Below are 113,627 nucleotides of genomic sequence, written 5' to 3' on the forward strand. Positions count from 1 at the left end.
GGATCAGCTCGCTACCATCAAGCGCCCACACTTATCGGCTGTTAATTTTTAAAGAGCATTTCTGCGAGGACCCGGAGGTTTTCTCAGCAGCGCTGCGTTTTCAGCAGCAGAGAAGCGAAATTATGAACCGTATTTTTCAGTTCGTCAACAACTTTTTAACTGCTTCGTTGCGACGACTGGGGTTCAACTTCCTGCACCGCCGAGGCCGCTACGACCCGCCCGACAGCACCGCTTCCCTTCTTCTCCCGCGCCGCGTTTCCGTTAGCGCGAAAGAGGCGTGATTCTAAGCACCGGCCGGCAATCGCGCAAGGGGTTTCGCGAAAAATATAAGGCCCCGCACGCTGCCGCGTGCGGGGCCTTATATGGATGCAGCCGAATCGTCAGCTCACGCGCACCTGGCGCGCCACGATCTCCATATAGTGATCGAGGTCCGGCGTCGCCTTGCCCTCTTCCTTGGCCGTATCGTCCCAGCGGCGCAGGCGCAGCGCGTCTTCCGCGAACGGGCGCTGCAGGAATGCCGCCGTCTCCGCTTCACTGAAGATGCCGCCCTGCAGCGCGAGGCTACGCACCGAATCCGGCGACAGGCTCTCGAAGTAGCCGGCGTCCGTGCGGCACAGGCAACGCTTCGCATCGACGTGCAGCCGGATCGGCTCCAGAACCGCGTCCGAAAACAGCGGCCGCAGGAATGGCAACACGTAATACTGATGCAGGTCGTCGATCCCGCGCGCGCTCGGCGTCTCGCCCTGCCGATTCAGCAAATGCCCGAGGTCATGCAGGAACGCCGCCGCGACCAGCGCGTCGTCGGCGCCCGCCTCCTCCGCCAGCAAGCCGCTCTGCAACGCATGCTCCAGCTGCGTGACCGGTTCGCCGCTGTACGCGACATGGCCGTGCTCGCGATACAGCCCGTCGATCTCTTCCACCGTCAATGCCATCCGCTCACTCCCAAGGCAGCGAAAACGTCTTCAGGTTCGTGAAGCTCTTCATCGCTTCCTGAACACCTTCCTTATAGCCGAGCCCCGAATCCTTGATCCCGCCGAACGGCGACAGCTCGATCCGGTAACCGGGCACCTCCCAGACATTCACCGTCCCGACGTTCAGCTCGTTCACGAACCGCACGACCGCGGCCGTACTGTCCGTACAGATACCCGACGACAGCCCGAACGCCGTGCCGTTGCTGATCCGGATCGCGTCGTCGATCGTGTCGAACGCGACGACGGGCGAAACGGGGCCGAAGGTCTCCTCGCGCACGAGCGTCATCGACGGATCGACGTTGTCGAGCACGGTCGGCGAATAGAGCGCACCGCGCCGCACGTTGCCGGTCAGCAGGCGCGCCCCCTGCGCGACCGCCTCGCCGACCCGGGCCTCGAACAGCCGCGCCGCGACGTCGTCGATCACCGTGCCCATTTCGTTTGCGGGATCGAACGGATCGCCGTACTTCCAGGCGCGCGTCTTCTCGACGAGCAGCTCGGTAAACGCCGGCGCGACCGAGCGCTGTACCAGGATCCGCTTGACGGCCGTGCAGCGCTGCCCCGAATTCCGGTACGAACCGAGCACGGCCAGCGATGCCGCACGTTCCACATCAGCATCGTCGAGGACGATCAGCGGATCGTTGCCGCCCAGTTCCAGCACGATGCGCCGGTAGCCGGCCCGCGCGGCGATCGCCTTGCCGATCGACACGCCGCCCGTAAAGGTGATCAGCGATGCATGCGGATGCGTGACGAGTTCGTCCGCGATTTCGCGCGGGTCGCCGGTCAGCACCTGCAGCATCGGCTCCGGCAAACCGGCTTCATACAGCAGGTCCGCCAGATAAAACGCCGACAGCGGCACCTTCTCCGACGGCTTCACGATCACGCGGTTGTTGGTCGCAATCGCCGGCGCGATCTTGTGCGCGACCTGGTTCATCGGGTGATTGAAAGGCGTGATCGCGACGATCACGCCATCGAGCGGCTGGCGCTGCGAGAACACGCGGCGCGCCTTGCCGTGGGGCGTCAGGTCGCACGAGAAGCTCTGCGCGTCGTCGCGCAGCGCTTCGACCGACGCAAACTTCAGCACGTCGGCAACGCGACCGATCTCGTAGCGCGAATCCTGTTTCGACAATCCCGACTCGAGCGTGATCAGGTCGGACGCCTCCTCGGCACGCTCGCGCAGCAGCGCGGCCGCGCGCTCGAGGATCTGCGAACGCTCGTAGCGCGTGAGCGCGGGCCGGTACGCCATCGCGTAGTCGAACGCGGCGCGCACATCGTCGACGCTCGCCAGCGGCGCCGTACCGACGCGCGTACCAGTGTACGGATCGGCGACGTCGAGCACACGGTCGCGCGTCGCGCGCGTGCCGCACCAGCGCAGCGCCTCGGCGCGAAACGCGGGGTGATCCTGTCGAGGGTGAGCCATCATGTCGCGACCCGATTCAGCACGAAATCGAAGACGTCGAAATTGCGCGGACGACGTGCAGGGTCGTCCCGCTCGATCCGACGGTTGAACAGCAACGGCACCTCCTGCTCGGACACGCCGCCGTGCGAACGCAGCGGCACGGTCAGGCCGGACAGGTCGTGTTCGCGCTCGCGCGTGCCGAGCGTCATGTCGCGCCGCGCGATCACGACGAGGTCGCCGATCCGGTCGGCCGGCAGTTCGAAGCGCGCGGCCGCTTCCGCGTTGTCGAGTACGAGCTCGACGCCGTCGAGCCCGCCGACGCGCCACATCGCTTCGATCCGGTCGACGCCGGGCGCCAGGTAGACGGTTGCGAACGAGCCGAGCGCGCCGTGGTGCACGACGTATGGATCGGTGATCGGCAGGATCACGCGTGCGGCCCGCGCACCGAACCAGCCGTCGAACGCATCCTGAAGATAGATCACGTTCGGACGTCCCGTGGCCGGATCGTGCTTCGCGTTCATCCCGTGGTCGGCCGTGAGCCCGATCGCCCAGCCGAGCGCATCGAGCTGCGCGAGATAGCCGTCCATCATTGCGTAGAACGCGTTCGCGCCGGCACTGCCCGGCTCGCACTTGTGCTGCACGTAGTCGGTGGTCGACAGGTACATCAGGTCGACCTGGCGCGTCTGCGCGAGCCGCACGCCGGCCGCGAACACGAATTCGGACAATGCCGCGCTGTACACGTCCGGCGACGGCAGGCCGACCCAGTCGAGCACGTCGACGATCCCGTTTTCCGCGAGATTCGCCTGCGCGGCCTTCTCGGCGGAAAAACAGATGCCGTTCATCTGCCAGCCGAGCAGCCGGCGCAGCTTGTCCTTCGCCGTGACGACGGCCACCCGCGCGCCGGCGTCGGACGCCGCCGCGAGCAGCGTGCCGGCCCGCAGGTAGGCCGGGTCGTTCATCATCACTTCGGCGCCGCGACCGCCGTCGGCGGCCGGATCCCAGAAGTAGTTGCCGCAGATTCCGTGGACCGACGGCGGCACGCCGCAGACGATCGACAGGTTGTTCGGGTTGGTGAAGGTCGGCACGACGCAGTCGGCGCGCCACGCGGTGCCTTGCGCGATCATCCGGCCGATGAACGGCGCGACGCCCGCTTCCACCGCACGCTCGAGATAGTCGTACTCGCAGCCGTCGACGCAGATGACGACGGTTGGTTCGACCGGTAGCCGGTAGCGTCGGCCGTTGACGTCGACGGAACGTCCCGCGAGATCCGCGGAACCCTTGCCCGCGGCCGATTGCTCGCCGGGCTGTCGCAATGCGAACGCGGCGTTCATGATGCCGCCCGCTTGCCGCGCGGCACGCGCGCGGCGATCAGCAGCAGCGCCGCGAGCGACGCGCCGAGCATCAGCAGCGACAGCGCCGAGGCGGGCAGGTAATAGCCGCGCTCAACCTGGCCGATCACGACGATCGGCACGGTCGCGAAACCCGGCGGGTAGACGGTCAGCGTCGCGCCGAGTTCGCCGAGCGACAGCGCGAAGCCGAGCGCGAGGCTCGCGCGCAGCGCCGGCACGAGCTGCGGCAGCAGCACGCGGCGCAGCACCATCGCGGGCGGTGCACCGAGGCTCGCCGCCGCTTCGCGCAGCACGGTCAGCTCCGGGCGCAGCGCGGCGGCCGCGCAGCGATAGCAGAACGGCAGGATCAGCGCGAGCTGCACGAGCACGACGATCGCCGCGGAGCTCGACAGGTCGAGCGGCTTCTGGTGATACGCGATCAGCACCGCGAGCCCGAGCACGACGCTCGGCACGCCGTTCGGCACCATCACGAGCGCGTCGACGACCGCGCCGAGACCGCGCCGGTCGCGCCCCTCGAGTGCAAGCGCAAGCCACAGCCCGAGGATCGTGCCGATCGCCGACACGCCGAAGCCGATTTCGAGGCTCGTCAGCAGCGCGTCGTATTCCGGCGACCCGAGCCGCTCGAACCAGCGCAGGCTGTAGCCGGCCGGCAGGATCGTGCCCGACCACTGCGTCGACACGCTCGACAGCGCAACGACGATGACCGGCAGCACGAACAGCCAGAAGCAGGCGAACGCGGCCAGCGCGAGCGCGGCGCGCGACGCATGCTTGAGCAGCGTGTCGCTCCAGCCGATCCGATGACGCGGCACGGCTTGCCCGATATGGAATTCAGCGGACATCGTTCCCTCCCGTCGCACGCCGGTTCACCCGGCGATAAACCGTATAGAGCGCCAGCGACAGCGCGAGCATCACGACCGCGCCGGCCGACGCGGTCGGCAGGTCGAGGTCGACGGTCGCGCTGCTGTAGATCGCGACCGGCAGCGTGACGAGCCGCGCGCTGCCGAGCACGAGCAGGATCCCGAACTCGTTCAGCGTCAGCAGGAAACACAGCACCGTGCCGGCGGCGATGCCCGGCCACGCGATCGGCAGCACGACGCGGCGCGCGAGCATCCAGCCGGACGCGCCGAGGCTGCGCGCCGCTTCGATCAGGCGCAGGTCGAGCGTCGCGAACGATGCGAGCGTCGGCCGCACGACGAACGGCGTATAGAACACGGTCTGCGCGAGGATCACGCCGCCGATGCCGAACAGGAAGTCGAGCGGCGGGTTCTCGAGATGGAACAGGTGCTGCAGCGCGATGCTGATCGAGCCTTGCGAGCCGTACAGGAAGATCAAGGTGAACGCGACGAGGAACGACGGGAACGCGACGTACAGCTCCAGGAAGCGCGTGACGAGCGACGCGCCCGGGAACGGCTTGAAGAACAGCAGCGCGGCCAGCAGCACGCCGAGCACCGATGCGGTGCCGGCGCTCGCGAACAGCACGCCGACCGTCGTCAGCAGCACGTTGCGCGTATCGGGGTTGCCGAAGAAGGTCCGGTATGCGGCAAAGCTCAGCCCGTGATCGCCGGACACGCTCAGCAGCACGAGCCGCACCAGCGGATAGACGACGAGCGGGCCGAGCACGACGATCGCGAGCGCGGCGAGGTGCAGGTCGCCCATGCGCTTGCGGCGCCGCGCGGCGGCGGCATGCGCGGCGGCCGACGCGAGCACGTGCGGTGGCAGGCAGGCTTCAGGGCTCGATAAGGACGACATCGTCTGCCTCGCAATGCAGGGACACGCGCGCACCGCGCTCGGGAGCCGCGCCGCGGCCGCGTTGCATCGTGACGCGCACGGGTTCGTCGGGCGCCGCGTCGATCATGACCGCGATCGACAGGTCCGCGCCCTGCCATTCGACCGACGACACCGTGCCGTGCAGGCCGCCCGCCGCGAGCGGCATCACGGTCAGCCGCTCGGGGCGCACGCACGCGACCTTGCCGCGCACGTCGTGACGCGGGTCGCCGAGCGGGAAGATCACGTGCGGCGGCAGCAGGTTGGCCGGGCCGAGATAGCGCGCGACGTAGCCGTCCTTCGGCGCGTCGTACAGCTGCTGCGGCGTGCCGAGCTGCGCGATACGGCCGTCGCGCATCAGCAGCGCGCGGTCGGACAGCACGAGCGCGTCGTCGCGGTCGTGCGTCACGCAGACGACGGTCAGGTTCGGCAGGCGCTCGTGCAGCGCCTTCAGTTCGCTGCGCACCGATGCGCGCAGATTGGCGTCGAGCGCCGACAGCGGCTCGTCGAGCAGCAGCACGTCCGGCTCGATCACGAGCGCGCGCGCCAGCGCGACGCGCTGCTGCATTCCGCCGGACAGCTGCGCGGGCAGATGGTGGCCCGCGTCGCCGAGTTGCACGAGCTTCAGCGCGTCGGCGACGCGGCGCGTCACTTCCGGCGACGCCATGCCGCGTGCGCGCAGCCCGAAGGCGACGTTCTCGAACACCGACAGGTGCGGGAACAGCGCGTAATTCTGGAACAGCAGACCGAGATTGCGCTTGTGCGGCGGCGCATGGGTCAGGTCGCGTCCGGCCACGGTCAGCGTGCCGGTCAGGCCGTCGGCCTTCACGAACCCGGCGATGAAGCGCAGCAGCGTGGTCTTGCCGCAGCCGCTCTTGCCGAGCACGGTCAGAAATTCACCGGCGCCGATCGACAGCGACAGCTCTTCCAGCACCGTGCGTGCGCCGTAGCGCACGCTCAGGTGCTCGATCTGCACGCCGCCCGGCGCGCCGGACCGCAGCGTTGCTTGCGGTTCGGCGGCGCCGAAAGCGCCGGGATGGGTCAGGGTGGTTTCCACCGGGTTCATCCTCTTGCTCACTAATACAGGCAGCGTGCGCCGATCACTTCGGCTTGACGACGTCGAGCTGCTTGCCCGAGCTGCCGATCACGTCCTTCTTCCAGCGCTCGATCCACACCGGCTTCTTCGCCATCACCTGGGTCCAGTCGACCGGGATCAGCTTCACGCCCGCGATCGCCTTCTTGACCGCCTCGCCGTTCTTGCCGGCCAGCGGCACGTCCGTGCGGCCCGGGATGCCGTACATGTCCGGCACCTTCGACTGCACGTCGGTCGACATCAGGTAGTCGATCAGCTTCTTGCCGGCGTCCTGGTTCGGGCCGCTCTTGATCAGGCCGATGCCGTACGGCAGCTGGAACGTGGTCGGCTGGTCGCCGTCCTTCGCTGCCAGGAAGATCGGCTTGACGGACAGCGCGCCGTGCTCGGCGTCGTCGAGGTCCATCTGCAGGTCGCCGTTCGCGACGCTGATCTCGTTACGCGACAGCAGCACGTTCAGGTAGCCGGTGCCTTTCGTGTGGAACTTCACGCTCTGCGACAGCTTCGCGAGGTAGTCGAACGCCTTGTCCTCGCCCATCAGCGACGTCGTCAGGATCAGCACGGCCATCCCGTCGCCGGCGGTCGCCGGGTTCGAGTACGCGACCTTGCCCGCGTAGGCCGGCGACAGCAGGTCGGCGAACGTCTTCGGCTGGTTCTTCACGACGTCCGGGTTGATCGCGAACGAGAAGTAGTTGTTCACGAACGTCGCCCAGGTGCCGTCTTCCGCCTTCGCGATCGCCGGCACGTTCTTGTAGTTCACGCTCTGGTACGGCTGCAGCAGGCCCATCTGGCCGGCTTGCTGGATGAACGGCGGCAGCGTGACGATCACGTCCGCCTTCGGCGAATTCTTTTCGATGTTCGCGCGGTTGACGACCTCGCCGCTGCCCGCCGTCACGATGTTGACCTTGACGCCTTCCTTCTTCTCGAACGCCGGCAGCACATCGCGATAGAGGTTCTCGAGACCGTCCGCCGTATACAGCACGACCGCGTTCGCCGCGTGCGCGGGCATCGCGGCGCCTTGCAGCAGACCGGCGGCGCAGGCGGCCAGCGCGAGCTTGCGGAACGCGCCGGCAGCGGCGCGCGAGGAATTCTGCAGTGTCATCTCACTTCTCCGTAGGCGGAACACCAAACGGCCGGGGCACGATCCGGCTCCTTTCAGTCGGACAGACCGACAACCGGCCCGTCTCGCTGCCGCGCTGCAGGTGGTTTCGCGCGGCAACCGAAGGATCACAGCGTTCGATGACAACGCCGTGACGTGTGCCACAATTTCCAAAAAATGACACATTTTGCCAATATCATGCAAGTCATTCAGAAATGCCGCCCTGGCGTTTCATCCGACCTTTGCTGGAGAAAAATCATGTCGGACCCGATTCTGCTCACGCCCGGCCCGCTCACCACGTCCGCCACAACACGCCACGCAATGCAACACGACTGGGGCTCATGGGACGCCGCTTTCAATCAACTGACGGCGAGCGTCTGCACGGATCTCGTCGCGATCGCGCGCGGCGGCGACGCATACGTGTGCGTGCCGATGCAAGGCAGCGGCACGTTTTCGGTCGAAGCCGCGCTCGGCACGCTGGTGCCGCGCGACGGCGTCGTGCTGGTGCCGGACAACGGCGCGTATTGCGCGCGCATCCTGAAGATCCTCGGCCGGCTCGGCATCGAGTCGATCGCGCTGCCGTTCGGCGAGAACGCGGCGGTCGGCCCCGGCGCGGTCGAAGCCGCGTTCGCGCGCGAGCCGCGCATCACGCACGTCGCGCTGGTGCACCTGGAAACAAGTGCCGGCATCCTGAATCCGCTCGACGCGATCGCGGCCGTGTGCCGGCGGCACGGCAAGCGGCTGATCGTCGATGCGATGAGTTCGTTCGGCGCGCTGCCGATCACGCTGGCGGACAGCGGGATCGACGCGCTGATCTCGGCGAGCGGCAAATGCCTGGAAGGCGTGCCGGGGATGGGGTTCGCGATCGTGCGGCGTGCTGCGCTCGACGCGTGCGAAGGCAACTCGCGGTCGCTCGCGCTCGACCTTCACGATCAGTACGCGTACCTGCGCAAGACGGGCCAGTGGCGTTTCACACCACCGACCCACGTGATCGCCGCGCTGCGCGCCGCGCTCGACCAGTACCTGGCCGAAGGCGGCCAGCCCGCGCGCGGTGCGCGCTATGCGGAAAACTGCCGGACGCTGGTCGAATCGATGCGCGCGCTCGGCTTCACGCCGTTCCTCGACGCCGGCGTGCAGGCGCCCGTGATCGTCACGTTCCATGCGCCCGACCATCCGGCCTACGATTTCCGCCGCTTCTACGACGCGGTGCGCGACGCGGGCTTCATCCTGTATCCGGGCAAGCTGACGCAACTCGAAACGTTCCGCGTCGGCTGCATCGGCGCGATCGATGCCGGCGACATCCGGCGGGCGGTCGCGGCGATCGCACAGGCGGTCGAATCGCTTGGGATCACGATGCGGCACGCGTGAGCGCGGCGGCCTGAACCGCTTCGCAGTCGCGAGCGGATACAAAAAAGCCCGGCGACCCACAGGTCGCCGGGCGAACGCACCGAGAGTGCGTGGAGCCGGTGCTTACAGTTCGATCCGCTTGATGTCGCCGACGACGAAGATGTACGACAGCGCACCGATCAACGCGATCACGCCGATGAACACCAGCGCACCGACGAACGAGCCGGTCGACGCGACGATGAAGCCGACGACGAGCGGCGTGATGATGCCGGCCAGGTTCGCCGCGAAGTTGAAGATGCCGCCGGTCACGCCGAGCAAGCCGTCCGGCGCGATGTCGGACACGAGCGTCCAGCCGAGCGCAGCCATCCCCTGCGCGAAGAACGCGACCGACATGATCGCGATCACGGCTTCGTTGCTTTGCACGTAGTTCGCGAGAATGATCGTCGACGCGAGCAGCAGGCCGGCGATGATCGGCAGCTTGCGTGCGAGGTTCGCGGACTTGCCGCGGCGCAGCAACCAGTCGGAGAAGATCCCGCCGAACATCACGCCGACCGACGCGGCGATGAACGGCATGATCGCGAAGAAGCCGATCTTCAGCCAGCCCATGTGGCGCTCGGTCGCGAGATAGGTCGGGAACCAGGTCAGGAAGAACACGAGCGTCGAGTTGCCGGCGAACTGGCCGAGGCAGATCCCCGCGAGCTGGCGCTTCTTCAGCAGCCGGCCGGCCATCGCCCAGCTGAACTTGGCCTGTGCGGGCTTGCCGCCCTTGTCGCCGTCCTTGCGCACGCCGTGCACGAGACCGCCGCCCGCTTCGATGTACGCGAGTTCTTCCGAATTCGCGGCCGGATGGTTGCGCGGCTCGTGATAGAACCTCCACCAGACCAGGCCGAACACGATGCCGACCCCACCGACGACCCAGAACAGCGAACGCCAGCCGAACGCCCCCATCAGCGCGAACAGCACGGGGCTGAAGAACGCGAGACCGATGTACTCGCCGACGGTGTAGGTGCCGGTCGCCATCGCACGTTCATTCTGCGGGAACCACGTCGCGACGACGCGGCTGTTGGTCGGGAAACACGGCGCTTCCGTCACGCCGAGGCCGAGCCGGCATGCGAACAGCGTCGCGACGCCGGGCACGAAGCCCTGCAGGAGCGTGCACAGCGACCACAGCGTCATCGACCAGTAATAGGTGACCTTGCTGCCGAAGCGGTCGAGGAACAGGCCGCCGGGCACCTGCATCGCGACGTACGTCCACGAGAACGCGGAGAACATGATGCCCATCACGGCCGCGTTGATGCCGAGCTCCTTGGTGAGCTGCGGCGCAGCCACCCCCAGCACGGTACGGTCGAGATAGTTGATCATCGTGCCGATCGCGAGCAGCGCGAGGATCTTGTAGCGCGCCGAGGTCCGCCGGACCGTACCGGCCGCCGCGGGCGCGGCGTTCGTGTGGGTGGTGTGCTGCATGATTGTCTCCTGGTCTATTTTTCAGCTGGTCGCTAGAAGGGTCAGCGTGCGACGAGCGACTGAAAGTGTTCGAACATCCGTTCGTCGTCCGGCGTTCGTCCGGTGAAGATCTCGAACGCATCGACGGCCTGGTACACGGCCATCCCGCCGCCCGGCAGCGTCGCGCAGCCGGCCGCGCGCGCGGCGCGGATCAGTTCGGTTTCGAGCGGGAAATACACGATGTCGGCGACCCACATGCCCGCGCGGAGCAGCTCGGCCGGCAGCGGCAGGCCCGGATGCTTGGCCATGCCGGTCGGCGTGCAATGGATCAGGCCGGTCGCGGCCTGCATCGCGGCCGCGAGATCGCTGCCCGGCGTGACCCGGGCGGCCGGGAAGCGCTGCTGCAGTTCACCCGCGAGCGCGGTGGCGCGCGTGCCGTCGACGTCGAAGATCGTCAGGTCGGCGGCACCCATCTGCAGCGCCGCATGCGCGACGGCCGCACCCGCGCCGCCCGCGCCGAGCTGCACGACACGTTCGAGCGACGCGTCGGGCAGCCCGCGGCGGAACGACTTCGCGAAACCCGACCAGTCGGTGTTGTGGCCGATCCGCTTGCCGTCCTTGAACAGCACGGTGTTGACCGCGCCGAGTGCGCGCGCGTCGTCGGACAGTGCGTCGAGGTGCTCGATCACGCGCTGCTTGCAAGGATGCGTAATGTTGAGCCCGTTGTAGCCCATCCGCTGCGCGGCATCGAGCAGTTCCGGCAGCGCGTCGGCGGTCACGCCGAGCACGTCCAGATCGATGCGCCGGTACACGTAGCCGAATCCCTGGCGGAAGCCTTCTTCCTCGTGCATCGCGGGCGACAGCGAACCGCCGATGCCCTGGCCGATCAGGCCGATCAGAAAAGACGGGCGGCTCATCGTGCGGCTCCTTGGGCAAAAATGGTCGACAGGCGCTGCAGCGCGAATACGTAGCCTTCGGTGCCGCAGCCGCAGATCACGGCTTCGGCCACCGCCGACACATAAGAATGGTGACGGAATGCCTCGCGGCGATGCACGTTGGAGATGTGCACCTCGATCACGGGTTTCGCGATCGCGGACAGCGCGTCGGCCAGCGCGACCGACGTGTGCGTGTAGGCGGCCGGATTGATCACGATGCCGTGCGTGTCGTGACGCGCGGCATGCAGCCAGTCGATCAGCTGGTGCTCGGCGTTCGACTGGCGGAAATCGATCTCCAGCCCGAGCCCGTCGGCCGCCGTGCGGCAACGCTGCTCGAGGTCGGCGAGGGTCTCCGCGCCGTAGATATGGGGCTCGCGGGTCCCCAGCAGATTCAGGTTCGGGCCGTTCAGCACCAGCACCTTGTGCTTGCTCATGGTGTTTCTGCTCCTAAAACAGGGGCGAATCGCTAGTCGACTTCGCCCTCTGACGTCAAGATTTGGCGCTAGTGTGCGCTTGCGCAAGCGCAATGTCTTTTCGGGTTTTCGCTAATTTGTACCACCTAGTTAGTTTGTATAATTTCACTCACTCCCCTAGTAAATTCGGGATATGGCGCTCACCGGTAATTCAACGACTGGTTCATTCCGGCCCGATCCGGCCGACGCCACACCCCGCTCATCCGCAGGATTCGCCCATGCAGCGCTCGATCGCCACCGTGTCACTGTCCGGCACGCTCGCCGAGAAGCTCGCCGCCATCCAGGCCGCCGGCTTCGACGGTGTCGAAATCTTCGAGAACGACCTCGTCTACTTCGACGGATCGCCCGCCGACGTGCGGCGCATGGCCGCCGATCTCGGCCTCGACATCGTGCTGTTCCAGCCGTTTCGCGACTTCGAGGGCGTGAGCCCGGCCCAGCTCGCCCGCAATCTCGACCGCATCCGCCGCAAGTTCGACGTGATGCACGCGCTCGGCACCGACCGCATCCTGGTGTGCAGCAGCGTGTCGCCCGACACGATCGCGGACGACGCGCTGCTGGTCGACCAGCTCGGCGCGCTCGCCGAAGCCGCGCGGCAGGCGGGCGTGGTCGCCGCGTACGAGGCGCTCGCGTGGGGCCGCGTCGTGAACCGGTACGGCCATGCGTGGCGGCTCGTGAACGCGGTGAACAGCCCGCACCTCGGCCTCGCGCTCGACAGCTTCCATACGCTGTCGCTCGACGATTCGCCGGACGCGATCGCCGACATCCCGGGCGACCAGATCGCGTTCGTGCAGATCGCCGATGCGCCGAAGCTCGCGATGGACGTGCTCGAATGGAGCCGTCACTACCGCTCGTTCCCCGGCCAGGGCGACTTCGACCTCGCGCGCTTCACCGCCCGCGTGATCGAGTCCGGTTACAAGGGGCCGCTGTCGCTCGAGATCTTCAACGACGGCTTCCGCGCCGCGCCGACCGCGATCACGGCCGCCGACGGCCACCGCTCGCTGCTCTATCTGGAAGAACTGACGCGCGCGCGACTCGCGCAGGACGGCCGCGCGCCGGCCGCCGACCAGCCGCTGTTCGCGCCGCCGGCACCGCCCGCGCACGTCGGATTCCAGTTCATCGAATTCGCGGTCGACGCGCAGGCGGCGGCCACCGTCGGCGAATGGCTCGGCCGGATGCGGTTCCGGCTCGCAGGCCGTCATCGGTCGAAGGACGTGACGCTGTTCCAGCACGGTGCCGCGTCGATCGTGCTGAACGCCGAGCGCGACTCGTTCGCCGACGCGTTCTTCCAGCAGCACGGGTTGTCGCTGTGTGCGTCGGCGTTCCGCGTCGACGATGCGAAAGTGGCATTCGAGCGCGCGGCCGGCTTCGGCTACGCGCCGTTTTCCGGGCGCGTCGGCCCGAACGAGCGCGTGCTGCCGGGCGTGCAGGCGCCGGACGGCAGCCTCGAATACTTCGTCGACGAGGCGCCGAACGCACCGACGCTGTATGAATCGGATTTCGTGCTGACCGACATCGACGGCCCGAGCGAGGTCGGCCCGCTCACGGGCATCGACCACGTCTGCCTCGCGCTGCCGGCCGACGCACTCGACACGTGGATCCTGTTCTTCAAGACCGCCTTCGGCTTCGAGGCCGAGCGCAGCTGGCTCGTGCCCGATCCGTACGGCCTGATGCGCAGCCGCGCGGTGCGCAGCACGGACGGTTCGGTGCGGATCGCGCTGAATGCGTCGGTGGACCGTCATACGGCCGTCGCCGAATCGCTCGACCGCTATCACGGCACAGGGCTGAACCATGTCGCGTTCCGGACCGACGACATCGTGAAGACGGTCGCCGCGTTCGCGGCCGACGGCGTGCCGTTCCTGCGGATCCCGCCGAACTACTACGACGATCTGGCCGCGCGCTACGCGTTGCCGGACGAACTGATCGACACGCTGAGCGCCCACCACCTGCTGTACGACCGCGACGAAAACGGCGGTGAATTCCTGCACGCGTATACCGAGCTGGTCGACAACCGCTTCTCGCTCGAAATCGTCGAGCGGCGCGGCGGCTACGACGGCTACGGCGCTGCCAACGCCGCCGTGCGGCTCGCCGCGCAGGCCCAGCGCAGGAAATAAGGGAGCAACGGAATTTCGTCCAGGGGTCGAATCGAATGAGAAAAACACGACGACCCTGCGACGCGCGCCGCGCGACCGCACCATCGTGGTGAATCCCGCTGCGGCGCCCCACCCGGCAAGGCCGGCCGCCGGCGGCCGGAAACGGCCGCCCGGCGGGCGTTACATCCGGTAACGCACACCGCACCGCAGCATTCGCGCGGCCGCGGCCGTTTTAAGAATCGCTTAAGTCTCCGACGGCACCATCCGCAACCAGTACCCGATGGATACCCCGAAAAGGAGGACAGCGATGAGCGCCGTAGATACACCCGCGGGCCGCCCGGCCGCCCCCCCAGTGAAAAAGACGATGCTGCGCCGTTTGCTCAGCCATCATGAAATCGCGACGCTGCTCGTGCTGCTGCACGCGCCGATCGGCGCGAACGCCAAACCCGAATTGCCCGCGCTGCAGGAAGCCGGCCTCGTCGAGATGATCAAGCTCGACGCCGACACGGCGCCGAGCTTCCGGCTGACCGAAGACGGCACGGCCGTCCTGAAAGGGCTCGGCTACCGCTGAGCCGCCGCACGCCGAATCCCATCTCGCCCCTTCAGATCCGCCGGCCCGGCCGGCGCGTCACTTCACCCTGCCCGGTCCTGCAGCATCAGCCGGTATTCCGTCGGCGTCACGCCGACCGTCGCCTTGAACTGGCGCGTGAACGCGCTGTGATCCGTATACCCGCATAGCGCCGCGACGTCGGTCACCTTGTCGTGCGTGACCAGCAGCGCCGTGGCCGCATCGAGCCGCGTCTTCAGCAGCACCTGGCGCGGCGTCAGGTGAAACACCTTGTGGAAGTAGCGCTCCAGCTGCGCGACCGACATCCCCGCCATCTGCGCGAGCTGCTTCAGGTTCAGCGGCTGCACGTAGTGATCCTGGATGTGCTGCACCACGTCGGCGAGCTTGCTGTAGGCCGGATGCGAGCCCTCGTGCGCCTTCAGGTCGCGCGAGATGCCCGCGAGGCCGACCACCTTGCCGGCCGCGTCGCGCAGCGGCTCCTTGCAGGTCAGGCACCAGCCCGGCTGGCGGCCCGGATACAGATGCAGCTCGAGCTGGTCCATCAGCTGCTGGCCTGCGGTGATCGTCGCCATGTCCTGCTCGAAATAGGTCTTGCCGAAGCGGCGCGGAAACACTTCGTCGGTCGTCTTGCCGAGCAGGTCGCGCTTGTCCTTGTAGCCGCAGCGCATCGCCAGCGTGCGGTTGACGAGCGCGTAGCGGCCGTTCGCGTCCTTCACGAAGAACGCGACGTCGGGCAGCGCATCGAACACCGGCTCGAGCAGGCGGAAGTGCGCGAGCATCGCGCCGAGATCGGCGTTGTCGGGCTGGTAGCGCAACGTATCGGACAGGCTCATGGGCGGTGCGGCAAGGAAGGTCGTCATCCCGGCATCTGCGAAGGGGGTGGCTGATGGCGTCGATTATAGGAGCGCCGTCTCGAACGCGTCGTGGCGATCGCGGGCCAGCGATCGGGCGGCCCGGCGAATGGCGGCAAGCGCAACGCGCGGCCGATCGGCGCCGATCGGGCGATTCGCGTGGGCCGGCAAGCACGTCATGCGCCGTGCGGTTGTGCGCGCAACCACTGCGCCGCACGCACGTCCGGCGGGCACGATTTCGCATCGGCACGTTGCCCGGCGTCGCGCACGGCCAGCGCTGCCGACGCGATCGGCTCACCCCGCCCGCACCGAGACTCCGCGCGCCCGAACCCGCCATCCTAAAAATGCCGGCGTGTCGCGTCTTGGCGCGTTTGCGCACTCGCCATGACGATTTCAGCATATATCAGGGTTATCGACGATATGCCGAAATCGTCGCCGGCTGCGCTCCGAACGCGCAAGACGCGCGCATTTTCGCTACCTAGACTTCGATCAACGGTTACGAGACGACATCCCGCCGCCGCCGCGCACGCCGATTCCGGCACAACCCGCGCAGCGCATGGCACACCCCGCACGGCTTTCGGAAAGGCCTGCAACCCGATACGTCTCGCCCGGTTTACCGCGCCGGCCGGCTGGCCGGCGGCGGCCCAACCATGCCATCAAGGGGAAGTGAAAGTGAAGCTGAAGGTATCGCACGTCGCGCTGGCTGCTGCCTGCGCACTGTCGGGCGCACACGCCATCGCCGCCGACGTCGTCAAGATCGGTTTCGCCGCACCGCTGACGGGGCCGCAGTCGAACTACGGCTCGGACATGCAGAAGGGCGTGCAACTCGCGATCGCCGATTTCAACGCGACGAATCCGACGATCGGCGGCAAGCCGGTCACGTTCCAGCTCGACTCGCAGGACGACCAGGCCGACCCGCGCACCGGCACGACGGTCGCGCAGCGGCTGATCGACGACAACGTCCGCGGGGTCATCGGCCACTTCAACTCGGGCACGAGCATTCCGGCGTCCGACCTGTACGATCGCGCGGGGCTGCCGCAGATCTCGATGGCGACGTCGCCGCAATACACGGCGCGCGGCTACAAGACGACCTACCGGCTGCTGACGAGCGACGCGCAGGCCGGCCGCATCGTCGGCACGTATGCGGTGAAGACGCTGCACTTCAAGCGCATCGCGATCATCGACGACCGCACGGCCTACGGCCAGGGCATCGCCGACGAATTCGCGAAGGCCGTGCAGGCCGCGGGCGGCACGATCGTCAAGCGCGACTTCACGAACGACAAGGCGCTCGACTTCTCCGCGATCCTGACCAACCTGAAGGGCATCAACCCGGACGCGATCTTCTACGGCGGCGGCGATGCGCAGTCGTCGCCGATGATCCGCAAGATGCGCCAGCTCGGGATGAAGTCCGCCTTCGTGACCGGCGAGATGTCGCGCTCGCCGACGTTCCTGAAGGTCGGCGGCGACGCGGCCGAAGGCGCGATCGTCTACATGGGCGGGCTGCCGAAGGAAAAGATGCCGGGCTTCGCCGGCTACGCATCGCGCTACAAGGCACGCTTCAACGAAGACGTGATCACCTATTCGCCCTATTCGTACGACGGCACGATCGCGCTGCTCACCGCGATGAAGGACGCGAACTCGACCGACCCGAAGGTCTATACGCCGTATCTCGGCAAGGTGTCGATCAAGGGCGTGTCGGCCCCGAGCGTCGCGTACGACGCAAAGGGCGACCTGAAGGATGCGCCGGTGACGATCTACAAGGTCGAGCACGGCGCGTTCAAGCCGGTCGACACGATCGCCGGCAACTGATCGCGCAGACCCTGTCACGCGCGGCGCGGCAAGCGGTTCTCCCGCCTGCCGCGCCGCGTGCGTTTCGGGCTCGACGAAGTTCGAAGCATGCCTCGGCGCGGCCCCGCGCGCGCGCATTTCGCGCTCCTGTAGAATCCCCCCACCCGCTTTGACGCTTCGTCTGCGTCGTGCCCCATCCCGGTGCGACGGTGCGTGTCACATGCCCCATCCGGCATTCGACGCACGCTCGACGACGCAGGCCGCGCCTTGCCAGTCCATGCCGATAGCGGGTTCTGGAGACGCAGCACCGACAACTACATTCGAAAACCGATCGTCCTGACCATGCAAGCTTCCGAATTGAGCGGCGTGCCTCGCGCCGCCGAACGCGCGCTCACGCGCAGCGACTACAAGACCCTTGGCCTTGCCGCACTCGGCGGCGCCCTCGAGTTCTACGACTTCATCATCTTCGTGTTCTTCGCACCCGCGATCGGGCAGCTGTTCTTCCCGCACGACATTCCCGACTGGCTGCGCCAGTTGCAGACGTTCGGCATCTTCGCGGCCGGCTATCTCGCGCGCCCGCTCGGCGGCGTGATCATGGCGCACTTCGGCGACCTGTTCGGCCGCAAGCGGATGTTTACGCTGAGCGTGCTGATGATGTCGGTGCCGACGCTGCTGATGGGCCTGCTGCCGACCTACGACTCGATCGGCATCCTCGCGCCGGTGTTGCTGCTGCTGTTCCGCGTGCTGCAGGGCGCGGCGGTCGGCGGCGAAGTGCCGGGCGCATGGGTGTTCGTGTCGGAACACGTGCCGTCGCGCCACATCGGCTATGCGTGCGGCACGCTGACCGCGGGCCTCACGGCCGGCATCCTGCTCGGCTCGCTGGTCGCCGCGGGCATCAACAGCCGTTACTCGGGCGCCGAAGTCACCGCGTTCGCGTGGCGCATTCCGTTCCTGCTCGGCGGCGTGTTCGGCCTGTTCTCCGTGTACCTGCGCCGCTGGCTGCACGAGACGCCGGTGTTCGCCGAGATGAAGGCGAAGAAGGCGCTCGCGGCCGAGATTCCGCTGAAGGCCGTGCTGCGCGACCACGGCCGCGCGGTGATCGTGTCGATGCTGCTCACGTGGATGCTGTCGGCGGCGATCGTCGTCGTGATCCTGATGACGCCCGCGCTGCTGCAGAAGCAGTTTCACCTGACGCCCGCGACCACGCTGTTCGCGAACAGCGTCGCGACGCTGTGCCTGACGGCCGGCTGCATCACCGCCGGCTCGCTCGCGGGCTGGATCGGCGCGAAGCGCGTGCTCGGCATCGGCGGCCTCGTGCTGGCCGCGTGCTATTACCTGCTGTTCGCGCAGGTCGCGGCCGACGCGTCGACGCTGCCGCTGTACTACGGGATCGCCGGCTTCATGGTCGGCACGATCGGCGCGGTGCCGTTCGTGATGGTCAAGAGCTTCCCGCCCGTCGTGCGCTTCTCGGGCATCTCGTTCTCGTACAACGTCGCGTATGCGATCTTCGGCGGCCTCACGCCGGTGATCGTGTCGCTGATGATGAAGTCGAATCCGCTCGCGCCGGTCGTGTACGTCGCGGCGATCTGCGTGCTCGGCGCGATCGCCGTGCAGTTCTCGAAGGATGCGAAGGACCCGAAGGACACGCGCTGAACGTCGGCGCGCACGCGCCGGCCGGATGAACAAAGGGCCGAATCCCGCGGCGTGCGGGATTCGGCCCTTTTGTTTGGGCTTCAGCGGGGCGACGTGCGCGCGTCGCGCCGTTCAACCGGGTTCGATTCAGCGCAGCGCGCCGTACGACGAACTCGGCCGGCGCAGCGCGTCGATGCTTGCGCCGCCAGCGCCGGTCACGAACAGCAGCAGGAAACCGCCGGCGATCGCGACGTTCTTCCAGAAGTGGATCACCATGTCGTGCTGGACCGCGGCGTCCGTCGCGTCCCAGAAATTGTGTCCGACCATCGCGGTCGCGATCGTATAGAACGCCATCAGCAACGCGAGCGGCTTCACCTTGTAGCCGACGATCAGCAGCAGCCCGCCGAGCGCTTCGATCGTGACGACGACCGGCCCCGTCACCTGCGGATAGGGCACGTTCAGCCCGTGCAGATAGCCGATGAAATCGCTGTAGCCGAGCAGCTTCATCACGCCGCCCCACAAGAACAACGCCGCCAGCGCCAGGCGCGCGAAAAAAATGACGCCGGAATCGACGGAACGCGTCATGCCTCTCTCCTCGTATGCAATTCGGCCGTCCACACGAGGCGTGCCCGTGCGGTTCGGGGTCGCGCGGCCCTGCCGGGCCGGCGGCAAATGGGCCAGCATAGAGGGTCTTTCCGCGGTGTCCAAGAAAAAGGTTGTAGCAAATCTTTACACCGCGGCGGTCATGCAGGCGCGGCGGCACCGCGAAACACGGTGTTCGGCCCTGGCGGATAAATAACGGAACAGGCCCTAACCGGCGTCGCTCAACAGCACGCCTTTCTTGAAGATGAAACAGCCGTAGCCGCGCGTCTCGCCGGTGACGATCACCGCATACGCCTGCTGGGCGCGCTCGTAGAACGCGAAACGGTCGACGCCCGTGAGCGGCACCGCGCGCCCTTCCGCACGATCGATCTCGGCCTGCACTTCGCGCTGCACGGGCGGCACCGCGGCCGGATCGCCGACGACTTCCATCCGCCAAGCGGGTGTGTCGACAAACGTGTCGAGCGGCAGCACCGACAGCACCGCGCGCGCGACGCGCGCCGAGTCGGCGCCGTCGATGCGCAGCGCGCGGCCGGCCACCGTATGCTCGGCGACGGATTCCGCCGGAAAATTCGCATCGCAGATCACCACTTCATCGCCGTGCCCCATCGCGCGCAGCGCGTGCAGGATGTCGGCGTGCAACAGCGGATCGAGATTCTTCAACATGTGGGAAAGGCTCCGGGATCGGGAACGAATTGCATAACGTTACCCGATCCCGGCCGCCGCCGGGCATGCGTCACGCGCATCACGACGCCGCGGCCGGCATTTCGTCGATGAAACCCGTGACCGACTTCAGGCGGCCCGACGCATCGACGGTGCCGAAGTCCGAACCTTTCACGACCGCCGCGCCGTCGGGCGACACGAGCGCCCACGAGAAGCGCAGGTGCTCGCCGAATCCGTCGACGTCGGTCGTGCGGCGAAAGCGATACGCGGGGAAGCGCTCCTGCACCGCGGCGATCATCGTGTCGATGCCCGCATGGCCGTCGCCGGCCATCAGCGGATCGCGATAGGCCGCGTCGCTCGCGTAGGTCGCATCGATCAGCGCGCGCCGGCGTGCGACGTCGGGCTCGTTCCAGGCATCGAAATAGCGGTCGATCAGGTCGGCGTGAGCCGACTGGGCGATTTGGGCGGTGTTCATGGCGAGACTCCTTGTGTCGATGGGGGGACGATGTCGCAAACGTTTCGTGTTCGCGTGCCACCATCGTCGCCGGCCTCGCGTGGGCGGTCGATTACGTGCGAGGTAAGGAATTCGTGCCGGCCGCGGAAAGCATGCATGCGCCGAACCGCGAACCCGCCGCCGCCATCAAAAACGGGCGCCCGAAGGCGCCCGCATCGCATCGTCTGCCGCCGTCGCGGCGCGCGTCAGGTCACCGGTGCCGGATTGAACAGCGTCAGCGCATTCGCGAGCTTCCATTGCTCGGCCCACGTGCGACGCTTGCCGCTCGCGACGTCGAGCATCAGCCGGAACAGTTCCCAGCCCACGTCCTCGATCGACGCCGCGCCGGTCGCGATCTGCCCCGCGTCGAGATCCATCAGGTCGTGCCAGCGGCGCGCGAGATCGCTGCGCGTCGCGACCTTGATCACCGGCACCTGCGCGAGGCCGTACGGCGTGCCGCGCCCCGTCGTGAAAACGTGCAGGTTCATCCCCGCCGCGAGCTGCAGCGTGCCGCAGATGAAGTCGCTCGCCGGCGTCGCCGCGTACAGCAGCCCCTTCTGCCGCGCCCGGTCGCCGGGACGCACGACGCCGGCGATCGGCGCGCTGCCCGACTTCACGATCGAGCCCATCGCCTTCTCGACGATGTTCGACAGGCCGCCCTTCTTGTTGCCGGGCGTCGTGTTCGCACTGCGGTCGACGCGGCCGCGCTGCAGGTAGCGGTCGTACCAGTCCATCTCGCGGATGATCTCGCGGGCGACGTCCTCGTTCGCCGCGCGCGACGTGAGCTGCGCGACGCCGTCGCGCACTTCGGTCACCTCCGAGAACATGATCGTGGCGCCCGCCCGCACGAGCAGGTCGGCCGCGAAACCGACCGCCGGGTTCGCGGTGAGCCCCGAGAACGCGTCGCTGCCGCCGCACTGCACGCCGACGACGAGATCCGACGCCGGGCAGGTTTCCCGACGGCGGCGGTTCAGCCGCTCGAGATGCGATTCGGCCATCTTCATGATCGAGTCGATCATCGAGTTGAAGCCGACGTGCGCGGCGTCCTGCAGGCACACGACGCCGCCGTTGTCCGGCGCGCCGTCGGCCGCCACCGGAATCGAGCCCGGCGGCAGCAGGCGCTCGGGCTGCAGCTTCTCGCAGCCGAGGCTCACCGTCATCACCTCGCCGCCGAAGTTCGGATTCAGGCTGATGTTGCGCAGCGTGCGGATCGGAATGTCGGCATCGGGCGCATCGATCGCGACGCCGCAGCCGTATGTGTGCTCGAGCCCGACCACGTCGTCGACGTTCGGGTAACGCGGCAGCAGTTCGTCCTTGATCCGCTTCACCGCATGCTCGACGACGCCCGACACGCATTGCACGGTCGTCGTGATCGCGAGGATGTTGCGCGTGCCGACCGAGCCGTCGGCATTGCGGAAGCCCTCGAACGTATAGCCTTCGAGCGGCGCCAGCGGCGGCGCGGCACGCGTGGCGAGCGGCAGGTCGTCGAGCCCCGGCGGCTCGGGCATGCGCATCGTGCGCTCGTTGACCCAGCTGCCGCGGCGCAGCTCGGCGAGCGCGTAGCCGATCACGACGTTGTAGCGGACGATCGGATCGCCGGCCGCGAGGTCGACCAGCGCGACCTTGTGCCCTTGCGGCACGCCTTCGCGCAGCGTCAGGCCGTCGGCGAACGTCGCGCCCTCGGGCAGGCCGCCGTCGTTGACGACGATCGCGACGTTGTCGTCCGGATGCACGCGGATATAAAGCGGGGAAGCAGTCATCGGAATTCCTGGGAGGCTACCGGTCAAATCGTTAGTCATCATATGACATTCAACACCAAGCCGCGATGCTGCGTAAACCCTTATCCGGAAAGACCCTATCTCTCGCCGGCCGGCAAACCGCTTGCGCCGCGCTTTTCCGCGTTGTACGATGACATACAACGACATCGCCAATATGGCCCGGATGCCGTACCCGACGAACCCATCAGCACTCGCGCTGGACGGACGACCCAACCATGACTTCACCGCAAGAACTCAAACAGATCATCTCCCACGGCCTGCTGTCGTTTCCGCTGACGGATTTCGACGCGGACGGCAGCTTCCGCCCGGCCACCTATGCCGAGCGTCTGGAATGGCTGGCGCCGTATGGCGCGACCGCCCTGTTCGCGGCCGGCGGCACCGGTGAATTCTTCTCGCTCACGCAGCGCGAGTATTCGGACGTGATCCGCGTCGCGACGGAAACCTGCAAGGGCAAGGTGCCGATCCTGGCCGGCGCCGGCGGTGCGACGCGCGTCGCGATCGAATACGCGCAGGAGGCCGAGCGCCTCGGCGCGAGCGGCGTGCTGCTGATGCCGCACTACCTGACCGAAGCCAGCCAGGAAGGCATCGCCGAGCACGTCGAGCAGGTGTGCCGCGCGCTGAAGATCGGCGTCGTGGTGTACAACCGCGCGAATTCGAAGCTGAATGCCGACATGCTCGAGCGCCTCGCCGATCGTTGCCCGAACCTGATCGGCTTCAAGGACGGCGTCGGCGAAATCGAGAGCATGGTCACCATCCGCCGCCGCCTCGGCGACCGCTTCGCGTACCTCGGCGGCCTGCCGACAGCCGAAGTCTACGCGGCCGCGTACAAGGCGCTCGGCGTGCCGGTGTACTCGTCGGCCGTGTTCAACTTCATCCCGAAGACGGCGATGGCATTCTACGAAGCGATCGCGAAAGACGACCACGCAACGGTCGGCCGCCTGCTCGACGAGTTCTTCCTGCCGTACCTGAAGATCCGCAACCGTCGCGCGGGCTACGCGGTCAGCATCGTGAAGGCGGGCGCGAAGCTCGTCGGCCACGACGCCGGCCCGGTGCGCGCGCCGCTCGTCGACCTCACCGACGCCGAAATGGCCGAACTCGACGTGCTGATCAAGAAGATGGGCCCGCAGTAAGCGGCGGGCTGACCAACGGCACGCGATCCGGTGCGTGCCGGCCCGCGCGGGACCGGCGGTTCCGCCAGGCGCCTCCCTTTCGACGGCCGCCCCGTGCTTCGCGGGCCGGCCGTTTTCATTACATCTGTGCGATGGTCCCGACGATCCGGTAGCGCAGGCTGCCGAGCCTGAGCCGGGTCGCGGCGATATCGGTGCCGGCCGCCGATCGCCGGAAGCGCGTGTTCGGATCGTCGGCGAGAATCTGATCCAGCACGTCGGGATCCACGACCGCATCGAAAAACCGGCCGAGCGTGAGCGTCGCATACTGTTTCGCGGTCGCGAGCTGGCTGTTGGCCTGCATCAGCGCCTCGGTGCGCAGGCCCGGATCGCGTTCGTCGATGCTGCGGCGATGCTTCAGCGCAAACACCAGCGCCTCCATGTCCAGCCGGAACCGCTTGACGGCCTGGCCGAACCCGAGCGAATGCGGATCGGAGCCGGTGACGGGCCGCCCCTGATTGATCGTCACGTCGAATTCACTGCCGCCCAGGTCGCGCTGCAATTCGAACAGCGCATTGGCGAGTACGCGCCCTTCGCTGGTCTCGCCGATCTGGGTGCGCACCGATTTCGCGACGTCGCCGATCGCTTTCCACAATCCGGCCGCGAACAGGTGGTCGCCACGCTTGCTGATATTCATCGGAGGGCTCCTTGTTGGTTTTTGTCGGTCTCTCAGGCTCGCCTGCGGACCGGCGGGTCCGAGGCCTCGCTAATGTAGGAGAAATTCCGGCGGCGTGGAAACCGCCATCCATCTCGTCAAGGCGGCGCATCATGAGAAGCATCATTCGATGCCCCCCGCTCTCTAATCGAGCAAAACCGGCCCTCCATCAAAAAGGCGGCGGGGTACCCGTGGGCACCGTGCGCCGCCTTGTTTCAACCTTGCCGGAACGCGTCCCTCCCGGGACGCGGCCTTCAGTCGTCCTGCGCCATCACTCCGCCTTCCCGTCCCGCAGCCGCGGAATGTCGAGCGGATTGCTTTCCTGCAGCCCTTCGGGCAGCAGGTCGTCCGGGAAGTCCTGATAGCACACGGGCCGCAGGAAACGGTCGATCGCGGTCGCGCCGACCGACGTGACGGCCGGGTTCGACGTCGCCGGGAACGGCCCGCCGTGGACCATCGCATCGCACACCTCGACGCCGGTCGGGTAGCCGTTGACGAGCAGGCGCCCGGCCTTGCGTTCGAGGATCGGCAGCAGGCGGCGCGCGAGCGGCTTGTCGTCGGCGTCCAGTTGCAGCGTGGCCGTCAGCTGGCCCTCGAGTGCGTCGAGCACGCGCGCGACTTCGTCGAGATCGCGGCAGCGCACGATCAGCGACGCCGGCCCGAACACCTCGTGGCCGAACGCCGGCTCGGCCAGGAACGCCTGCGCGGCGACTTCGTACAGCGCGCCGCCTGCCTGGCATTCGGTCTGCGCCGCCTCGCCCACGCCGATTTCGCGCACGCCCGGCAGTTCGGCCACCTTGCCGCGGCCGTTGCGATACGCGTCGGCGATGCCGCGCGTCAGCATCACGCCGGCCGGCTTCTTCGCGAGCGCCTGTGCGGCGACGGACTCGAAGCGATCGAGATCGGGGCCGTCGACCGCCAGCACGAGACCCGGGTTCGTGCAGAACTGGCCGGTGCCGAGCGTCAGCGAATCGACGAAGCCGGTCGCGATCGCGTCGCCGCGCGCGGCCAGCGCGGCCGGAAACAGCACGACCGGGTTGATGCTGCTCATTTCCGCATAGACGGGAATCGGTTGCGGGCGCGCGTTCGCGAGCTGCACGAGCGCCATGCCGCCCTGCCGCGACCCGGTGAAGCCGACGGCCTGGATCGCCGGATGGCTGACGAGCGCCGCGCCGATCACGCGGCCGGGGCCGATCAGCAGCGAGAACACGCCGGCCGGCATCCCGCATTTCGCGACCGCCGCGCGGATCGCGCGGCCGACCAGCTCGGACGTGCCGAGGTGCGCCTCATGGGCCTTCACGATCACCGGGCAGCCGGCCGCGAGTGCCGACGCGGTATCGCCGCCGGCCACCGAGAACGCGAGCGGGAAGTTGCTCGCGCCGAACACGGCGACGGGCCCGAGCCCGACCTTCTGCAGCCGCAGGTCCGAGCGCGGCAGCGGCGTGCGCGCGGGCTGCGCGGGGTCGATCGACGCGGCGAGGAAGCGCCCGTCGCGCACGACGCGCGCGAACAGCCGGAGCTGGCCGACGGTGCGGCCGCGCTCGCCCTGCAGCCGCGCGACGGGCAGGCCCGTTTCGGCGTGCGCGCGTTCGATCAGCGCGTCGCCGAGCGCGACGATTTCGTCGGCGATCGCCTCGAGAAACGCCGCGCGGGCCGCGAGCGGCTGCGTGCGATACGCGTCGAAGGCGTCGCGCGCGAGTGCGCATGCGCGCTCGACATCGGCCTGCGTCGCGACGCCGAAGGCCGGCGCATCGATCGGCACGCCCTTCGTCGGGTCGAACGCGCGCAGGGTACCGGCCGAGCCGGCCACCGCGTCGGCGCCGATCAGCATCTCTCCAGTCAGTTGCATGGGTGTGCTCCGTGGTTCGGGAATGGTTCGCTCATTGTAGCCCAACAGATATGATGTCTGCTGACGACATGGCGATATTCCCGTCGCTCCACAGTTACTCGACCGCAGGCCACAAACCCTTATCCATTCGGCACAAGCAGGAAATTCTTGCCTCTCCCGCTGCCGTCCGAAGGGAAAACCCGAGGTGTCCGCGCGCCTTCGTTGCAGGTAATTTTTGGCCCATGTCATACGACGACATATATTAAGCACGCAATCGGCGCACCTCTAGAGATCTTCCGATCAAACTCGCCGCCAGCGCGCGCCGCACCGCCGTGCGCTACTGGATCCGGGCGCCGCTGTCCGTCGTCACGACGCTCAACGATGCGGACCGCGCGACGCCGTCGGTCACCGGCATGCCGATCCGCAAGGCGTTCGGCATGATCCGGTGACGACGGGCCGGATCTTCCCGGCGCTCAGCCGGGCGTACGTGCTCGCGCAACTGCCGAGCGGCCGGTTCCCCGATTCGTCGATCGAGTTGCCCATCGGGCGCAGGCAGCGGGCAGCATCGGCGCGGCACACCGATCCGGAATGCTTACCTCGCAGGTAATGCCCGGCGCGCGCGGGATTGCCTATCATCTTCGTCATGAACTCGACCGCCACCCTCCAATCGCTGCCCCCGTCCGCCGGCCGCGCGTCTGGCATCGGCTCGCTGCTGCGCACCTGGCGTCAACGCCGCCGCCTGAGCCAGATGGCGCTCGCGCTGGAGGCCGAGGTGTCCGCGCGGCACCTGAGCTTCGTCGAATCGGGGCGTGCGCAGCCGAGCCGGGAGATGGTGCTGCATCTCGCCGAGCGCCTCGACGTGCCGCTGCGCGAGCGCAATGCGCTGCTCGTCGCGGCCGGCTATGCGCCGCTGTTTCGCGAGCGGCCGTTCTCCGATCCGCAGCTCGATGCGGCGCGCCAGGCGGTCGAAGCCGTGCTGCGCGGCCACGAGCCCTACCCGGCACTCGCCGTGGATCGCCACTGGACGCTGCTCGCCGCGAACCGGATGCTCGGCGCGCTGGTCGCGCAGGCCGATCCGGCACTCCTGCGGCCACCCGTCAACGTGCTGCGGCTGAGCCTGCATCCTGACGGCCTCGCGCCGCAGATCGTCAACTGGCACGAGTGGCGCGCGCATATCCTGCACCGGCTGCAACGGCAGATCGACGCGAGCGGCGACCGCACGCTGCATGCGCTGCGCGACGAACTCGCGACCTATCCGGCACCGGCCGGCCAGCCCGCCGACACGCAGGCACGCGCCGACTACGCGGACATCGCGGTGCCGCTGCGGCTGCGCACGGCAGCCGGCGAACTGACGTTCTTCAGCACGACGACGGTGTTCGGCACGCCGGTCGACGTCACGCTGTCGGAGCTCGCGATCGAGGCGTTTTTCCCGGCGAATCCGGAGACGGCGGACGCGATGCGCGCGCTGGCGGACGCGTTGCCGGCGCAGTGAGCATCGTCAACGACGCTCGAACGCCAGCTTCACGCCCAGCCCGAGCAGGACCGCGCCGCTCACCCGGTGCATGCGGGTCAGGATGCGCGGATTGCGCCGGATCGACGTCGACAGCAGGCCGGCGAACAGCGCGACCGGCCCCTTGACGAGAAACGTCAGGCCGGCAAACGTCGTGCCGAGCACGAACAGCGACAGCATCGGATGCGCGGCGCCCGCGGGGACGAACTGCGGCAGGAACGCGAGATAAAACAGCGCGACCTTCGGATTCGACACGTTGGACAGCGTGCCTTGCGCGAACGTGCGCAACCCGGACGCCGGCGCGTCGCGACCGCTCGCGAGCGTCAGCTCGCCCGACGACCGCAGCAGCGTGATGCCGAGGTACAGCAGATACAGCGCGCCGATCATCTTCAATGCAGTGAACAGCCATTCGGATCCCTGAAGAAGCGCACCCAGCCCGAGCGTCGCGAGCATCGTATGCACGAGCAGCCCGACGCTGACGCCCGCCGCGGTCACGAGGCCCGCCCGCGTGCCGCCGGATAACGTGCGCGACATCACGAGCACCATGTCCTGGCCCGGCGTCAGAATGATCAGAAGGGAAGTGGCCATGAACGGCAACCAGGCTACGTGCGGCATCGGAACTCTCCTGAAAGCGGCGCCAGCCGGGACGGGCGGGAATCGCGCGCGTCCGATGAGCCGGGCAGTCATCGGATTATCGGCAACTTGCCGTGGAGAATGGCTGCGAAGCCGGCTACTTTCGAGGCATGATTTGGCGTTATTCTCCAATATCGACTTCATCGGTAGTCAAAAATGCCAATCAAGCTGGATGCCATCGATCGGCGCATTCTGCGTGCGCTGCAACGGAACTCGAACCAGACGAACGCCGAACTCGCGCAGCAGGCCGGCCTCTCGCCCACGCCCTGCCTGCGCCGCGTTCACCTGCTGGAGGAACAGGGCGTGATCGACGCGTACGTCGCCCTGCTGAACCCGGCGGCCGTCGAGCTGCGGTTCACGGCCTTCGTGCGCGTCACGCTGGAACGCCAGGACAAGACGACCGTCGAGCGCTTCGCGCGCGAGATGGAGCAGGCGCCGGAAGTGCTCGAATGCCATCTGATGGCCGGCAGCTACGACTATCTGCTGCGCGTCATCGCGAAGGATCTCGACGACTATCAGCGCTTTCAGATGGAGACGCTCACGCAGATCGAAGGCGTACGCAACGTCGAAACCGAGATTCCGCTGAAGCGCATCAAGCAGACGGTGCGTCTGCCGATCTAGGCAGGCGAAAAGACAACGGTGTGCGCACCGCTGTCTTCGGATCAGGCGCCAGAACACTACAATGACGTCCGTTCGTACAAGATCCTGAAATGTCGTTCGCCACCCGGGCCACGCCGGCGGCGGCACCCTTCACTTGACGATGCCGGCACGCCCCGGTCTACCGCGGCCATTCCAACAATGATTCCGCTCGGTCGTTCGCCTGTCTCATGATTCCCGCTCCGATTTTCTCCGGCACCTTCTTCATCGTTCTCGGCATTTCGTTTCTGGCGGCCGTCTCAGTCGTGCTCTGGATCGTTGCGCTGGTGCTGTTTCCGCCTGTACGGCGATCGTTTCGTGCATATCGGCGACGCTCCACCGCCATCTTCGCCGCCCTGTGCGTGACGAGCAGCTTCGTCGTCGCGATGGTGGCGATCGGGCTGCAGGCCGAGGCGAACATCAGAAAGGAAGAGGCCGCGAAGCATCCCGCGCTCGTGAAGAGCGAGCGTCTGCTGGGCATCGACATGCCGCCCGGCACGCGGCTGTCGCTCTCGACTGCCGGCGACATGAACTCGATCGAGAAAGCCGAGTTTCCGCATGCGGTCGATGTCTACGGCATTGCGGCCGTCGCGCTGACGGTCGGGACGGAATTCGACGATGAAGCGCCGCGCAACGACCGGGACCTCGCCACCCTCACCGCACTGACGCTCACCACCACCGGGCCCCGGACGATCGATGGTTGGACCTGCGGTTCGAAAGCGCCGCTGAAGATCGTGCTGCGCAACGATGCGCGGACCAGGACGCTCTGGTCATGCCACCTGGCCGACGGCAATCGCGTGGCCGGCGGTGTCGTACCCGCCGGGTCGCGCGTCATGAGAAGCACCACCACCTATGGGGACGGCATGCGCGACAACGACTATTGGGAGATCAGGGTCGCGGAAGACGACGTGTTCGAATTGTCATCGCTACCGCTGCGTCACGCCGAACTGCGACTCGATCGGGAACGCACCGTTCTCGCGTTCGACTACGCGACGCTGGCGCGTGCGGCGAGCGTCGGCAACATCGCCTACCCGGCCGGCACCGAAGTCACGTTCGGCGTGCGCGGGCTGCGCGAAGACTACCCCGGTGCGTGGCGCTTCAGGACACCCGGGCGCCAGCACGCGGTCGACAAGAACACGGGACCGATCGCCGATGGTGCGTCGGTCGTACAGGCGCCTTCGGGGAAGGTTTACGCGATCTTCCCGGGTCGTACCGACTGAATGCGCTGCGCCATGACCGGCCGGCGGCCGAGTGCGAGCGCAGCGCGATCGTGATTGCACGGTTCGCGAAGAAATCCCGAAGTCCCGCAAGGACTCGGGCGCGGGCGTCGGCTATCGCAGGCAAGCCACACCGAGCGGCATGGCGACGCCGGACGGTTTGCCGACGCTACGTATAAAGCGACGCCTGCGGCAATTCCCCCGTCAGCGCGAACCGGCCGACGTCGCGCAGCCGATAGTCGAGCGGATCGTGCAGCGTATGCGTGCGCGCGTTGCGCCAGAAGCGGTCGAGGCCGTGCGACGCGGCCGTCGCACGTGCGCCGCACGCGTCGAACAGCGCCTCGCCGTTCTCGAGCGCCGCGCGCTGCGCGACGATCTTCGCATCCGACACCGCGAGTGCCACCTCGGCCCGTTCGTCGGCCGTCAGCGCTTCGCGCCGCGACCATGCGCGCTGCAACGCGACGGCCGCGCGGTCGGCGAGCGCCGCCGCCGCGACCGCCTGCACGCGCATGTCGCCGAAGCGCTGCAGCGTATAGGGATCGTCGCTCGCCTGCGCGACACCCGCGTTGATCCACGGCCGGCCGTGCTTCAGCACGTAGTCGCGCGCCTCTGCCAGCGCGCCTTCCGCGAGCCCGACGAACAGGTTCGTCAGCACGAGCTGCGATACCAGCGTGCGCAGCGTCGCGCGCGGCGTCGGCGGCGTCTCGGAGCGGTGCAGCACCTCGTCCGGCGCGAGCGTCACGCCGTCGAAGCGCACGCTGCCGCTGTCGGTCTGGCGCTGGCCGATCGGATCCCAGTCCTCGTTGACCGTGATCCCGTCACGATCGGTCGGCACCACGCCGAACACGGCGCGGCCCGTTTCCGGATCGTGCGCGGACACGGTCATCCGCTGCGAGCCGCGCGTGCCCGAACAGAAGCCCTTCACGCCGTCGAGCCGGTAGCCGCCGTCCGGCGTCGCGGTCGCCGCGAGCCGCGTGTCGAGCGGGTTGACCGCATTGCCCCACCACCAGCGATGCTCGACCGTGCCGCGCAGATAGCGTTCGCGCTGCGCCGCGCTGCCCCACACGTCGACGCTCACCACCTGCAGGATCTGGAACCCGACCAGATGCGCGAGCGCGCTGTCGACGCGCGCGATCCGCCGGATCGTGTCGTAGATCGCCGGCCACTCGGCTTCCTGTCCGCCGAATTCGCGCGGCACCGCGAGCGTCAGCAGGCCCGCGTCGGCGAGCCGCTGCTTTTCGTCGGCCGCGTGACCGCCCGCGCGGTCGCGCTCGGCAGCCGTCGCACGCAGCGCGTCGATCGCACGCGCCAGCGCATCGGCGTCGAGCGCGCGTGCGTCGGTTTCCGGCGCCAGCGTCGCCGGGCCGCGGGGATCGTTCATGCGACGGCTTCCTGTGCAACGGTTTCGTGCGCAACGATTTCGCCCGACAACGGCACCAGCGCGCCGAGCCGGCGGCCGGTCAGCCGCGACAGGATCTCGCGCCGCCAGTCGTCGTAGATCGCGCGGTATTCGGCGATATCCGCACCGAACACGTGCGCGGTGTGCGCGTATTCGTCATGCAGATAACCGTCGAGCCGCGCCTGGGTTTCCTCGTCGGCCGCGATCACGCGGTCGACCAGCGCGTCGCGCTCGGCGGGCGGCAGCGCGTTCAACGTGTCGAACCACCACTGGACGATCTGCACGCGATGCCACTCCTCGTCCGGACGGATCCGGTTCTCGCCGTGCTCGCGCATCGCGCCGTCGGCGATGCGGCCGGTCTTGCGCTGGATCCACAGCTTCGCGAGGATGTGCAGCTCGTAATGCCATTCGAACGCGAGAAAGCCCGCGACGTCGCGTACCGCGATGTCGCCGATGCGTTCCCAGTGCGCGGCGACGAGCCGCTCGACCTCCGGCAGCGGATCGCGGCCCGTCAGTTCGGTCACGCGCTCGCGCCCGATCACCGCGTGCGCGCCGTCGTCGCCGAGCTGGCGCGACAGGATCAGCTGGAAATGCGGGTCATCGCGAAACAGCGTGTCGATCGCCTTCGCGACGACCTGCACGATGAACAGGTCGTGCGACGCCATCTTCGTGTAGTAGTCGGCGACGGCGGCGAGCTCGTCCGCGCCGTGCGGCTCGCGCGGCGGCGTCGCCAGTTTGTCAGGGAAGCCGGGGCGATGGCGTCGTGCGACGTCCAGAAACAGGGCTTCCTCGAATTGTCCGTTCCATTCGCGCGGCGCGCCGATGGGCAAGGTCATGGGTATCGTTCTCTCAGGGTCTTCAATGAAAAGAGCCGGCGCTCGTGGCGCCGCTCAGGTACGCCGGGTCACGCGTCGGACCAGGCGGTCGCCCGTGATTTGCACGGCCGAAACGAGTGCGATCAGGATCACGATCACGGTCACCATGACCGTGGTGTCGAAACGCTGATAGCCATAGCGGATCGCGAGATCGCCGAGCCCACCCGCGCCGACTGCGCCCGCCATCGCGGTCGAGCCGATCAGCGCGACGACGGTGATCGTGAAACCGCCGAGCATGCCGGGCAACGCCTCCGGCAACAGCACGTGCCACACGATGTGGCGGCGTTTCGCGCCCATCGCGAGCGCCGCCTCGATCAGCCCGCGATCGACTTCGCGCAGGCTCACTTCCGCAATCCGCGCGAAGAATGGAATCGCCGCGATCGACAGCGGCACGACGGCCGCCCACACGCCGATCGTCGTGCCGATCAGCACGCGCGTGAACGGCAGCAGTGCGACGAGCAGGATGATGAACGGTGTCGAGCGGAACACGTTGACGAGCGCGCCGAGCACCGCGTTCAGGCCGCGCCGCGCGTAAATGCCGCCGGGCGCGGTCGTCACCAGGATCACCGCGAGCGGGATGCCGATCAGCGCGGCGATCGCGGCCGACGCGGCGACCATCGACAGCGTGTCGCGGATCGCGTCGAGCAGTTCGGGCCACCAGAGTTCAAACATAGCCGAGCACCTCCGCATGATTCGCGTGGCGGCGCGCGCGCTCGAGCAACGCGGCGACCGCGCCGCCGCGTGCCGGCGGGTGGCCGGCGTCGTCCGCGCGCGGCGACGCCGCGATCACGAGGCGCCCTTGCGCATGCCCCTGAATGCGCTCGATCCCGCCGTGCAGGAAGCGCACCGAGCCGCCGAGCGCCGCCGCGAGCGCGCCGACGTCCGGCTCGCCGCCGCTTTCGCCCGTATAACGGACGTCCAGCACGACTTGCGCGCCGTCGGGCAGCGCGGCCAGCTCGGGCAACGGCTGCACGCGCGCGGCGAGTTCGGCCGGCAGGTCGTGCACGAGCGTGCTGAGCAGGGCGCGCGTCGCGCCGTGGCGCGGATCGCCGAACACGCGCCACACCGGGCCCGTTTCGACGACCTCGCCCTGCTCGATCACCGCGACCGTGTCGCATACCGCGCGGATCACTTCCATCTCGTGCGTGATCAGCACGATCGTCAGTCCGAGGCGGCGGTTGATGTCGGCGAGCAGCGCGAGGATCGATTGCGTCGTCTCGGGATCGAGCGCCGACGTCGCCTCGTCGCACAGCAGCACCTCCGGGTCGTGCACCAGCGCCCGCGCGATGCCGACGCGCTGCTTCTGGCCGCCCGACAGGCTCGCCGGATACGCGTCGCGTTTCGCGGCCAGCCCGACGAGATCGAGCAGCGCCTCGGCCTTGCGCGTGCGCTCGGCCTTCGGCACGCCGGCGATCTTCAGCGGCAGCGCGACGTTCTCGAACACCGTCTTCGCCGACAGCAGGTTGAAATGCTGGAACACCATGCCGGTGCGACGCCGCAGCGCGACGAGCCCGTCCTCGTCGAGCGCGCCGACGTCGACGCCCTGCACGCGCACGCTGCCCGAACTCGGACGTTCGAGGCCGTTCACGAGCCGCAGCAGCGTCGACTTGCCGGCACCGCTGCGGCCGATGATGCCGAACACCTCGCCGCGCCGCACGTCGAGCGTCACGTCGCGCAGCGCGGCGGCCTGGCCGCGCGGCGTCGCGAACACCTTGCCGACGTGTGCGAACGACACGGCGGCGGCACCGTCGGCCCGCGCGGCCGCCGCGTTACGCGAATCATGCGCGTCATGCACGTCCGCACCCGCACCGGCCCGCACGGCCGATGCCTCGATGAAACCCAGCGTATCGAACAATTGCGTCATCGCTTCGCTCCGTCACGTTCACGCATGCGCGGGATGCCTGGGTTCGGGCGCCGGCACGGCGGCCGGCCGGTGCTGTGCGCCCGTGTGCCACGCGGGCAGCCGCGCGCCGGCGCCGAACAGCTTCTCGCGCAGCGTCGGCGCGGAATCGTAGTCTTCCTTGTAGATGCCGCGGTTCTGCAGCTCGGGCACGACCCAGTCGACGAAATCCTCGAACGATTCGGGCATCACGGTGCGCGTCAGGTTGAAACCGTCGATGCCCGTCTCGTCGATCCACGACTGCAGTTCGTCCGCGACTTGCGACGGCGAGCCGACGATCGGCGCATAGCGGCCGCCGAGCGACATCTGTTCGAGCATCCGGCGCACGGTCCACGTGCCGGTCGTGCTCTTGCGCGAGATCGCGTCGACGGCCGACTGGATCGAATCGGTCTTCACGTACGAAATCGGCTCGTCGAGACCGTACTTCGCGAAGTCGATGCCGGTCGAGCTAGCGAAATGCGCGAGGCCGGCTTCCGGGCTCGCATAGCGCCGGTATTCGTCGAACTTCTCGCGCGCGAGCCGCTCGGTTTCGGCGGTCACGACGCTCACGCCCGCGAAAATCTTGATCGATGCGGGATCGCGGCCCTGCCGCGCGGCGGCTGCGCGAATATCCAGCGCCGCCGCACGCGCCGCGGCCTTGCTCTGCCCGTTCACGAACACGCACTCCGCATGCCGCCCCGCGAACTCGACGCCGCGCGCGGACGAACCGGCCTGGTACAGCACCGGCGTGCGCTGCAGCGACGGCTCGCTCAGATGGATCGCGTCGACCGAATAGAACGGCCCGTCGTGCTTCACGCGCCGCACCTTGCCCGGCTGCGCGAACACGCGCGCCTGCGCGTCGCGGATCACCGCGTCGTCGTCCCAGCTCTGTTCCCACAGCTTGTAGACGACGTCCATGTAGTCGTCCGCGCGTTCGTAGCGGTCGTCGTGGCCGATCTGCTGTGCGAGGCCCATCCCGCGCGCGGCGCTGTCGAGATAGCCGGTCACGATGTTCCAGCCGATACGCCCCTTCGTCAGGTGATCGAGCGTCGACATGCGGCGCGCGAACAGGTAAGGCGGCTCGTAGGTCAGGTTCGCGGTCACGCCGAAGCCGAGATGTTGCGTGACCTGCGCCATCGCGGGCACGAGCAGCAGCGGATCGTTGACGGGCACCTGCACCGATTCGCGCAGCGCGGCGTCCGGGCCGCCGCCGAACACGTCGTACACGCCGACGATATCCGCGAGAAAGATCCCGTCGAACTTGCCGCGTTCGAGCGTCCTCGCGAGATCGGCCCAGTAGTCCAGATCGGTGTAGTGCGCGGAGCGGTCGCGCGGATGCGTCCACAACCCGTGGTTGATGTGCCCGACGCAGTTCATGTTGAACGCGTTGAGCAGGATCTTCTTGCGGTTCGCCGTCGTCATGTCGCCTCCGTCACCACGCGATCGCGTACAGCGAGCCGAACGCGTTGTCGAGCGCACGGCGCACCGCCGGCGAATGCTGGTAGATCGCGATGAACTTGCGGATGCGCGCGTCGTTCACGCTCTCGGGCCGCACGACCCACTGGATCGCGAAGTTCTTGTTCTCGGTGCCATCGAACAGCAGCGCGCTGTTCGGGTCGGTCGTGCCGGCGAGCTTGATGAAGCTCGGATAGCCCTGCGCGAGGTCGACGTCGTCGAGCGAGCGCGCGAGCTGCGACGCTTCGAGCGGGATGATCTTCAGGTGCTTCGGGTTGGACACAATGTCGTGCGTCGTCGCGCGGTAGTCGGCGCCCGGCTTCAGCGTGATGAGGCCCGCGCGCTGCAGCAGCAGCAGCCCGCGCCCGCCGTTCACCGGATCGTTCGCGATCGCGACGCGCGCGCCGTCCTTCAGCTCGTCGAAGCGCTTCACCTTCTTCGAGTAGAGGCCGATCTTCATGATCGTGCCCGGCGCGATCGACACGAAGTTGTAACCGCCCTGCTTCTTGGCGTTCTCGAGAAACGGGATGTGCTGGAAGTAGTTGACGTCGATGTCCTTGTTCGCGAGCGCCGCGTTCGGCGTATTCCAGTCGGTGAACTCGACGATCTTCACGTCGAGGCCCTGCTCCTTCGCCTCCTTCGCGGCAATCTTCAGCGCGTCGATCTGCGGGCTCGTCGAGATGCCGACCTTCAGCGGCGCGGTGTCGGCACGGGCGCCGTTCAGCATCACGACGCCGAGCAGCGCGGTTGCCAGCAGGCGGGCCACGCGGCCGGAGGAAAAGCGGGCGGAAAAAACGGCATGCAGCATGGGAACCACTCTCCTGTCCAAAGACGGTATCGACGGATGAGCGGCGCCGCGGCGAACGCGCGGGCGTTCTCCGGACAGTCGTCGTCACATCGGAAAAAGATCAGCCGATGATAGAGAGCGGCAGGAAGGCGGTCTACGAAGCGATTGTGCGAAGAAAATCGCGTGCGGCGATATGGCGCCAGGGCGCGCGTCCGATGCGCGTGCGGCCGCCCCGCCGGCCATCGGGCCGAAATCTCGGCCTGCCCGCCGGGCGAATTCCGAAATCTCGGCCAGCCGGGTGTTGCCACCCTTTCCGCAGACGAAACAAAATCCTTATAAATCAATGCCCTAAAAATATTCCGGCAGGCCGGAATGCTTGGCACGGGGGTTGCATTAATAGACGCCACACGATGCCGCGTAGCAATGCGGGCATTCCAAACATCAGGAGACACGTCTTGCAGACCTCAATCCCCACCCAATCCCGTCCGGAGGCACTTGCCGAAGCCGGTCCCGCCACGCGCACACGCTTCTGGCCGGAAGGCTGGTGGAAGCTGATGGAAATCCGCATCGGCATCATCCCGCTGCCGGTCTACGTGATCCTGTTCGGGCTGATCGTCGGCTTCGCGGTGACGGGCAAGGTGCCCGGCGAGATCTCGATGGCGATCGCCGTGCTCGCGTTCTTCGGCTTCACCTGCGCGGAACTCGGCAAGCGCCTGCCGCTCTTGCGCAACATCGGCGCGGCCGCGATCTTCGCGACCTTCGTGCCGTCGGCGCTCACCTACTACCACGTGCTGCCGAAGCCGGTGCTGAACCTCACCGTCGAGTTCACGAAGTCGACCAACTTCCTGTACCTGTTCATCGCGTCGATCATCGTCGGCAGCATCCTGAGCATGGACCGGCGCGTGCTGATCCAGGGCTTCGTGAAGATCTTCATTCCGCTCGCCGCCGGTTCGGTCGCGGCCGCGATCGTCGGCACGGCGGTCGGCACCGCGCTCGGCCTCGGCGCGCGCCACACGCTGCTGTACATCGTCGTGCCGATCATGGCGGGCGGCGTCGGCGAAGGTGCGATTCCGCTGTCGATCGGCTATTCGGAACTGATGCACCTGCCGCAGGGCGAGATGTTCGCGATGGTGCTGCCGCCGGTGATGCTCGGCAGCCTGACCGCGATCATCCTGTCGGGCGCGCTCGACATGCTCGGCAAGCGCCTGCCGCACCTGACCGGCAACGGTCGCCTGCAGGTCGGCGAAAGCGGCGACATGACGCCGGAAAGCGAGGAGATCCGCGGCCACGTCGACGTCACGCACATCGCGGGCGCCGGCATCACGGCGATCACGCTGTACCTCGTCGGCCTGATGGCGCACAAGCTGTTCGGCCTGCCCGCGCCGGTCGCGATGCTGTTCCTCGCGGTGCTGGTGAAGCTCGCGCGCGCGGTGTCGCCGCCGCTGCAGGAAGGCGCGTTCGTCGTCTACAAGTTTTTCTCGACCGCTGTCACGTACCCGCTGCTGTTCGCGATCGGCGTCGCGATGACGCCGTGGGACAAGCTGACCGCCGCCTTCACGATCGTCAACGTCGTCACGATCGTGTCGACCGTCGCGACGCTGATGGGCACCGGTTTCGTGGTCGGCCGCCTGCTGAAGATGTACCCTATCGACACCGCAATCGTGAACGCCTGCCACAGCGGGCAAGGCGGCACCGGCGACGTCGCGATCCTGACCGCCGCGAACCGGATGCAGCTGATGCCGTTCGCGCAGATCGCCACGCGCATCGGCGGCGCGATCGTCGTCACCGTGACGCTGATCCTGGTCGCGCACTTCGGATGACGCGCCGCTGCGCGCACCGTCGCGCAGGCTGCTTCGCACGCGCCGCCGCCGGCTTTGCCGGCGCGCGGCGCGTGTCGTTGTGGCGGGGCGTTTGGGACGGCCGGTTGCGAGCGACCGGTTGCGGGCATCGATGAGGGCGAACGTGCAGAAAGGCTTCAAGGGAATCCCGTGGTGGGGCTGGGCGTCGGCCGCCGTGCTGTATGTCGGCGTGGCGGGCGCGGCGGTCGATTTCGCGTGGGAACGCGCGATCGACGCGCTCGAGGAAACCGGCGCGCACCGGCTCGACCTGTACGCGTCGAGCCTGAAGAGCGAACTCGGCCGCTTCGAGATCCTGCCCGGCCTGGTCGCCCGGCAAGACGGCGTGCGCGCGCTGCTGCGGGCCGCGCCGCAAGACCGGCCCGCGCTCGCGCACACGGTGGACACGTATCTCGAAGCCGTGAACCGCGACGCGGGCAGCGGCGCCGTCGACGTGATCGACCTGCAGGGCGAAGTGATCGCCGCCAGCAACTGGAACGAGACGATCAGCTTCGTCGGCACCAACGTGTCGTACCGGCCGTACTTCAAGGATGCCCTGGCGCACGGCAGCGGCCGCTTCTTCGGGATCGGCACCAACACCGGCGTGCCGGGCGTCTATTTCGCGAGCGCGGTGCGCGACGGTGGCGTGCCGATCGGCGCGGCGGCCGTGAAGATCAGCGTCGACCCGCTCGAATCCGCGTGGCGCGCGCCGGGCGTCGCCGCGATGGTGGTCGACGGCAACGGCGTGGTCGTGATCTCGACCGAGCCGGCGTGGAAGTTCACCGCGCTGCGCCCGATCACCGCGCAGCAGCAGCGCGACATCCAGGCGTCGCGGCAATACGCGGGCCGCACGGTCGACATGCTGCCCTACCGCCACCTCGGCGACCGCAGCGCCGCCGCATGGTTCGGCACGTTCCCCGATCCGCGTCACGCCGGCCGCAGCACGCGCTATCTCGTGATGTCGCGGCCCGCGCCGCAGGCCGGCGATTCGCTGATGGTGCTGCTCGACATCGCCGGCGCGCGGCGCCAGCAGCAGACCGCGTTCGCGTTCGTCACCGGCGCGTTCCTGATCGCCGCGCTGCTGGCCGGCTACGCGATCCAGCGGCGCCGGGCGATCGTCGCGCGGCTGAACGCGCAGGATGCGCTGCGCCGCGCGAACGACCGGCTCGAGCTGACCGTCGCGCAACGCACGGCCGCGCTGACGGCGGCGAACGAGCGGATGCAGCGCGAGATCGTCGAGCGCGAGCGCACCGAGCAGCGGCTGCGCGCGTCGCAACAGGAAGTCGTGCACGCGGGCAAGCTCGCGGTGCTCGGGCAGATGGCCGCGGGCCTCACGCACGAGCTGAACCAGCCGCTCGTCGCGATCCGCACGCTGTGCGACAACGCGCGTACGTTCTTCGAGCGCGGCCAGCCGGCGCCGGCGCTCGCGAATCTCGAACGGATCGGCAAGCTCGTCGACAGCATGGCCGTGCTCACCGGCGAGCTGAAGACCTTCGCGCGCAAACCCGACGTCGAGCGCGTCGCGGTGTCGCTGAACGAGGCCGTCGCGCATGCGCGCCTGATCTACGATGCGCGGATCCGCGACGAAGGCGTGCAGCTCGACGTGAACATCGCGCCCGGCACGACGGTGTCCGCGGAATCGAGCCAGTTGCAGCAGGTGATCGTGAACCTGCTCGGCAACGCGCTCGACGCGGTGCACGACGCGCCGGTGCGGCGCATCGTGATCGAAGCCGCCGGGCCGGACGACGCCGGCCGCGTGCGCTTCTCGGTGGCCGACAGCGGCGCGGGCATCGCGCCCGACGTGCTGCCGCACCTGTTCGAGCCGTTCGTCACGACCAAGCCGCGCGGCCAGGGCCTCGGGCTCGGCCTCGCGATCACGTCGCGCATCGTCGAGGCGTTCGGCGCGAAGATCGCCGCGACGAACCGCGACGAAGGCGGCGCGCAGTTCAGTATCGAATTCGCGGCGGCGACGCCGCAACAGAGGATAGAGCATGGAAGATGAGATTCGCGTGCTGGTCGTCGAGGACGATGAAAACGTCCGGATCGGCGTCGAGCAGGCCGTCGCGCTCGCCGGGTTCCCGGTCGACGCATTCGCTTCGGCCGCCGACGCGCTCGCGCACGTCGCGCCCGGCGCGCCGCTGGTGATCGTGTCGGACGTGCGGATGCCCGGCATCGACGGGCTGCAGTTGCTCGACCGCGTGATGGCCATCGATGCGCAGATCCCGGTCGTGCTGATCAGCGGCCACGCGGACATCTCGACGGCCGTCGGCGCGATGCAGGTCGGCGCGTACGACTTCATCGAGAAGCCGTTTTCGTCGGACGTGATCGCGGGGCGTGTCGCGCGCGCGGTCGAGAAGCGCCGCCTGACGCTCGAGGTGCAGGGGCTGCGCGCGGCACTGAACAACTGGCAGGGCATCGAGGCGTTCGTGCTCGGCAAGTCGCCCGCGATGGCCGACGTGCGCAAGAAGATCCTGCGCCTCGCCGATACGTCGGTGTCGGTGCTGATCACCGGCGAGACGGGCACCGGCAAGGAACTGATCGCACGCAGCCTGCACGACTTCGGCGGACGGCGCGACGCGCATTTCGTCGCGCTGAATTGTGGCGGCCTGCCCGAGCAGGTGTTCGAGAGCGAGCTGTTCGGCCATGAGGCCGGCGCATTCACCGGCGCGATCAAGAAGCGCATCGGCAAGATCGAATGGGCGCACGGCGGCACGCTGTTCCTCGACGAGATCGAGACGATGCCGATTCCGCTGCAGATCAAGATGTTGCGCGTGCTGCAGGAGCGCGTGGTCGAGCGGCTCGGCGCGAACGAGCTGATTCCGGTCGACTGCCGCGTGGTGGCCGCATCGAAGGCCGATCTCGCCGAACTCGCGGCCGACGGACGCTTCCGCGCGGACTTGCTGTATCGGCTCAACGTCGCGCAGATCGAGCTGCCGCCGCTGCGCGAGCGGCGCGAGGACGTGCCGCTGCTGTTCGAGCATTTCGTGCTCGCGGCCGCGCGGCGCTTCGGGCAACCGGCGCCGGTCGTCACGGCTGCGCAGGTGTCCGAACTGATGACGCATGCATGGCCCGGCAACGTGCGCGAATTGCAGAACGTGGCCGATCGCTTCGTGCTCGGGTTGACCGGCGACAGCCTGCTGTCGTCCGGCGGCGCGCCGGCGGCCGGCGGCACGCTTGCCGAGCAGATGGCGTATTTCGAGCGGATGCTGATCGAAGACATGCTGCGGCGTCACAACGGCAACGTGGCGGACGCGAGCGTCGCGCTCGGCATGCCGAAGAAGACGCTTTATCACAAGCTGCGCAACCTGCGGATTCCCGCGCGCGGCGACGCGGCGGCCGACGGCGGCGAATGACGCGAACGAGGATACGCAGAACAGCATGGATCGCATCGAAGTCACCGAACACGGCCGCATCACCGGCCACCTGATCCGCGGCGTCACGCGCGCGCAGAAAACCTTCCGACCGAGCGACTGGCCCGAGCGCCTCGCGGGTGTCATCACGCTGTTCGTCGGCGAGCGGCGGCCCGGCTATCCGTGCGCGCTGTCGCGGCTCGCGATGCCGGTCGTCGATGGGGGCGCCAAATGCCTGTTCGTGTCGGACGAATTGCGCGACGTATGCGCCGACGCGTTCGACTTCGCGATGCAGTTCGCCGCCGACAACGACCTTCCCGTCGAGCTTCAGACCGCGCCCGCGCTGGCGGTGCGGTGATGCGCGGGTCGCGTTCGGCGGCCCTTTCTCCCGTTTCCCCCCGCTCAGATGCGCGCCTGCGCAGGCGTTCACACGTGCTTTCAGCCGCCAAATAAATCATCAGATGATTGAAGACTTCGGCACTTCCCCACGCTGCGACAAGGGTTTTCAGCCGAGCCATCAATAAAATTGATCGTCACGATGAAAATTATGCGTTTTCCTTGCAGCTTGCCGTGAGGCATAGTTGCGACGTGATGACGCACCCATTGAGTTTTCAGTCATGAACATGCGAATCGAGCCTTCGGTGCTCGCGAACCCCGACCTGCAATTTGCGACGCTTTCGTCAGGCATCAGCCTGCCGTATGTCGAGCGGGGCAGCGGCGCACCGATGGTGTTCGTGCACGGATCGTTGTGCGACTACCGTTACTGGGATCCGCAACTCGCGTCGCTGTCGGCCCACTACCGCTGCATCGCGCCGAGCCTGAGCCATTACTGGCCGGCCGTCGAGGCGGGCATCCAGGACGAGTTCAGCTGGCAGAACCACGTCGACGAGCTCGCCGAATTCATCGACGCGCTCGATCTCGGCCCCGTGCATCTCGTCGGCCACTCGCGTGGCGGCAGCGTCGCATTCAACGTCGCGCGCCAGCATCCGCAGCTCGTCGACACGCTGACGCTCGCCGATCCGGGCGGCCCGCTGCAACAGCCGGGCGTGCGCGAAGCCGCGCTGCCGGCCGCCGCGATCGCGCTGCGCACGCAGGCCGTGAACCTGATCGGGCAAGGCGAAGTGGAAGCCGGCCTCGAAATGTTCGTCGACTCGGTGAGCCTGCCCGGCGCATGGAAGAAGAGCACGTCGCGCTTTCGCACGATGGCGATCGACAATGCGAGCACGCTGCCGAAGCAGCTGCAGGATCCGCTGCCCGCGTATTCGCAGCACACGGCCGGCGATATCGCATGCCGCACGCTGCTGATCGACGGCCAGCGCAGCCCGAAGATGTTCCGCCACAACGTCGACACGCTGTCGCAGTGGATCGGCGATGCGCAACGGCAGACCGTCGCCGGTGCGTCGCATGGGATGAACGCGGCGAGCCCCGCCGTGTTCAACCGCTACGTGCACGAGTTCGTCGCCGCGTAACGCTCGCGGGCGGCATTCGCTCCGCCCGTCACTTCCCGCCCCTTTCTTGAACGAAGCGATACGGGCTTCCCCGCATCGCTTCGCCCGCCTCCGCGTCAGATGACCGGTTCGGGCTTGCGCGTCACCGCATCCGGCAACCCGAACACGCTGTCGAACGACCAGTTGTATGCGAGCGTGAAGATCGGGAAGAACACTATCAGCACGGACGGCGAACTCGCGCCGCTCGTGTTCGCGAACATCCGCACCGGGCTGCCGCTGCCCGAATATCTGCGGCGGCCGAAACACACGGGGCTCGGCAAGGCGGCCAGCGAACTGATGCGGGCACCGCGGGCTGAAGGCAGTCACGGCTGACCGGTGCGGCGAATCATCGCCGCACCGTCGGTCAACGCCGGATGGTTTGACCGTTAGTTGCGGTTAATGCGAACCAGCCGCCGCACCCTGGATCGAATCGACGAGCGCAGCGTTGTCGTACCGTCGCCCGGCAATGCCCCATCCGCCGTCGACCGCATGCACGACATTCACCCAGATCTGCGCCGGCGTCAGCCGCCCGCCTGCGCGATGCAGCACGATCGCGGTCGCCCGTTCGACGAATTGCCGCTGCTTGTCGGGCGCCGCGAGCGCCACGGCCGGCAGCTTCAGCTCGACGAATGCCGCGGGCTCCGCGCGACCATTCACGAAGGTCCGGTGACGCGGCAGCACGTTGAGCGAGCCGATCACGTTCGGCGCCAGGAACGCATTCCCGGTCAGCCCTTCGACCTCCAGCAGCGCATCGGTCAGTTCGGCAAATACCGGCCCTTCGTCTTCCTGCGAGAAAACCCCTTCAGATACTGTCAGCGTAATCGGCATCGCACGTTCTCCAGGTCAGGTCATCGGAACCGTGACGTGATATAAATATCAGTCACTCTCTATACATTAGACACTGATCGCTCTCTATGCAAGCGATAAAGAGCGATCGCTCTGAAGCGAGCCTGTCATGCGTTATTCCGTCGAGCACAAGCACGAAACCCGCGCGCGCATTCTCGAGGCGGCGAGCCGCCTGTTCCGCCAGGAGGGCTATGGCGGCTCCGGCATCGGTCCGCTGACGAAGGCGGCGGGCGTCACCAACGGCGCGTTCTACGGGCATTTCAAATCGAAAGGCGAAGCGTTCCGCAGCGTGGTCCTCGCCGGTCTCGACCAACTCCGGCAAGGCGTCGCGATCTTCAAGGCCGAGCATGGCGCGCGCTGGCGGCGCCCGTTCGTGTCGTTCTATCTCGGGCCGCGGCGCACCTGCGCGCTCGGCGAAAGCTGTGCGCTGCCGAGCCTGTCGCCCGAAGTGATGCGCGCCGACGACGACACGCGCGACGCCTATGAACACGCGTTGCGGCAGATCGTCGATGAAGTGTCGTCCGGGCTCGGCGACGCACCCGACGACGATCGTGCGATCGCGTTCCTCGCGCTGCTGTCGGGTGGCGTCACGCTCGCGCGTGCAGTGCGCGATCCCGAACTGGCGCAGCGCATCGCCGATGCGGTCGGCCGCTACGCGGTGGTGATCGCCGAACGCACGGACGTGAAGCCCGAACAGCAGGCATAACGCACGGCCAATAAAAAACCCCGATCCGCGTTGCCACGGAATCGGGGTTCTTCTTCGATCAGCCACCTGCTCGAACGGCCCCTCGCGGGCCGCTGCTTCAACGCGCGGCGACTTCCGCCTTGGCGGACGCCGCATCGCCGACTGCCGTCGGCACCGCACCCCACCCGCCGCCCAGCGCACGGATCAGGTTCACGGTCGACACGGCCTGCGCCCCGGTCAGCTGGTTCGCCTGCAACTGCGACTGCAGCACCGACCGTTCGCTGTCGATCACGTCGAGATAGGCCACTTCGCCTTCCTGATACTGCGTCCGCGACAGCGTCGCCGCACGGCGCGACGCATTGACGGCCGCATCCTGCGCGCGAATCTGGTCGTCGAGCAGACGCAGATCGGCGAGATTGTCCTCGACCTCGCGGAACGCGACGAGCACCTGCTGCCGGTAGTTCGCGACCTGCTCGTCGTACTGCGCGCGCGCCTGCTGCACGCCGGCCGCCCGCCGCCCGCCGTCGAACAGCGGCAGCGTCAGCGCGGTGCCGGCGAACGGCCCGAGCAGGAACGTGCGGCTCGACCACATGAACAGGTTGCCGAGCGTCGACGCCTCATAGCCGAACGCGCCCGTGATATCGAGCTTCGGGAAGTACGCCGACTTCGCGAGACCGATCCGCGCGTTCGCAGCCGCCATCGCGCGCTCGGCCGCCGACACGTCCGGGCGGCGTTCGAGCAATGCCGACGGCAGACCCGGCGGGACCTTCACCGCGACCGGCACGATCGGCGTTTCCTTGAACGCGAAGTCCGCGGGCGCCTTGCCGAGCAGGATCGCGAGCGCATGCTCGGACGCCGCGCGCCGGCGCGCGACGCCGACCGCATCGGCCTGCGCGGTCGCCAGCTCGTTCTTCGCGCGCGACACGTCGAGCTCGCTGATGTCGCCTTCGTTGAAGCGGCGCTGCACGAGCTTCAGCGCCTGGTCACGCAGTTCGACCGTGCGGCGGTACAGGTCCTGGTCCGAGTCGAGCTGGCGCAGTTCGAAGTAGTTCTGCGCGACGTCCGCCTGCAGCGCGAGTTGCACCGAACGGAACAGCGCTTCGCTCTGCGCCTGGTCAGCACGCGACGCCTCGACGTTGCGGCTCACGCGGCCGAACAGGTCGGCCTCGTACGACACCGTGCCCTGCGCGCGCCACAGCGTCGCGGTGGTCGGGCCCGTGCCCTGCGGCTGGAACTGCGACGCCGACGACAGCCCTTCGCGCGTCGGCCCGAACCCGGCGCCGACCTGCGGGAACCACTGCGAGCGCGCGGTGCGGGTCGCCGCACGCGCTTCCTCGACGCGCGCCGCCGCGGCCTTCAGGTTCTGGTTCGCGGCGAGCGCCTGCGACTCGAGCGAGTCGAGCACCGGATCGCCGAACACTTTCCACCATTCGCCGCGATGCTCGCCGTCCGCCGGTTCGGCGGTCTTCCACGTGCCGGCCTGTTCGCCGGCCGCGAGCGTCGGCGCTTCCTTGAACGCCGCGGGCGTCGACACGTCCGGGCGCTTGTAGTCGGGCCCCACCGCGCACGCGGCGAGCAGCGTCGCGAGCAGGGTGCTCGCGGCCGCCACCTTCGCGAAGCGCATCAGGCCATTCGTGTTGTGCATGTTGTCCATCTTGTTGTCCTCAAGCATCCGTAGCCGGCGCACCGGAAGGCGACACGCCATAGCCGGCCGAGTCCTTGCCCGCGACGTGGATCTTGCCGCCCGCCAGCGTGCGCAGCACGACATAGAACACCGGCGTCAGCATCAGCCCGAACAGCGTCACGCCGAGCATCCCGAAGAACACCGCGACACCCATCGCATGGCGCATTTCCGAACCCGCACCGGTCGACGTGACGAGCGGCACGACGCCCATGATGAACGCGATCGACGTCATCAGGATCGGGCGCAGCCGCAGCCGGCTCGCCTCGATCGCGGCCTCGAGCGGCGTCCTGCCGTCATGCTCCAGTTCGCGTGCGAATTCGACGATCAGGATCGCGTTCTTCGCGGACAGCCCCACCAGCACCATCAAGCCGATCTGCGTGAAGATGTTGTTGTCGCCCTGCGTGAGCCACACACCCGTCAGCGCCGACAGAATGCTCATCGGCACGATCAGGATCACCGCGAGCGGCAGCGTCAGGCTTTCATACAGCGCGGCGAGCACGAGGAACACGAGCAGCACGCTGATCGGGAACACGTACATCGCCGAATCGCCTGCCAGGATCTGCTGGTACGTGAGGTCGGTCCATTCGAACCGCACGCCGCGCGGCAGCGTTTCATGCGCGATACGCTCGATCGCCGCCTGTGCCTGACCCGACGAGAAGCCCGGCGCCGGGCCGCCGTTGATGTCGGCTGCGGTGTAGCCGTTGTAGCGCACGACCATTTCCGGGCCGAACGTCGGCGTCACCGTGACGAGCGACGACAGCGGCACCATTTCGCCACGGTCGTTGCGCGTCTTCAGCTGCAGGATGTCGTCCGCGCGCTGACGGAACGGTGCATCGGCCTGCACGCGCACCTGGTACACACGTCCGAAGCGGTTGAAGTCGTTCACGTACAGCGAGCCGAGATACACCTGCATCGTGTTGAACACGTCGGTGACCGGCACGCCGAGCTGCTTCGCCTTCACGCGGTCCAGATCGACATTCAGCTGCGGCACGTTGATCTGGTAGCTCGTAAACAACGGGCCCAGCTCAGGCGCCTGCTGCGCGCGCTTGATGAAGTCGTTGGTCGCATCCGACAGCTTCGCGTAGCCCACCGCGCCGCGATCCTCGATCTGCATCTTGAACCCGCCGAGCGTGCCGAGGCCGAGCACCGGCGGCGGCGGGAACACCGCGACGAACGAATCCTTGATCGCACCGTACTGCTGGTTCAGCGCACCGGCGATCGCACCGGCCGACAGCGCCTTGCCGTGCCGCTCCGAGAACGGCTTGAGCGTGACGAACACGATGCCCGCGCTCGAGCTGTTGGTGAAGCCGTTCACCGACAGCCCCGGGAACGCGACCGCACTCTCGACGCCCGGCTGCTTCAGCGCGATCGAACCCATGTCGCGGATCACCTTCTCGGTGCGGTCGAGCGACGCGCCGTTCGGCAGCTGCGCGAACGCGATCAGGTATTCCTTGTCCTGCGCAGGCACGAAGCCGCCCGGCACGACCTTCGACACGAGCACGGTCGCGCCCACCAGCACGAGGTACACGCCGAGCATCAGCGTCTTGCGCGACAGCACGCCGCGCACGCCGCGGCCGTAGTTCTCCGCGCCGCGATGGAACACCTTGTTGAAGCCGCGGAAGAAGCCGCCGAGCACGCGGTTCATCACGCGCGTGAGCCAGTCTTCCTTGTCGCCGTGGCCCTTCAGCAGGATCGCGGACAGCGCCGGCGACAGCGTCAGCGAGTTGAACGCCGAGATCACCGTCGAGATCGCGATCGTCATCGCGAACTGCTTGTAGAACTGGCCGGTCAGGCCCGACATGAACGCGAGCGGCACGAACACGGCGACGAGCGTCAGCGCGATCGCGATGATCGGCCCGCTCACTTCCTGCATCGCCTTGTAGGTCGCCGCCCGCGCGTTCATCCCGCTCTCGATGTTGCGCTCGACGTTCTCGACCACCACGATCGCATCGTCGACCACGATCCCGATCGCGAGCACCATCCCGAACAGCGACAGCGCGTTGATCGAATACCCGAACGCCAGCAGCAGCGAGAACGTGCCGATGATCGACACCGGCACCGCGATCAGCGGAATCAGCGACGCGCGCCAGGTCTGCAGGAACACGATCACGACGATCACGACCAGCGCGATCGCTTCGAGCAGCGTGTGCACCACGGCCTTGATCGACGAGCGCACGAACTGCGTCGGGTCATAGACGATCTTGTAGTCGACGCCGGCCGGCATGTCCTGCTTCAGCTCGGCCATCGTCTTGCGCACTTCGTCGGAGATCTGCAGCGAGTTCGCGCCCGGCGACTGGTTGATCGCCATCGCGACGGCCGGCTTGTTGTCGAGCAGCGAGCGCAGCCCGTACTCGGACGCGTCCAGCTCGATGCGCGCGATGTCGCGCAGATGCGTGACGCCGCCGTCCGGCGTCGTCTTCACGACGATGTCGCCGAACTCGTCTTCCGTCTGCAGACGGCCGCGCGCGTTCACCGACAGCTGCAGCGGCGTGCCGGGCAGCGACGGCGACGCGCCGATCACGCCGGCCGCGACCTGCACGTTCTGCTCGCGGATCGCCTGCACGACGTCCTCGGCCGACAGCCCGCGCTGCGCGACCTTCTGCGGATCGAGCCACACGCGCATCGCGTAGTCGCCCGAACCCCACAGCTGCACCTGGCCGACGCCCTGGATCCGCGACAGGCGATCCTTCACGTTGATCAGCGCGTAGTTGCGCAGGTAGGTCATGTCGTAGCGGTTGTCCGGCGAGATCAGGTGGACCACCATCGTCAGCGTCGGCGAGCTCTTCACCGTGGTGATGCCGAGCCGCTGCACGTCTTCCGGCAGGCGCGGCAACGCCTGGTTCACGCGGTTCTGCACGAGCTGCGTGGCCTTGTCCGGATCGGTGCCGAGCTTGAACGTGACGGTGATCGTCATGTTGCCGTCGCTGTTCGCCTGAGACTGCATGTAGAGCATGTCCTCGACGCCGTTGATCTGCTCTTCCAGCGGCGACGCGACCGTCTCGGCGATCACTTTCGGGTTCGCGCCCGGATACTGCGCCTTCACGATCACGGACGGCGGCACGACTTCCGGATACTCCGAAATCGGCAGCAGGAACATCGCGATCACCCCGCCGAGCAGGACGATCACCGATAGGACTCCTGCAAAGATCGGCCGGTCGATAAAGAATTTGGAAATGTTCATGGGTTGCTCTGTCTGGTTGAACGCGGAAATCGAAGCGGCGGGCCGCTTACGATTCCGCCTTCGCCGGTGCGGCCGGCTTCGCGTTGTCCGCGAGCGGCGCGGACGGCGCATCGCCGCCCGTCATCGGGACCATGTGCGGCTTCACCTGCTCGCCCGGCCGCACGCGCTGCGTGCCGTTCACGATCACGCGATCGCCGGCGGCGAGGCCGCTCACGATCACGCGCCGATTGCCGTGCTGCATGCCCTGCTGCACTTCGCGATACGACACGCGGCCCTGCTGGTCGACAACGAACACGAACTTCTTGTCCTGGTCGGTGTTGATCGCCGCATCGTCGACGAGCAGCGCCTCGTGCGGTGCGCTGCCACCCACCTTCACGCGCGCGTAGAGCCCGGGGACGAGCGTACCGTCCGCGTTGTCGAAGCGCGCGCGCACGCGGATCGTGCCGGACGACGTGTCGAGCCGGTTGTCGACCGAGTCGATCTCGCCGCTGCGCGAGTAGCCGGTTTCGTTCGCGAGGCCGAGCTCGACCGGCACCTTGCGGCCGTTGCGCGCGCCGTTGATGTACTGCAGGTAGGTCTGCTCGTCCGCGTCGAACGATGCGTAGATCGGCGACACCGACACCAGCGTCGTCAGCGGCGCGGCCGACGCGCCGGCCGACACGACGTTGCCGAGTGTGATTTCCGCGCGCGACACGCGGCCCGACACGGGTGCGGTGATGCGCGTATAGCCGAGGTTGATGCGCGCCGTTTCCAGCGCGGCTTCGGCGGCCTTCAGGTTCGCCGTCGCTTCGCGCGCCGCGTTCTGCTTCTCGTCGTAATCGCGCTTCGCGATCGCGTTGTCGCCGATCAGCCGCTGCGCGCGCTGCCAGTCGCTCTGCGCGTAGCCGTTGCGGGCCTGCGCGGCGGCGAGCTGCGCGGCCGCGCGGTCGGTTTCCGCCTGGTACGGGCGCGGATCGATCACGAACAGCACGTCGCCCTTCTTCACGAGCGCGCCGTCCTTGAAGTTCACCGCGACGATCGTGCCCGACACCTGCGGGCGCACGTCGACTTTCTCGACCGCCTCGAGGCGGCCCGAATAGCCTTGCCAGTCGGTGACGGTCTGCGGCACGACGGTCGCGACGTCGACTTCGGGCAGCGGCGCTGCCGCCTTTTCGGGCGCGTTCGCGTTCACGCGCATCGCGCCGAACGTGCCGAGGCCGACGACGGCGAGCGTCGCGATCGCCGCGGTCGCGATTCGGGAGCGGGAGGTGCGTAGGATGGCCATGTGGATCTCCAATAAGCGTGGATTGGTTCTGGTTATTCGGAACGGTTCGGCTGGCGCGCCTGGAAGCGGCACTGGAAGAAGCGCACGGCTTCCTCGAGCGCGGCCTCGTGCGTCGCGAGCGCCGCGTGCGTGACGTCCGGGTAGCGGATCACCTGCGTGAGCACGCCCGATGAAATCAGGCAGCCCGCATATTTCTCCGCTTCGACGTGCAGCACGTCGTTCTGCGCGGTGACGACGAGCGTCGGCGGCAGGCCCGCGAGGCGCACCGATTCGAGCGGCGCCGCATACGGGTGCATGCGCTGCGCCGCCTGCGGCAGATAGGCGCGATAACAGGCCGCGCATTCGCGCGCGGTGATGTCCGACGCAAGGCGTTCGGCGTCGCCGATGCGCGTCATGCTCGGGTCGAGCATCGGCCCGAACAGGGCCTGCGCGGCAATCGACACTTCGCCGCGATCGCGCGCGATGAACGCGAGACAGTTCGCGAGCTGGCCGCCCGCATCGTGCCCCGCGACGCCGATCTTCTTCGGATTGCCGCCGAACGCGCGGGCGCGCGTCGCGGCCCACACGGCTGCGCGATACGCATCCTCCGGCGCGGCCGGAAAAGGAAAGGCCGGCGCGAGCGAATAATCGACCGACACTACGAGAGCCGGTAAGCGTTCTGCTAAAAAGCGCGCGGCGAAATCGGCGTCATCCAGCGTGCCGCGCACGAAACCACCGCCGTGGAAGTAAAGCACTACCGGCAATCCGGTCTTGTCCGCGCGCCGATAGAGGCGCAGCACGATGTCCTGCGCGTAGCCGGGGATTTCCACCTCCGCGACCGTCAGTGCCGCGCCGGCTCTGGCTTCGGCGGGCAACGCGGCTTTCAGGAATTTGCTGAATTCAGAAGCGTCCATGACGATGCAGCATCCATTTCGAGATGGAACGAATTCTGGGTCCGGCAGACATCCGGATAAATGCCTATAATCCGGCAACACAATTCAACGCCCCCGAACAATCCAGGCTGCGCTTACCCATGAGGTAGCGCAGCCTTGTCGTTCGGGCGGCAAATTAGATTGCGGAGGTTGTGATGGACCGGCTTCAGGCCATGCAGGTGTTTACTCGCGTCGTCGATACAAGCAGCTTCACCAAGGCAGCAGAGTCGCTCAGCCTGCCGCGGGCGTCCGTCACGACGATCATCCAGAATCTCGAAGCCTTCCTCGGCGTGCGGCTGATGCACCGGACCACGCGCCGGCTGTCGCTCACGCCGGACGGGGCCGCGTACTACGAACGCTGCGTGCGGATCCTCGCCGATGTCGAGGAAACCGAAGCAAGCTTCCAGAACAACAACCGCAAGCCGCACGGAAAGTTGCGTATCGACATGCCGGGCTCGATCGGGCGGCTGCTGGTGATTCCGTCGCTGTGCGAATTCCACACGCGCTATCCGGACATCGACCTGCAGCTCGGCCTGTCCGACCGGCCGGTCGACCTGCTGCAGGAAGGCGTCGACTGCGTGATCCGCGTCGGTGCGCTGCAGGATTCGTCGCTGGTTGCGCGCCGGGTCGGATTGTTCGAGTGCGTGTCGGTCGCTGCGCCCGCGTATCTCGAGAAGTTCGGCGAGCCGCGAACGATCGAGGATCTGAACGACCACAAGGCCGTCAACTACTTCTCGAGCCGCACGGGCCGTACGATCGACTGGACGTTCCTGACCGACGGCAAGGAAGTCGAGGTCAAGATGAACGCGATCGTGTCGGTCAACGATGCCGATGCGTACGTGACGTGCGGGCTCGAAGGCTTCGGCCTGATCCAGCCGCCGCTGTTCATGGTGCTGCCGCACCTGCGCGACGGCCGGCTCAAGGAAGTGCTGCCCGGCCTCAAGCCGCTGCCGATGCCGATCTCGGTCGTGTATCCGCACAGCCGGCACCTGTCGCCGAAGGTACGCGTGTTCGTTGACTGGATCGCCGAAGTGTTCGACCGCTGCCCGCTGCTGAGCGGCAAGGGCAGCCTCGACGCGACGTGCAGCAAGCGCACGTTTGAGGAAGCCGAGCGCGCACCGGCGCTCGACACGCCGGTCATCAACGAGTGGGTCGCGTAATCGTCTGAACCGCGGTGCGCGGGCCGTGCGGCCCGCGCGCCGTCCTGCCTTCGCGCCGCCGCGGCGTCACGTTCGTGCCGCCTTCCCCGCCCCGCACAGCGCCTTTCCTGAATCCGCATCACACCTTTGCGCCGTGCACGGCAATCGGCCGCGTGCGTGACGGCGCGCGCCGCGCGACATCGCCGGGAGCCCCGCTGCAGGCGGCTGTGCGCGATTTTCGAGTAACCCTGCCGACAGTACGGATCGCGATTGTTCCACCATCACGACAATTCAATTCGCGTCAGCCGCATTTATCGCGCCTGAACGTCCCCCTAGAGTAAACCCTGTCGCGCACCTCGTTGCGCATCGAACAGATCCCGCTTGACGGGACCGGAGCAAGCGCCGACGCGCCAACTCCGACCAACACAGGAGTTACGTCATGAACCGCCGCCATCTTCTCTCCGCCGTCGCGCTCGCACTCGCCGTGTCCGCACCGGCCTTCGCCGATACGACCACCCCGCACGCCGGCGACTACGCGAACACGTCGTGGTACGCGCAGCACAGCAACGGCCCGCGTACGCGTGCCGAAGTCAGCGCGGAAGTCGAGCAGGCCCGCCGCGACGGCACGCTGGCCTGGCTGCGCAAGGCGAATTCGTATCCGCAAGGGCTCGAACTCGCGCAAGGCCCGTATCGCCCGACACCGGAAGGCAACCAGCTCGCCGGCGCAGGCCGTTGAGCATCGGACAACGCGCAACGCCGCGCAGCGGATGATCCGCGGCGCGGCATCGAGACACCGCCATCGAACACCCGATTAGTCAGTTAGTTGCAGGAGCCTGTGATGAACGATCAACTTCCTTCGCCGCTCGATCATTGGGACGACACGACGCCCGTCTGGACGCCGTTCCGTTCCGCGCCGCACGCGCATTGAACTTCGCGTCGATCTCTCGCTGAAGACGCTGGCCGTCAACGGCGCGGCACGCCGTCGCGCCATTCGCCCCAGTGCGTGACGATGTCCTGAACGAGCGGATTGCCCGCGCGGTAGAGGTTTTCGGTCGCCGGGGCGAAGCGTCGGCCACTGCGGCATATTTGTGCCGTAGTCACTGCACCAGTGTAGCGACACAATTGGTGACGTTATCCAAGGTCAATCCAGCGACCAAGTCGCATCCATGCCCCATACAGCGATTGACACGAGCTGATTAGTCTGCCGGTCGCGCTTGCCGTCGTAGTCGATGGTCGATCGGCTGCATATTGCATGTCCAGCGGGCTCAATCCAGATCATCACGCCGGTTGAGCCAGCGAAAGGTCGCTTGTTCGCCGCAAGAACCCGCCGTCTTTCCCACCTTCCATTCACACTTCCCAATACTCATTCGTTGCATCGACCGAAATCTGGTACACCTTCGGTCCTACTTCAGGCACTTAGCATCAGCACTCCAAATGATATCCATATGGAGAGTGCCTATGACGACATCGCCACTGCCTGGTGTATCTCTCGATGGACCACCAATCTGTCCGAACATGACGGACGCGGCGTTCAGGAAACGGATGCTCGAATTGCGGGACGAAGCAGTCGAGATCACACTGCGACGGCGCAGGGAACTGATGCTCTGGAATCCGGCCACGGAAGCACGAGTGATCGAGTGGTTCGGTTCGGCAAATAGCGATACAAGACGCAGACTTACTTCGGGGCTCGACGCCCTCGCCAGGGTGATGGCCAGTCTCGGGCCAGAAAATTTCGTCCGCATCGGTTCCGATGCCGACCGCGCAACAGGATGTCTTCCAAACATGAAACATCTCGACGCCGAGGTCGCGCATGTCTGTCGCCCCGACACCGCAACTCATACAATCGCCATCAATCTCCCGTTCTGCTCGCTACCCGAGCGATCAGCCGGGAACCTCTCCTCGCAGCAATTGACCATCGTTCACGAATGCGCGCATTTCGCAGACACTTTCGACGCGGGCGACCATCCAGCGGCATACGGTCGACGGGCCAGCGCCCAGTTCGCGAAACGCTACCCGGGCATGGCGATCGGTAATGCAGACAACATCGCGTGGTTCATTCTGGCACGTTGAACCGGAGCAACTCATGCGACGTGCCCTCCCCGTCATATTCGGCGCCCTCCTGTCACTCCCGATACAGGCCAATGCGTGCAAGGTCCTGTTGACCGACAGCATGGAACTGCCGCTGAATTCGACCGAGATCGCCAACAGCGACAGACTCTCCGTCGTCAGACACTACCTGACCGCCAGGGAATGGACGCGCGAAGGGGCGGCGGTCTCGATCGACGCGACGGCCTACGATTGGGAAAGCCGCCCTGATCAACTCGCGCGGCAACGCGGTGCGCAGATGAAATCGTTTCTCGTGCAACTCGGAATGTCGCCCGACGACATCTACATCGACGAGCGAATCGTGTCGCGCAGGAACGGCAAGCTCGATCCCGATGACAGGAAGCAGCTTTGGGTCCAGTTCGTTCCGAAATGCCCGCCTGCGGGCTGTCAGAGTCTTTGCAACTCGGCAGGTACGCCCGGTGTCGCCAGTCATGCACCGACACCCGAAATGCCGGGGCCCGAGCCCGACTCGAGCCGCTTTTCATGCGGCGACAGTCGGGAACCCACGTCGGCACGTTTCGTGACAACGGAGCGCTGGACCGCACGCACGCGCAACCAGACCTTGCTTTTGCGAAATCAAGACCACCGGCCGCTAACGCATACCTGCTACCGGATCAGCACCAGTGCCACGCAATACATCGGCATGACGGACGAGCACGGTAAGACTGCGCCCATGCAGCTATTGGGGCCGGAATATACGCGCATCGAACTCAAACTCGCGCGCCCCGGCCCGTGATCCTCCGCAGCCGGTCCCGCGGGCCCCAATCCGGTCGCTCCAGGCGATATCGACTCGCCCGGAGCCCGGCCACGCGTGATTGATCGAGTGACTCCAGCGCGGCGCTACCCCCTTACCGGCGCGGCACGCCGTCGCGCCATTCGCCCCAGTGCGTGACGATGTCCTGAACGAGCGGATTGCCCGCGCGGTACAGGTTTTCGGTCGCCGGGGCGAAACCACCCTGGTCCGCATAGTTCAGCAGATTGTCCGCGCTCGTCTGCCCTGCATACGGCCGGTCGAAATCGGAACCCGTGCGCAGCACCGCGACGCGCGACAGGTCGACCCGCTTCACGCTCGCCGCGCGCTTGAGCGCTTCATACGTCGCGTTGTCTTCCTGCGCGGTCATGCAATAGGTGCCCTTGCCGTCGGTGAGGATCTTGGTCCACTGGCGCGCGCGCTCGCCGATCAGCGTGCCCGAGAACCACGTATTGCCCGATGACGTGTCGCACTGGATCACCGTCGGCGGCCGGTTCGCCGGCGCATACGTGAACTTCGCGCGCACGGCCTGGGCCTGCGCGCTGTCGGCGAGCACGACGTTGCGCGACAGCGCATACGCGGCATCGGTCAGCTGCGGGTTGAGCTGGAATACTTCGGTGCGGTAGTCGAGCGGCGGCTTGTCGTTCGGGCTCTTCGTATTGATGCCGAGAAAGCCGGTGTTCCAGCCGGCCGGAATCTCGCGCGCATCGAGCTCCCACTGCAGGCTGAAGTCGACCAGGTATTTCGACCAGGCGGCGGAACCGACCGTGCCTTGCGCGGGGTCGACGCCCGCGATGCCCGACACGAGGAAGTACGTGCGGCGCAGGTCGAAGCGCTGCGAGAACGTGAGCGCCATGATCGTCGCGGACGCGTTCGCATAGCCCATGCCGGTCGTCACCACGCACACGTCCTGCTTGTTGCAGTGAACGGCCGGATAGTCGGGCGACAGGCCGGGCACGGTGATGTCGCGCCACGGGCCGAGCCGGTCGAGCCATGCCTGGCCTTCCGGACCGAACATCGTGATGATCATGACCTTGACCGGGCGGCCCTGTGCACCGGTCTCGGCGAATGCAGCGTTGCCCGCATCGTTGCCCTGGTTGTTCTGCGCAATCGACGGCGCGGTCGCACAGGCGGCAAGCGAGAATGCAGCTGCGGAAAGGATGGAGCGAGTCAGCATCGGCGTTCCTTGTTTCGGTGATGTTGGGTGAGAACGGCTCTCGGAGACTGCGCGAGGGAGTATAGAACGCGCGTGTGCGATGCGGAACCCGACTACGAAACGGCGGGCGGTGTTTCGTCTCGCGATTGTTGTACGCCCGGTTCGCATGCCGCCTGACAAAAAAATCAGGAATGCTACTCGGTTGATCGATATGAAATCGCCACATCTTCCGCCAATGATCGTGACCGACGACTGCGCTCGAGCCGCTAGACGCGAAGCATCCCCGCAACGCCATAACCGAGCACGACCAGTGCGGCCACCACATGACTCGCGGCGAGCCATCGCGGTGACTTCACGATGCGCCCGATTGCGCTGCCGCCGAACGCGAACACGAGTTGCCCGGCGAGACTGCCGGCAAACACGCACGCGGCACCGAGCAGCCAGTGCCGATGCGCACCGGCCGCTGCGGTGGCATAGCCATAGAACAGCAGGATGGTCAGCGGATTCGCGAGCGTGACGAAGAACATCGACGTGAACGGGCGCGCGCCCGGCGGCGGCGCGGCGCCGTTCAGCGTGCGGCGCCGATCCTGCAACGCGCGCCACAGCATGCGTGCGCCCATTGCAAGCAACACGAGCGCGCCGACGAAGCGGAACAGCGGCAGGTGCGACGCGAGCGTGCTCGCGAGCATCGCGCCGATGGTGAACGCGACGAGCGCATAGCAGCCGTCGGCCGACGCCACGCCCATTGCCGCGCGCACGCCGCTCGCGGTGCCGGCGCGCATCCCGTAGTTCGCGATCATCAGCGCGACGGGCCCGACCGACAGCGCGATCATCAGCCCGAACAGGAAATCGTTCATCGGTCGTCGAAGCCTTCGAGGGAAGGCATCGATTCTAGCGACCGACAGTGATCCAGCGTGAAAAAAAAACGCGTCAGGCGACGTCGACGCGCGCGGGCCCGTCCACCATCTCGCCGATCACGGCCGCACGGTCGAAGCCGTCGGCGCGGAAGCACGCGAGCACGTCGTCGACGGCATCCGGCGCGCACGCGACCAGCAGGCCGCCGGACGTCTGCGGATCGGTCAGCAGCGCCTGCGCGACGGGCGGCAGCCCGTCGGCGAGCCGCACGTCGGCGCCATATGCGGCCCAGTTGCGGCCCGATGCGCCGGTGAACACGCCGTCGGCGACGAACGCCTCGACGCCCGCCAGCCACGGCAGCGATGCGTAATGCACGCGTGCGGTCAGCTTCGCGCCGCGCGCCAGTTCGAGCGTATGGCCGAGCAACCCGAAGCCCGTGACGTCGGTCAGCGCATGCACGCCCGGCAGCGCGGCGAGTTCGGCACCCGGCCGGTTCAGCTTGGTGGTCGTCGCCACCATCTGCGCGTAGCCCGCGTCGTCGAGCTGGTTCTTCTTCAGCGCGGCCGACAGCACGCCGACACCGAGCGGCTTGCCGAGCACGAGCACGTCACCCGCGCGCGCGGCCGCATTGCGCTTAACGCGCGACGGATGCACGACGCCGATCGCCGCGAGCCCGTAGATCGGCTCGACCGAATCGATCGAATGGCCGCCCGCGACCGGAATGCCGGCATCCGCGCACACCGATTCGCCGCCGCGCAACACGGCCGCGATCGTCTCGTGCGGCAGCACGTTGATCGGCATCCCGACCAGCGCGAGCGCGAGAATCGGCTTGCCGCCCATCGCGTAGACGTCGGACAGCGCGTTGGTTGCAGCGATACGGCCGAAGTCGAACGGATCGTCGACGATCGGCATGAAGAAGTCGGTCGTCGCGACGATCGCCTGCTCGTCGTTCAGCCGGTAAACGGCCGCGTCGTCGGAGGTCTCGGTGCCGACCAGCAGGTCCGGGAACAGCGCGGGCGGCGTCGCCCGCTTCAGCAGCTCGGACAGCACGCCCGGCGCGATCTTGCAGCCGCAGCCGCCGCCATGCGACAGGCTCGTGAGGCGCGGAACGGCGGGCGGGGTGAGGGGGGCTTCGGTCATCGTCGGCATCCGGTGAATAACAACGTTCTATTATCGACAATTCCGCGCGAGCGCGCCCGGCACCCACATAATTGACGCCGCCCGCCCTCGTCCGCTCGCTCATTCATGGATCACCTGTTCATCGGCCTCGTGCTGTGCTCCGCCCTCTTGCACGCGATCTGGAATGCCTTCCTCCACGTGAGCGAAGACCGTCTCGTCCAGCTCGGCACGATGTCGCTGCCGTATCTCGCGTTCGGCATTGCGGGCGTCGTACTGCTGCCCGCGCCAGCGCCCGCCGCGTGGCCGTATGTCGCGGCGTCGGCCGTGCTCGAGGTCGCGTACTGCTTCACGCTGGCGCGTGCATACCGCAACGGCGAGTTTGGGCAGATCTACCCGATCGCGCGCGGGATCTCGCCGCTGCTCGTGTCGGTGCTGGCGCTCGCGATGCTGCACGAGCGGCCGACGCCGTTCGGCTTCACAGGCATTGCGCTCGTGTCGTTCGGCATCATGTCGCTCGCGTTGCGGCGCGGCTTCCGGTTCTCCAGCGAAGGCGTGCCGTACGCACTGCTCACGGGCGTGTTCATCGCCGCGTATTCGATCTGCGACGGCATCGGCTCGCGTGTGTCGGGCAGCGCGCTCGGCTATATCGCGTGGGTTTATCTGCTGTGGAGCGTGCCGCAGCTCGTGCTGGTGTGTGCGATGCGCGGCGGCCCGCGCGTGGTGTTCGGTTCGCGCGCGTCGCTGCGGCAAGGCGCGATCGCCGGCACGATCTCGCTCGCCGCCTATGGAATCGTGATTCTCGCGTACCGGCATCTGCCGGTCGCGACGGTATCGGCGCTGCGCGAGACAAGCTCGATCTTCGCGGTCGCGATCGGCTGGTTCGTGATGCGCGAGCGGCCCGGCGCGCAGCGGCTCGCAGCATGCGCGCTGGTGGTCGCGGGCGCGGCGTTGATCCGGCTTTGACGCGCGTGCGTACGCCCTCAGGAAGGACCGGCAGTCACGGCAGGTCCGGTGCACTCGGCAGTCGGGCCGTTGTGTGCTTGCCGCCGAGGTTTTTCCAGGCGAGGCAATTGTCTCCGCACCGCGGAGACAATTGCCCTGAACCTGCTTGAAAACGCTGATCCATATCGACTCCCTCTCATACGTGACTTTCGCATCGCGCTCTGCCGTCTCGAGCGTTGGTCGTCACCTCAACTGCCGCACACGTCAAGCCGCCGCAATCATCCCGTCGAACGCCCGCTCGTCGATCGCCTCGGCCAGCGTCGCGAACGCCGTCGCGATCTCGTCCTCCGGCACGCACGCATAGCCGAGCAGCAACCCCGACGCCGCGCGCTCGCGCTCCGCGTAGTAACCGGACAGCGGCCGCACGACGATATTGCGTTCGAGCGCGGCCTGCGCGACCGCGCGATCGTCGACCCCGTCCGGCAGCCGCGTGACGAGATGCAGCCCCGCATCGCTGCCGAGTGCCTGCAGCGTGTCGCCGTAGCGGCGCGCGACCGCATCGAGCAGCACCTCGCGGCGCTGCCCGTACAGCGTGCGCATCTTGCGGATATGCGACACGAAGTGCCCTTCCGCGATGAACTCGGCGAGCACCGCCTGCTGCAGCAGCTGCCCTTCGCGATACAGCTCGGCGCTCGCGGTCGCGAAGCTCTCCGCGAGCGGCTCCGGCGCGACCAGATAGCCGACCCGCAGCCCCGGAAACAGCGTCTTGCCGAAACTGCCGACGTAGATCACCTGCCCGGCCGTATCGAGCCCCTGCAGCGACGCGAGCGGCCGGCTGCCGTAGCGGAATTCGCTGTCGTAGTCGTCCTCGATGATCCAGCAGCCGTGCTGACGCGCGTATTCGAGCAGCATCCGGCGCCGCGCGAGGCTCATCACCATCCCGAGCGGATACTGGTGCGACGGCGTGACGAGCATCAGCTTCGGCGGTTCGGCGAGATCGGCGGCCGACGGCGCGATCCCTTCGTCGTCGACCGGAATCGGCCGCGTGGTCAGCCCCGACACGTTCAGCACGCTGCGCACGCCCCAGTAGCACGGATCCTCGGTCCAGATCGCGTCGCCCGGATCGGTCAGGAGCCGCACCGCGAGGTCGATCGACTGGTGGATCCCGGTCGTGATCACGATCTGCTCGGGCGTGCAGCGCACCGAACGCGACGTGCGCAGGTAGTCGGCCAGCGCCTCGCGCAGCAGCGCGAGCCCGCCGCCCGGCGCGTAGGTGAGCAAATCGGGGCGCAATCTCCGCCAGTACTTGTTGTGCAGCCGTGTCCACACGCGCGCCGGAAAGCGCGACACATCGGGCACGCCGGGCATGAACGCGCCGCCCTGGCGCTTCGACACGCCCGCGCCCTCGACGAGCCGCGTGCCGCGCGCGGACAGCCGCCGCGCGGACGATGGCGCCGCCGCCGGGCCGGCGGCCGGGTCGGGCGACGCGCCGACGATCTCGTCCGGCGCGCTGTCGGCGACGAACGTGCCGCGCCCCGTCGCCGAGTTCACATAACCTTCGAGCGCAAGCTGTTCGTAAACCTGCGTGACCGTGTTGCGGGCGATCCCGAGCTCGGCCGCCAGCAGCCGCGACGACGGCACGCGCGTGCCGGCCGGCAGTTCGCGCGACAGGATCGCCTGCTGCAGCAGCCGGTGCAGCTGCCGGTAGATCGGCTGTTCGCCGCCGCGCACGAGGCGCTGCGCCAGCCAGTCCGACAACACGCTTGCGCGCATGATTGGCTCCTGAATATTTATTGAAATGGCTCTGATTGCCAGAGCCAAATGTGATTATAGTCGCCTCCATGGGCTGCCAATGCGGCCGATTTTTATCCCACCGGACAGAACATCAAGGAGATGACCGTGAAGAATGCCGACCTGCAGGCCCGCAAGAACGCCGCCACCCCGCGCGGCGTCGGCGTGATGTGCGATTTCTACGCAGCCCGCGCCGAGAACGCGGAGCTGTGGGATGTCGAAGGCCGCCGCTTCATCGATTTCGCCGCCGGCATCGCGGTGCTGAACACGGGCCACCGCCACCCGAAGATCGTCAAGGCGATCGCGGATCAACTGAACAGCTTCACGCACACCGCTTACCAGATCGTCCCGTACGCGTCGTACGTCGAGCTGGCGGAAAAGATCAACGAACGCGCGCCGGGCGACTTCCCGAAGAAGACCGCGTTCTTCACGACCGGCGCCGAAGCCGTCGAAAACGCGATCAAGATCGCGCGCGCCGCGACCGGCCGTCCGGGCGTGATCGCGTTCTCGGGCGGCTTCCACGGCCGCACGATGATGGGCATGGCGCTGACCGGCAAGGTCGCCCCGTACAAGCTGAACTTCGGCCCGTTCCCGGGCGACGTGTTCCACGCGCCGTACCCGAACGCGCTGCACGGCGTGACGACGGCCGACTCGATCAAGGCGATCGAGATGCTGTTCAAGGCCGACATCGATCCGAAGCGCGTCGCCGCGATCATCTTCGAACCGGTCCAGGGCGAAGGCGGCTTCAACCCGGCGCCGGCCGAGTTCGTGCGCGCGCTGCGCAAGATCTGTAACGAGCACGGCATCCTGCTGATCGCCGACGAAGTGCAAACGGGCTTCGCGCGTACCGGCAAGCTGTTCGCGATGCAGCACTACGACGTGCTGGCCGACCTGATCACGATGGCGAAGAGCCTCGCGGGCGGCATGCCGCTGTCGGGCGTCGTCGGCCGTGCGGACGTGATGGACGCAGCGGCTCCCGGCGGCCTCGGCGGCACCTACGCGGGCAACCCGCTGGCCGTCGCGTCGGCGCACGCGGTGCTCGAGATCATCGACGAAGAGAAGCTGTGCGAACGTGCGACGCAACTCGGCGACGTGCTGAAGGCGAAGCTGAATTCGCTGCAGGCCGACGTGCCGCAGATCGCCGACGTGCGCGGCCCGGGCGCGATGATCGCGGTCGAGTTCCTGAAGCCGGGTTCGGGCGAGCCGGACGCGGAATTCACGAAGCGCGTGCAGACGCGCGCGCTCGAGCGCGGGCTGCTGCTGCTCGTGTGCGGCGTCTACTCGAACGTCGTGCGCTTCCTGTTCCCGCTGACGATCCCGCAGGCCGTGTTCGACGAAGCGCTCGTGATCCTCGAGGAAGTGCTGAAGGAAACGGTCGGCGTGCCGGCCTGAGTTTCCGTCCACGTCAACTGAATGCGCCGCCGCCGTCGTCAGGACGGCGGCGGCCTTTTTATCCGTCATTTTCAAGGCAGGCGATTCATATGAGCACCGTTCAGGAAACCCTGGCACTGAAAGATCCGTCGCTGTTCCGCCAGCAGGCGTATGTCAACGGCGAATGGCAAGGCGCGGCGAACGGCGAGTCGTTCGAGGTCCGCAACCCGGCAACCGGCGGCCTGCTCGGCACCGTGCCGGCGATGGGCACGGCCGAGACGCGCCACGCAATCGAGGCCGCGAACGCCGCATGGCCGGCATGGCGCAAGAAGACCGCGAAGGAGCGCGCGGCGATCCTGCGCAAGTGGCACGACCTGATGATGGAAAACGCCGACGACCTCGCGCTGATCCTGACCACCGAGCAGGGCAAGTCGCTCGCCGAGGCGAAGGGCGAGATCGGCTACGCAGCCTCGTTCCTCGAGTGGTTCGCGGAGGAAGGCAAGCGCGTGTACGGCGACACGATCCCGACGCCGGCGAGCGACAAGCGCATCGTCGTGACGAAGGAAGCGATCGGCGTGTGCGCGGCGATCACGCCGTGGAATTTCCCGGCGGCGATGATCACCCGCAAGGTCGGCCCGGCGCTCGCGGCAGGCTGCCCGATCGTCGTGAAGCCGGCTGAAGCGACGCCGTTCTCGGCCCTCGCGATGGCCGTGCTGGCCGAACGCGCGGGCGTGCCGGCCGGCGTGTTCAGCGTCGTCACCGGCGACCCGAAGGCGATCGGCGGCGAGCTGACGTCGAACCCGATCGTGCGCAAGCTGTCGTTCACCGGCTCGACGCCGGTCGGCCGCCTGCTGATGTCGCAATGCGCGGCGACGGTCAAGAAGGTGTCGCTGGAACTCGGCGGCAACGCACCGTTCATCGTGTTCGACGACGCCGATCTCGATGCCGCCGTGCAGGGCGCGATCGCATCGAAGTACCGCAACAGTGGCCAGACGTGCGTGTGCACGAACCGCTTCTACGTGCACGAAGCCGTGTACGACCAGTTCGCGCAGAAGCTCGCGGCAGCGGTCGGCCAGCTGAAGGTCGGCCGCGGCACGGAGCCGGGCGTCACGCAAGGTCCGCTGATCAACGAAGCGGCCGTGCTGAAGGTCGAGGCGCACATCGAGGACGCGCTCGCGAAGGGTGCGACCGTCGTGACGGGCGGCAAGCGCCACGCGCTCGGCCACGGCTTCTTCGAGCCGACCGTGCTGACGGGTGTCACGCCGGCGATGAAGGTCGCGAAGGAAGAGACGTTCGGGCCGCTCGCGCCGCTGTTCAAGTTCGGCAGCGACGACGAGGTGATCCGCCTCGCGAACGACACCGAGTTCGGTCTCGCCGCGTACTTCTACAGCCGCGACATCGGCCGCGTGTGGAAGGTCGCCGAAGCGCTCGAGTACGGGATGGTCGGCGTGAACACGGGCCTGATCTCGAACGAAGTCGCGCCGTTCGGCGGCGTCAAGCAGTCGGGCCTCGGCCGTGAAGGCTCGCACTACGGCATCGACGACTACGTCGTGATCAAGTACCTCTGCCTCGCCGTCTGACGGTTCGGGGCCTGGCGCTTCGGCGACAGGCCCTGACCGCCCGGCCGGAACCGGGCGGTCACGACGCGGGCCGGTACCTCCTCTCCGCCGTGCCCGCGTCACCTTGCCGTGCGCGATGTCGGCACGCGTTCCGTGCGCGACGTCGATGCCGCATCGGCCAAACGTCATGCCGTTCGGCAATTTCGTTCAAGTCTGATTTCTCGTTCCGCTGCCAGCCGCTAGATTGAGCGTTCCACCTCGATCCGGTTTGCCTGCGCATGAACAGTTCCTCCATCCGCCCGACCAGCGTATCCCCCGCGCACCGCGCCCTCGTCGCGCGTCCTCGCACCCGTCCCGGCATCGCGCCCCGCACGAAGGGAGCCCGCACATGAGCGTCGCAGCCGATCGTCGTACGTACCCGCCCGAGGAAAAGCGCGGCGGCCCGAGCAATCACCAGCCGTTCAATGTCATCTATGACGGGCCCGCGCTCGGCGAGCACCGGATGGACGTGCGTGACCTCGCACCGGTGCTGCTCGCGATCGCCGACCTGTTCTCGTCCGCCAACAAGGAACTCAATGGCGACCACTCCGAGGTTCGTCTCGAGGTCAGGGGCGGCTTCAAGTCCGGCTCGTTCCATGCAGAGCTGATCTTCGTCCAGTCGCTCGCGAGCCAGATCCGCGACCTGTTCGCCGGGCCGAACGCCAATGCGTTCAGCAACGCACTGGCAATCCTCGCCGCATTGGGGATCATCGGTGGCGGCGGGCTGATCGGCCTCATTCGCACGCTGCGCGGGCGCAAACCGCATCGCACCGAGCCGGACGGAGCGCATGTCAGGATCTGGATGTCGGAGCAGGAATGCTTCGTCGTCGATGAACCCATCGTCCGGCTGTATCGGAACCGGGCCGTTCGCGTCAACCTGCAGAAAATGCTCTCGCCGCTCGAACATGACGGCATCGACAGCTTCGGCATCGTCCGCGACGACATCGTCGAACTCTCGATCGAACGCGACGAACTCGGTACGTTCGCGAGCAGCGACGATCCCGGCGAAATCGTCACCGACACGATCGCACTCAAGATGCTGAAGCTCGAATCCGTCGTGTTCAAGGACGGCAACAAATGGCGCGTGCACGACGGCACGTCCGCGTTCTATGCGTCGCTGGACGACGAACGGTTCATCGCGAAGATCGATGCCGGCGAGCGCTTCGGAAAGGGCGACGTGCTGGTCGTCGATCTGCGTCAGACGCAGATCGTCACCGACGACGGGCTTCGCAACGAATACCGGATCGTCAAGGTTCGCGAGCACCGTGCGCCGTTGCAACCGGCACTGATTTGATCTGCGCCACCCGTGGAAGTGACGCGCGGGCCGCCCCTCTCCGCCGTGCCCGCGTCACCTGCCTTGCCCGCCTTCAACGAAACACGTTCACCGCATCCACGAGCCGCGTCGCCTGCTGCTTCAGGCTTTCCGACGCCGCCGCGCTCTGCTCGACCAGCGCCGCGTTCTGCTGCGTGATGTTGTCAAGATGCACGACCGCCTGGTCGACCTGCGCGACCCCGGTGCTCTGCTCGGCCGTCGACGAGCTGATTTCCGCGATCAGGTCCGACACGCGTTTCACCTGCGTGACGATGTCCTCCATCGTCTTGCCCGCGCCGTCGACGATCCGTGCGCCCGACTCGACCCGCTCGACACTCGCGCCGATCAGTGTCTTGATTTCCTTCGCCGCGTTCGCGCTGCGCTGCGCGAGCGCCCGCACCTCGCCGGCGACCACCGCGAAGCCGCGTCCCTGATCGCCCGCGCGCGCCGCCTCGACCGCCGCGTTCAGCGCGAGGATGTTGGTCTGGAACGCGATGCCGTCGATCACGCCGATGATGTCGGAAATCTTGTGCGAACTCGCCGTGATGTCGCTCATCGTCGTGACGACTTCGCTCACCGCCCGTCCGCCGCGCTCGGCCGCCTCGCTCGCCGAAACCGACAACTGGTTCGCCTGCAACGCCGTCTCCGCGTTGCTCGATACGGTGGCCGTCATCTCGGCCATCGACGCAGCCGTCTGCTGCACGCTGGTCGACGCCTGTTCGGTGCGCGCGCTCAGGTCGTTGTTGCCTTGCGCGATCTCGTTGCTCGCGCGTTGCACGTTGTGCACCTGCTCGCTGACGTCGTCGACGAGCCAGCGGAACATCAGCCCGAGCTGGTTGATCGTGCGCAACGTCATGCCGATCTCGTCGACGCGGTTCATCGCCACGCCGGTGCGGCTCTCGCCGGTCGCGACGCGCAACGCCTGGTCGCGCAACTGAATCAGCGGACGCACGATCTGCGCGTCGAGCCACAGTCCGGCCGCCACCGCCACACCGGCCGCCGCACCGGCAAACGCCGCGAGCCCGCCGCCGGTCAGCCCGCACGCCCACCCCGCGCCGACGACGGCCGGCGCCAGCACGCACAGGGTCGAATGAACGCGCGCACGCACCGACATCGTCTGAAACAGAGACGCGACACACATCAGCCCGGTACGGACGATCAGCCCCTTGTGGAAACGGCGGTTGCCGGCCTTGCCTTCGCGGAAAGCGCGGTACAGCGCGTCGGCCGCCGCGATCTCGTCGCGCGACGCCTTGGTGCGCACCGACATGTAACCCGTCGGCTGCCCGTTGCGCATCACCGGCACCGTATTCGAACGGACCCAGTAATGATCGCCGTTCTTGCGACGATTCTTCACGAGCGCGGTCCACGGTTCGCCGTTCTTCAGCGTCGCCCACATGTCGGCGAACGCCTCCTTCGGCATGTCCGGGTGCCGCACGACGTTGTGCGGCTGACCTTCGATCTCCTCGGGGGAAAATCCGCTGACCTGAATGAACGCGGCATTCGCGTACCTGATGTAACTGTCCGCGTCGGTGGTCGACATCAGCGTCGCGCCGTCGGGAAAATCGAATTCGCGTTGCGTGACAGGCTGGTTATTGCGCATGGTGTTGGAGTTCCCGGGTTGCGGATCTTTGCGTCCGCTTGTGGATTGAACCGAGACCGTCCGCATCGCGGTCGTCCCGCATGCGTTCGATCAGACTCCTGCGCTTTCGGCAAATCCGGCGAAAACATTATGCCGGCTTCGGGTAAATATGCATGAATTTCGCATCATCTTGATTCAGCCGAACATTTTGTTTATATGTAAATAAAATTCAGCTTTATCAAATACTTGCGCCAGCAATCATCTGACCATTCCGGCGCTTGTTCCGACGGGATTCACGAGTCGATCCGGAATCGAGAATGCGAATCTCTCTCGTTTAATTCATGTAAATCGAAACGAAAATCGGGGATTTCGCCGCCTTGCCCTGATTTGCTTCGCGTTGCCTCGCAGTGGCGGGAGCGCGCTGGCGCGCGCGCCCGACGATCACCGAAACACGTTCACCGCGTCCACAAGCCGCGTCGCCTGCTGCTTCAGGCTTTCCGATGCCGCCGCGCTCTGCTCGACCAGCGCCGCGTTCTGCTGCGTGATGTTGTCCAGATGCACGACCGCCTGATCAACCTGCGCGACCCCGGTGCTCTGCTCGGCCGTCGACGAGCTGATTTCCGCGATCAGGTCCGACACGCGCTTCACCTGCGTGACGATGTCCTCCATCGTCCTGCCTGCATCGTCGACCCGCCGCGCCCCCGACTCGACCCGCTCGACGCTCGCGCCGATCAGTGTCTTGATTTCCTTCGCCGCGTTCGCGCTGCGCTGCGCGAGCGCCCGCACCTCGCCGGCGACCACCGCGAAACCGCGCCCCTGTTCGCCCGCGCGCGCCGCCTCGACCGCCGCATTCAGCGCGAGGATGTTGGTCTGGAACGCGATGCCGTCGATCACGCCGATGATGTCGGCGATCCTGCGCGAGCTGTCGGTAATGTCGTTCATCGTCGTGACGACTTCGCTCACCGCCTGCCCGCCGCGCTCGGCCGCCTCGCTCGCGGACACGGCGAGCCGGTTCGCTTGCAGTGCGGTCTCCGCATTGCTGTCGACGGTGGCCGTCATCTCGGCCATCGACGCCGCAGTCTCCTGCACGCTCGACGCGGCCTGTTCGGTGCGCGCACTCAGGTCGTTGTTGCCTTGCGCGATCTCGTTGCTCGCGCGTTGCACGTTGTGCACCTGCTCGCTGACGTCGTCGACGAGCCAGCGGAACATCAGCCCGAGCTGGTTGATCGTACGCAACGTCATGCCGATCTCGTCGACGCGGTTCATCCGCACGCCGCGGCGGCTTGCGCCGGTCGCGACATTCAGCGCCTGGTCGTGCAGCCGCTTCAGCGGACGCACGATCTGCGCGTCGAGCCACAGGCCGGCCGCCACCGCCACACCGACCGCCGCACCGGCAAACGCCGCGAGCCCGCCGCCGGTCAGCCCGCACGCCCACCCCGCGCCGACGACGGCCGGCGCCAGCACGCACAGCGCCGAATGAACGCGCGCGCGCACCGACATCGTCTGCGGCAGCGACGCGATGCGCAGCAGCCCGGTTCGGATGACCAATCCCTTGTGGAAACGGCGCTGGCCGGCCTTGCCTTCGCGGAACGCGCGGTACAGCGCGTCGGCCGCCGCGATCTCGTCGCGCGGCGCGCTGGTGCGCACCGACATGTAGCCCGTCGGCTGCCCGTCGCGCATCACCGGCACCGCGTTCGCGCGCACCCAGTAGTGATCGCCGTTCCTGCGGCGGTTCTTCACGAGCGCGGTCCACGGTTCGCCGTTCTTCAGCGTCGCCCACATGTCGGCGAACGCCTCTTTCGGCATGTCCGGGTGCCGCACGACGTTGTGGGGCTCGCCGACGAGTTCGTCGGTCGAGAAGCCGCTCACGTGCGCGAACGTCGTATTCGCGTATGTGATGATGCTGTCCGCATCGGTGGTCGACATCAGCGTGACGTCGTCGGGAAATTCGAATTCTTGTTGGGTGACAGGCTGGTTGTTGCGCATGCAGGGCTCCGAAAGGCGGATCCGGCTGCAGGATCCGCGCAGCGCGAAAATCACGCTCAGTAGCCGAAAAACGGTTTATCGCTTTACGACGGTCTCGTCCTTGCTGTCGGCACCCTCCGGAAAAACCTTAATCCGGAAGCGCATGAAAGATCGAATTCGGTCAACTGCATGATTTCGATCAAGTCATCCGGCGATAATCACGTCCGACGCTTTGCGGAAGAGAACCGATGATTTATGGAATAACCTCGCGCAACGAGCCAATCTACGCAGCCGTTGCGCGCAGCGAAACGACTCTGCCTGGTCTGCTCCATTCGACCGGCATTTGAACTCGATGAAAAAATCCCGGCTGCAATTGAATCGGCCGCCCCGGAATACGGCACGGCCTGCGCATGACGGCGATAGACACGATCAGGCCGCGCTTTTCCGCGATCGCGACACGATGCGCATTCCGCAAACGCACGACATGCACGACATGCGCGGCGCCGCAGCAGGCACGCGGCCGCACCCACCCAACCACACGCAACGCGCTGCACACCGGACCACCGCATGACACGCCGCACCGCCACCGAACGCGACGCACTCTCGGCACGCCTGCTCACCCGCGACGAACTGCCGCTCGTCTGGACCATCGACCGGCGCGAGATCATTCATCATCTGTACGCGCTGCGCGACGGCGAACTGCAGCTCGTCCCCGACTTCTACGACGTGCGCGGCTGGCCCGACGGCGAAGCCGAGCACTACACGCCGATCCTGCTCGACTGCCACGATCGCGGCGGCTGGTGTCTCGGCATGTTCGACGGCGCGCAGCTGGTCGCGGCGGTCATCGTGGACGCCGATCCGCTCGGCCCGCGACGCGACATGCTTCAGCTGAAGTTCCTGCACGTGAGCCGGGACTGGCGCGGTTGCGGGCTCGGCGAGCATCTCTATCGCGCGGCCCGCGCGCAGGCACGGACGATGGGCGCCGCACGGCTCTACGTGTCCGCGACGCCGTCACAGCGCACGATCGACTTCTACCTGCGCCTCGGCTTCACCGTCAGCGCATCGCCCGACCCGGCGTTGTACGCGCTCGAGCCGGAGGACATCCATCTGGAAGCGCCGACGGCCTGACGCGCGCGAACTCCACCCGCGCGCAACATTTCCGCGCGCCCGACACCGCCCGCACGGAGAACGACATTGCAGAACACGCCGCAGCCGCCGGTCACGCCGAAGATCCTCGTCAGCATGTGCGTGCTCGGCCACCCCGTCCGCTACAACGGCTCGGCGAAAACCGCCGCGCATGAAACGCTCGCACGGTGGCAGCGCGAAGGGCGCCTGGTGCCCGTGTGTCCGGAACTGGCAGGGGGATTGAGCGTGCCGCGTCCGCCCGCCGAGATCGCGCAAGGCGAATCGGGGCAACGCGTGCTGTCGGGTGCCGCGCGCATCGTCGACGTGCACGGCACCGACGTGACGGCCCCGTTCGTCGACGGCGCGCACGCCGCGCTCGCGCTGGCACGCGCGCACGACTGCCGCTTCGCGATCCTGGCGGACGGAAGTCCGTCGTGCGGAAGCAGCTTCATTTACGACGGGAGTTTTGCGGGCCGGCGGCATGCCGGCGCCGGTGTGACGGCGGCGTTGCTGCGCCAGCATGGCATCGAGGTGTTCGCGGACACCAAGATCGACGCGCTCGCGGCACGCATCGCGCGGCTATCACGAGGCTGAATGACGATGTGGCCGACACGACGATCTTCTCGTGCCGGCCACATCGTCCGGAAAGGTACGGCCAAGCGGCGCGCATTCCGCGCGCTTCGCCGCATCGCGCGATCAGACGCGTTCGATCGCGATCGCGATACCCTGGCCGACGCCGATGCACATCGTGCACAGTGCGAAGCGGCCGTTGGTGCGATGCAGCTGGTACATCGCGGTCGTCACGAGACGCGCACCCGACGCGCCGAGCGGATGGCCGAGCGCGATCGCGCCGCCGTTCGGGTTCACGCGCGGATCGTCGTCGGCGACGCCGAGCATGCGCAGCACCGCGAGACCCTGCGACGCGAATGCCTCGTTCAGCTCGATCACGTCGAACTGGTCGATCGTCATCCCGAGCCGCGCGAGCAGCTTCTGCGTGGCCGGCGCCGGGCCGATGCCCATCACGCGCGGCGCGACGCCGGCCGTCGCGATGCCGAGCACGCGCGCACGTGGCGTCAGGCCGAAGCGCTTCGCGGCTTCCGCGTTCGCGAGCAGCAGCGCGGCGGCGCCGTCGTTGACGCCCGACGCGTTGCCGGCCGTCACCGAGCCGTCCGGGCGCACGACGCCCTTCAGCTTCGCGAGCGTCTCGAGCGACGTTTCGCGCGGATGCTCGTCACGCGAAAAGACGACCGGATCGCCCTTCTTCTGCGGAATCGTGACTGACACGATTTCCTCGGCGAGCGTGCCGTCCTGCTGCGCACGCGCGGCCTTCTGCTGGCTGCGCAGCGCGAACAGGTCCTGATCGGCGCGGCTGACGTTGTAGTCGACCGCGACGTTCTCGGCCGTCTCCGGCATCGAATCGACGCCATGCAGCTGTTTCATCAGCGGATTGACGAAGCGCCAGCCGATCGTCGTGTCGTAGATGTCGGCCTGGCGCGCGAACGCGCTGGCGGCCTTGCCCATCACGAACGGCGCGCGCGTCATGCTTTCGACGCCGCCGGCCACCATCAGCGCGGCCTCGCCCGACTTGATCGCGCGCGCGGCCACGCCGACCGCGTCCATCCCGGAACCGCACAGGCGGTTGATCGTCGAACCCGGCACGCCTTCCGGCAAACCCGCGAGCAGCGCGGACATGCGCGCGACGTTGCGGTTGTCCTCGCCGGCCTGGTTCGCGCAGCCGTAGATCACGTCGTCGATCGCCGTCCAGTCGACGTCGCGGTTGCGCTCGACGAGCGCCTTGAGCGGCACCGCGCCGAGGTCGTCGGCGCGCACGCCGGACAGCGCGCCGCCGTAGCGGCCGATCGGGGTACGAATCGCATCACACAGAAAAGCTTCGGTCATCAGTGTCTCCGGTCTCATGCAAGCTGGGAAGTGAGTGAAACGCGCCCCTTGCTTTGCCCGCCGGGATGCGCTTAAATGTTCTATATACGAACATAAGATCGTGTATCGAACGTTCAACGCATCATAGGGAGTGCGGGGACGACCTGTCAAGCGCCCGGTCCGCCGTGCGGTTGGCGTGTCAGGCCCCATGCGCTATCTTCTCGGCTGCACGACAATCCGACCGTTCATGACAACCGAAGACATCCAGACGAAACCAGGCGACTCCTATGTGCAGTCGTTCGCGCGCGGCCTCGCGGTGATCCGCGCATTCGACGCCCAGCGCCCGGAGCAGACGCTCACCGAGGTCGCCTCGGCCACCGGGCTCACGCGCGCCGGCGCACGCCGGATCCTGCTGACGCTGCAGACGCTCGGCTACGTCGAGGCCGACGGCCGGCTGTTCCGGCTCACGCCGAAGATCCTCGAGCTCGGCTTCGCGTATCTCACGTCGATGCCGTTCTGGAATCTCGCCGATCCGGTGATGGAGCAGTTGTCCGCGCAGATCCACGAAAGCTGCTCGGCCGCCGTGCTCGACCGCACCGAGATCGTCTACGTGCTGCGCGTGCCGACCCGCAAGATCATGACGATCAACCTGTCGATCGGCAGCCGCCTGCCCGCGTACTGCACGTCGATGGGCCGCGTGCTGCTGGCGGCGCTCGACGACGCGGCGCTCGACGAAACGCTCGCGCAGAGCGGCATCCGAGCGCATACGCCGCGCACGATCACCGACATCGGCGAACTGAAGGCGACGATCGCACAGGTGCGTCAGCAAGGCTGGGCCGTGGTCGACCAGGAACTGGAAGTGGGCTTGATGTCGATCTCCGCGCCGATCCGCAACCGGCGCGGGCAGGTGATCGCCGCGATGAACATCAGCGGCAACGCGCAGCGGCACACCGCGAAGCAGATGGTGAAGGAGTTTCTCGGGCCGCTGCAGCAGGCCGCGCAGACGGTGTCGGAACTGGTCGCGCGGCGCGGGTGAGCGGTGACTTCGCGTGCCGGATCGGCAATACGATCATTCGCGGATAGCGCGGATATAAAGACGGGCGGCATAAGCCGCCCGCTCAACCCTCAGACTCTGTTTGCAACGTCCTTCTCACGGAACGCGGAGCCCCCTCCGCATCGCTCAATTTAGGGATGCGGCACAGCCCCGTCAATTTGACGAGAACGAAATTGCACCGCGTCGCTTCGGACAGCGGCATCCCGCATCAGTCCATCGACTCGCGCGCCGTCTCGCGCAGCATCGCGACCGCGATCAGCGACAGCACCACGCACGCGGCCACGTAGCCGGCCGGCGCGAGCTTGCTGCCCGTCGTCTTCACCAGCCAGGTCGCGATCAGTTGCGCGGTGCCGCCGAAGATCGTCACCGCGAGCGCATACGCGATCGAAATGCCCGTCGCGCGTACGTGGCGCGGCAGCGATTCGCACATCAACGCCATTTCGGATGCCGACCCGAGCGAATAGAACAGCAGCATCAGCGCGGTCAGCGGCAGGATCACCGACAGCGTCGGATGATGGTTCATCAGCCAGAACGCCGGGAACAGCAGCAGCACCAGCACGCCGCGCCCGACGAAGATCGGCAGGCGCCGGCTGCCGAGGCGGTCCGACAGCCAGCCGAACAGCGGACACGTCACCAGCATCACGCAGCCCGACGCGACGCCGACGAACATCGACAGCTTCATCGGCAGCCCGAGCGTATGGATCGCATAGGTCGGCATGTAGAAGGTCAGGATGTAGGTCGACACCGTGCCGCCCATCACCGTCAGCATCAGCAGCAGCACCGTGCGCGTGTGCTGCGAGAACAGTTCGCGCAGCACGCCGCGTTCGATCCCGTGATGGTTGTCGCCGGGCGCATCGTCCGCGAGCCGGCGCCGCAAGTACATGCCCACCGGCGCGATCAGCACGCCCACGAGGAACGGCAGGCGCCAGCCCCAGCCCTCGAGCGCGTCCTTCGTCAGCGTGTTCGACAGCAGCGCCGCGAAGCCCGAACCCATCAGCGCCGCGCCGCCCTGCGTCGCGAGCTGCCAGCTCGCGCGGAATGCGCGGTGCGACGTGCCGCCCTGCTCGATCAGCGTGGACGTCGCCGCGCCGAACTCGCCGCCCTGCGAGAAGCCCTGCATCAGCCGCGCGAAGACCACCAGCAGCGGCGCGGCCACGCCGACCTGCGCGTAGGTCGGCGCGATCGCGATCAGGCCGGTGCCGAGCGCCATCAGCATGATCGTCAGGTTCAACGCGGCCTTGCGGCCCTTGCGGTCCGCATAGACGCCGAGCACGACGCTGCCGAGCGGCCGCGTGAAGAAACCGGCGGCGAACGTCGCGACCGACAGCAAGAGCGACGTGGTCGGATCGCTCGACGGGAAGAACAGCTTGCCGATCAGCACCGCGAAAAAGCCGTACACGGTGAAATCGAAGAACTCCAGCCAGTTGCCGATCACGGCCGCCGCGATCGCGCCGCGCTTCGTGACGGCCGGCGCGCCATGCGCATCGGTTGCGGCGGCGCCCGTCGACGCGGGGTGCAGCGCGAGATGGTCTTTCTGCATCGTTCGTCTCTCCTCTCAATGCGGCCGGAAGCGCCGGCCGCTCGTCGCGTGCCGCCGCCGGGGTTACTGCCCGAGGTAACGCTCCACGAGGCGCGTCCAGAACGCCGCGCCGATCGGCAGGTTGCGATCGTTGAAGTCGTACTTCGGGTTGTGCACCATGCAGCCGTCCTCGCCTTCGCCGTTGCCGAGCCGCACGAACGAGCCGGGCCGCTGCTGCAGCATGAACGCGAAATCCTCGCTGCCCATCAGCAGGTCGGCCTGCTCGACCACATGCGCGTCGCCGACCAGTTCGCGCGCAACCTGCGCGGCGAAATCCGTTTCGGCATCCGTATTGACGACGACCGGATAGCCTTCGATGTACTCGACGTGCGCGGTCGCGCCATAGCTCGCGGCCTGCGACTCGGCGAGCTCGACGATGCGGCGCTTGAGCAGCGCGCGCACGTCGGGGCTGAACGAACGCACGCTGAGTTCGAGACGCGCGCCGTTCGGGATCACGTTGTTCGCGGTGCCCGCGTGCATCGAGCCGACCGTGACGACCGCCGGCTGCGACGGGTCGACGTTGCGCGCGACGATCGTCTGCAGCGCCATCACGATGCTGGCCGCGACGACCACCGGATCGACCGTCAGGTGCGGCCGCGCCGCGTGGCCGCCGACGCCCTCGATCGAGATGATCGCCTTGTCGCCGGCCGACATGAACGGGCCGCGCCGCGTGAGGAACACGCCGGGTGCCGCGCCCGGATGGTTGTGCATGCCGAACACCGCGTCGCACGGAAAGCGCTCGAACAGGCCGTCGTCGATCATCTTCTTCGCGCCGCTGTCGACGCCGTGCTCTTCCGCCGGCTGGAAATACAGGTGCACGGTGCCGGAGAAATTGCGCGTCTTCGCGAGGTGTTGCGCGGCACCGAGCAGCATCGTGGTGTGGCCGTCGTGGCCGCACGCGTGCATCTTGCCGTGCGTGCCGCTCGCATACGGCAGGCCGGTCGCCTCGAGGATCGGCAGCGCGTCCATGTCCGCGCGGATGCCGATGCTGCGCGTGCCGTCGCCCGCGCGCAGCGTGCCGACCACACCCGTCTTGCCGACCCCGCGCGTCACCTGCCAGCCCCACTGCTCGAGCTTGTCCGCGACGAGCGCCGCCGTTTCGTGCTCCTCGTACGCGAGTTCCGGGTGGCGGTGAATGTGATGGCGGATCTCGCGCAGCCCGCCGGCGGCGGGCATCAGATCCTCGATTTCGGTGAATCGGGCGTCGGTGGTCATCAAGCGGCTCCTGCTGATCGTCAGCGTGTCAGCCGCACGCAAACGGTGCGTGCGGGAAAGCGAGCCACTATAGCGAGCCGATATCGGTTCAATAAGATGCGGAATTTTTCACCGCGATAAGCTTTATTAATCAGGGTTAACGCGGACAAAGGTCGCCGGCACGCGTTCGCCCGGCGCGATCGACACGCCCGCTATTGATTTTTGAGACGAACGGTCTATTATTCGCCCATGGACGTTCGAACCGATCCGCCGCGCCGCCGCGGCAGGCCACCGAAGCAGCACGAAGACCTCGTCGCGACACGTGACATGCTGTTGCGCACCGGGCTGGAGGTGCTCACCGAAAAGGGCTTTTCCGCCACCGGGCTCGACGAGATCCTCGGGCGCGCCGGCGTGCCGAAGGGCTCGTTCTATCACTACTTCGACAGCAAGGAGGCGTTCGGCCTCGAGCTGATCGATCGCTACGCCGAGTTCTTCGCGCGCAAGCTGGACCGTCATTTCAGCGAGACTGAAGCAACGCCGCTGGCGCGCGTGCGCGCGTTCGTCGACGATGCGCGCGACGGCATGGCCCGCTACGAATACAGCCGAGGCTGCCTGATCGGCAACCTCGGCCAGGAAATGGGCGCGCTGCCCGAGCGTTTCCGCGCGCGCCTGCGTGAGACGTTCGAGGACTGGCAGCGCCGTCTGGCCGACTGCCTGGTCGCGGCACAGCAAGCCGGCGAACTGGCGGCCTCGGCCGATCCCGCCGAGCTGGCCGCGTTCTTCTGGATCGGCTGGGAAGGCGCCGTCCTGCGCGCGAAACTCGAACGCAGCGACGTGCCGCTCGCGCTGTTCGCACAGTTTTTCTTCAATGGATTGCCTCGCCGCTGAGTTTTTTTGCCGTTAACTAGACGATCGGTCTAGAAAGGAGGACGGATGTTCCAGGGCATCGTGATCGACAAGGACGAGACCGGCCAGCACGCGCGGCTGCAGACGCTGGACGACGCACAGCTGCCTGCGGGCAACGTGACGATCCGGGTCGGCTATTCGACGTTGAACTACAAGGACGGGCTCGCGATCACCGGCAAGAGCCCGGTGGTCCGCAAATTTCCGATGGTGCCGGGCATCGACCTCGTCGGCGAGGTCGAACACAGCACGCACCCGGACTACCGGGCAGGCGACCGCGTCGTGCTGAACGGCTGGGGCGTCGGCGAAACGCATTGGGGCGGCCTCGCGCAGAAGGCACGCGTCGACGGCGACTGGCTGGTGCCGCTGCCGTCCGCGTTTTCGCCGCAACAGGCGATGGCCATCGGCACGGCCGGCTACACCGCGATGCTGTGCGTGATGGCGCTGGAACGGCATGGCGTGCGCCCGGACGATGGCGAGATCGTGGTGACCGGCGCGGCCGGCGGCGTCGGCAGCGTCGCCACCGCCCTCCTCGCGCGGCTCGGGTATCGCGTCGTCGCCGTGACCGGCCGCCCGGCCGATGCCGACTATCTGCGCCAGCTCGGCGCGGTTGAGATCCTCGACCGTTCGCAGTTCGGCGCACCCGGCAAGCCGCTCGGCAAGGAACGCTGGGCCGGCGCGGTCGACGTCGCCGGCAGCCATGTGCTCGCCAACGTGTGCGCGACCACGCGCTATCGCGGCGTGGTGACGGCCTGCGGTCTGGCCGCCGGCATGGACTTCCCCGCGACCGTCGCGCCGTTCATCCTGCGCGGCGTGACGCTCGTCGGCATCGACAGCGTGATGTGCCCGCGCGCCGAGCGTCTGGAGGCATGGCGCAGGCTCGCGTCGGATCTCGATGTCGAGAAACTGGGCACCATCAGCCATCAGGTCGGCCTCGCAAATGTCATCCCGCTCGCCGAGGACCTGATCGGCGGCAAGGTGCGCGGCCGCATCGTCGTGGACGTCAACGCATGACGCCGGCGACGGCGACGCATCGATTCATACCCGGCCGGTGGCGCGCGCATCGCGTTCGCCCGTGCCGCTTTATCCAGGAGACCTCATGACCGCTGCAGACCACGCGCCCGTCAGCCGCTTTCCGGTGCCCGCGCTCGAAGACCTGCCCGACGACATTCGCGAACGCATCGCGGCCGTCCAGGAAAAGTCGGGCTTCATCCCGAACGTGTTCCTCACGCTCGCGCATCGCCCGGACGAGTTTCGCGCGTTCATCGCGTATCACGACGCGCTGATGGACAAGCCGGGCAACCTCACCAAGGCCGAACGCGAAATGATCGTCGTGGCCACCAGCAGCGTGAACCAGTGCCAGTACTGCGTGATCGCGCACGGCGCGATCCTGCGCATCCGCGCGAAGGATCCGCTGATCGCTGACCAGGTCGCGACCAACTACCGCAAGGCCGACATCACCGCTCGACAGAAGGCAATGCTCGACTTCGCGATGAAGGTTTCGCAGACCGCGCACCAGGTGGGCGAAGCGGACTTCGACACGCTGAAGTCGCATGGCTTCACCGAAGAGGACGCGTGGGACATCGCGGCGATTTCGGCGTTCTTCGGGATGTCGAACCGCATCGCGAACGTGACGAACATGCGGCCGAACGCGGAGTTCTACGCGCTGGGGCGCTGAGGGCCGCCGGCAACGGCGATCGCCGTCGAAGACCGGGGCGTGCATGCGCCCGGTCTTCCTCCGGTCGCTGCGCGCAATTGGCATCTGCATGTGCATCTGCATCTGCATCTGCAATCGGCAATCGGCAATCGGTAATCGACGACACGGCGCGACGCTCGCGCGAACCCGCGCCGCCCCGGCTCCCGCGCTTACCCGACCTGCTTCAACGCCTGCAGCCCATCCGGCAGCTTCGCGTCAGGGAACATCGTCGACAGCGTCGTATCGCGCCACCGCGCCGCCTCCTCTGCGCGCTGCGCTTCCGCCTGCTCGCACACGAACAGCGCATCGCCGCCGAGCAGCAAGCGCATCGGCACGTCGTCGCGACCCGACAGCTCGACGATCAGCGCCGCGATCCGCGCGGGATCACCGACCTCGTGACCGCCATACGCGCCGAGCAATTCGAGCATCTTCCCGACCGACGGCTGATAGTCGGGCAGCAGGCCGTCGACCGCACGCTTCGCCTCCGAGGCCCATTCGGTGCGCATCCCGCCCGGCTCCAGCGTGCAGACGCGCACGCCGAACGGCGCGACTTCCTTCGACAGCACGTCGCTGAACCCGCCGACCGCCCACTTCGCGGCCTGATACGCGGACAGGCCAACCGTCGCCGTGCGCCCGCCGACCGACGACACCTGGAAGATGTGGCCCGCGCGCTGCGCGCGCATCGTCGGCAGCACCGCGCGCGTCAGGTTGACCACGCCGAACAGGTTCGTTTCGATCTGGTCGCGGAAGTCATCGGCGCCCATCTGCTCGAACGGTGCCGTATGACCGTAGCCCGCGTTGTTCACCAGCACGTCGATGCGGCCGAACGCGTCGCGGGCCGCCGCCACCGCATGCTCCGCCGCCGCCGCGTCGGTCACGTCGAGTTCCATCGGCAGCAGCCGGTCGCCGTACCGTGCTTCCAGATCCGCGAGCCGCGCGGGATCGCGCGCGCCGGCCACCAGACGATCGCCCGCCGCCAGCACCGCTTCCGCGATCGAGCGCCCCAGGCCGCGTGCGGCCCCCGTTACCAGCCAGACTTTCGACATTTTTCCACTCCTCGACAAAGTTGAAACTTAAAAATGAATGATTACTCACTCATTAATATGGGCGATGAAACGGTCGTTTACAACGCGCCTCGCCCTGCCTGAAGCCGCCTTCCATCGGTGCGGCAGCGCACGAAACCCAAGACGCCGCCGATCACCCGTCTTCAGCTTTCCGTCACGCCGATCGCCGCTTACACCGCGTGCAACACGGCCCACAGCGCACGAAACCCGGCCTCGCGGTATGCATCGGCCAACGCCGGGTCGCGCGCGATCGACTCCATCGCCGTTTCCGCGATCGACGTGAACAGCGCCGCGCAGAACGCGTGCGCGTCGTCGGTCTTCAGCCCGCCCGCCGCGGCGACTTGCGCACGCAGCAACGCGCTGATCGCGCCGAAGCCTTCGGTACCGGCCGCGCGATGCGTGTCGTCGATACGGCCGCTCACGCCGAGCTGCTGCAGCGCGCGCCGCCCGTCCGGGTTCGCGACGCCCCACGACACATAGCCGTTCCACGCATGCCGCATCGCCTGTTCGGCTGGCGCGTGCTCCGGAAACCCGGTCATCATCGCGTCGCGCAGGCCGGCCTTCAGGCTCAGGTACAGCGCGTTCAGCAGCGCATCCTTGGTCTCGAAATAGGTGAACACCGTGCCTTCCGCCACGCCGGCGAGGCGCGCGATGCGCGCGGTGGTCGCGCCCGCGCCGTCCTCCGCGAGCGCGCGGGCGGCAGCGGCGAGGATGGCGTCGTGCTTGTCGGGACTGCGCGGTCGGGCCACGTCCGATTCCTTTAATGAGTGAGCGCTCAATCATAATCGCGCCAACGCAGGTCATGCAAGCCCTGTTACATACGCGGGAACCGATCCGCAATCGATCAAAAGCGTGCACTATTAGTGTTTTCACGTACTGGCGCGCCAACCCACCGGCGCCCGGCGCTCGCCGTTCGTTCCACGCTCACACCGCTTCAGACCGCGAACCACTCATGACGAATAAGCCCAACCAGACCGAAGCCGACCAACCCGTCGACATGATCATCTTCGGCGGCGGCGGCGACCTGGCCGCCCGCAAGCTGTTGCCCGCGCTGTACATGGCGCACCTGCACTGCAACCTGCCGCCGGAGACGCGCATCATCGCGGTCGGCCGCCGCGACTGGGGCATCGACGGCTACCGCAAGTTCATGGACGAGCAATCGCGCCCGTTCATCGACGACAAGGCCTTCGACGCCGACGCGTGGAGCCGTTTCCTCGACCTGTTCCAGTACGTGCTGATCGACGTGAGCGCGCCGGAAGACTACGCGCGCCTCGCCGAAGCGGCGCGCAGCGACGCGATCCGCGTGTTCTACCTGTCGACGTCGCCCGAGCTGTTCACGACGATCTGCGACAACCTGTCGGCCGCGCACCTCGTCGATGCGCGCTCGCGCGTCGTCCTCGAAAAGCCGCTCGGCCACGATCTCGCGTCGGCGCAGGCGATCAACGATGCGGTCGGCAAGCATTTCGCGGAATCGCAGATCTACCGGATCGACCATTACCTCGGCAAGGAAACCGTGCAGAACCTGATGGTGCTGCGCTTCGGCAACCCGATCTTCGGGCCGCTGTGGCAGGCGCCGAGCATCCGCAGCGTGCAGATCACGGTGGCGGAGACGGTCGGCGTCGGCAGCCGCGCGGGCTTCTACGACCATACCGGCGCGCTGCGCGACATGGTGCAGAACCACCTGCTGCAGCTGCTGTGCATCGTCGCGATGGAGCCGCCGGTGTCGCTCGACCCGGACGCGGTGCGCGACGAGAAGCTGAAGGTGCTGCGCTCGCTGCGGCCGATGGCGCTGTCGGACGTCGCGCGCGATACCGTGCGCGGCCAGTACACGGCCGGCGCGGTCGACGGCCAGCCGGTGAAGGGCTATCTCGACGAGGAGAACGTGCCGGCGGACAGCCACGCGGAAACCTTCGTCGCGCTGCGTGCGCACATCAACAACTGGCGCTGGGCGAACGTGCCGTTCTTCCTGCGCACCGGCAAGCGGCTGCAGCGCCGCCAGTCGGAAATCGTGATCGAGTTCGCCGACATGCCGTTCTCGATCATCCCGACCGGCCCGCGCCACTACAGCAACCGCCTCGTGATCCAGCTGCAGCCGGAAGAGTCGATCCAGCTGCAGATGCTCGCGAAGGAGCCGGGCAGCGGGATGAAGATGGTGCCCGTGAGCCTGAACCTCGACCTGCAGCAGGCGATTCCGGAACGGCGCGCGGAAGCGTACGAACGGCTGCTGATCGACGTGATCCGCGGGCGCCTCACGCACTTCATGCGCCGCGACGAACTCGAGGCCGCCTGGTCGTGGGTCGAGCCGATACTCAACGGCTGGAAGCAACTCGGCGACCGTCCGCGCCTGTACACCGCAGGCACGTTCGGGCCGGCGGCATCGTCGGCGCTGCTGGCGCGCGACAACATGTCGTGGTCCGAGGAAGCGTAGGAAGCGCCGCACGCGACGGCATGTCGGTGGCGCAAGCGCCGTCGGCGTGCCGGATCATATCGGCGCGCCCGCCGCGCACCGTCCGCCGCCCCGCCGTTCGCTTCGGCCGGAGGAAGTCCGCCGAGCCGTCCTGCGCGGGAACGGCATCCGGCGGCGACGACGCAGCCGTCCCCGGCTACACCGTTCCCATCCACGCCGCCTTGCGCCGCGCCGGCGCATCGCTGCCGCCGCTCCCGCCGCCCAGCACCTCGATCATGTAATCGACGAACGACGCGATCCGCGACGAAATCGCGGTATTCCGGTAATACACCGCGTTGATCGGCTGCTCGACGTCGAGCGTCTGCCGCGCGAGCACCTGCACGAGCCGCCCGGCCTCGCGATCCTGCGCGGTCATGAAATCCGACAGGCACACGACGCCCGCGCCCTCCAGCGCGAGCTGCCGCAGCGTCTCGCCGCTCGACGACCAGATAGCGGGCTCGATGCGGCTCGGCTCGCCGTCCGCGCCGAGGATCGGCCACACGTTCAGCGATTCGGGCTGCGTGAAGCCGAGCAGCGTGTGCTTGCCGAGATCCTCGACCTTGCGCGGCTGGCCGTGCGCTTCGATATAGGCGGGGCTCGCGAGGATGCGCAGCCGGCTGTTGCCGATCCGCCGGCTGTGCAGGGTCGAATCCTTGAGCCGGCCGATGCGGATCGCGACGTCGGTGCGCCGCTCGAGCAGGTCGATGATCCCTTCGTTGCTGTTCAGCTCCAGGTCGACCTTCGGGAAGCGTTCGCGGTAGCCGCGCACGAGCGGCACGATCACGTGCAGCATGAACGGCGTCGCGGCATCGACGCGCAGCCGCCCCGACGGCATCTCGCGCCGCGCGAGCATCTGCTCCTCGGCGTTCTCGACCGATTCGATGATCGCGCGCGCGTCCTGCAGGAACGCGCGCCCCTCTTCGGTCAGTTCGAGCCGGCGCGTGGTCCGGCGCAGCAGCGTGGTCTTCAGCTTCTCCTCGAGCCGCGCGAGCGTGCGGCTCGTGGCCGACACGGTGAGGTCGAGCTGCTGGGCGGCGGCGGTGATCGAACCGGTGTCGACCACGGCGGCAAAGGCCTGGAGTTCGTCGAGGGTGATCTTCATTGTTGATCTGAAATCAAAACAATTTGGTTTATAGACCAGTTTTTCCGCAAAAGTAAAGGCGGCACACTGCGATCCATCCTCACTGGAACCAGGATCCCGCCATGCCACTCGCCCTGCTTGCGCTGACCATCAGCGCCTTTGCCATCGGCACGACCGAATTCGTGATCGTCGGGCTGATCCCGACGATCGGCGCCGATCTCGGCGTCAGCCTGCCGTCGGCCGGCCTGCTCGTCAGCCTCTACGCGCTGAGCGTCGCGATCGGCGCGCCGCTCCTCACCGCGCTCACCGGCCGCGTGCCGCGCAAGACGCTGCTCGCCGCGCTGATGGCGCTGTTCACCGTCGGCAACCTCGTCGCCTGGCAGGCGCCGGGCTACGAATCGCTGATCGTCGCGCGCGTGCTCACCGGCCTCGCGCACGGCGTGTTCTTCTCGGTCGGCTCGATCATCGCGACCACGCTCGTGCCGAAGGACAAGGCCGCCAGCGCGATCGCGACGATGTTCAGCGGGATGACCGTCGCGTTCGTCGCCGGCATTCCGCTCGGCACCTTCATCGGCCAGCACTTCGGCTGGCGCGCGACGTTCCTGATCGTCGCGCTGTTCGGCCTCGTCGCGTTCCTCGGCGCGGTGGCGTTCGTGCCGCGCGGTCTTCCGCAAACGCCGCCGGCGCCGCTCGCCCGCCAGTTCCGCGTGCTCGCCCAGCCGCGCCTGCTGCTCGTCTACGCGATGACGGCGGTCGGCTACGGCGGCTCGCTGATCGCGTTCACCTACATGGCACCGCTGCTCGAACAGATCGCCGGCTTCACGCCGTCGCAGGTCAGCCTCGTGCTCGTCGGCTACGGCGTGTCGGTCGCGGTCGGCAACGTGTGGGGCGGCAAGCTCGCCGACAGCGTCGGCCCGGTCAAGGCGCTCAAGCGGATCTTCCTGCTGCTCGCGATCGTGCTGCTCGCGCTGACCTTCACGGTGCACGTGAAGTGGCTCGCGGTGCTGACGATGCTCGCGTGGGGCGCCGTCGCGTTCGGCAACGTGCCGGGCCTGCAGGTGTACGTCGTCAAGCAGGCGCGCCACTTCGCGCCGGACGCCACCGACGTCGCATCGGGCTTCAACATCGCCGCGTTCAACCTCGGCGTCGCGGGCGGCTCGTCGCTCGGCGGCCTGATCGTCGCGAACGTCGGCCTCGGCCACACGCCGTGGATCGCCGCCGCCGTCACGCTCGGCGCATTCGCGCTGACCGCGCTGAGCGGCCGTCTCGACCGCGGCCAGGGCCTGCCCGAACGCACGGCCGAACCCGTCGAACTCGCCCATTGAACGTCAACCTTATTGCAGGAGCTACTCAGCATGAACGCATCGACCCAACGCCCGCCGTTCGCCGGCAAGACGTTCGAAGTCCGTTACGAGGGCCTCACCGCGCTCAACGCCTATGACGAGGACGGCCTCCGCATGCGCTACGAAATCACCGAAGGCGCGTACGCCGGCGCGAAGGGCGAAGTCGCCTGCACGTGGCAGCACGTCGCCGGCGAGACCTATGCGATCTCGTGGCAGGAAGCCGACCGCGCCACCGTGGTGCATATCGATGATTTCGCCGCGGGCACGTCGCGCTCGTTCTTCACCGCGGCGTCGCTCGATTTCTACCGGCTCGAAGGCAGCCTGCGCGCGGTCTGAACGGAGACGCCCGACCATGTCCACCTCACTCGACAAGCTCACCGCCGGCGGCTTCAGCATCGGCATCGAACTGCCGCTCGACAACGACTGGTCGCCGGCCGGCGACGCGACGCGCCAGCACGACGGCCGCCGCCCCGGCGTGCCCGACCTGGAAATTCACGCGGAACTCGCGCAACTGGCCGACACGCTCGGCTTCCGCGCGCTCTGGGTGCGCGACGTGCCGGTGTACGACCCGTCGTTCGGCGACGCCGCGCAGGTGTTCGAGACCTTCTCGTATCTCGGCTACCTCGCCGGCATCACGCGCGACATCCTGCTCGGCACGGCGGCCGTCGTGCTGCCGCTGCGCGAACCGCTGCTGACGCTGAAATCGGCCGCGACGATCCAGGAACTGAGCCGCTCACGCCTGCTGCTCGGCGTCGCGAGCGGCGACCGGCCGGTCGAATATCCGCTGTTCGGCCGCGACTTCGCATCGCGCGGCGCGAATTTCCGCGACCAGATCGCGCTGCTGCGCGACGGCGCGCGCGCTCACCTGCCGCCGGGCCTCGACGTGCTGCCGGCCGCGCGCTCGCCGGTGCCGCTGCTCGTCGCGGGTCTCGCGCAGCAGACGCCCGCCTGGATCGGTGAACACATGGACGGCTGTCTCGCGTATCCGGGCACGCCGGACGATCACCTGAAACGGGTCGCCAACTGGCGCGCGGTGGCCGGCGACAAGCCGTACGTGAGCTTCATCCACCTCGACCTCGCGAACGATCCGCACGAGCCGCTGCAGCGGCACCGCTTCGGCGCGCGCGCCGGGCGCATCGCGCTGACGGAGGAACTCGCGGCGATGCGCGACGCGGGCGTGCAGCACATCGGCCTGCATTTCCGCCGCAACCGCCGTCCGCTCGACGAGACGATGGCCGAGATCGCGTCCGACGTGCTGCCGGCATTCCATGCGAATGCGAACGACGCTGCCGACACGAACGCGCGCACGGCCACGGCCTGACGAAGGCACGCCGGCAGCCGGCTCGACCCACGACCGATATTTGACTTTAAATCAAATATTTTTGACCTCTAAAGGCGTTTATCTCATCAGTATCAAACGCCAGAATGACTTCCATACCGCAATCGGTCCACCTATCCCAGGAGCACAAGATGAGCAACATTCCCGCATTCGGCCTCGGTACGTTCCGCCTGCAAGGCCAGGTTGTGATCGACTCGGTCCGTAACGGCCTCGAAGTCGGCTATCGCGCGATCGACACCGCGCAGATCTACGGCAACGAAGCCGAAGTCGGCGAAGCGATCGCCGCGTCGGGCGTGCGCCGCGAAGACCTGTTCCTCACGACGAAGATCTGGGTCGACAACTACGCACCGGAAAAGCTGGTGGCGAGCCTCGAGGAGAGCCTGCGCAAGCTGCGCACCGACTATGTCGACCTGACGCTGATCCACTGGCCGGCCCCGGACAACGGCGTGTCGCTCGAGGCATTCATGACTGCGCTCGCCGAAGCCAAGGCGAAGGGCCTCACGCGCCAGATCGGCATCTCGAACTTCAACATCGAACTGACGAAGCAAGCGATCGCGGTGGTCGGCAAGGATGCGATCGCGACGAACCAGATCGAACTGAGCCCGTACCTGCAGAACCGCAAGCTGGTCGAGTTCCTGAACGCCGAAGGCATCCACGTGACGTCGTACATGACGCTCGCGTACGGCAAGGTGCTCGGCGACCCGGTGATCGGCGCGATCGCGCAGCGTCACGACGCGACGCCGGCGCAAGTCGCGCTGGCCTGGGCGCTGCAGCTCGGCTACTCGGTGATCCCGTCGTCGACCAAGCGCGAGAACCTCGCGAGCAACCTGCTCGCGCAGACGCTGCGCCTGGCCGACGAAGACATGGCGCAGATCGCCGCGCTCGAGCGCAACGGCCGCGAAGTCGATCCGGCCGGCCTCGCGCCGACGTGGGACTAAGCGCGCCGCACCCTCAATCGACCCGTCCGCGGCCAGCCGGCCGCGGCACCGACAGGAATCCATCATGACCCAGGACCCGCTGTTCCAACCGCTGCAATTCGGCGCGCTGACGCTGCCGAACCGCATCGTGATGCCGCCGATGACGCGCTCGCGCGCCAGCCAGCCCGGCGACGAAGCCAACGTACTGATGGCCGCGTATTACGCGCAGCGCGCGAGTGCGGGCCTGATCGTCAGCGAAGGCACCTACATCGCGCCGCTCGGCAAGGGCTACGCATGGACGCCCGGCATCCATACGCCGTCGCAGGTCGCCGGCTGGCGCAAGGTGACGGACGCCGTCCACGCCGCGCACGGCCGCATCTTCGCGCAGCTGTGGCACGTCGGCCGGCTGAGCCACACGAGCCTGCTCGGCGGCCGGCAACCCGTGTCGTCGTCGCCGCTCCAGGCGAAGGGCGTGAACGTGTTCATCGCCGGTGAAGACGGCAGCACGCCGGGCTTCGTGCAGGCCTCCGAGCCACGCGCGCTGTCCGTCGACGAAATCCGCGAGATCGTCGATCAGTACCGCGCCGCCGCCCACAACGCGATCGAAGCCGGCTTCGACGGCGTCGAGCTGCATGGCGCGAACGGCTATCTCGTGAACCAGTTCATCGACTCGAACGCGAACACGCGCACCGACGCGTACGGCGGCTCGCTCGAAAACCGGCTGCGCTTCCTGCGCGAAGTCACGCAGGCGCTGATCGAAGGCACCGGCGACGCATCGCGCGTCGGCATCCGCCTCGCGCCGCTGACCACGCTGAACGGCTGCGTCGACGACGATCCGGAAACGACCTACCTCGCCGCCGCGAAGCTGCTCGGCGAACTCGGCGTCGGCTACCTGCACATCGCGGAAGCCGACTGGGACGATGCGCCGCTGATGCCGGTCGAATTCAAGCAGCAGTTGCGTGCCGCGTACCCGGGCGTGCTGATCTACGCCGGCGCATATACCGCCGAGCGCGCCCGCGAAGCGATCGCCGCCGGCTGGGCCGACCTCGTCGCCTTCGGCCGCCCGTTCGTCGCGAACCCCGACCTGCCCGAGCGCCTGCGCACCGGCGCCGCGCTCACGCCGCACGACCGCAATACACTGTTCGGCGGCGGCGCACAGGGCCTGACCGACTATCCGACGCTCGCGCAAGCCGCGGCGTAAATGATCCGAAGGAATCCTGCATGAAAGCAACGCTCGCCCGGCTCGCGCTCGCCGCGATCCTGCCGTTCACGGCGGCCCAGGCGGCGCACGCCGCGCCGGCCGCACCCGCGGCCGACTGGTATCCGTCCGTGTACGGCGCGAACGACGAAATCGGCGCGGCCAACCTGCTGACGCCCGACGTCGTCAGGCAGGCGGTCGGCCTCGTGAAGGCCGGCAAGACCTATCCGCTGGCCGTGCCGGTGGACAAGGACCTGCCGGCATTCCGCCACCGCAGCTTCCGGCTGTACAACGTGCAGGTCGGCCAGCAGGCCGGCAAGAGCCTCGGTCCGAACAAGTTCACGTTCAACGACGAACTCGTCAACGCATGGACCGGGGTCGGCACGCAGCTGAACGGCATCGGCCACATCGGCATCGACAACGTGTACTACAACGGCAACAAGGCGGCGGATTTCGTGACCGTCGACGGCGTGAAGAAGCTCGGCGTCGAGAAGGTGCCGCCGATCGTCACGCGCGGCGTCGTGCTCGACATGACCGCTTACTACGGCAAGCCGATCGTGCCGGGCGGCACCGAATTCACGGTCGCCGACATCCAGGCCGTTCTGAAGAAGGAAGGGCTGACGCTGCGCAAGGGCGACGTCGTGCTGTTCAACACCGGCTGGCTCGAACTGATCGGCAAGGACAACAAACAGTTCCTCGACGTCGAGCCGGGCATCGGCATGGCAGCCGCGAAGTGGCTCGCCGACCAGGGCATCGTCGCGTTCGGCGGCGACACGTGGGCGTCCGAGGTCTATCCGAATCCGCACACGCAGGACGAATTCCCGATCAACCAGTACATGCTCGCGAAGCGCGGCATCTACAACCTGGAGCTGATCGACAGCCGCGCGCTGGTGCGCGACAACGCGTGGGAATTCCTGTTCGTGCTCGGCCAGCCGCTGTACGTCGGCTCCACGCAGGTCAACATCAACCCGGTCGCGATCCGCTGATCCCGCGGGCCGTTCGTCGACCGGTTGCCGGCGGCCCGCAACGACGGTTTCCCTTTCCGGCGCTGCCCGCTTCGGTCGGCGCCGCCGTTCTTTTTACAGGTTTTTCAGGAACTGATAATGAGCACGCAAGCATCGAAACTCGCCCTCGTCACCGGCGGCTCGCGCGGTATCGGCCGTGCCACGTCGTACGAACTCGCGCGACAGGGCTTCATCGTCGCGGTCCACTATCGCGCCGATCGCGCGGCGGCGGAACAGACGCTCGCCGGCATCCGCGAACTCGGCGGCCGCGGCGTCGCGATCCAGGCCGACCTCGACGCGCCGGACGGCGTCGCCACACTGTTCGATGCCCTCGATCGCGCGGTCGCCGAACAGAACCTGCCGGCCACGCTCGACGTGCTCGTCAACAACGCCGGCGTCGCCGACGGCGGCACGCTGGACGACACGTCGGTCGCGCTGTTCGACCGTCAGTTCTCGCTGAACGTGAAAGCCGTGTTCTTCACGACGCAGCAGGCCGTGAAGCGCATGCCCCGCGGCGGCCGGATCGTGAACCTGTCGAGCGTGCTGTCGAGCCGGGTGTTCGAAGCCGGCGGCAACTTCAGCGCGATTTCCGCGTACGCCGCGTCGAAGGCCGCCGTCGACACGCTGACGCGCCACTGGGCGGTCGAACTCGGCCCGCGCGGCATCGTCGTCAACGCGGTCGCGCCCGGCCCGGTCGATACCGACATGAACGCGAGCTGGCTGCGCACCGACGACGGCCGCGCGACGATGACGTCGGCCAGCCCGCTCGGCCGCGTCGGCACGCCCGAAGACATCGCGGGCGTGATCGGCTTTCTCGCGAGCCCGGCGTCGCAATGGACGACCGGTCAGGTCATCGACGCGAGCGGCGGCTACCGCCTGTAAGTCACGCAGGTGCCGCCGGGTCGACCGGCGGGCACCGATCGGCCCGCCCGCAGCGCGCACGCTTGCAACGCCTCGCCGCTCAGCCGATCCGCATCGACAGCTCGACATCGCCGCCGAACGGCACCGACAGGTAGCCGTTCTCCGGCGCACGCACGTAGGCGAGGTAGTCGGGGCTGTATTCCGCGTTGTCGGCGACGACGAACGCACCGGGCCGCAGCCGCGGCTCGACCCGCGCGAGGATCTCCGGATACAGCGCCTTCGCGCCGTCGAGCAACACGAGATCGACGGTCTCCGGCAGATCGGCCGCCAGCGTGCGCAGCGCATCGCCCACGCGGATTTCCACCAGATCGGCCAGCCCGGCCGCCGCCAGGTTCGCGCGCGCGCGTTCGACCTTCGACGCTTCGAACTCGCTCGTGATCACCCGGCCGCCGCCGTTGTCGCGCAGCGCGGCCGAGAGGTGCAGCGTCGAGATGCCGAACGACGTGCCGAATTCGACGATCGAGCGCGCACCGCAGCCGCGCGCGAGCATGTACAGCAGCGTGCCCGTCTCGCGCGACACCGCGAGCGGATAGTCCTTCAGGCGTGCATAGAAATCGGCGTAACCGGTCTTGCTGCGCATCAGCCGCGCGTGCTCGTCGTGCGACAGGTCGGCGAAGTCCGGGCTCGACGCGGGCGACGATGCCTCGGCTTCGTCGAACAGGCGCGCGAGCAGCGACGCCAGCGGGTCGTGAATCAGGGTGGTCATGCGGATCTCCGGTGTCAGGTTGAGTGCGTCAGGGCGCCCGACTAGAATATGACGAACTATTCATGTTTTACTATTCGCATTGGCAGACCCGTCATGACCGACCGCCGCAACACCCCGATCGCCTCGCGCAGACTGCCTCGGCAGGCCCGCGCGACCCAGCTCGTCGACGACGTGCTGCAGGCCGCTATTCAGGTTCTGGCGACCGAAGGCGCGCAGCGCTTCACGATGGCGCGCGTCGCCGAGCGCGCCGGCGTGAGCGTCGGCTCGCTGTACCAGTACTTCCCGAACAAGGCGGCCGTGCTGTTCCGGCTCCAGCACGACGAGTGGCGGCAGACGTCCGGGATGCTGTGCGCGATTCTGCAGGACCCGCGGCAGACGCCGCCCGAGCGCCTGCGCACCGCCGTCCACGCGTTCATCCGTTCTGAATGCGACGAGGCGCCCATGCGCATCGCGCTCGACGATGCCGCGCCGCTCTATCGCGACGCCCCCGAGGCGCAGGAAGTGAAGGACGCGTGCAACCGGATCTTCAGCGCGTTCATGCGCGAAGCGCTGCCCGACGTGCCCGACGCCACGCATGCGCTCGCGTGCGAATTGATCATGACGACGCTCACGACGGGCGGCAAGGCATTCTCCGAAACCGCGCGCACGCCTGCGGAAATCGATGCATATGCGACCGCGATGGCCGACATGTTCTGCACGTACCTCGCGCATCTCGCGCGTGTCTGATGCAGTGGCAGGCCAGGACGAGCGCGGGCGCGGCCCGCGCGCGGCACCGGCATCATCCGGATGCGGGTTGCGCACGGCCGCGTTTTCACATCCGGCGCGGCTGTTTCCGCGCGCCCGCGCAGCCTCTCCGAAAGTCCTTCGTAAGACTCGATGCATCACCCGCTCCCGCCCTGCCCGCCGACCCTGCATTCAAATAGTCGCCTTAACGGATTCGAACTAGGCGTATACACGCGTTCCGCGACGACGAAGCCCCGTTGCACGCCGATATAAGCGCTGCGACATGCGCTGCATGCTCTTCCCCCAATGGGACGTGATGGGCCGTTCGCCTAACCTTCGCTACGGCAAAGCACACGTGACGGGATCGACCGCACCACGCGTCGCACGACGCGGCATACGCGCCCCCTTCGACGCGCGTACGACGACACGACTCACGCGTGAAGCGTCCCCACGACGCCGCCGAATATTCCAACCAGATTCGAGACACCCTGACGACGGTCCGCCACGGGCCGTTTCAGCATGCTGATAAAGGAGCAAGCTCATGAGTGATACCCCGGTGCAGCCGACGGTCGGCGTCGGCGCGGAAGAAACGGACTTCGGCACCAAGGGAGTCATCGACCGGTACTTCGGCATTTCGTCGCGCGGCAGCACGCAGCGTCGCGAAATCGTCGCGGGCGTGACCACTTTCCTCGCGATGGTCTACTCCGTGTTCGTCGTGCCCGGCATGTTCGGCAAGGCCGGCTTCGACACGAGCGCGGTATTCGTCGCGGTCTGCCTCACCACCGCGTTCGGTTCGCTGCTGATGGGCCTGTGGGCGAAGCTGCCGATCGCGATCGGCTGCGCGATTTCGCTGACGGCGTTCACCGCGTTCGGGCTCGTGCTCGGCAAGGGCCTGCCGCCGGCCGTCGCGCTCGGCGCCGTGTTCCTGATGGGCCTCGTGTTCACGGGCATCTCGGTCACCGGCGTGCGTTCGTGGATCCTGCGCAACCTGCCCGCGGGCGTCGCGCACGGCACCGGGATCGGCATCGGCCTGTTCCTGCTGCTGATCGCGTCGAACGACGTCGGCCTCGTGATCAAGAATCCGGGCGCCGGCCTGCCGGTCTCGCTCGGCCAGATCACCGCGTTCCCGGTCATCATGTCGGTCGTCGGCCTCGCCGCGATCTTCGGGCTCGAGAAGCGTCGCGTGCCGGGCGGCATCCTGCTCGTCGTGGTCGCGATTTCGCTGATCGGCCTCGCGTTCGATCCGGCCGTGAAGTACCGCGGCATCTTCGCGCTGCCGTCGCTGAGCGCACCGGGCCACGCGTCGCTGATCGGCGCGATGGACATCAAGGGCGCATTATCGATGGCCGTGCTGCCGAGCGTGCTGGCGCTCGTGATGACCGCCGTGTTCGACGCGACCGGCACGATCCGCGCGGTCGCGGGCCAGGCCGGCCAGCTCGACGAGAACGGCCGCATCATCAACGGCGGCCGCGCGCTGACCGCCGATTCGGTCAGCTCGATCTTCTCCGGCTTCCTCGGCGGCGCGCCGGCGGCAGCCTACATCGAGTCGAGCGTCGGCGTGGCCGCCGGTGCGAAGACGGGCCTCGCGGCCGCGGTGGTCGGCGTGCTGTTCCTGGTCGTGATGTTCTTCTCGCCGCTCGCGGGCCTCGTGCCGTCGTACGCCACGGCCCCCGCGCTGATGTACGTCGGCCTGCTGATGCTCGGCAGCGTGAGCAAGCTGCACATGGACGACATGGTCGACGCGATGTCGGGCCTCGTGTGCGCGGTGTTCATCGTGCTGACCGCGAACATCGTGACCGGCATCATGCTCGGCTTCTCGACGCTCGTGATCGGCCGCGTCGCCAGCGGCGAATTCCGCAAGCTCAACGTCGGCACCGTGCTCATCGCGGCCGTGCTCGTCACGTTCTATCTCGGCGGCTGGGCGATCTGACCGCGGATCATGCGCGACGTCGCCTGCCGAAGGGCGGCGCGCATCGGGACGGCATCGTCTCCTCCACCATCGTCGTTGATGGTCTCCAGGCTCGGGAACGTACGTTTCCGGGCCTTTTTTCGTCGGTGCGGCGGGGGTTCCACCGGGCCGTTCGACCGACATGGGAAACCGCGGCGGCGTGCCGCGCATCGCGAATCCGCACGCGGTGCTACGATCGCGTTTTATCCTCCGGAACGCTCATGAATCCGTTCGGCATCGTCTCCGAATCAGACACGCGGACCGCGGCGCGCAAGCCACCGTTCATCCCGTCGTTCGGTTTCGTCGAAGTTCATGAATCGCGGCCGATCGGCGCGCCGCCGTCGCGCATCATCGATGCGGTGGCCGCCCTCGACATGCGTGCCGATCCCGTCATCGACGCGCTGCTTGCCGTGCGCGAAGCGCCGGCGGCCATCGCCCGCGCGCTGGGCCAGCGTCCGGCCGGCGCCGCCCGCGAGCGCTTCGGCTTCGATTCGTTCACGCTGCTGCATCGCGACGACACGTCGCTGTCGCTCGGGCTCGTCGGACGCTTCTGGCGCCCGACGCCCGACGTGCGCACAATCGACGACGCCGCGGCGTTCGTGCGGCACGACGATCCGGATGACGCGAAGCTGGTGTTGCGCTTCGAGGTCGTCGGACTGTCGTCAGGCGCGCGGCTGCTGCGCACCGAAACCTTCGTGCACTGTCCGAGCGCGCGCACGCGCCTGCTGTTCCTGCCGTACTGGCTCGCGATCCGGCTCGGGAGCGGCTGGATCCGCCGCCGCACGCTCGCGGCCGTCGAACTGGCGCTCGCCTGACACGCCGGGACGCCGTCGAACGGAAACGCGATGATGTCGTATCGCGGCATACATCGACGGCATCTCGAACACGCACGCAACATCATCTGCAATCCTGATCGGTTTGCCGCCGGACACGGCGAAACTGTGCCGCGCACCGCCGCGCGATTTTTGTTCCGCCCCGCGCCCGCCGTCGCCTCGCGCTACCCTATCGATCTTCGCGCCGGCGCCCCGGCCCGCCGCCAGATCCGAACCGATCGATGACCCGCATCCGCAATCACCTGAACATCGCGCAGCTCCAGGCCTTCGTCTCCGCCGCGCATCACAAGAGCCTGCGCGCCGCCGCGCGCGAGCTCGGCGTCACCCAGCCCGCGATCACGCACACGATCCGCGAACTCGAAACGGCGCTGAACGCGGAACTGCTCGTGCGCAGCGTGCGCGGCGTCGAGCTGACCGCATGCGGCCACGCGCTGCTGCCGCGCGCCGAGCAGCTGCTCGGCGACATGCGCCGCACCGTCGAGGCCGTCGAGCAGGTGAAAGGGGAAATGTCGGGGCGCGTCGCCGTCGGCACGATGCCGTCGATCGCGCTGACCGCGCTGCCGCACGCGGTCACCGCCTTCCGCCGGTCGATGCCGAACGTGAACCTGCATCTGGAGGAAGTGACGGTGCCCGACGCGCTCGCGCAACTGCGCAACGGCACGCTCGACATCGCTGCGATGCACCATGTGCCCGCGCTCGACCGCGATTTCACGCAGGTCCCGCTGCTGTCGACCGAGTTCACCGTCGTGATGCGCGAAGGCCACCCGCTCGCGCACGCGCGCCGATTAGAGGAATTGCTCGACGCGGAATGGATCGTCACGGTCGGCGCCGAGCAGTTTCCGCACAGCGTGATGGTCGGGATGTTCGAGGCGCGCGGGCTGCCGCTGCCGAAGCGCCTGCTGCGCTCGCCGATGTCGTTCGCGGTGACGCTCGGGCTCGTCGCACGCTCCGACGTGATCGGCTGCTTCACGCGCCCGCTGGCCGCGATGGTGGCGCCACTCGGGATCCGCACGGCCGATCTCGACGAAAGCATGCCGCGCTTCGACCTGTCGATCATCGCGCGCCGCGACCTGCTGCCGACGCCGGCGGTATCGCAATTCGTCACCTGCCTGCAGCGCGCGGTCAACGAAACGCTAGGTTGAATCGTTCCTTCCTCTGAAACGGTCACGCGCCGCACGCGCGGCCGTCGGGTCCGGTATCGGGGCTTGTCCTAGGCGCCCTGCCGGTATTTTGTCTTGATAATCTTGCGCACGTCGCGCGCCCGCATCGGGCAGCGAAACGGACAGTCCGACGCGAAGCCGCGCCGGGCCGAAGGCTTACGGCGCGGCACAACCGCGCACCCATCGAACAAAACGAGGAGTCACCGAGTGAAAAAGATTCTTGCGGCTGTGACCGTGGCCCTGCTCGCCGTATCGGCCGGCACTGCATACGCGAAGGACTGGACGACCGTACGCTTCGGCGTCGACGCAAGCTACCCGCCTTTCGAATCGAAAGGGGCTGACGGCAAGGTGGTCGGCTTCGACGTCGATCTCGGCAACGAAATCTGCCGCCGCATCAACGCGAAGTGCGTGTGGATCGAGAACGACTTCGACGGGATGATCCCCGCACTGAAGGCTCGCAAGTTCGACGGCGTCCTGTCGTCGATGTCGATGACGCCGGCACGCGAGGAACAGATCGCGTTCTCGTCGAAGCTGTTCAACACGCCGACGCGCCTCGTCGCGAAGAAGGGCGCCGGCCTGATGCCGACGGCCGAATCGCTGAAGGGCAAGTCGGTCGGCGTCGAGCAGGGCACGATCCAGGAAACCTACGCGAAGACGTACTGGGCCTCGAAGGGCGTGAACGTCGTGCCTTACCAGAACCAGGACCAGGTCTACGCCGACCTGATCTCGGGCCGTCTGGACGGCGCGCTGCAGGACGCGGTGCAGGCTGAAATCGGCTTCCTGAAGACGCCGCGCGGCGCGAACTTCGATTTCGCCGGCAAGGACATCGACGATCCGAAGACGCTCGGCAACGGCGCCGGCATCGGCCTGCGCAAGGAAGACACCGACCTGAAGGCGAAGATCGACGGCGCGATCGCCGGCATGCGCAAGGACGGCACGTACGACAAGATCGCGAAGAAGTACTTCGATTTCGACGTGTACGGCAAGTAACACCGCGCAACGCGCGCTTCGCGACCGCGCAGACGGGCTCCGCAAGGAGCCCGTTTTTTTTGCTCGCGCGCGGCGAAAGGCCGCGCGACACGCGGGGACGAAGGGCTGCGGCGCCGTTATTTTTTACGCGCCAACCCGATGATTCGTAAAGGAAATCGACATGGCCGGCGCGCGGTTTGATAGGTTCGCGGAAGGCAACGTACAATCGATCTTCCACGCATACCGGATCACTCGCGGCTGCGCCGCCCTCCCCTCATCATGCAAACGCAGACCCATCCGCTGATTTCCCCCGCCATCGGCACCGAACGCCAGATCACGAGCTTCCACTACGGCCCGCGCGGCGGCAAGAAGGTCTACATCCAGTCGTCGCTGCACGCGGACGAACTGCCCGGCATGCTGGTCGCCGCGCTGCTGCGCCGCAAGATCGCCGCGCTCGAGACGGCCGGCAAGCTGCGCGGCGAAGTGGTCATCGTGCCCGTGCCGAACCCGATCGGCCTGTCGCAGCACGTGTTCGGCGATCACCTCGGCCGCTTCGAGCTCGGCTCGATGCAGAACTTCAACCGCAATTTCTACGATCTCGCGGCGCTCGTGCTGCCGCGCATCGAAGGCCGCCTGACGAACGACGCGCAGCGCAACCTCGCCGCCGTACGCGCCGCGATGCGCGAGGCGCTCGACGAACAGAAGCCGCGCACCGAGCTCGAATCGCAGCGCCTCGCGCTGCAGAAGCTGTCGTTCGACGCCGACATCGTGCTCGACCTGCATTGCGACAGCGACGCGGTGATGCACCTGTATACGAACCCCGATCTGTGGGAAGACGTCGAGCCGCTGTCGCGCTACCTGGACGCGCAGGCGTCGCTGCTCGCGCTGAATTCGGTCGGCAACCCGTTCGACGAGATCCACAGTTTCTGCTGGTCGGATCTGCGCAACCGGTTCGGCGATCGCTTCCCGATCCCGAACGGTGCGATTTCCGTCACGGTCGAATTGCGCAGCGAGCGCGACGTGTCGTACGAATTCGCGGAGAAGGACTCACAGGCGATCGTCGAATACCTGACCGAGCGCGGTGTCATCGACGGCACGCCGGCACCGCTGCCGCCGCTCGCGCATCCGGCCACGCCGCTCGCGGGCACCGATCCGCTCGTCGCACCGGTGTCCGGCGTGATCGTGTTCCGCACGCCGGTCGGCGCGTGGATCGAGGCCGGTCAGGACGTCGCCGACATCGTCGATCCGCTGACCGATCGCGTGATCACGCTGAAGAGCAGCGTGTCGGGCGTGCTGTACGCGCGCCAGATCGTGCGCTTCGCGACCGCCGGGATGGAAGTCGCGCGGATTGCCGGCGCGAACCCGATCCGCACCGGGTCGCTGCTGTCGGCCTGAGTCGCCTCCGGGCCGGGCCGCCTGAACGGCCGGCCCGCGCGCCGCATCGCGACGCGCACCAACGAAATCGCCCGCTTGCGCGGGCGATTTGCTTTTCGGCCTGACGGCATGCCCGGCGACCTGGCCGGGGAGTAGCCGGGCGCAGCGTTCAGAACGCCGGCACGATCGCGCCGCCGAACTTCTGGTCGATGAACTTGCGCACGTCGTCCGATTCATAGGCCGCGACGAGCTTCTTCACCCACGGCTTGTCCTTGTCCTGCGCGCGCACCGCGATCAGGTTCGCGTACGGCCCGCGCAGGTCCTCGATCGCGATCGCATCCTTCACCGGCGTGAGCCCGGCCTTCACCGCGTAGTCGGTGTTGATCGATGCGGCGTCGACATCGGGCAGCGCGCGCGGCAACTGCGCGGAGTCGAGTTCGACGATCTTGATCTTCTTCGGGTTCTCGGCGATGTCGAGCGGCGTCGCGTTCACGCCGTTGCTGCCGACGCCCGGCTTCAGCTTGATCACGCCGTACTTCTGCAGCAGCAGCAGCGCGCGGTTGCCGTTGGACGGATCGTTCTGGATCCCGACCTTCGCGCCGGCCGGCAAGTCCTTCAGCGACTTGAGCTTCTTCGAATAGAAGCCCATCGGCGCCGTGTAGGTCAGCCCGACGTTGACGATCTTGTAGCCGCGCTGCTTGATCTGGCTGTCGAGAAACGGCTGGTGCTGGAAGCCGTTCGCATCGAGGTCGCCCGCATCGAGCGCCGCGTTCGGCTGCACGTAGTCGTTGAATTCGATGACCTTGATCGCGAGCCCTTCGCGTGCGGCGACTTTCGTCACCTCGGTCCAGATCTGCGCGTCGGGGCCGCTCATCGTGCCGATCTTCAGCGTCTGGGAATCGGCGTGCGCGCCGGGCGCGGCAAAGGCCAGCGCCGCGGCAAGCGCGCCGAGGCCGGTCAGGATCGAACGTCGCATGGTGTCCTCTTGTCCCGTGTCGTTGTTGAAGCGCGCATCGTGGCACGGGGCCGGACCGGCACCAACCAAGCTTATTTCATGTGCATATTCCTCACTCCGATCGAATCTCAGGCGGAATCGGTATAACTCCCTGCTGTACAACCGGGCAGAATCCAATGTCGCATCGGCACCACAGATTCGTAATATGACAAGGCTGTCACATTCATTACGTGGCCCGCCGATAAAGTTGCGACCGGTCCGTGAAAGCGCCCATAGAGAGCGCCGGAACCGCAACTGGACACGCCATTTATTCGCTCGGAGAATCCTTTGAACAAGAAACTGTTGACCATCGCCATCCTCGCAGCAACGGCTGGCACGGCGCACGCACAAAGCAGCGTGACCCTGTACGGTGTCATCGATGCCGGTATCAGCTACGTGAACCACAGCAAGACCGCGAACGGCGGCAGCGGCAAGCTGTTCAAGTACGACGACGGCGTGGCCCAGGGCAGCCGTTGGGGCCTGCGCGGCACCGAAGACCTCGGTGGCGGCCTGAAGGCGATCTTCGTGCTCGAAAACGGCTTCAACAGCGGCAACGGCACGATCGGCCAGGGCGGCGCGATCTTCGGCCGTCAAGCGTACGTCGGCCTGAGCCAGGCGCAATACGGCACGGTCACGTTCGGCCGTCAGTACTCGTTCTCGACCGACATCCTCGGCTCGAACTACTCGACGGGCGGCAACACGGTCGCGGGTAACTACGCGTACCACGTGAACGACGTCGACCAGCTCACGTCGAGCCGCATCAACAACTCGGTGAAGTTCCAGAGCGCGAACTACGCCGGCTTCACGTTCGGCGCGTTGTACGGCTTCTCGAACTCGACCGACTTCGCAGGCGCACCGTCGACCACGACGGGCACCACGACGACGGCCGGTTCGTCGCGCGCATACAGCTTCGGCCTGAACTACGCGAACGGCCCCTTCGCGCTCGGCGCCGCTTACACGGACATCCGCTTCCCGAGCCAGTCGACGCCGGCATTCTCGACGTCGATCGCGAACATCGCGCTGACGAACATCCGCGACCTGCGCACGTACGGCGTCGGTGGCCGCTACATCTTCGGCCCGGCAACGGCATGGCTGCTCTGGACGCGCACGCAGTTCACCCCGATCGCGGCTGGCGCATCGGGCACGTTCTACAACGCGTATGAAGCAGGCGTGAAGTACGCGATCACGCCGGCCCTGTCGGCAGCCGTCGGCTACACGTACACGAACGCCACGCAAAGCGGCAACTCGGCACACTGGAACCAGGGCAACCTCGGCCTCGACTACGCACTCAGCAAGCGTACGGACGTGTACGCGCTGGTCATCGGCCAGAAGGCGTCGGGCAACAACGTGCAGGCGCAGATCGGCTCGAGCACGAGCTACTTCAGCACGTCGGGCAACGGTGCGACGAACCAGATCGCCGCGCGCGTCGGTATCCGTCACAAGTTCTAAAGCATCCGCTTAACTCGTCCGCTCATCGCGCGGATGACGACGGCACGAAGCGCCCCGCTCCATGCGGGGCGCTTTTTTATGGGCTTTTAAGTTTCGCTTAATTCTGGGCTGAGAGGATGCTCTCACCCCCCCTGTTGGCCGCCTGAGCATCGGCGGCTTCTTTTTTTGAGACCCACTACGGCACCGCCATCAACTGCCCGCAAGACAGGATCGGAGGCCAAGATGATCGAAGATACCGTTTTCAGCCATCTGCACGCGATTCTGACGCGTCAGCATTCGCTACCGGTCCAGAGCTGCCGCGTGTCGGTGGCGATGCAGCGCCCGTGGGGCCGCCCGTACCGGCTCGTCGAATGGACGATGCATCTCGACGCGCCCGCGCGGCGCCAGATCGTGCCGGCCGAATCGACCGACGAAGAGATCGCCGAGGTCGTCGCGTCGCACGTGCCGGGCCGCCTGTACGGCGACGGCCGGCTGCAGTTCTGACTTCCCCTCGTTACGCCTGGTTACGCCTCGCTACCCGTCCCTGCCCGCAGCGCGGCCGGCCCGCACGCATCGTGCGGCACTCGGTCTCGTTTGACGCGGCAACGAAGTCTGCTACGCTGCGCGTTTTCGTCCACGCACCACACGATGGAAAACGCATTCAACGAACGCGGCGTGATGGTCACGCGCAACGGCCTGTCGGCCGCCGGGCAGGTCTTCCCGCTGCGTGACATCCGCAACGTCGACGTCGTCAAGATCCCGAAGAATCGCCTCGTGCCGTCGCTGATCTCGCTGATCGGCGTGGTCGCCGCCATCGCCGGCGGCATCGGCGGATCGAGCGCCGCGCTGGTCGTCGGCGTGATGCTCGCCGTCGTCGGCTATCTCGCCTGGACCACGCAGGACATCACGTACCGGCTGATGGTCGAGATGCCCGACGGCAAGCGCGAAGCGCTGTCGAGCGTCGACCCCGAATTCGTCGAACGCGTCGCGCAGGTCGTGCGCGAGGCACGGACGGCGACGGCCGCCGGCTGATTTCCGCTGCGCGCGCCGACCACCTACTATGAAATGAGCGGCACGCCGCCGCGTCGTTCGAGGAGGTCGGCATGAACCCCCAATCGCTGTCCGGCATGCTGCGCGCGCAGGAACTGCTGCTCGTCACGATGATCCGCGCGCTGCCGCCCGACGCACGCAGCGCGCTCGTCGACCTCTACGCTGAACAGCTCGCGTTCGCCGAACAGGCCGGCTTCGAAGGTCACGGCGATCGCGCGACACACGACGCGTACATCGCGCATGCGCGCAACCTGTTGATTCGCCTCGAATCGCTCGCATAGGGCCTCTGCTCACACGCCTATAACGGGCCCGCGCCGGCCCGCTTCTCCCGAATTTGCCCCTGCGCGGCGCGTCCGGTCCGCGCCGGCGGCGCACGTCCGTAGACCCAGCTTTACGTTCTTGTATTGATAATAATTCTCATTTACACTGAACGAATCCTCAATTTCCTTTCAATTCGCCGTTCGCCGCCTGCCGCGCGCGAACGGGCCAGCCAGGTGAACGCGTCACCCAGCCAGCCTTCGGGCTAGTCATCGTCAATGGGAGACCACCTGTGCATTGCTATCCGCTGGCGCGGCGGCCGATCTGTGCCGCGCTGTTCGGCGCATTCGGCCTGTCCGCCGCCCCGGCTTACGCCGATCCGTCGCTGCAAGGCGCCAACCCGCCACCTGCCGTGCTGACCACCGCCGCCGCATCCACGCGCGGCAATGCGGCGCTGCTCGACCCCGTCACCGTCACGGCCACCCGCACCGCCACCGCCGCGAGCCGCACGGCCGCGTCCGTGTCGGTCATCACCGACGACGATCTCGACGAGCAGCAGGCGACCAACATCAAGGACGCGCTGCGCTACGAGCCGGGCGTCACGGTGCGCCGCACCGCGTATCGCCCCGGCAGCGCCGCGCTCGGCGGCGGCCGCGACGGCGATTCGAGCATCAACATCCGCGGCCTCGAAGGCAATCGCGTGCTGCTGATGGAAGACGGCATCCGCCTGCCGAACGCGTTCTCGTTCGGGCCGCTCGAAGCCGGCCGCGGCGACTACGCGGATCTCGACATGCTCAAGCGCATCGAGATCCTGCGCGGGCCGGCGTCGGCGCTGTACGGCAGCGACGGGCTGACCGGCGCGGTGAACTTCATCACGAAGGATCCGCGCGACCTGCTGTCGATCTACGGCAAACCCACCTACTTCTCGCTCCGGCCGGGTTACGACTCGGCCGACCGCAGCGTCGGCGCGACGGTGTCGGCCGCGGGCGGCAACGACCGCGTGCAGGGGATGATCGTCGCCGACGGCCGGCGCGGCCATGAGGTCGACACGCGCGGCAGCGACAATTCCGCGAGCACGCTGCGCACGACGTCGAACCCGCAGGACGTCTATTCGGAATCGCTGCTCGGCAAGCTCGTGCTGACACCCACCGCACGCGACACGATCAGATTCACCGCGGAAACCGTGCAGCGCCGCGTGAGCACCGACGTGCTGTCGGCGATCAACCCGCCCGGCACGCTCGGGCTCACGACGCACGACCGGCTCGAGCGCAACCGCTTCAGCATCGACTACGACTTCCGCGACGATGCGTTGCGCTGGTTTCAGAACGCACACGTTCAGCTCTACTACCAGGATGCGAAGCAGGATCAATACGCGTTCGAGACGCGCGGCGCGCCGCTGAAATCGCGCTCGCGCGACAACCAGTACAAGGAGCGCACGTTCGGCGGCGCCGCGTTCGCCGAAAGCGGCTTCTCGACGGGCCCGCTCGCGCACAAGCTGCTGTATGGCGTCGACGGCAGCCTGTCGCGCGTGACGAACCTGCGCGACGGCACGGTGCCGGGCGTCGGCGAAGCATTCCCGAACAAGGCGTTTCCCGATACCGACTACACGCTGTTCGGCGCGTTCGTGCAGGACCAGGTCGGCTATGGCCGCCTGCTCGTCACGCCGGGGCTGCGCTTCGACACGTACCGGTTGAGCCCGACGCGCAACGATCCGCTGTTCACCGGCACCGCGGTGTCGACGAGCGCGAACGAAGTGTCGCCGCGCGTCGCGGTGCTCTACGAGATCACGCCCGCGCTGATTCCGTATGCGCAATACGCGCACGGCTTCCGCGCGCCGACGCCCGACCAGGTGAACAGCAGCTTCTCGAACCCGGTGTACGGCTACACGTCGATCGGCAATCCGAACCTGAAGCCCGAAACCAGCGACACGTTCGAAGCCGGCCTGCGCGGCAAGGCCGGCACCGGCTACGGCGTCGTGCGCTACAGCGCGGCGGCGTTCACGGGCCGCTACCGCAACTTCATCGCGCGCACGACGATCGCGGGCAGCGCCCGGCCAACCGACCCGTCCGTGTTCCAGTACGTGAACTTCGCCGACGCGCGCATCCACGGCCTCGAAGGCCGCGCCGAATGGATCATGCCGAACGGCATCACGCTGAAGACCGTGATGGCGTTCACCAGGGGCTCGACACGGAACGACGGCGCGGCGAGCCAGCCGCTGAACACGGTCAATCCGTTCTCGGCGGTGTTCGGCGTGCGCTACGAACCCGGCGAACGCTGGTTCGTGCAGACCGACCTGCTGTTCCAGGCCGCGAAACGCGACAAGGACATCGACAAGTCCGACTGCTCGAACAAGGCGTGCTTCGCGCCGCCGTCGTCGTTCGTCGTCGATCTGCGCGGCGGCTACCGCTTCAACAAGCATGTGAGCGCGACGATCGGCATCCGCAACCTGTTCGACCGCAAATACTGGAACTGGTCGGATGTGCGCGGCATCGCCGCCGATTCGCAGGTGCTCGACGCGTATACGTCGTCCGGACGCACCGTCGCCGTCAGCATGAAAGTGGATTTCTGATGCGCGCGATCGCGCGCTCCTGCCCAACCGTTACTTGAAGGAGTCCGACATGATGCATTCCGCCCTTCCCGGCCAGCCGGCCACGCCGGCCCGCGCGTCCGCTGCGTTGCGCGACGCATTCGTCAAGCTCAAGGCCGAGCGCCAGCTGCGCAACCGCGACGTCGCGCAGGCGCTCGGCGTCAGCGAAGGCGAGGCGCTCGCCGCGTTCGTCGGCGGGCACGTCGTGCGGCTCGACGCGCGCTTTCCGGCGATGTTCGAGGAAATGCCGCGCCTCGGCCGCGTGATGGCGCTCACGCGCAACGACACGGCCGTCCACGAGAAGGACGGCGAATATGCGCAGATGAGCCACGACGGCCCGGTCGGCCTCGCGCTCGGCGACATCGACCTGCGCATCTTCTACCGTCACTGGGCGTCCGCGTTCGCGGTGCGCGACGAGACCGCGCACGGTCCGCTGAAGAGTTTGCAGTTCTTCGACGCGCAGGGTCATGCGATCCACAAGGTCTACCTGCGCGCGCACAGCGATCACGCGGCGTACGACGCGTTCGCCGAACGCTGGCGCGCGACGTCGCAGGAGCCGGGGCTCGACGTCGTGCCCGCCGCACCGAAAACGCCCGAGCGTGCCGATACCGGGATCGACGTCGCGGGCTTTCGCGCCGCATGGGACGCGATGACCGACACGCACCAGTTCTTCGGCATCACGCAGCGCTTCGGCGTGAGCCGCATGCAGGCGCTGCGCCTCGCCGATCCGCGGTACGCGTATCCGGTCGAGGCGACGCGCGCGCTGCGTCACGTGCTCGAACGGGCCGCGAGCAGCGGCCAGCCGATCATGGTGTTCGTCGGCAATGCAGGGATGATCCAGATCCACACGGGCCCCGTCGCGAACGTGCGCGAGGTCGGCGCGTGGATCAACGTGCTCGACCCGGGCTTCAACCTGCACGTGCGCGAGGACCTGATCGCCGCCGCGTGGGTCGTGAAGAAGCCGACGAGCGACGGCATCGTCACGTCGCTCGAACTGTTCGATCGCCAGGGCGACCACGTCGCGCTGCTGTTCGGCGAACGCAAGCCCGGCAAGGTCGAACGCGACGACTGGCGCGCGCTCGTCGCGACACTGCCGTCGGCGGCGCGCGGAGACGCGCGGTGAGCGCGCGATCGTTCCAGCCGCGACGCCGCGTCGTGCTCGCAAGCGCGGTGGCCGGTGCGCTCGCGGGCGCGCTGCCCAGCCGCGCGCACCCGCAAGCCGCGCAGAAGCGCATCGTCGTGATCGGCGGCGCGCTCGCGGAAACCGCATTCGCGCTCGGCGGCGCCGACGCGCGCGGCTACCGGCTCGTCGGCACCGACACGACCTGCACGTACCCGGACGCCGCGAAGCGCCTGCCGAAGGTCGGCTACCAGCGCGCGCTGTCGGCCGAGGGGCTGCTGTCGCTACGGCCCGATCTCGTGCTCGCGTCGGCGGAGGCCGGCCCGCCCGCCGCGATCGCGCAGGTGAGAAGCGCGGGCGTCGCGGTCACGACGTTCGACGAGCGGCACGACGTCGATTCGGTGCGCGCGAAGATCACCGGCGTCGCGCAAGCGCTCAACGTGCGCGACGCGGGCACCGCGCTGCTGCAACGCTTCGATCGCGACTGGCAGGCCGCGCGCGACGCGGTCGCCGTGCGCGTGCCCGGCGGCGCGCAGCCGCCGCGCGTGCTGTTCGTGTTGAACCATACCGGCAACCAGGCACTCGTCGCCGGCCAGCGCACGGCCGCCGACGCGATGCTCCGCTACGCGGGCGCGCACAACGCAATGCAGGGTTTCGATCACTACAAGCCGCTGACGACCGAGGCGCTGGCCGCCGCCGCCCCCGACATCGTGCTGATCTCCGACGAAGGGCTCGCGGCGGTCGGCGGCCGCGCCGCGCTGCTCGCCGCGCCCGGCTTCGGCGCGACGCCGGCCGGCCGCGCGCGGCGCGTCGTGTCGCTCGATGCGCTGTTCCTGCTCGGCTTCGGTCCGCGCCTACCGCTCGCCGTCACGACCCTGCACCGGCGCCTGTCGGATGCGCTCGCCTGATTCCGGAGCGTCCCGATGCCTGTTCATGCTTCGCCTTTCCCCGCGCGGTCGCACGTATCGCATGCCGGTGCCGCGCGCGTCGGCGCGTCGCGCCGCCTCGTACCGTTCGCGCTGGCCGCGCTGGCCGCGCTCGTGTGTGTCATGTCCGTCATCGCGCTGTGCGTGGGCGCGTACCGCATTCCGTTCGCCGAGGCCTGGGCCGCGCTGAGCGGCGACCCGGCCGCCCGGCAGGCAGGCGCGGTGCTGTTCGACATCCGCGCGCCGCGCGTCGTGCTCGCGCTGCTGGTCGGCGGCGGCTTCGGCGCGGCCGGCGCCGCGATGCAGGCACTGTTCCGCAATCCGCTCGCCGACCCGGGGCTCGTCGGCGTGTCGAGCGGCGCGGCGCTCGGCGCAACGACGACGATCGTGCTCGGCCCCGCGCTGTTCGCCGCGCACGCGAGCGCGGCCGTGCTGCCCGTCGCCGCGTTCGCCGGCGCGCTCGCGGTCGCGGCGCTCGTCTACCGGCTCGCCGCGTCGCGCGGCCGGCTCGCGCTGCCGCTGCTGCTGCTCGCCGGCATCGCGATCAACGCGCTGGTCGGCGCGGCGATCGGCCTGCTCACGTTCGTCGCCGACGACGCGCAGTTGCGTTCGCTGACGTTCTGGAGCCTCGGCAGCCTCGGCGGCGCGCAATGGTCCGCGCTGGTGGCCGTCGCGCCGTGCGTCGCGATCGGCTGCGTGCTGCTCGCGCGCGACCGTGACGCGCTCAACGCATTGCAGCTCGGCGAAACCGAGGCGCTGCACCTCGGCGTGCCCGTGCAGCGGCTCAAGCGGCGCGTGCTCGTCGCGGTCGCGCTCGCGGTCGGCGCGCTCGTGTCGTGCGCGGGCATCATCGGTTTCATCGGCCTCGTCGCGCCGCACTGCGTGCGCCTCGCGTGCGGCCCCGACCAGCGCGTCGTGCTGCCCGGCGCCGCATTGCTCGGCGCGCTGCTGACGCTCGCCGCCGATCTCGCCGCGCGCACCGTCGCCGCACCCGCCGAGATTCCGCTCGGCGTGCTCACCGCATTGCTCGGCGCGCCGTTCTTTCTCGCGCTGCTGTGGAAAAGCCGCGGCGCGCTCGGCGGCTGATCCTTCATGCACCCATCATGCTGACTGCCCATCATCTCGACGTCGCCCGCCGGCACCGCGCCGTTCTGCACGACCTGTCGCTGTCGATCGAACCCGGCCGCGTGACCGCGCTGCTCGGTCGCAACGGCGCGGGCAAGAGCACGCTGCTGAAGACCCTGGCGGGCGAACTGACCGGCAGCGTCGTGCCGAACGGCGTGCGCGTGACCGGCGACATCACGCTGAACGGCGAGCCGCTCGCGCACATCGACGCACCGCGGCTCGCGTGCCTGCGCGCCGTGCTGCCGCAGGCCGCGCAACCGGCGTTTCCGTTCAGCGTCGACGAAATCGTGCTGCTCGGCCGCTATCCGCATGCGCGGCGCGGCGGCGCGCGGCACGTGATCGCGCATCGCGATCGCGACATCGCATGGCAGGCGCTCGAACGCGCGGGCGCCGACGCGCTCGTCGGCCGCGACGTGACGACGCTGTCGGGCGGCGAGCTCGCACGCGTGCAGTTCGCGCGTGTGCTCGCGCAGTTGTGGCCGGACGACGACGCGGAGCCGGGCCCACGCTACCTGCTGCTCGACGAGCCGACCGCCGCGCTCGATCTCGCGCACCAGCACCGGCTGCTCGATACCGTGCGCACGGTCGCGCGCGAGTGGCGGCTCGGCGTGCTCGCGATCGTCCACGATCCGAACCTCGCCGCGCGGCACGCGGATACGATCGCGATGCTCGCGGACGGCGCGATCGTCGCGCATGGTGCGCCGCGCGACGTGATGACGCCCGACCATATCGCGCAGTGCTACGGATTCGCCGTGAGGATGGTGGAAGCGGGCGACGGGGCGCCGCCGCTCATGGTGCCGGCGTAGAACATTTCGTCCGGCCATATCGCGCAGTGCTACGGGTTCGCCGTGAGGATGGTGGAAACGGGTGACGGGGCGCCGCCGCTCATGGTGCCGACGTAGAACACGCGTATCGTCGCGTCCGCGCGGCACCCTCGCTCAACGCTCAACGCTCGACGTCCGCGACACCGAACGTGCGCATCTTCCACCCGAGCCGTACGGCCAGCATCCGCATCGTGAAGCCCGCCGCCAGCGCAACCGCCGTCGCGAACCCCGCGTCGATGCCGAGATGCTGGATCCCGACGTACAGCGTGCCCGTGAAGAACGCGACGCTCGCATACAGTTCCTCGCGCAGGATCAGCGGCATCTCGTTGCACAGCAGGTCGCGCAGCATCCCGCCGCACACGCCGGTGATCGCACCGGCCAGCACGACGATGATCGGCGCGGTGCCCGTCGACGCGCCGATGTCGCAGCCGATGATCGTGAACGCCGCGAGGCCGATCGCGTCGACGGTGACGAACAGCGTCTTCATGCGCGCGACGTGCCGCGCGGCCCACGACGCGACGGTCGCCGCGGCGAGCGTGATCACGAGGTACTCGGGGTGCGCGATCCAGCCGAGCGGATAATGGCCGAGCAGCACGTCGCGCACGGTGCCGCCGCCAAGCGCCGTGACCGCGCCGACGAGCGCGAGCCCGAAGCGGTCCATCCCGCGCCGCATGCCCATCAGCGCGCCCGACATCGCCTCCGCGACGATCGCGATCAGATAAAGCGTATGCATCGCGCGCCTCAGTCTTCGGTACGGAACAGGTCGAGCACGCGTTCGCGCTCGGCCGCGTCGACGGCGGCCGGCATCGGCTCGCCGGGCATGCCGCGCCCGTCCGGCGCATCGGACGCCGGCGCACCGCCACAGGCAAAACGGCTGCGGATGAACGGCGGCATGTCGGCGGTGCAGGTGCCGCGCGTGTATTCGGCGTACACGAAATCGCCGTCGACGAGCGCGACGTCCTGCGGCGGCGTCGCATCGACCGGCGTACGTCCGTCGACGGCCGTCTTCATGTAGTCGAGCCAGACCGGCAGCGCGAGCGTCGCGCCGGTCGCGCGCCCCATCGTGCGCGGCGTGTCGTAGCCGAGCCACGCGACCGCGACGATGCCCGACGAATAGCCGGCGAACCACGCGTCCTTCGAGCCGTTCGACGTGCCCGTCTTGCCGGCCGCGTCGTCGCGACGCAGCGCGAGCGCGCCGCGCGCGGTGCCGGCCCGCACGACGTCGCGCAGCATGCTGTCCATCACGAACGCATTGCGCGCCGACACGACGCGCGTACCTTCAGGCGTCGTCGCCTCGTACATCGCACCGCCATGACGCTGCTTCACCGACAGGATCAGCCGCGGCACCATCCGTATCCCGCCGTTCGCGAACACGCCGTACGCGCTCGCGAGTTCGAGCGGCGTCACGGCGCCCGCGCCGAGCGCGAGCGGCAGCGACGCCGGATTGCGCTGCGCGTCGAAACCGAAGCCCACCGCGTGCTGCTGCACGTAGCGCGCGTCGGCCGCCTGCATCAGGTTGACCGCGACGAGGTTCTTCGAGCGCACGAGCCCGCGCCGCACCGGGATGAAGCCCTCGTAGCGGTTGCCGAAATTGCGCGGACGCCACGGCCGCGCGCCGGTTTCCGCATGCGTGAGCGTGCGCTGCGTATCGTCGACCAGCACGCCCGGGAAGTAGCCCTTCTCCAGCGCCGCCGAATAGACGAACGGCTTGAAACTCGACCCCGGCTGGCGATACGCCTGCAATGCATGGTCGAACACGTTGTGTCCGAAATCCGCGCCGCCGACGAGCGCGAGCATGTCGCCCGTCGCCGCATCCAGCGACACGAGCGCGCCTTCGAGCCCGTTGCGCGCATCGCGCTTGCCGGGCTGGCGGCGCAGCGTGCGCCCGAGCGCGGCCTCGGCCGCGCGCTGGTCGCGCATCGAGATCGTCGTCGTCACGTCGAGGCCGAGCGTATAGGCGTCGTCGTGAAAGCGCTCGACCATCATCCGGCGCGCGCGCTCCGCGACGTACGGCGCCGCGACGATGCCGGGCGGCGGCGTGGTCGCCAGCGCGATCGGCAGGTCGAGCGCCGCGCGATAGGTCGCATCGTCGAGTTCGCCGAGCGCATGCATGCGGCCGAGCACGTAGTTGCGCCGCGCGGTCGCGCGCGCCGGATTGACGACCGGGTTGAACGCGGACGGCGCCTTCGGCAATCCGGCGAGCACGGCCGCCTCGCCCGCGCTCAGCGCGTCGAGCGGCTTGCCGAAATACACGTTCGCGGCAGCCGCGAAACCGTACGCGCGCTCGCCGAGATAGATCTGGTTCATGTACAGCTCGAGCAGCTTGTCCTTGCCGTATTCGCGCTCCAGCTTGATGGCCATCAGGATCTCGGCGAGCTTGCGGCTCAGCACCTTGTCGCGCGTCAGGTAGAAATTGCGCGCGACCTGCATCGTGATCGTGCTGCCGCCCTGCCCCGGTTGCCCGGTCACGACGTTCGCGAAGGTCGCGCGCGCGAGGCCGCCGACGTCGATCGCGCCGTGCTGGTAGAACTTCGCGTCCTCGGCCGCGAGCAGCGCGTGGCGCATCAGCGGCGGAATGCGTTCGAGCGGCACGAACTCACGGCGCTCGACGCCGTACTCGGCCAACAGGTCGCCGTCGCGCGAGAAAATCCGCAGCGGCAGCGCGGGACGGTAGGCGGCCAGATGTTCGACGGACGGCAGTTGCGTCCAGATGCGGTGAATCGTCCATGCGCCGATGCCCGCGCTCGCGAGCGTCAGGCCGAGCAGCGCGCCCGCGAGCATGCGCCATGCTCGCGGGCGGCGTGGCGGTGCGGACGGCGGCGATGGGTTGACGGTGGGGTCGGTCATGTCGGGCTCCTTCTTCAGTGCCGCGACGGCCGGCGCGCGAGCGGCGCCGATCGTCGCGAAAGGCGCGCATTGTCGAAGGGATGCCGCGAAACCGGAACATTCTTCAGCCAAAGTTTGGCTGGCTAAATTTTATTTAGGAAAGCGCGCCGGAGCCGCTCGCGCGGTGCATGCGGACCTGTGGCATGTCGTCACGGCCGAGCGCACCGGGCGCGCGAGCCGGTTCGCTTGTACCATCGTCGGATGTTCGATCGATACCTCGACCTGTGGGGCCTCGTTCCCGACGGCGGCCCGATCCTGACCGCGAGCGGCGGCCTGTTGCCGGTCGTCTGGCGCACACGGCCGGCAATGCTGAAAGTCGCGACCTGCGACGAAGAGCGTCGCGGCAATGCGCTGATGACCTGGTGGAACGGGGATGGCGCCGCGCGCGTGTGGCTGCACGACAGCGACGCGGTGCTGCTCGAACGCGCGCAGCCGGCGCCGACGCTCACCGGCCTGTCCGCCGCGGGACACGATGACGACGCGATCCGGATCGCATGCCGCGTGGTCGCGCGGCTGCATGCGCATCGCGCACCGGCTCCGCCCGCGGTCGTGCCGCTGCCCGACTGGTTCCACGCGCTGCTGTCGCACGACACGGACGACGACGTGCTGCGGCGTTCGGCCGAGACGGCGCACCGGCTGCTGGCCGTGCCGCCCGTCGATGACGTCGTGCTGCACGGCGACATCCATCACGGCAACCTGCTGTATTTCGGCGATCGCGGCTGGCTGGCGATCGACCCGAAGGGGCTGCGTGGCGATCGCGCGTTCGACTACGCGAACCTGTTCTGCAATCCCGCGCACGACATCGCTGTGGATCCCGCGCGCTTCGAGCGTCGCGTCGTGCTCGTTGCCGAGGCAGCGCAACTCGAGCGGCGCCGGCTGCTGCAGTGGATCTTCGCGTGGGCGGGCTTGTCGGCGGTGTGGCTGATGGAAAATGAGTTGCCGCCCGATACGCGGCTGGAGGTCGCGAGGCTGGCCGCGAACGCGCTGAGTCTGTAGCACGCGAACGCACTGCAGCGCCGGCCGCATCGCATCGCCCGAAAAAAGCCCACTTCAGATGGGCGAGTTGATTCGTGCGAATGTCATCGGTCATCCGGGGCGCGTCGATCGCCGCATCAACCGATTCGCGCCCCATACGATCAGACCGGCGATACCGAGACACGCCCCGAGAACGAGAAGGAGCCCGACTCCTTCAACATCATCGGCATGTGCGATTGTGTCGACGCCGAAAAGCGCCATCACCGATTCGAGGGTTGACGGGATCGACGTCTCGATTAGAAGTCGGACGAACCAACGCGCGAGCAGCACGCCGAGAGCGCCCGTTGCAAGAAAATTGATGCTGTAGCGAACCGCTTTCATTACCAGACCTCGACGATTCCATATGCCTTGATGGCGGTGCCCGGAATCGGAACCGTTGCGCCGTGCGCGCGAAATCATGGAGCCGTCCCAAGCGACCGCCAGTCTGTCTGTCGACAATGTAATAGAGGCCACGCGGTAGCGGGCCTGATTTCGGTTTAGCGATCGATTCTGCTTCCGCTCGATTCCTTGCTCTATCCGGCGCTTCTTCGCGTCCGCAAAACGTGTCAATCTGTTTCCGGACGGGTCACAGGTCACAATGAAAAAAACCCGCCGGCTTGCACCGGCGGGCTTTCGTATCCGACTTGCGCGGTGGCGCGTTAACGCGCCGGATTCAGCGTCAGGTTCATGTGACGGTTCACGTCTTTATACAGCAGGTAACGGAAGCGGCCGGGGCCACCCGAATAGCAAGCCTGCGGACAGAACGCGCGCAGCCACATGAAGTCGCCCGCTTCCACCTCGACCCAGTCCTGGTTCAGGCGATAGACGGCCTTGCCTTCGAGCACGTACAGGCCGTGCTCCATCACGTGCGTCTCGGCGAACGGAATCACGCCGCCCGGCTCGAAGGTCACGATGTTCACGTGCATGTCGTGACGCATGTCGCTCATGTCGACGAAGCGCGTCGTCACCCACGCGCCGTTGGTGCCCGGCATCGGGATCGGCTCGACGTCCTGCTCGTTGGTCACGAACGCTTCCGGCAGCGGAATGCCGTCGACGACCTGGTAGTGCTTGCGGATCCAGTGGAAACGCACGGCGGCATCGCTGACGTTGTGCAGCGTCCAGTCGGCGCCCGGCGGAATGAACGCGTAGCCGCCCGGCTTCAGCGTGTGCTGCTTGCCCTGCAGCGTCAGCTCGGCCTCGCCCTCGACGACGAACAGCACGGCTTCGGCGTTCTTGTCCTGCTCGGGCTTGTCGCTGCCGCCGCCCGGGTTCACTTCGACGATGTACTGCGAGAAGGTTTCGGCGAAACCCGACAGCGGACGCGCGATCACCCACAGGCGCGTGCTGGTCCAGAACGGCAGCCAGCTCGTGACGATGTCGCGCATCACCCCCTTCGGAATGACCGCGTACGCCTCGGTGAACATCGCGCGATCGGTCAGCAGATCGGTCTGCGGCGGGTGGCCGCCATGCGGCGCGTAATACGTTGTCTTAGACATAAAGCATCCAGGCAATGGGTTGGTCCGGCCCCGGGTCGCAACGGCAGGCGCGGCACGCGCGTGGGGCACGCATGCGGCGGCGGGACATCGTTGCCGGGGTGGCTTGAAAGCGCGGGCGCCTTCGTTCGGTCGGCCAGGCTTCGCGACGGGTCCGCCCGGTTCAGCGA

Annotated in this window: 103 protein-coding genes and 2 pseudogenes; 57 read left to right on the forward strand and 48 right to left on the reverse strand. The window is 67.6% G+C overall.

Features of this window, described 5'->3' with window-relative positions; all coding sequences use genetic code 11:
• Window positions 1-281: hypothetical protein (locus U4012_RS08310; protein ID WP_321797652.1), on the forward strand; the 281-nt coding region annotated here is incomplete at its 5' end.
• A 99-nt stretch (window positions 282-380) separates the two neighbouring features.
• Here U4012_RS08310 and U4012_RS08315 read toward each other — a convergent pair.
• The 7 genes from U4012_RS08315 to phnS are packed head-to-tail and all read right to left on the reverse strand — an operon-like array spanning window position 381 to window position 7,672.
• Window positions 381-932: a phosphonate degradation HD-domain oxygenase gene (locus tag U4012_RS08315; RefSeq protein WP_321797654.1), complete on the reverse strand. Its 552-nt coding sequence runs from the start codon at window positions 930-932 to the stop codon at window positions 381-383.
• A gap of 4 nt (window positions 933-936) precedes the next feature.
• The gene (gene phnY, locus U4012_RS08320) at window positions 937-2,391 is read right to left on the reverse strand and encodes a phosphonoacetaldehyde dehydrogenase (RefSeq protein ID WP_321797656.1); all 1,455 of its coding nucleotides are present in this window, start codon (window positions 2,389-2,391) and stop codon (window positions 937-939) included.
• Window positions 2,388-3,698 (reverse strand): phosphonoacetate hydrolase, encoded by a 1,311-nt coding sequence (phnA, locus tag U4012_RS08325; protein ID WP_321797657.1) that lies wholly within the window; start codon window positions 3,696-3,698, stop codon window positions 2,388-2,390. The genes phnY and phnA overlap by 4 nt, the downstream gene beginning before the upstream one ends.
• Window positions 3,695-4,555, reverse strand: coding sequence for a 2-aminoethylphosphonate ABC transport system, membrane component PhnV (gene phnV / locus U4012_RS08330; protein WP_044845723.1), 861 nt, complete (start codon window positions 4,553-4,555; stop codon window positions 3,695-3,697). The genes phnA and phnV overlap by 4 nt, the downstream gene beginning before the upstream one ends.
• On the reverse strand, window positions 4,545-5,465 hold the full coding sequence (locus tag U4012_RS08335) for a 2-aminoethylphosphonate ABC transporter permease subunit (RefSeq protein ID WP_321797660.1): 921 nt from the start codon (window positions 5,463-5,465) through the stop codon (window positions 4,545-4,547). The genes phnV and U4012_RS08335 overlap by 11 nt, the downstream gene beginning before the upstream one ends.
• The gene (phnT, locus tag U4012_RS08340) at window positions 5,443-6,546 is read right to left on the reverse strand and encodes a 2-aminoethylphosphonate ABC transport system ATP-binding subunit PhnT (protein WP_321797662.1); all 1,104 of its coding nucleotides are present in this window, start codon (window positions 6,544-6,546) and stop codon (window positions 5,443-5,445) included. The genes U4012_RS08335 and phnT overlap by 23 nt, the downstream gene beginning before the upstream one ends.
• A gap of 34 nt (window positions 6,547-6,580) precedes the next feature.
• Window positions 6,581-7,672 carry a 2-aminoethylphosphonate ABC transporter substrate-binding protein gene (gene phnS, locus U4012_RS08345; RefSeq protein ID WP_044845726.1) on the reverse strand — a complete coding sequence of 364 codons (1,092 nt, stop codon included), beginning with the start codon at window positions 7,670-7,672 and terminating at the stop codon, window positions 6,581-6,583.
• Window positions 7,673-7,927: 255 nt separating this feature from the next.
• Here phnS and U4012_RS08350 point away from each other — a divergent pair, with 255 nt between their 5' ends.
• Window positions 7,928-9,037: a 2-aminoethylphosphonate--pyruvate transaminase gene (locus U4012_RS08350; RefSeq protein WP_321797665.1), complete on the forward strand. Its 1,110-nt coding sequence runs from the start codon at window positions 7,928-7,930 to the stop codon at window positions 9,035-9,037.
• Between the two features lie 102 nt (window positions 9,038-9,139).
• Here U4012_RS08350 and U4012_RS08355 read toward each other — a convergent pair whose 3' ends face one another.
• The 3 genes from U4012_RS08355 to aroQ are packed head-to-tail and all read right to left on the reverse strand — an operon-like array spanning window position 9,140 to window position 11,828.
• Window positions 9,140-10,480 carry an MFS transporter gene (locus tag U4012_RS08355; protein ID WP_321797667.1) on the reverse strand — a complete coding sequence of 447 codons (1,341 nt, stop codon included), beginning with the start codon at window positions 10,478-10,480 and terminating at the stop codon, window positions 9,140-9,142.
• A 41-nt stretch (window positions 10,481-10,521) separates the two neighbouring features.
• Complete coding sequence (locus U4012_RS08360; RefSeq protein ID WP_124530200.1) at window positions 10,522-11,376, reverse strand: shikimate dehydrogenase; 855 nt, start codon at window positions 11,374-11,376, stop codon at window positions 10,522-10,524.
• Window positions 11,373-11,828, reverse strand: a complete 456-nt coding sequence (gene aroQ, locus U4012_RS08365) for a type II 3-dehydroquinate dehydratase (RefSeq protein WP_044845730.1) — start codon at window positions 11,826-11,828, stop codon at window positions 11,373-11,375. The genes U4012_RS08360 and aroQ overlap by 4 nt, the downstream gene beginning before the upstream one ends.
• A gap of 257 nt (window positions 11,829-12,085) precedes the next feature.
• On the opposite strand from aroQ, the gene U4012_RS08370 reads away from it, so the two are divergent.
• Together U4012_RS08370 and U4012_RS08375 are read left to right on the forward strand one after the other, a co-directional pair.
• Window positions 12,086-13,978: a bifunctional sugar phosphate isomerase/epimerase/4-hydroxyphenylpyruvate dioxygenase family protein gene (locus U4012_RS08370; protein ID WP_321797670.1), complete on the forward strand. Its 1,893-nt coding sequence runs from the start codon at window positions 12,086-12,088 to the stop codon at window positions 13,976-13,978.
• A gap of 286 nt (window positions 13,979-14,264) precedes the next feature.
• Complete coding sequence (locus U4012_RS08375; RefSeq protein WP_044845732.1) at window positions 14,265-14,528, forward strand: hypothetical protein; 264 nt, start codon at window positions 14,265-14,267, stop codon at window positions 14,526-14,528.
• A gap of 62 nt (window positions 14,529-14,590) precedes the next feature.
• Here U4012_RS08375 and U4012_RS08380 read toward each other — a convergent pair whose 3' ends face one another.
• Window positions 14,591-15,385 (reverse strand): AraC family transcriptional regulator, encoded by a 795-nt coding sequence (locus U4012_RS08380; protein ID WP_321797673.1) that lies wholly within the window; start codon window positions 15,383-15,385, stop codon window positions 14,591-14,593.
• A gap of 663 nt (window positions 15,386-16,048) precedes the next feature.
• Here U4012_RS08380 and U4012_RS08385 point away from each other — a divergent pair.
• Complete coding sequence (locus U4012_RS08385) at window positions 16,049-17,185, forward strand: branched-chain amino acid ABC transporter substrate-binding protein (RefSeq protein WP_321797675.1); 1,137 nt, start codon at window positions 16,049-16,051, stop codon at window positions 17,183-17,185.
• Window positions 17,186-17,506: 321 nt separating this feature from the next.
• Window positions 17,507-18,817 (forward strand): MFS transporter, encoded by a 1,311-nt coding sequence (locus tag U4012_RS08390; RefSeq protein WP_044845735.1) that lies wholly within the window; start codon window positions 17,507-17,509, stop codon window positions 18,815-18,817.
• Between the two features lie 126 nt (window positions 18,818-18,943).
• On the opposite strand, the gene U4012_RS08395 is transcribed toward U4012_RS08390, so the two are convergent.
• The 4 genes from U4012_RS08395 to garD all read right to left on the reverse strand — a co-directional run bounded on the left by U4012_RS08395 (window position 18,944) and on the right by garD (window position 22,312).
• Complete coding sequence (locus tag U4012_RS08395; RefSeq protein WP_044845736.1) at window positions 18,944-19,381, reverse strand: DoxX family protein; 438 nt, start codon at window positions 19,379-19,381, stop codon at window positions 18,944-18,946.
• Between the two features lie 225 nt (window positions 19,382-19,606).
• A complete protein-coding gene (locus U4012_RS08400; RefSeq protein WP_321797678.1) occupies window positions 19,607-20,062 on the reverse strand; it encodes an RbsD/FucU family protein in 456 nt (151 codons plus the stop codon).
• A gap of 79 nt (window positions 20,063-20,141) precedes the next feature.
• Window positions 20,142-20,534 carry a nuclear transport factor 2 family protein gene (locus U4012_RS08405; RefSeq protein ID WP_321797680.1) on the reverse strand — a complete coding sequence of 131 codons (393 nt, stop codon included), beginning with the start codon at window positions 20,532-20,534 and terminating at the stop codon, window positions 20,142-20,144.
• A gap of 224 nt (window positions 20,535-20,758) precedes the next feature.
• Window positions 20,759-22,312, reverse strand: coding sequence for a galactarate dehydratase (gene garD / locus U4012_RS08410; protein WP_044845739.1), 1,554 nt, complete (start codon window positions 22,310-22,312; stop codon window positions 20,759-20,761).
• Window positions 22,313-22,545: 233 nt separating this feature from the next.
• Between garD and kdgD the strand changes: the two genes are divergently transcribed.
• Complete coding sequence (gene kdgD / locus U4012_RS08415) at window positions 22,546-23,460, forward strand: 5-dehydro-4-deoxyglucarate dehydratase (RefSeq protein WP_044845740.1); 915 nt, start codon at window positions 22,546-22,548, stop codon at window positions 23,458-23,460.
• 118 nt (window positions 23,461-23,578) lie between these two features.
• Here kdgD and U4012_RS08420 read toward each other — a convergent pair whose 3' ends face one another.
• Together U4012_RS08420 and U4012_RS08425 are read right to left on the reverse strand one after the other, a co-directional pair.
• Window positions 23,579-24,133, reverse strand: a complete 555-nt coding sequence (locus U4012_RS08420) for a hypothetical protein (RefSeq protein WP_321797683.1) — start codon at window positions 24,131-24,133, stop codon at window positions 23,579-23,581.
• A gap of 289 nt (window positions 24,134-24,422) precedes the next feature.
• On the reverse strand, window positions 24,423-26,000 hold the full coding sequence (locus tag U4012_RS08425; protein WP_321797685.1) for an aldehyde dehydrogenase (NADP(+)): 1,578 nt from the start codon (window positions 25,998-26,000) through the stop codon (window positions 24,423-24,425).
• A 278-nt stretch (window positions 26,001-26,278) separates the two neighbouring features.
• Between U4012_RS08425 and U4012_RS08430 the strand changes: the two are divergent.
• Window positions 26,279-26,490, forward strand: a pseudogene (locus U4012_RS08430) (MFS transporter); the annotation flags it as partial.
• 132 nt (window positions 26,491-26,622) lie between these two features.
• Window positions 26,623-27,471 carry a helix-turn-helix domain-containing protein gene (locus U4012_RS08435; RefSeq protein WP_257772837.1) on the forward strand — a complete coding sequence of 283 codons (849 nt, stop codon included), beginning with the start codon at window positions 26,623-26,625 and terminating at the stop codon, window positions 27,469-27,471.
• Window positions 27,472-27,477: 6 nt separating this feature from the next.
• Here the strand turns inward: U4012_RS08435 and U4012_RS08440 are convergent, their stop codons facing one another.
• Window positions 27,478-28,104, reverse strand: coding sequence for a LysE family translocator (locus U4012_RS08440; protein WP_321797689.1), 627 nt, complete (start codon window positions 28,102-28,104; stop codon window positions 27,478-27,480).
• A gap of 174 nt (window positions 28,105-28,278) precedes the next feature.
• Here U4012_RS08440 and U4012_RS08445 point away from each other — a divergent pair, with 174 nt between their 5' ends.
• Together U4012_RS08445 and U4012_RS08450 are read left to right on the forward strand one after the other, a co-directional pair.
• Window positions 28,279-28,743: an Lrp/AsnC family transcriptional regulator gene (locus U4012_RS08445; protein ID WP_044845745.1), complete on the forward strand. Its 465-nt coding sequence runs from the start codon at window positions 28,279-28,281 to the stop codon at window positions 28,741-28,743.
• Window positions 28,744-28,949: 206 nt separating this feature from the next.
• Window positions 28,950-29,978 (forward strand): hypothetical protein, encoded by a 1,029-nt coding sequence (locus U4012_RS08450; protein ID WP_321797691.1) that lies wholly within the window; start codon window positions 28,950-28,952, stop codon window positions 29,976-29,978.
• 166 nt (window positions 29,979-30,144) lie between these two features.
• On the opposite strand, the gene U4012_RS08455 is transcribed toward U4012_RS08450, so the two are convergent.
• Genes U4012_RS08455 through U4012_RS08480 form a run of 6 tightly spaced genes read right to left on the reverse strand, consistent with a single transcriptional unit; the run spans window position 30,145 to window position 36,391 of the window.
• Window positions 30,145-31,356 carry an acyl-CoA dehydrogenase family protein gene (locus U4012_RS08455; RefSeq protein ID WP_321797693.1) on the reverse strand — a complete coding sequence of 404 codons (1,212 nt, stop codon included), beginning with the start codon at window positions 31,354-31,356 and terminating at the stop codon, window positions 30,145-30,147.
• Window positions 31,353-32,210, reverse strand: coding sequence for a hypothetical protein (locus tag U4012_RS08460; RefSeq protein WP_124530210.1), 858 nt, complete (start codon window positions 32,208-32,210; stop codon window positions 31,353-31,355). The genes U4012_RS08455 and U4012_RS08460 overlap by 4 nt, the downstream gene beginning before the upstream one ends.
• 54 nt (window positions 32,211-32,264) lie before the next feature.
• Window positions 32,265-32,921, reverse strand: a complete 657-nt coding sequence (locus tag U4012_RS08465; RefSeq protein WP_044845749.1) for a methionine ABC transporter permease — start codon at window positions 32,919-32,921, stop codon at window positions 32,265-32,267.
• Window positions 32,914-34,113 carry a methionine ABC transporter ATP-binding protein gene (locus U4012_RS08470; protein WP_321797696.1) on the reverse strand — a complete coding sequence of 400 codons (1,200 nt, stop codon included), beginning with the start codon at window positions 34,111-34,113 and terminating at the stop codon, window positions 32,914-32,916. The genes U4012_RS08465 and U4012_RS08470 overlap by 8 nt, the downstream gene beginning before the upstream one ends.
• An 18-nt stretch (window positions 34,114-34,131) precedes the next feature.
• Window positions 34,132-35,550, reverse strand: coding sequence for an LLM class flavin-dependent oxidoreductase (locus tag U4012_RS08475; protein WP_321797698.1), 1,419 nt, complete (start codon window positions 35,548-35,550; stop codon window positions 34,132-34,134).
• Window positions 35,551-35,560: 10 nt separating this feature from the next.
• Complete coding sequence (locus U4012_RS08480; RefSeq protein WP_321797700.1) at window positions 35,561-36,391, reverse strand: MetQ/NlpA family ABC transporter substrate-binding protein; 831 nt, start codon at window positions 36,389-36,391, stop codon at window positions 35,561-35,563.
• Window positions 36,392-36,825: 434 nt separating this feature from the next.
• Between U4012_RS08480 and U4012_RS08485 the strand changes: the two genes are divergently transcribed.
• The 6 genes and pseudogenes from U4012_RS08485 to U4012_RS08510 all read left to right on the forward strand — a co-directional run.
• Window positions 36,826-38,190, forward strand: coding sequence for a 2-hydroxycarboxylate transporter family protein (locus tag U4012_RS08485; protein WP_124523783.1), 1,365 nt, complete (start codon window positions 36,826-36,828; stop codon window positions 38,188-38,190).
• A gap of 130 nt (window positions 38,191-38,320) precedes the next feature.
• Entirely contained in the window at window positions 38,321-40,207 is a 1,887-nt protein-coding gene (locus U4012_RS08490) for a sensor histidine kinase (protein ID WP_321797703.1), read from the forward strand.
• A complete protein-coding gene (locus U4012_RS08495; protein ID WP_321797705.1) occupies window positions 40,197-41,558 on the forward strand; it encodes a sigma-54 dependent transcriptional regulator in 1,362 nt (453 codons plus the stop codon). Before U4012_RS08490 ends, U4012_RS08495 begins: the two co-directional genes overlap by 11 nt.
• A 25-nt stretch (window positions 41,559-41,583) precedes the next feature.
• A complete protein-coding gene (locus tag U4012_RS08500) occupies window positions 41,584-41,913 on the forward strand; it encodes a DUF3579 domain-containing protein (RefSeq protein ID WP_321797707.1) in 330 nt (109 codons plus the stop codon).
• A gap of 259 nt (window positions 41,914-42,172) precedes the next feature.
• Entirely contained in the window at window positions 42,173-43,024 is an 852-nt protein-coding gene (locus tag U4012_RS08505; protein WP_321797709.1) for an alpha/beta hydrolase, read from the forward strand.
• A gap of 204 nt (window positions 43,025-43,228) precedes the next feature.
• Window positions 43,229-43,375 (forward strand): annotated as a pseudogene (locus U4012_RS08510) (LysR family transcriptional regulator); the annotation flags it as partial.
• A 63-nt stretch (window positions 43,376-43,438) separates the two neighbouring features.
• On the opposite strand, the gene U4012_RS08515 reads toward U4012_RS08510, so the two are convergent.
• The gene (locus tag U4012_RS08515) at window positions 43,439-43,870 is read right to left on the reverse strand and encodes a Tautomerase enzyme (RefSeq protein ID WP_321797711.1); all 432 of its coding nucleotides are present in this window, start codon (window positions 43,868-43,870) and stop codon (window positions 43,439-43,441) included.
• 127 nt (window positions 43,871-43,997) lie between these two features.
• Between U4012_RS08515 and U4012_RS08520 the strand changes: the two genes are divergently transcribed.
• On the forward strand, window positions 43,998-44,594 hold the full coding sequence (locus U4012_RS08520) for a TetR/AcrR family transcriptional regulator (RefSeq protein WP_321797713.1): 597 nt from the start codon (window positions 43,998-44,000) through the stop codon (window positions 44,592-44,594).
• Between the two features lie 97 nt (window positions 44,595-44,691).
• Here U4012_RS08520 and opcM read toward each other — a convergent pair whose 3' ends face one another.
• From opcM to U4012_RS08540, 4 genes are read right to left on the reverse strand one after another with little or no spacing between them, the layout of a single operon-like run.
• Window positions 44,692-46,227, reverse strand: coding sequence for a multidrug efflux transporter outer membrane subunit OpcM (opcM, locus tag U4012_RS08525; protein ID WP_321797715.1), 1,536 nt, complete (start codon window positions 46,225-46,227; stop codon window positions 44,692-44,694).
• 10 nt (window positions 46,228-46,237) lie between these two features.
• A complete protein-coding gene (gene ceoB / locus U4012_RS08530) occupies window positions 46,238-49,438 on the reverse strand; it encodes a multidrug efflux RND transporter permease subunit CeoB (protein ID WP_124530140.1) in 3,201 nt (1,066 codons plus the stop codon).
• Window positions 49,439-49,484: 46 nt separating this feature from the next.
• Complete coding sequence (ceoA, locus tag U4012_RS08535) at window positions 49,485-50,702, reverse strand: multidrug efflux RND transporter periplasmic adaptor subunit CeoA (RefSeq protein WP_044845762.1); 1,218 nt, start codon at window positions 50,700-50,702, stop codon at window positions 49,485-49,487.
• Window positions 50,703-50,734: 32 nt separating this feature from the next.
• Window positions 50,735-51,595, reverse strand: coding sequence for an alpha/beta hydrolase (locus U4012_RS08540; RefSeq protein ID WP_044845763.1), 861 nt, complete (start codon window positions 51,593-51,595; stop codon window positions 50,735-50,737).
• 173 nt (window positions 51,596-51,768) lie between these two features.
• Here U4012_RS08540 and ceoR point away from each other — a divergent pair, with 173 nt between their 5' ends.
• Window positions 51,769-52,773, forward strand: a complete 1,005-nt coding sequence (gene ceoR, locus U4012_RS08545; protein WP_044845764.1) for a putative multidrug efflux transcriptional regulator CeoR — start codon at window positions 51,769-51,771, stop codon at window positions 52,771-52,773.
• Between the two features lie 418 nt (window positions 52,774-53,191).
• Window positions 53,192-53,488, forward strand: a complete 297-nt coding sequence (locus U4012_RS08550) for a DUF4148 domain-containing protein (RefSeq protein WP_321797716.1) — start codon at window positions 53,192-53,194, stop codon at window positions 53,486-53,488.
• Between the two features lie 227 nt (window positions 53,489-53,715).
• On the opposite strand, the gene U4012_RS35905 is transcribed toward U4012_RS08550, so the two are convergent.
• Window positions 53,716-53,874, reverse strand: coding sequence for a hypothetical protein (locus tag U4012_RS35905; protein WP_185702671.1), 159 nt, complete (start codon window positions 53,872-53,874; stop codon window positions 53,716-53,718).
• Window positions 53,875-54,210: 336 nt separating this feature from the next.
• On the opposite strand from U4012_RS35905, the gene U4012_RS08555 reads away from it, so the two are divergent.
• Together U4012_RS08555 and U4012_RS08560 are read left to right on the forward strand one after the other, a co-directional pair.
• Window positions 54,211-54,822, forward strand: coding sequence for a M35 family metallo-endopeptidase (locus tag U4012_RS08555; RefSeq protein WP_321797718.1), 612 nt, complete (start codon window positions 54,211-54,213; stop codon window positions 54,820-54,822).
• Between the two features lie 13 nt (window positions 54,823-54,835).
• A complete protein-coding gene (locus U4012_RS08560) occupies window positions 54,836-55,594 on the forward strand; it encodes a hypothetical protein (RefSeq protein ID WP_321797720.1) in 759 nt (252 codons plus the stop codon).
• 112 nt (window positions 55,595-55,706) lie between these two features.
• Here U4012_RS08560 and U4012_RS08565 read toward each other — a convergent pair whose 3' ends face one another.
• From U4012_RS08565 to selD, 3 genes are all read right to left on the reverse strand, one after another.
• Window positions 55,707-56,786: a purine nucleoside permease gene (locus tag U4012_RS08565; protein WP_321797722.1), complete on the reverse strand. Its 1,080-nt coding sequence runs from the start codon at window positions 56,784-56,786 to the stop codon at window positions 55,707-55,709.
• 245 nt (window positions 56,787-57,031) lie between these two features.
• Window positions 57,032-57,622, reverse strand: coding sequence for a LysE family translocator (locus U4012_RS08570; protein ID WP_044845767.1), 591 nt, complete (start codon window positions 57,620-57,622; stop codon window positions 57,032-57,034).
• A 73-nt stretch (window positions 57,623-57,695) separates the two neighbouring features.
• Window positions 57,696-58,760 (reverse strand): selenide, water dikinase SelD, encoded by a 1,065-nt coding sequence (selD, locus tag U4012_RS08575; protein ID WP_124520046.1) that lies wholly within the window; start codon window positions 58,758-58,760, stop codon window positions 57,696-57,698.
• 105 nt (window positions 58,761-58,865) lie between these two features.
• Between selD and U4012_RS08580 the strand changes: the two genes are divergently transcribed.
• On the forward strand, window positions 58,866-59,702 hold the full coding sequence (locus tag U4012_RS08580; RefSeq protein WP_321797725.1) for a DMT family transporter: 837 nt from the start codon (window positions 58,866-58,868) through the stop codon (window positions 59,700-59,702).
• A gap of 243 nt (window positions 59,703-59,945) precedes the next feature.
• Here U4012_RS08580 and U4012_RS08585 read toward each other — a convergent pair whose 3' ends face one another.
• The gene (locus U4012_RS08585) at window positions 59,946-61,454 is read right to left on the reverse strand and encodes a PLP-dependent aminotransferase family protein (RefSeq protein WP_321797727.1); all 1,509 of its coding nucleotides are present in this window, start codon (window positions 61,452-61,454) and stop codon (window positions 59,946-59,948) included.
• 126 nt (window positions 61,455-61,580) lie between these two features.
• On the opposite strand from U4012_RS08585, the gene U4012_RS08590 reads away from it, so the two are divergent.
• The 3 genes from U4012_RS08590 (at window position 61,581) to U4012_RS08600 (ending at window position 65,735) form a co-directional block, all read left to right on the forward strand.
• The gene (locus U4012_RS08590; RefSeq protein WP_124486152.1) at window positions 61,581-62,864 is read left to right on the forward strand and encodes a 4-aminobutyrate--2-oxoglutarate transaminase; all 1,284 of its coding nucleotides are present in this window, start codon (window positions 61,581-61,583) and stop codon (window positions 62,862-62,864) included.
• Window positions 62,865-62,953: 89 nt separating this feature from the next.
• Complete coding sequence (gene gabD / locus U4012_RS08595; protein WP_044845770.1) at window positions 62,954-64,423, forward strand: NADP-dependent succinate-semialdehyde dehydrogenase; 1,470 nt, start codon at window positions 62,954-62,956, stop codon at window positions 64,421-64,423.
• Between the two features lie 367 nt (window positions 64,424-64,790).
• Window positions 64,791-65,735 (forward strand): hypothetical protein, encoded by a 945-nt coding sequence (locus tag U4012_RS08600; RefSeq protein WP_321797731.1) that lies wholly within the window; start codon window positions 64,791-64,793, stop codon window positions 65,733-65,735.
• 73 nt (window positions 65,736-65,808) lie between these two features.
• On the opposite strand, the gene U4012_RS08605 is transcribed toward U4012_RS08600, so the two are convergent.
• Window positions 65,809-67,353 (reverse strand): methyl-accepting chemotaxis protein, encoded by a 1,545-nt coding sequence (locus U4012_RS08605; RefSeq protein WP_321797732.1) that lies wholly within the window; start codon window positions 67,351-67,353, stop codon window positions 65,809-65,811.
• A 420-nt stretch (window positions 67,354-67,773) separates the two neighbouring features.
• On the reverse strand, window positions 67,774-69,318 hold the full coding sequence (locus U4012_RS08610) for a methyl-accepting chemotaxis protein (protein ID WP_321797733.1): 1,545 nt from the start codon (window positions 69,316-69,318) through the stop codon (window positions 67,774-67,776).
• Between the two features lie 546 nt (window positions 69,319-69,864).
• Here U4012_RS08610 and U4012_RS08615 point away from each other — a divergent pair.
• The gene (locus tag U4012_RS08615) at window positions 69,865-70,425 is read left to right on the forward strand and encodes a GNAT family N-acetyltransferase (RefSeq protein ID WP_321797734.1); all 561 of its coding nucleotides are present in this window, start codon (window positions 69,865-69,867) and stop codon (window positions 70,423-70,425) included.
• Between the two features lie 114 nt (window positions 70,426-70,539).
• On the forward strand, window positions 70,540-71,016 hold the full coding sequence (locus tag U4012_RS08620) for a DUF523 domain-containing protein (RefSeq protein WP_415750369.1): 477 nt from the start codon (window positions 70,540-70,542) through the stop codon (window positions 71,014-71,016).
• A 102-nt stretch (window positions 71,017-71,118) separates the two neighbouring features.
• On the opposite strand, the gene pcaF is transcribed toward U4012_RS08620, so the two are convergent.
• Complete coding sequence (pcaF, locus tag U4012_RS08625; protein WP_321797737.1) at window positions 71,119-72,321, reverse strand: 3-oxoadipyl-CoA thiolase; 1,203 nt, start codon at window positions 72,319-72,321, stop codon at window positions 71,119-71,121.
• Between the two features lie 226 nt (window positions 72,322-72,547).
• Here pcaF and U4012_RS08630 point away from each other — a divergent pair, with 226 nt between their 5' ends.
• Window positions 72,548-73,336, forward strand: a complete 789-nt coding sequence (locus tag U4012_RS08630) for an IclR family transcriptional regulator (protein WP_044845777.1) — start codon at window positions 72,548-72,550, stop codon at window positions 73,334-73,336.
• A gap of 226 nt (window positions 73,337-73,562) precedes the next feature.
• Here the strand turns inward: U4012_RS08630 and U4012_RS08635 are convergent, their stop codons facing one another.
• Both U4012_RS08635 and U4012_RS08640 read right to left on the reverse strand, forming a co-directional pair.
• Complete coding sequence (locus tag U4012_RS08635) at window positions 73,563-74,894, reverse strand: MFS transporter (RefSeq protein ID WP_044845778.1); 1,332 nt, start codon at window positions 74,892-74,894, stop codon at window positions 73,563-73,565.
• A gap of 63 nt (window positions 74,895-74,957) precedes the next feature.
• A complete protein-coding gene (locus U4012_RS08640; RefSeq protein WP_044845779.1) occupies window positions 74,958-76,148 on the reverse strand; it encodes a M20 aminoacylase family protein in 1,191 nt (396 codons plus the stop codon).
• A 228-nt stretch (window positions 76,149-76,376) separates the two neighbouring features.
• On the opposite strand from U4012_RS08640, the gene U4012_RS08645 reads away from it, so the two are divergent.
• The 3 genes from U4012_RS08645 to U4012_RS08655 all read left to right on the forward strand — a co-directional run bounded on the left by U4012_RS08645 (window position 76,377) and on the right by U4012_RS08655 (window position 78,708).
• Window positions 76,377-77,015: a TetR/AcrR family transcriptional regulator gene (locus U4012_RS08645; RefSeq protein WP_044845834.1), complete on the forward strand. Its 639-nt coding sequence runs from the start codon at window positions 76,377-76,379 to the stop codon at window positions 77,013-77,015.
• A gap of 45 nt (window positions 77,016-77,060) precedes the next feature.
• Window positions 77,061-78,044, forward strand: a complete 984-nt coding sequence (locus tag U4012_RS08650) for an MDR family oxidoreductase (RefSeq protein WP_124486143.1) — start codon at window positions 77,061-77,063, stop codon at window positions 78,042-78,044.
• Between the two features lie 85 nt (window positions 78,045-78,129).
• On the forward strand, window positions 78,130-78,708 hold the full coding sequence (locus U4012_RS08655) for a peroxidase-related enzyme (protein WP_044845836.1): 579 nt from the start codon (window positions 78,130-78,132) through the stop codon (window positions 78,706-78,708).
• Between the two features lie 188 nt (window positions 78,709-78,896).
• On the opposite strand, the gene U4012_RS08660 is transcribed toward U4012_RS08655, so the two are convergent.
• Window positions 78,897-79,772 (reverse strand): SDR family NAD(P)-dependent oxidoreductase, encoded by an 876-nt coding sequence (locus tag U4012_RS08660; RefSeq protein ID WP_321797742.1) that lies wholly within the window; start codon window positions 79,770-79,772, stop codon window positions 78,897-78,899.
• 188 nt (window positions 79,773-79,960) lie between these two features.
• Window positions 79,961-80,539 carry a TetR/AcrR family transcriptional regulator gene (locus U4012_RS08665; protein ID WP_124486140.1) on the reverse strand — a complete coding sequence of 193 codons (579 nt, stop codon included), beginning with the start codon at window positions 80,537-80,539 and terminating at the stop codon, window positions 79,961-79,963.
• Between the two features lie 203 nt (window positions 80,540-80,742).
• On the opposite strand from U4012_RS08665, the gene zwf reads away from it, so the two are divergent.
• Entirely contained in the window at window positions 80,743-82,218 is a 1,476-nt protein-coding gene (gene zwf, locus U4012_RS08670; RefSeq protein WP_044845839.1) for a glucose-6-phosphate dehydrogenase, read from the forward strand.
• Between the two features lie 175 nt (window positions 82,219-82,393).
• On the opposite strand, the gene U4012_RS08675 is transcribed toward zwf, so the two are convergent.
• Complete coding sequence (locus U4012_RS08675) at window positions 82,394-83,338, reverse strand: LysR family transcriptional regulator (protein WP_044845840.1); 945 nt, start codon at window positions 83,336-83,338, stop codon at window positions 82,394-82,396.
• Window positions 83,339-83,439: 101 nt separating this feature from the next.
• Here U4012_RS08675 and U4012_RS08680 point away from each other — a divergent pair, with 101 nt between their 5' ends.
• From U4012_RS08680 to U4012_RS08710, 7 genes are all read left to right on the forward strand, one after another.
• Window positions 83,440-84,642 carry an MFS transporter gene (locus tag U4012_RS08680; protein ID WP_124892053.1) on the forward strand — a complete coding sequence of 401 codons (1,203 nt, stop codon included), beginning with the start codon at window positions 83,440-83,442 and terminating at the stop codon, window positions 84,640-84,642.
• Window positions 84,643-84,672: 30 nt separating this feature from the next.
• Window positions 84,673-84,996, forward strand: coding sequence for a MoaF-related domain-containing protein (locus U4012_RS08685; RefSeq protein WP_044845842.1), 324 nt, complete (start codon window positions 84,673-84,675; stop codon window positions 84,994-84,996).
• A gap of 16 nt (window positions 84,997-85,012) precedes the next feature.
• Window positions 85,013-85,981 (forward strand): LLM class oxidoreductase, encoded by a 969-nt coding sequence (locus tag U4012_RS08690; protein ID WP_321797748.1) that lies wholly within the window; start codon window positions 85,013-85,015, stop codon window positions 85,979-85,981.
• 149 nt (window positions 85,982-86,130) lie between these two features.
• Window positions 86,131-86,937: a 2,5-didehydrogluconate reductase DkgB gene (gene dkgB, locus U4012_RS08695; protein ID WP_321797750.1), complete on the forward strand. Its 807-nt coding sequence runs from the start codon at window positions 86,131-86,133 to the stop codon at window positions 86,935-86,937.
• A 64-nt stretch (window positions 86,938-87,001) separates the two neighbouring features.
• On the forward strand, window positions 87,002-88,117 hold the full coding sequence (locus U4012_RS08700; RefSeq protein ID WP_321797752.1) for an alkene reductase: 1,116 nt from the start codon (window positions 87,002-87,004) through the stop codon (window positions 88,115-88,117).
• A gap of 20 nt (window positions 88,118-88,137) precedes the next feature.
• Window positions 88,138-89,100: a cyclase family protein gene (locus U4012_RS08705; RefSeq protein ID WP_321797754.1), complete on the forward strand. Its 963-nt coding sequence runs from the start codon at window positions 88,138-88,140 to the stop codon at window positions 89,098-89,100.
• A 117-nt stretch (window positions 89,101-89,217) separates the two neighbouring features.
• The gene (locus U4012_RS08710) at window positions 89,218-90,000 is read left to right on the forward strand and encodes an SDR family oxidoreductase (protein ID WP_124666376.1); all 783 of its coding nucleotides are present in this window, start codon (window positions 89,218-89,220) and stop codon (window positions 89,998-90,000) included.
• Between the two features lie 79 nt (window positions 90,001-90,079).
• On the opposite strand, the gene U4012_RS08715 is transcribed toward U4012_RS08710, so the two are convergent.
• Window positions 90,080-90,745 (reverse strand): O-methyltransferase, encoded by a 666-nt coding sequence (locus U4012_RS08715; RefSeq protein ID WP_321797758.1) that lies wholly within the window; start codon window positions 90,743-90,745, stop codon window positions 90,080-90,082.
• Window positions 90,746-90,793: 48 nt separating this feature from the next.
• On the opposite strand from U4012_RS08715, the gene U4012_RS08720 reads away from it, so the two are divergent.
• The 7 genes from U4012_RS08720 (at window position 90,794) to U4012_RS08750 (ending at window position 97,773) form a co-directional block, all read left to right on the forward strand.
• Window positions 90,794-91,471: a TetR family transcriptional regulator gene (locus U4012_RS08720; protein ID WP_321797760.1), complete on the forward strand. Its 678-nt coding sequence runs from the start codon at window positions 90,794-90,796 to the stop codon at window positions 91,469-91,471.
• Window positions 91,472-92,009: 538 nt separating this feature from the next.
• Window positions 92,010-93,398, forward strand: a complete 1,389-nt coding sequence (locus U4012_RS08725; RefSeq protein ID WP_124486130.1) for an NCS2 family permease — start codon at window positions 92,010-92,012, stop codon at window positions 93,396-93,398.
• A gap of 239 nt (window positions 93,399-93,637) precedes the next feature.
• Window positions 93,638-94,231 carry a hypothetical protein gene (locus U4012_RS08730; protein WP_321797763.1) on the forward strand — a complete coding sequence of 198 codons (594 nt, stop codon included), beginning with the start codon at window positions 93,638-93,640 and terminating at the stop codon, window positions 94,229-94,231.
• A gap of 30 nt (window positions 94,232-94,261) precedes the next feature.
• Window positions 94,262-94,474, forward strand: a complete 213-nt coding sequence (locus U4012_RS08735) for a hypothetical protein (RefSeq protein WP_321797765.1) — start codon at window positions 94,262-94,264, stop codon at window positions 94,472-94,474.
• Complete coding sequence (locus U4012_RS08740; protein WP_044845852.1) at window positions 94,471-95,391, forward strand: LysR substrate-binding domain-containing protein; 921 nt, start codon at window positions 94,471-94,473, stop codon at window positions 95,389-95,391. The genes U4012_RS08735 and U4012_RS08740 overlap by 4 nt, the downstream gene beginning before the upstream one ends.
• A 225-nt stretch (window positions 95,392-95,616) precedes the next feature.
• Window positions 95,617-96,399, forward strand: coding sequence for an ABC transporter substrate-binding protein (locus U4012_RS08745; protein WP_044845853.1), 783 nt, complete (start codon window positions 95,617-95,619; stop codon window positions 96,397-96,399).
• Between the two features lie 258 nt (window positions 96,400-96,657).
• Complete coding sequence (locus U4012_RS08750) at window positions 96,658-97,773, forward strand: succinylglutamate desuccinylase/aspartoacylase family protein (RefSeq protein WP_044849039.1); 1,116 nt, start codon at window positions 96,658-96,660, stop codon at window positions 97,771-97,773.
• A 148-nt stretch (window positions 97,774-97,921) separates the two neighbouring features.
• On the opposite strand, the gene U4012_RS08755 is transcribed toward U4012_RS08750, so the two are convergent.
• Window positions 97,922-98,728 (reverse strand): MetQ/NlpA family ABC transporter substrate-binding protein, encoded by an 807-nt coding sequence (locus U4012_RS08755; RefSeq protein ID WP_044849040.1) that lies wholly within the window; start codon window positions 98,726-98,728, stop codon window positions 97,922-97,924.
• A gap of 306 nt (window positions 98,729-99,034) precedes the next feature.
• Between U4012_RS08755 and U4012_RS08760 the strand changes: the two genes are divergently transcribed.
• The 9 genes from U4012_RS08760 to U4012_RS08800 all read left to right on the forward strand — a co-directional run bounded on the left by U4012_RS08760 (window position 99,035) and on the right by U4012_RS08800 (window position 108,046).
• Window positions 99,035-100,195 (forward strand): porin, encoded by a 1,161-nt coding sequence (locus U4012_RS08760; protein WP_044849041.1) that lies wholly within the window; start codon window positions 99,035-99,037, stop codon window positions 100,193-100,195.
• A 222-nt stretch (window positions 100,196-100,417) separates the two neighbouring features.
• Entirely contained in the window at window positions 100,418-100,678 is a 261-nt protein-coding gene (locus tag U4012_RS08765) for a DUF2866 domain-containing protein (RefSeq protein WP_321797772.1), read from the forward strand.
• Window positions 100,679-100,822: 144 nt separating this feature from the next.
• Window positions 100,823-101,206, forward strand: coding sequence for a DUF6232 family protein (locus U4012_RS08770; protein ID WP_321797774.1), 384 nt, complete (start codon window positions 100,823-100,825; stop codon window positions 101,204-101,206).
• 71 nt (window positions 101,207-101,277) lie between these two features.
• Window positions 101,278-101,505, forward strand: a complete 228-nt coding sequence (locus tag U4012_RS08775) for a hypothetical protein (RefSeq protein WP_044849044.1) — start codon at window positions 101,278-101,280, stop codon at window positions 101,503-101,505.
• A gap of 269 nt (window positions 101,506-101,774) precedes the next feature.
• Complete coding sequence (locus U4012_RS08780; protein ID WP_321797777.1) at window positions 101,775-104,051, forward strand: TonB-dependent hemoglobin/transferrin/lactoferrin family receptor; 2,277 nt, start codon at window positions 101,775-101,777, stop codon at window positions 104,049-104,051.
• 49 nt (window positions 104,052-104,100) lie between these two features.
• Entirely contained in the window at window positions 104,101-105,192 is a 1,092-nt protein-coding gene (locus tag U4012_RS08785) for a hemin-degrading factor (protein WP_321797779.1), read from the forward strand.
• Complete coding sequence (locus tag U4012_RS08790; RefSeq protein ID WP_415750365.1) at window positions 105,189-106,097, forward strand: heme/hemin ABC transporter substrate-binding protein; 909 nt, start codon at window positions 105,189-105,191, stop codon at window positions 106,095-106,097. The genes U4012_RS08785 and U4012_RS08790 overlap by 4 nt, the downstream gene beginning before the upstream one ends.
• Before the next feature lie 15 nt (window positions 106,098-106,112).
• Entirely contained in the window at window positions 106,113-107,201 is a 1,089-nt protein-coding gene (locus U4012_RS08795) for an iron ABC transporter permease (protein ID WP_321797781.1), read from the forward strand.
• 17 nt (window positions 107,202-107,218) lie between these two features.
• Window positions 107,219-108,046, forward strand: coding sequence for a heme ABC transporter ATP-binding protein (locus U4012_RS08800; protein ID WP_321797782.1), 828 nt, complete (start codon window positions 107,219-107,221; stop codon window positions 108,044-108,046).
• Between the two features lie 139 nt (window positions 108,047-108,185).
• On the opposite strand, the gene U4012_RS08805 is transcribed toward U4012_RS08800, so the two are convergent.
• Together U4012_RS08805 and U4012_RS08810 are read right to left on the reverse strand one after the other, a co-directional pair.
• Complete coding sequence (locus U4012_RS08805; RefSeq protein WP_044849048.1) at window positions 108,186-108,797, reverse strand: trimeric intracellular cation channel family protein; 612 nt, start codon at window positions 108,795-108,797, stop codon at window positions 108,186-108,188.
• 8 nt (window positions 108,798-108,805) lie between these two features.
• Window positions 108,806-110,911: a PBP1A family penicillin-binding protein gene (locus tag U4012_RS08810; protein WP_321797783.1), complete on the reverse strand. Its 2,106-nt coding sequence runs from the start codon at window positions 110,909-110,911 to the stop codon at window positions 108,806-108,808.
• A gap of 240 nt (window positions 110,912-111,151) precedes the next feature.
• Between U4012_RS08810 and U4012_RS08815 the strand changes: the two genes are divergently transcribed.
• Window positions 111,152-111,946 carry an aminoglycoside phosphotransferase family protein gene (locus U4012_RS08815; protein WP_321797785.1) on the forward strand — a complete coding sequence of 265 codons (795 nt, stop codon included), beginning with the start codon at window positions 111,152-111,154 and terminating at the stop codon, window positions 111,944-111,946.
• 90 nt (window positions 111,947-112,036) lie between these two features.
• Here the strand turns inward: U4012_RS08815 and U4012_RS08820 are convergent, their stop codons facing one another.
• Both U4012_RS08820 and U4012_RS08825 read right to left on the reverse strand, forming a co-directional pair.
• A complete protein-coding gene (locus tag U4012_RS08820; RefSeq protein WP_321797787.1) occupies window positions 112,037-112,534 on the reverse strand; it encodes a hypothetical protein in 498 nt (165 codons plus the stop codon).
• An 89-nt stretch (window positions 112,535-112,623) separates the two neighbouring features.
• The gene (locus tag U4012_RS08825; RefSeq protein ID WP_124486110.1) at window positions 112,624-113,460 is read right to left on the reverse strand and encodes a bifunctional allantoicase/(S)-ureidoglycine aminohydrolase; all 837 of its coding nucleotides are present in this window, start codon (window positions 113,458-113,460) and stop codon (window positions 112,624-112,626) included.
• Window positions 113,461-113,627 lie beyond the last annotated feature (167 nt).

Origin of the sequence: Burkholderia sp. BCC1988 (assembly GCF_905339895.1) — a bacterium.
In the GTDB taxonomy this organism is placed as follows: Bacteria; Pseudomonadota; Gammaproteobacteria; order Burkholderiales; family Burkholderiaceae; genus Burkholderia.

Excerpts from the sequence above, each read along its gene's own strand:
- U4012_RS08315 (WP_321797654.1), bottom strand. The coding sequence starts at position 932 with ATGGCATTGACGGTGGAAGAGATCGACGGGCTGTATCGCGAGCACGGC.
- phnY (WP_321797656.1), bottom strand. The coding sequence starts at position 2,391 with ATGATGGCTCACCCTCGACAGGATCACCCCGCGTTTCGCGCCGAGGCG.
- phnA (WP_321797657.1), bottom strand. The coding sequence starts at position 3,698 with ATGAACGCCGCGTTCGCATTGCGACAGCCCGGCGAGCAATCGGCCGCG.
- phnV (WP_044845723.1), bottom strand. The coding sequence starts at position 4,555 with ATGTCCGCTGAATTCCATATCGGGCAAGCCGTGCCGCGTCATCGGATC.
- U4012_RS08335 (WP_321797660.1), bottom strand. The coding sequence starts at position 5,465 with ATGTCGTCCTTATCGAGCCCTGAAGCCTGCCTGCCACCGCACGTGCTC.
- phnT (WP_321797662.1), bottom strand. The coding sequence starts at position 6,546 with ATGAACCCGGTGGAAACCACCCTGACCCATCCCGGCGCTTTCGGCGCC.
- phnS (WP_044845726.1), bottom strand. The coding sequence starts at position 7,672 with ATGACACTGCAGAATTCCTCGCGCGCCGCTGCCGGCGCGTTCCGCAAG.
- U4012_RS08350 (WP_321797665.1), top strand. The coding sequence starts at position 7,928 with ATGTCGGACCCGATTCTGCTCACGCCCGGCCCGCTCACCACGTCCGCC.
- U4012_RS08355 (WP_321797667.1), bottom strand. The coding sequence starts at position 10,480 with ATGCAGCACACCACCCACACGAACGCCGCGCCCGCGGCGGCCGGTACG.
- U4012_RS08360 (WP_124530200.1), bottom strand. The coding sequence starts at position 11,376 with ATGAGCCGCCCGTCTTTTCTGATCGGCCTGATCGGCCAGGGCATCGGC.
- aroQ (WP_044845730.1), bottom strand. The coding sequence starts at position 11,828 with ATGAGCAAGCACAAGGTGCTGGTGCTGAACGGCCCGAACCTGAATCTG.
- U4012_RS08370 (WP_321797670.1), top strand. The coding sequence starts at position 12,086 with ATGCAGCGCTCGATCGCCACCGTGTCACTGTCCGGCACGCTCGCCGAG.
- U4012_RS08375 (WP_044845732.1), top strand. The coding sequence starts at position 14,265 with ATGAGCGCCGTAGATACACCCGCGGGCCGCCCGGCCGCCCCCCCAGTG.
- U4012_RS08380 (WP_321797673.1), bottom strand. The coding sequence starts at position 15,385 with ATGACGACCTTCCTTGCCGCACCGCCCATGAGCCTGTCCGATACGTTG.
- U4012_RS08390 (WP_044845735.1), top strand. The coding sequence starts at position 17,507 with ATGCAAGCTTCCGAATTGAGCGGCGTGCCTCGCGCCGCCGAACGCGCG.
- U4012_RS08395 (WP_044845736.1), bottom strand. The coding sequence starts at position 19,381 with ATGACGCGTTCCGTCGATTCCGGCGTCATTTTTTTCGCGCGCCTGGCG.
- U4012_RS08400 (WP_321797678.1), bottom strand. The coding sequence starts at position 20,062 with ATGTTGAAGAATCTCGATCCGCTGTTGCACGCCGACATCCTGCACGCG.
- U4012_RS08405 (WP_321797680.1), bottom strand. The coding sequence starts at position 20,534 with ATGAACACCGCCCAAATCGCCCAGTCGGCTCACGCCGACCTGATCGAC.
- garD (WP_044845739.1), bottom strand. The coding sequence starts at position 22,312 with ATGACTGCTTCCCCGCTTTATATCCGCGTGCATCCGGACGACAACGTC.
- kdgD (WP_044845740.1), top strand. The coding sequence starts at position 22,546 with ATGACTTCACCGCAAGAACTCAAACAGATCATCTCCCACGGCCTGCTG.
- U4012_RS08420 (WP_321797683.1), bottom strand. The coding sequence starts at position 24,133 with ATGAATATCAGCAAGCGTGGCGACCACCTGTTCGCGGCCGGATTGTGG.
- U4012_RS08425 (WP_321797685.1), bottom strand. The coding sequence starts at position 26,000 with ATGCAACTGACTGGAGAGATGCTGATCGGCGCCGACGCGGTGGCCGGC.
- U4012_RS08435 (WP_257772837.1), top strand. The coding sequence starts at position 26,623 with ATGAACTCGACCGCCACCCTCCAATCGCTGCCCCCGTCCGCCGGCCGC.
- U4012_RS08440 (WP_321797689.1), bottom strand. The coding sequence starts at position 28,104 with ATGCCGCACGTAGCCTGGTTGCCGTTCATGGCCACTTCCCTTCTGATC.
- U4012_RS08445 (WP_044845745.1), top strand. The coding sequence starts at position 28,279 with ATGCCAATCAAGCTGGATGCCATCGATCGGCGCATTCTGCGTGCGCTG.
- U4012_RS08450 (WP_321797691.1), top strand. The coding sequence starts at position 28,950 with ATGATTCCCGCTCCGATTTTCTCCGGCACCTTCTTCATCGTTCTCGGC.
- U4012_RS08455 (WP_321797693.1), bottom strand. The coding sequence starts at position 31,356 with ATGAACGATCCCCGCGGCCCGGCGACGCTGGCGCCGGAAACCGACGCA.
- U4012_RS08460 (WP_124530210.1), bottom strand. The coding sequence starts at position 32,210 with ATGACCTTGCCCATCGGCGCGCCGCGCGAATGGAACGGACAATTCGAG.
- U4012_RS08465 (WP_044845749.1), bottom strand. The coding sequence starts at position 32,921 with ATGTTTGAACTCTGGTGGCCCGAACTGCTCGACGCGATCCGCGACACG.
- U4012_RS08470 (WP_321797696.1), bottom strand. The coding sequence starts at position 34,113 with ATGACGCAATTGTTCGATACGCTGGGTTTCATCGAGGCATCGGCCGTG.
- U4012_RS08475 (WP_321797698.1), bottom strand. The coding sequence starts at position 35,550 with ATGACGACGGCGAACCGCAAGAAGATCCTGCTCAACGCGTTCAACATG.
- U4012_RS08480 (WP_321797700.1), bottom strand. The coding sequence starts at position 36,391 with ATGCTGCATGCCGTTTTTTCCGCCCGCTTTTCCTCCGGCCGCGTGGCC.
- U4012_RS08490 (WP_321797703.1), top strand. The coding sequence starts at position 38,321 with ATGAGGGCGAACGTGCAGAAAGGCTTCAAGGGAATCCCGTGGTGGGGC.
- U4012_RS08495 (WP_321797705.1), top strand. The coding sequence starts at position 40,197 with ATGGAAGATGAGATTCGCGTGCTGGTCGTCGAGGACGATGAAAACGTC.
- U4012_RS08500 (WP_321797707.1), top strand. The coding sequence starts at position 41,584 with ATGGATCGCATCGAAGTCACCGAACACGGCCGCATCACCGGCCACCTG.
- U4012_RS08505 (WP_321797709.1), top strand. The coding sequence starts at position 42,173 with ATGAACATGCGAATCGAGCCTTCGGTGCTCGCGAACCCCGACCTGCAA.
- U4012_RS08515 (WP_321797711.1), bottom strand. The coding sequence starts at position 43,870 with ATGCCGATTACGCTGACAGTATCTGAAGGGGTTTTCTCGCAGGAAGAC.
- U4012_RS08520 (WP_321797713.1), top strand. The coding sequence starts at position 43,998 with ATGCGTTATTCCGTCGAGCACAAGCACGAAACCCGCGCGCGCATTCTC.
- opcM (WP_321797715.1), bottom strand. The coding sequence starts at position 46,227 with ATGGACAACATGCACAACACGAATGGCCTGATGCGCTTCGCGAAGGTG.
- ceoB (WP_124530140.1), bottom strand. The coding sequence starts at position 49,438 with ATGAACATTTCCAAATTCTTTATCGACCGGCCGATCTTTGCAGGAGTC.
- ceoA (WP_044845762.1), bottom strand. The coding sequence starts at position 50,702 with ATGGCCATCCTACGCACCTCCCGCTCCCGAATCGCGACCGCGGCGATC.
- U4012_RS08540 (WP_044845763.1), bottom strand. The coding sequence starts at position 51,595 with ATGGACGCTTCTGAATTCAGCAAATTCCTGAAAGCCGCGTTGCCCGCC.
- ceoR (WP_044845764.1), top strand. The coding sequence starts at position 51,769 with ATGGACCGGCTTCAGGCCATGCAGGTGTTTACTCGCGTCGTCGATACA.
- U4012_RS08550 (WP_321797716.1), top strand. The coding sequence starts at position 53,192 with ATGAACCGCCGCCATCTTCTCTCCGCCGTCGCGCTCGCACTCGCCGTG.
- U4012_RS08555 (WP_321797718.1), top strand. The coding sequence starts at position 54,211 with ATGACGACATCGCCACTGCCTGGTGTATCTCTCGATGGACCACCAATC.
- U4012_RS08560 (WP_321797720.1), top strand. The coding sequence starts at position 54,836 with ATGCGACGTGCCCTCCCCGTCATATTCGGCGCCCTCCTGTCACTCCCG.
- U4012_RS08565 (WP_321797722.1), bottom strand. The coding sequence starts at position 56,786 with ATGCTGACTCGCTCCATCCTTTCCGCAGCTGCATTCTCGCTTGCCGCC.
- U4012_RS08570 (WP_044845767.1), bottom strand. The coding sequence starts at position 57,622 with ATGAACGATTTCCTGTTCGGGCTGATGATCGCGCTGTCGGTCGGGCCC.
- selD (WP_124520046.1), bottom strand. The coding sequence starts at position 58,760 with ATGACCGAAGCCCCCCTCACCCCGCCCGCCGTTCCGCGCCTCACGAGC.
- U4012_RS08580 (WP_321797725.1), top strand. The coding sequence starts at position 58,866 with ATGGATCACCTGTTCATCGGCCTCGTGCTGTGCTCCGCCCTCTTGCAC.
- U4012_RS08585 (WP_321797727.1), bottom strand. The coding sequence starts at position 61,454 with ATGCGCGCAAGCGTGTTGTCGGACTGGCTGGCGCAGCGCCTCGTGCGC.
- gabD (WP_044845770.1), top strand. The coding sequence starts at position 62,954 with ATGAGCACCGTTCAGGAAACCCTGGCACTGAAAGATCCGTCGCTGTTC.
- U4012_RS08600 (WP_321797731.1), top strand. The coding sequence starts at position 64,791 with ATGAGCGTCGCAGCCGATCGTCGTACGTACCCGCCCGAGGAAAAGCGC.
- U4012_RS08605 (WP_321797732.1), bottom strand. The coding sequence starts at position 67,353 with ATGCGCAATAACCAGCCTGTCACGCAACGCGAATTCGATTTTCCCGAC.
- U4012_RS08610 (WP_321797733.1), bottom strand. The coding sequence starts at position 69,318 with ATGCGCAACAACCAGCCTGTCACCCAACAAGAATTCGAATTTCCCGAC.
- U4012_RS08615 (WP_321797734.1), top strand. The coding sequence starts at position 69,865 with ATGACACGCCGCACCGCCACCGAACGCGACGCACTCTCGGCACGCCTG.
- U4012_RS08620 (WP_415750369.1), top strand. The coding sequence starts at position 70,540 with ATGTGCGTGCTCGGCCACCCCGTCCGCTACAACGGCTCGGCGAAAACC.
- pcaF (WP_321797737.1), bottom strand. The coding sequence starts at position 72,321 with ATGACCGAAGCTTTTCTGTGTGATGCGATTCGTACCCCGATCGGCCGC.
- U4012_RS08630 (WP_044845777.1), top strand. The coding sequence starts at position 72,548 with ATGACAACCGAAGACATCCAGACGAAACCAGGCGACTCCTATGTGCAG.
- U4012_RS08635 (WP_044845778.1), bottom strand. The coding sequence starts at position 74,894 with ATGCAGAAAGACCATCTCGCGCTGCACCCCGCGTCGACGGGCGCCGCC.
- U4012_RS08640 (WP_044845779.1), bottom strand. The coding sequence starts at position 76,148 with ATGACCACCGACGCCCGATTCACCGAAATCGAGGATCTGATGCCCGCC.
- U4012_RS08645 (WP_044845834.1), top strand. The coding sequence starts at position 76,377 with ATGGACGTTCGAACCGATCCGCCGCGCCGCCGCGGCAGGCCACCGAAG.
- U4012_RS08650 (WP_124486143.1), top strand. The coding sequence starts at position 77,061 with ATGTTCCAGGGCATCGTGATCGACAAGGACGAGACCGGCCAGCACGCG.
- U4012_RS08655 (WP_044845836.1), top strand. The coding sequence starts at position 78,130 with ATGACCGCTGCAGACCACGCGCCCGTCAGCCGCTTTCCGGTGCCCGCG.
- U4012_RS08660 (WP_321797742.1), bottom strand. The coding sequence starts at position 79,772 with ATGTCGAAAGTCTGGCTGGTAACGGGGGCCGCACGCGGCCTGGGGCGC.
- zwf (WP_044845839.1), top strand. The coding sequence starts at position 80,743 with ATGACGAATAAGCCCAACCAGACCGAAGCCGACCAACCCGTCGACATG.
- U4012_RS08675 (WP_044845840.1), bottom strand. The coding sequence starts at position 83,338 with ATGAAGATCACCCTCGACGAACTCCAGGCCTTTGCCGCCGTGGTCGAC.
- U4012_RS08680 (WP_124892053.1), top strand. The coding sequence starts at position 83,440 with ATGCCACTCGCCCTGCTTGCGCTGACCATCAGCGCCTTTGCCATCGGC.
- U4012_RS08685 (WP_044845842.1), top strand. The coding sequence starts at position 84,673 with ATGAACGCATCGACCCAACGCCCGCCGTTCGCCGGCAAGACGTTCGAA.
- U4012_RS08690 (WP_321797748.1), top strand. The coding sequence starts at position 85,013 with ATGTCCACCTCACTCGACAAGCTCACCGCCGGCGGCTTCAGCATCGGC.
- dkgB (WP_321797750.1), top strand. The coding sequence starts at position 86,131 with ATGAGCAACATTCCCGCATTCGGCCTCGGTACGTTCCGCCTGCAAGGC.
- U4012_RS08700 (WP_321797752.1), top strand. The coding sequence starts at position 87,002 with ATGACCCAGGACCCGCTGTTCCAACCGCTGCAATTCGGCGCGCTGACG.
- U4012_RS08705 (WP_321797754.1), top strand. The coding sequence starts at position 88,138 with ATGAAAGCAACGCTCGCCCGGCTCGCGCTCGCCGCGATCCTGCCGTTC.
- U4012_RS08710 (WP_124666376.1), top strand. The coding sequence starts at position 89,218 with ATGAGCACGCAAGCATCGAAACTCGCCCTCGTCACCGGCGGCTCGCGC.
- U4012_RS08715 (WP_321797758.1), bottom strand. The coding sequence starts at position 90,745 with ATGACCACCCTGATTCACGACCCGCTGGCGTCGCTGCTCGCGCGCCTG.
- U4012_RS08720 (WP_321797760.1), top strand. The coding sequence starts at position 90,794 with ATGACGAACTATTCATGTTTTACTATTCGCATTGGCAGACCCGTCATG.
- U4012_RS08725 (WP_124486130.1), top strand. The coding sequence starts at position 92,010 with ATGAGTGATACCCCGGTGCAGCCGACGGTCGGCGTCGGCGCGGAAGAA.
- U4012_RS08730 (WP_321797763.1), top strand. The coding sequence starts at position 93,638 with ATGAATCCGTTCGGCATCGTCTCCGAATCAGACACGCGGACCGCGGCG.
- U4012_RS08735 (WP_321797765.1), top strand. The coding sequence starts at position 94,262 with ATGATGTCGTATCGCGGCATACATCGACGGCATCTCGAACACGCACGC.
- U4012_RS08740 (WP_044845852.1), top strand. The coding sequence starts at position 94,471 with ATGACCCGCATCCGCAATCACCTGAACATCGCGCAGCTCCAGGCCTTC.
- U4012_RS08750 (WP_044849039.1), top strand. The coding sequence starts at position 96,658 with ATGCAAACGCAGACCCATCCGCTGATTTCCCCCGCCATCGGCACCGAA.
- U4012_RS08755 (WP_044849040.1), bottom strand. The coding sequence starts at position 98,728 with ATGCGACGTTCGATCCTGACCGGCCTCGGCGCGCTTGCCGCGGCGCTG.
- U4012_RS08765 (WP_321797772.1), top strand. The coding sequence starts at position 100,418 with ATGATCGAAGATACCGTTTTCAGCCATCTGCACGCGATTCTGACGCGT.
- U4012_RS08770 (WP_321797774.1), top strand. The coding sequence starts at position 100,823 with ATGGAAAACGCATTCAACGAACGCGGCGTGATGGTCACGCGCAACGGC.
- U4012_RS08775 (WP_044849044.1), top strand. The coding sequence starts at position 101,278 with ATGAACCCCCAATCGCTGTCCGGCATGCTGCGCGCGCAGGAACTGCTG.
- U4012_RS08785 (WP_321797779.1), top strand. The coding sequence starts at position 104,101 with ATGATGCATTCCGCCCTTCCCGGCCAGCCGGCCACGCCGGCCCGCGCG.
- U4012_RS08795 (WP_321797781.1), top strand. The coding sequence starts at position 106,113 with ATGCCTGTTCATGCTTCGCCTTTCCCCGCGCGGTCGCACGTATCGCAT.
- U4012_RS08800 (WP_321797782.1), top strand. The coding sequence starts at position 107,219 with ATGCTGACTGCCCATCATCTCGACGTCGCCCGCCGGCACCGCGCCGTT.
- U4012_RS08805 (WP_044849048.1), bottom strand. The coding sequence starts at position 108,797 with ATGCATACGCTTTATCTGATCGCGATCGTCGCGGAGGCGATGTCGGGC.
- U4012_RS08810 (WP_321797783.1), bottom strand. The coding sequence starts at position 110,911 with ATGACCGACCCCACCGTCAACCCATCGCCGCCGTCCGCACCGCCACGC.
- U4012_RS08815 (WP_321797785.1), top strand. The coding sequence starts at position 111,152 with ATGTTCGATCGATACCTCGACCTGTGGGGCCTCGTTCCCGACGGCGGC.
- U4012_RS08825 (WP_124486110.1), bottom strand. The coding sequence starts at position 113,460 with ATGTCTAAGACAACGTATTACGCGCCGCATGGCGGCCACCCGCCGCAG.